Annotated in this window: 85 protein-coding genes, 2 tRNA genes, 1 pseudogene and 1 riboswitch (2 of these 89 running past the window's edge); of the genes and pseudogenes, 52 read left to right on the top strand and 36 right to left on the bottom strand. The window is 39.7% G+C overall.

Annotated features, from left to right (window positions below; all coding sequences use genetic code 11):
• Window positions 1-159 carry the 5' end (the start) of an acyl-CoA dehydrogenase family protein gene (locus HPE56_RS12695; RefSeq protein WP_188244126.1) on the bottom strand. The gene continues 984 nt to the left of window position 1, outside the view, so 159 of the gene's 1,143 nt are visible here — the first part of the coding sequence; it begins with the start codon at window positions 157-159; its stop codon lies beyond the left edge, outside the window.
• 271 nt (window positions 160-430) lie between these two features.
• Here HPE56_RS12695 and HPE56_RS12690 point away from each other — a divergent pair, with 271 nt between their 5' ends.
• The 8 genes from HPE56_RS12690 to HPE56_RS12655 all read left to right on the top strand — a co-directional run bounded on the left by HPE56_RS12690 (window position 431) and on the right by HPE56_RS12655 (window position 7,868).
• Window positions 431-1,663: a Glu/Leu/Phe/Val dehydrogenase dimerization domain-containing protein gene (locus HPE56_RS12690; RefSeq protein ID WP_188244125.1), complete on the top strand. Its 1,233-nt coding sequence runs from the start codon at window positions 431-433 to the stop codon at window positions 1,661-1,663.
• A gap of 15 nt (window positions 1,664-1,678) precedes the next feature.
• Window positions 1,679-3,016, top strand: coding sequence for a sodium:proton antiporter NhaD (nhaD, locus tag HPE56_RS12685; protein WP_188244124.1), 1,338 nt, complete (start codon window positions 1,679-1,681; stop codon window positions 3,014-3,016).
• A gap of 50 nt (window positions 3,017-3,066) precedes the next feature.
• Window positions 3,067-3,759 (top strand): MotA/TolQ/ExbB proton channel family protein, encoded by a 693-nt coding sequence (locus HPE56_RS12680; protein WP_188244123.1) that lies wholly within the window; start codon window positions 3,067-3,069, stop codon window positions 3,757-3,759.
• Between the two features lie 9 nt (window positions 3,760-3,768).
• The gene (locus HPE56_RS12675; RefSeq protein WP_188244122.1) at window positions 3,769-4,155 is read left to right on the top strand and encodes an ExbD/TolR family protein; all 387 of its coding nucleotides are present in this window, start codon (window positions 3,769-3,771) and stop codon (window positions 4,153-4,155) included.
• Window positions 4,155-5,054 carry an energy transducer TonB gene (locus HPE56_RS12670; protein ID WP_188244121.1) on the top strand — a complete coding sequence of 300 codons (900 nt, stop codon included), beginning with the start codon at window positions 4,155-4,157 and terminating at the stop codon, window positions 5,052-5,054. Before HPE56_RS12675 ends, HPE56_RS12670 begins: the two co-directional genes overlap by 1 nt.
• Entirely contained in the window at window positions 5,055-6,266 is a 1,212-nt protein-coding gene (locus HPE56_RS12665; protein WP_188244120.1) for a bifunctional folylpolyglutamate synthase/dihydrofolate synthase, read from the top strand. It abuts the gene before it with no gap.
• Window positions 6,267-6,324: 58 nt separating this feature from the next.
• Window positions 6,325-6,399, top strand: a tRNA-Val gene (locus tag HPE56_RS12660).
• 764 nt (window positions 6,400-7,163) lie between these two features.
• A complete protein-coding gene (locus HPE56_RS12655) occupies window positions 7,164-7,868 on the top strand; it encodes a hypothetical protein (RefSeq protein WP_188244119.1) in 705 nt (234 codons plus the stop codon).
• A gap of 315 nt (window positions 7,869-8,183) precedes the next feature.
• On the opposite strand, the gene HPE56_RS12650 is transcribed toward HPE56_RS12655, so the two are convergent.
• The 9 genes from HPE56_RS12650 to HPE56_RS12610 all read right to left on the bottom strand — a co-directional run bounded on the left by HPE56_RS12650 (window position 8,184) and on the right by HPE56_RS12610 (window position 27,768).
• Window positions 8,184-9,725, bottom strand: coding sequence for a family 20 glycosylhydrolase (locus tag HPE56_RS12650; protein WP_188244118.1), 1,542 nt, complete (start codon window positions 9,723-9,725; stop codon window positions 8,184-8,186).
• 286 nt (window positions 9,726-10,011) lie between these two features.
• Window positions 10,012-11,736, bottom strand: a complete 1,725-nt coding sequence (locus HPE56_RS12645; RefSeq protein ID WP_188244117.1) for a hypothetical protein — start codon at window positions 11,734-11,736, stop codon at window positions 10,012-10,014.
• 42 nt (window positions 11,737-11,778) lie between these two features.
• Window positions 11,779-13,224, bottom strand: coding sequence for an arylsulfatase (locus HPE56_RS12640; protein ID WP_188244116.1), 1,446 nt, complete (start codon window positions 13,222-13,224; stop codon window positions 11,779-11,781).
• Window positions 13,225-13,311: 87 nt separating this feature from the next.
• Window positions 13,312-15,336: a six-hairpin glycosidase-like protein gene (locus HPE56_RS12635; RefSeq protein ID WP_188244115.1), complete on the bottom strand. Its 2,025-nt coding sequence runs from the start codon at window positions 15,334-15,336 to the stop codon at window positions 13,312-13,314.
• A gap of 26 nt (window positions 15,337-15,362) precedes the next feature.
• The gene (locus HPE56_RS12630) at window positions 15,363-16,685 is read right to left on the bottom strand and encodes an MGH1-like glycoside hydrolase domain-containing protein (RefSeq protein WP_188244114.1); all 1,323 of its coding nucleotides are present in this window, start codon (window positions 16,683-16,685) and stop codon (window positions 15,363-15,365) included.
• Window positions 16,686-16,759: 74 nt separating this feature from the next.
• On the bottom strand, window positions 16,760-18,202 hold the full coding sequence (locus HPE56_RS12625) for a sulfatase (RefSeq protein ID WP_223170298.1): 1,443 nt from the start codon (window positions 18,200-18,202) through the stop codon (window positions 16,760-16,762).
• 523 nt (window positions 18,203-18,725) lie between these two features.
• Window positions 18,726-20,189: a RagB/SusD family nutrient uptake outer membrane protein gene (locus tag HPE56_RS12620; RefSeq protein ID WP_188244113.1), complete on the bottom strand. Its 1,464-nt coding sequence runs from the start codon at window positions 20,187-20,189 to the stop codon at window positions 18,726-18,728.
• Between the two features lie 17 nt (window positions 20,190-20,206).
• Complete coding sequence (locus tag HPE56_RS12615) at window positions 20,207-23,314, bottom strand: SusC/RagA family TonB-linked outer membrane protein (RefSeq protein ID WP_188244112.1); 3,108 nt, start codon at window positions 23,312-23,314, stop codon at window positions 20,207-20,209.
• A gap of 242 nt (window positions 23,315-23,556) precedes the next feature.
• Entirely contained in the window at window positions 23,557-27,768 is a 4,212-nt protein-coding gene (locus HPE56_RS12610) for a hybrid sensor histidine kinase/response regulator transcription factor (protein WP_188244111.1), read from the bottom strand.
• Between the two features lie 651 nt (window positions 27,769-28,419).
• Between HPE56_RS12610 and HPE56_RS12605 the strand changes: the two genes are divergently transcribed.
• The 14 genes and pseudogenes from HPE56_RS12605 to HPE56_RS12540 all read left to right on the top strand — a co-directional run bounded on the left by HPE56_RS12605 (window position 28,420) and on the right by HPE56_RS12540 (window position 51,411).
• Window positions 28,420-31,284 (top strand): DUF5060 domain-containing protein, encoded by a 2,865-nt coding sequence (locus tag HPE56_RS12605; RefSeq protein ID WP_188244110.1) that lies wholly within the window; start codon window positions 28,420-28,422, stop codon window positions 31,282-31,284.
• Window positions 31,285-31,300: 16 nt separating this feature from the next.
• Window positions 31,301-35,488 (top strand): hybrid sensor histidine kinase/response regulator transcription factor, encoded by a 4,188-nt coding sequence (locus HPE56_RS12600; RefSeq protein ID WP_188244109.1) that lies wholly within the window; start codon window positions 31,301-31,303, stop codon window positions 35,486-35,488.
• 452 nt (window positions 35,489-35,940) lie between these two features.
• Window positions 35,941-36,177 (top strand): annotated as a pseudogene (locus tag HPE56_RS12595) (fibronectin type III-like domain-contianing protein); the annotation flags it as partial.
• Between the two features lie 43 nt (window positions 36,178-36,220).
• Window positions 36,221-39,385, top strand: a complete 3,165-nt coding sequence (locus HPE56_RS12590; RefSeq protein ID WP_188244107.1) for a SusC/RagA family TonB-linked outer membrane protein — start codon at window positions 36,221-36,223, stop codon at window positions 39,383-39,385.
• 39 nt (window positions 39,386-39,424) lie between these two features.
• Window positions 39,425-40,942 (top strand): RagB/SusD family nutrient uptake outer membrane protein, encoded by a 1,518-nt coding sequence (locus HPE56_RS12585; protein WP_188244106.1) that lies wholly within the window; start codon window positions 39,425-39,427, stop codon window positions 40,940-40,942.
• 79 nt (window positions 40,943-41,021) lie between these two features.
• Complete coding sequence (locus HPE56_RS12580; protein ID WP_188244105.1) at window positions 41,022-42,209, top strand: endo-1,4-beta-xylanase; 1,188 nt, start codon at window positions 41,022-41,024, stop codon at window positions 42,207-42,209.
• A 252-nt stretch (window positions 42,210-42,461) separates the two neighbouring features.
• Window positions 42,462-42,674 (top strand): ThuA domain-containing protein, encoded by a 213-nt coding sequence (locus HPE56_RS12575; RefSeq protein ID WP_223170297.1) that lies wholly within the window; start codon window positions 42,462-42,464, stop codon window positions 42,672-42,674.
• Window positions 42,675-42,860: 186 nt separating this feature from the next.
• Window positions 42,861-44,270, top strand: a complete 1,410-nt coding sequence (locus tag HPE56_RS12570) for an alkaline phosphatase (protein WP_188244104.1) — start codon at window positions 42,861-42,863, stop codon at window positions 44,268-44,270.
• A 47-nt stretch (window positions 44,271-44,317) separates the two neighbouring features.
• Window positions 44,318-45,109 (top strand): endo-1,4-beta-xylanase, encoded by a 792-nt coding sequence (locus HPE56_RS12565; protein WP_223170296.1) that lies wholly within the window; start codon window positions 44,318-44,320, stop codon window positions 45,107-45,109.
• Between the two features lie 150 nt (window positions 45,110-45,259).
• Window positions 45,260-46,306 carry an endo-1,4-beta-xylanase gene (locus HPE56_RS12560; protein WP_223170295.1) on the top strand — a complete coding sequence of 349 codons (1,047 nt, stop codon included), beginning with the start codon at window positions 45,260-45,262 and terminating at the stop codon, window positions 46,304-46,306.
• Window positions 46,307-46,309: 3 nt separating this feature from the next.
• Window positions 46,310-47,980 carry a glycoside hydrolase family 43 protein gene (locus HPE56_RS12555; protein WP_188244101.1) on the top strand — a complete coding sequence of 557 codons (1,671 nt, stop codon included), beginning with the start codon at window positions 46,310-46,312 and terminating at the stop codon, window positions 47,978-47,980.
• Window positions 47,981-48,044: 64 nt separating this feature from the next.
• Window positions 48,045-49,280 (top strand): sugar phosphate isomerase/epimerase family protein, encoded by a 1,236-nt coding sequence (locus tag HPE56_RS12550; RefSeq protein ID WP_223170294.1) that lies wholly within the window; start codon window positions 48,045-48,047, stop codon window positions 49,278-49,280.
• 10 nt (window positions 49,281-49,290) lie between these two features.
• Complete coding sequence (locus HPE56_RS12545) at window positions 49,291-50,040, top strand: ThuA domain-containing protein (protein WP_188244099.1); 750 nt, start codon at window positions 49,291-49,293, stop codon at window positions 50,038-50,040.
• 183 nt (window positions 50,041-50,223) lie between these two features.
• Entirely contained in the window at window positions 50,224-51,411 is a 1,188-nt protein-coding gene (locus HPE56_RS12540; protein WP_188244098.1) for an endo-1,4-beta-xylanase, read from the top strand.
• Window positions 51,412-51,504: 93 nt separating this feature from the next.
• Here the strand turns inward: HPE56_RS12540 and HPE56_RS12535 are convergent, their stop codons facing one another.
• The 5 genes from HPE56_RS12535 to HPE56_RS12515 all read right to left on the bottom strand — a co-directional run bounded on the left by HPE56_RS12535 (window position 51,505) and on the right by HPE56_RS12515 (window position 58,049).
• Window positions 51,505-52,524: a glycoside hydrolase family 43 protein gene (locus tag HPE56_RS12535; RefSeq protein ID WP_188244097.1), complete on the bottom strand. Its 1,020-nt coding sequence runs from the start codon at window positions 52,522-52,524 to the stop codon at window positions 51,505-51,507.
• A 15-nt stretch (window positions 52,525-52,539) separates the two neighbouring features.
• Window positions 52,540-53,967, bottom strand: coding sequence for an MFS transporter (locus HPE56_RS12530; RefSeq protein ID WP_188244096.1), 1,428 nt, complete (start codon window positions 53,965-53,967; stop codon window positions 52,540-52,542).
• A gap of 27 nt (window positions 53,968-53,994) precedes the next feature.
• Window positions 53,995-55,140 (bottom strand): endo-1,4-beta-xylanase, encoded by a 1,146-nt coding sequence (locus HPE56_RS12525; RefSeq protein WP_223170293.1) that lies wholly within the window; start codon window positions 55,138-55,140, stop codon window positions 53,995-53,997.
• A gap of 534 nt (window positions 55,141-55,674) precedes the next feature.
• Window positions 55,675-56,331: a fructose-6-phosphate aldolase gene (gene fsa / locus HPE56_RS12520; protein ID WP_188244095.1), complete on the bottom strand. Its 657-nt coding sequence runs from the start codon at window positions 56,329-56,331 to the stop codon at window positions 55,675-55,677.
• A 689-nt stretch (window positions 56,332-57,020) separates the two neighbouring features.
• Window positions 57,021-58,049, bottom strand: a complete 1,029-nt coding sequence (locus tag HPE56_RS12515; RefSeq protein WP_188244094.1) for a LacI family DNA-binding transcriptional regulator — start codon at window positions 58,047-58,049, stop codon at window positions 57,021-57,023.
• Between the two features lie 308 nt (window positions 58,050-58,357).
• On the opposite strand from HPE56_RS12515, the gene HPE56_RS12510 reads away from it, so the two are divergent.
• Complete coding sequence (locus tag HPE56_RS12510; protein WP_188244093.1) at window positions 58,358-59,257, top strand: sugar phosphate nucleotidyltransferase; 900 nt, start codon at window positions 58,358-58,360, stop codon at window positions 59,255-59,257.
• A gap of 820 nt (window positions 59,258-60,077) precedes the next feature.
• Here HPE56_RS12510 and HPE56_RS12505 read toward each other — a convergent pair.
• Window positions 60,078-61,430 carry a Gfo/Idh/MocA family protein gene (locus tag HPE56_RS12505; protein ID WP_188244092.1) on the bottom strand — a complete coding sequence of 451 codons (1,353 nt, stop codon included), beginning with the start codon at window positions 61,428-61,430 and terminating at the stop codon, window positions 60,078-60,080.
• Between the two features lie 691 nt (window positions 61,431-62,121).
• Here HPE56_RS12505 and HPE56_RS12500 point away from each other — a divergent pair.
• Window positions 62,122-62,406 (top strand): hypothetical protein, encoded by a 285-nt coding sequence (locus HPE56_RS12500; protein WP_223170292.1) that lies wholly within the window; start codon window positions 62,122-62,124, stop codon window positions 62,404-62,406.
• A gap of 215 nt (window positions 62,407-62,621) precedes the next feature.
• Window positions 62,622-62,696: transfer RNA gene (locus HPE56_RS12495), tRNA-Val, on the top strand.
• A gap of 81 nt (window positions 62,697-62,777) precedes the next feature.
• On the opposite strand, the gene HPE56_RS12490 is transcribed toward HPE56_RS12495, so the two are convergent.
• Together HPE56_RS12490 and gldJ are read right to left on the bottom strand one after the other, a co-directional pair.
• Window positions 62,778-64,055, bottom strand: coding sequence for a UDP-N-acetylmuramoyl-tripeptide--D-alanyl-D-alanine ligase (locus HPE56_RS12490; RefSeq protein ID WP_188244091.1), 1,278 nt, complete (start codon window positions 64,053-64,055; stop codon window positions 62,778-62,780).
• 63 nt (window positions 64,056-64,118) lie between these two features.
• Entirely contained in the window at window positions 64,119-65,789 is a 1,671-nt protein-coding gene (gldJ, locus tag HPE56_RS12485) for a gliding motility lipoprotein GldJ (RefSeq protein ID WP_188244090.1), read from the bottom strand.
• A 446-nt stretch (window positions 65,790-66,235) separates the two neighbouring features.
• Between gldJ and porV the strand changes: the two genes are divergently transcribed.
• The 6 genes from porV to HPE56_RS12455 all read left to right on the top strand — a co-directional run bounded on the left by porV (window position 66,236) and on the right by HPE56_RS12455 (window position 72,633).
• Window positions 66,236-67,381 carry a type IX secretion system outer membrane channel protein PorV gene (gene porV, locus HPE56_RS12480; RefSeq protein WP_188244089.1) on the top strand — a complete coding sequence of 382 codons (1,146 nt, stop codon included), beginning with the start codon at window positions 66,236-66,238 and terminating at the stop codon, window positions 67,379-67,381.
• An 80-nt stretch (window positions 67,382-67,461) separates the two neighbouring features.
• Window positions 67,462-67,944 carry a cytidine deaminase gene (gene cdd / locus HPE56_RS12475; RefSeq protein ID WP_188244088.1) on the top strand — a complete coding sequence of 161 codons (483 nt, stop codon included), beginning with the start codon at window positions 67,462-67,464 and terminating at the stop codon, window positions 67,942-67,944.
• Window positions 67,945-68,157: 213 nt separating this feature from the next.
• Complete coding sequence (gene pdhA / locus HPE56_RS12470; protein ID WP_188244087.1) at window positions 68,158-69,153, top strand: pyruvate dehydrogenase (acetyl-transferring) E1 component subunit alpha; 996 nt, start codon at window positions 68,158-68,160, stop codon at window positions 69,151-69,153.
• Between the two features lie 7 nt (window positions 69,154-69,160).
• Window positions 69,161-70,804 carry a pyruvate dehydrogenase complex dihydrolipoamide acetyltransferase gene (locus tag HPE56_RS12465; protein WP_188244086.1) on the top strand — a complete coding sequence of 548 codons (1,644 nt, stop codon included), beginning with the start codon at window positions 69,161-69,163 and terminating at the stop codon, window positions 70,802-70,804.
• 84 nt (window positions 70,805-70,888) lie between these two features.
• Window positions 70,889-71,953, top strand: a complete 1,065-nt coding sequence (locus HPE56_RS12460; protein WP_188244085.1) for a M28 family metallopeptidase — start codon at window positions 70,889-70,891, stop codon at window positions 71,951-71,953.
• Window positions 71,953-72,633: an SDR family NAD(P)-dependent oxidoreductase gene (locus HPE56_RS12455; RefSeq protein ID WP_188244084.1), complete on the top strand. Its 681-nt coding sequence runs from the start codon at window positions 71,953-71,955 to the stop codon at window positions 72,631-72,633. The genes HPE56_RS12460 and HPE56_RS12455 overlap by 1 nt, the downstream gene beginning before the upstream one ends.
• A gap of 95 nt (window positions 72,634-72,728) precedes the next feature.
• Here HPE56_RS12455 and HPE56_RS12450 read toward each other — a convergent pair whose 3' ends face one another.
• Both HPE56_RS12450 and HPE56_RS12445 read right to left on the bottom strand, forming a co-directional pair.
• Complete coding sequence (locus tag HPE56_RS12450; RefSeq protein ID WP_188244083.1) at window positions 72,729-72,938, bottom strand: YgaP family membrane protein; 210 nt, start codon at window positions 72,936-72,938, stop codon at window positions 72,729-72,731.
• A gap of 91 nt (window positions 72,939-73,029) precedes the next feature.
• Window positions 73,030-73,380 (bottom strand): GIY-YIG nuclease family protein, encoded by a 351-nt coding sequence (locus tag HPE56_RS12445; RefSeq protein WP_188244082.1) that lies wholly within the window; start codon window positions 73,378-73,380, stop codon window positions 73,030-73,032.
• 95 nt (window positions 73,381-73,475) lie between these two features.
• On the opposite strand from HPE56_RS12445, the gene HPE56_RS12440 reads away from it, so the two are divergent.
• Genes HPE56_RS12440 through HPE56_RS12430 form a run of 3 tightly spaced genes read left to right on the top strand, consistent with a single transcriptional unit; the run spans window position 73,476 to window position 76,630 of the window.
• Complete coding sequence (locus HPE56_RS12440) at window positions 73,476-74,078, top strand: SprT-like domain-containing protein (protein ID WP_188244081.1); 603 nt, start codon at window positions 73,476-73,478, stop codon at window positions 74,076-74,078.
• Between the two features lie 3 nt (window positions 74,079-74,081).
• Window positions 74,082-75,161 carry a mannose-1-phosphate guanylyltransferase gene (locus HPE56_RS12435; RefSeq protein WP_188244080.1) on the top strand — a complete coding sequence of 360 codons (1,080 nt, stop codon included), beginning with the start codon at window positions 74,082-74,084 and terminating at the stop codon, window positions 75,159-75,161.
• A 2-nt stretch (window positions 75,162-75,163) separates the two neighbouring features.
• The gene (locus tag HPE56_RS12430; protein WP_188244079.1) at window positions 75,164-76,630 is read left to right on the top strand and encodes a DUF389 domain-containing protein; all 1,467 of its coding nucleotides are present in this window, start codon (window positions 75,164-75,166) and stop codon (window positions 76,628-76,630) included.
• Here HPE56_RS12430 and HPE56_RS12425 read toward each other — a convergent pair.
• Together HPE56_RS12425 and HPE56_RS12420 are read right to left on the bottom strand one after the other, a co-directional pair.
• Window positions 76,627-77,394, bottom strand: coding sequence for an ABC transporter ATP-binding protein (locus HPE56_RS12425; protein ID WP_188244078.1), 768 nt, complete (start codon window positions 77,392-77,394; stop codon window positions 76,627-76,629). The genes HPE56_RS12430 and HPE56_RS12425 overlap by 4 nt on opposite strands.
• Complete coding sequence (locus HPE56_RS12420) at window positions 77,391-78,131, bottom strand: MlaE family ABC transporter permease (RefSeq protein WP_188244077.1); 741 nt, start codon at window positions 78,129-78,131, stop codon at window positions 77,391-77,393. Before HPE56_RS12420 ends, HPE56_RS12425 begins: the two co-directional genes overlap by 4 nt.
• A 117-nt stretch (window positions 78,132-78,248) precedes the next feature.
• Here HPE56_RS12420 and pafA point away from each other — a divergent pair, with 117 nt between their 5' ends.
• Complete coding sequence (gene pafA / locus HPE56_RS12415) at window positions 78,249-79,931, top strand: alkaline phosphatase PafA (protein WP_188244076.1); 1,683 nt, start codon at window positions 78,249-78,251, stop codon at window positions 79,929-79,931.
• Between the two features lie 17 nt (window positions 79,932-79,948).
• Window positions 79,949-80,737, top strand: coding sequence for a glutamate racemase (gene murI / locus HPE56_RS12410; protein ID WP_188244075.1), 789 nt, complete (start codon window positions 79,949-79,951; stop codon window positions 80,735-80,737).
• Between the two features lie 4 nt (window positions 80,738-80,741).
• Here the strand turns inward: murI and HPE56_RS12405 are convergent, their stop codons facing one another.
• The gene (locus HPE56_RS12405; protein ID WP_317173203.1) at window positions 80,742-81,236 is read right to left on the bottom strand and encodes a dihydrofolate reductase; all 495 of its coding nucleotides are present in this window, start codon (window positions 81,234-81,236) and stop codon (window positions 80,742-80,744) included.
• A 111-nt stretch (window positions 81,237-81,347) separates the two neighbouring features.
• Window positions 81,348-81,743, bottom strand: a complete 396-nt coding sequence (locus tag HPE56_RS12400; RefSeq protein WP_188244074.1) for a 2TM domain-containing protein — start codon at window positions 81,741-81,743, stop codon at window positions 81,348-81,350.
• Window positions 81,744-81,803: 60 nt separating this feature from the next.
• Here HPE56_RS12400 and HPE56_RS12395 point away from each other — a divergent pair, with 60 nt between their 5' ends.
• Both HPE56_RS12395 and HPE56_RS12390 read left to right on the top strand, forming a co-directional pair.
• Window positions 81,804-82,889: an aminotransferase class V-fold PLP-dependent enzyme gene (locus HPE56_RS12395; protein WP_188244073.1), complete on the top strand. Its 1,086-nt coding sequence runs from the start codon at window positions 81,804-81,806 to the stop codon at window positions 82,887-82,889.
• 151 nt (window positions 82,890-83,040) lie between these two features.
• Window positions 83,041-83,337, top strand: coding sequence for an isoamylase early set domain-containing protein (locus HPE56_RS12390; protein WP_188244072.1), 297 nt, complete (start codon window positions 83,041-83,043; stop codon window positions 83,335-83,337).
• Between the two features lie 60 nt (window positions 83,338-83,397).
• Here HPE56_RS12390 and HPE56_RS12385 read toward each other — a convergent pair whose 3' ends face one another.
• From HPE56_RS12385 to HPE56_RS12345, 9 genes are all read right to left on the bottom strand, one after another.
• Complete coding sequence (locus HPE56_RS12385; RefSeq protein ID WP_188244071.1) at window positions 83,398-83,679, bottom strand: DUF427 domain-containing protein; 282 nt, start codon at window positions 83,677-83,679, stop codon at window positions 83,398-83,400.
• A gap of 101 nt (window positions 83,680-83,780) precedes the next feature.
• The gene (locus HPE56_RS12380; RefSeq protein ID WP_188244070.1) at window positions 83,781-84,776 is read right to left on the bottom strand and encodes an L-histidine N(alpha)-methyltransferase; all 996 of its coding nucleotides are present in this window, start codon (window positions 84,774-84,776) and stop codon (window positions 83,781-83,783) included.
• Window positions 84,777-84,791: 15 nt separating this feature from the next.
• Window positions 84,792-85,952 (bottom strand): ergothioneine biosynthesis protein EgtB, encoded by a 1,161-nt coding sequence (gene egtB, locus HPE56_RS12375; RefSeq protein WP_188244069.1) that lies wholly within the window; start codon window positions 85,950-85,952, stop codon window positions 84,792-84,794.
• A 116-nt stretch (window positions 85,953-86,068) separates the two neighbouring features.
• Window positions 86,069-86,785 carry a flavodoxin family protein gene (locus HPE56_RS12370; RefSeq protein WP_188244068.1) on the bottom strand — a complete coding sequence of 239 codons (717 nt, stop codon included), beginning with the start codon at window positions 86,783-86,785 and terminating at the stop codon, window positions 86,069-86,071.
• Between the two features lie 133 nt (window positions 86,786-86,918).
• The gene (locus tag HPE56_RS12365) at window positions 86,919-87,743 is read right to left on the bottom strand and encodes a thymidylate synthase (RefSeq protein WP_188244067.1); all 825 of its coding nucleotides are present in this window, start codon (window positions 87,741-87,743) and stop codon (window positions 86,919-86,921) included.
• 130 nt (window positions 87,744-87,873) lie between these two features.
• Window positions 87,874-89,211, bottom strand: a complete 1,338-nt coding sequence (locus HPE56_RS12360; RefSeq protein ID WP_394355054.1) for a NupC/NupG family nucleoside CNT transporter — start codon at window positions 89,209-89,211, stop codon at window positions 87,874-87,876.
• A 146-nt stretch (window positions 89,212-89,357) separates the two neighbouring features.
• The gene (locus tag HPE56_RS12355; RefSeq protein WP_188244065.1) at window positions 89,358-89,987 is read right to left on the bottom strand and encodes a bifunctional nuclease family protein; all 630 of its coding nucleotides are present in this window, start codon (window positions 89,985-89,987) and stop codon (window positions 89,358-89,360) included.
• 88 nt (window positions 89,988-90,075) lie between these two features.
• Window positions 90,076-91,044: an electron transfer flavoprotein subunit alpha/FixB family protein gene (locus tag HPE56_RS12350; protein ID WP_188244064.1), complete on the bottom strand. Its 969-nt coding sequence runs from the start codon at window positions 91,042-91,044 to the stop codon at window positions 90,076-90,078.
• Between the two features lie 94 nt (window positions 91,045-91,138).
• Window positions 91,139-91,885, bottom strand: coding sequence for an electron transfer flavoprotein subunit beta/FixA family protein (locus tag HPE56_RS12345; protein WP_188244063.1), 747 nt, complete (start codon window positions 91,883-91,885; stop codon window positions 91,139-91,141).
• Window positions 91,886-92,069: 184 nt separating this feature from the next.
• Between HPE56_RS12345 and HPE56_RS12340 the strand changes: the two genes are divergently transcribed.
• From HPE56_RS12340 to HPE56_RS12325, 4 genes are all read left to right on the top strand, one after another.
• Window positions 92,070-93,047: a pyruvate dehydrogenase complex E1 component subunit beta gene (locus tag HPE56_RS12340; protein ID WP_188244062.1), complete on the top strand. Its 978-nt coding sequence runs from the start codon at window positions 92,070-92,072 to the stop codon at window positions 93,045-93,047.
• A gap of 105 nt (window positions 93,048-93,152) precedes the next feature.
• Window positions 93,153-95,648, top strand: a complete 2,496-nt coding sequence (locus HPE56_RS12335; protein WP_188244061.1) for a DUF5686 family protein — start codon at window positions 93,153-93,155, stop codon at window positions 95,646-95,648.
• Window positions 95,649-95,718: 70 nt separating this feature from the next.
• Window positions 95,719-96,246 carry an inorganic diphosphatase gene (locus HPE56_RS12330; RefSeq protein ID WP_188244060.1) on the top strand — a complete coding sequence of 176 codons (528 nt, stop codon included), beginning with the start codon at window positions 95,719-95,721 and terminating at the stop codon, window positions 96,244-96,246.
• Between the two features lie 115 nt (window positions 96,247-96,361).
• Window positions 96,362-98,770: a sodium-translocating pyrophosphatase gene (locus HPE56_RS12325; protein ID WP_223170291.1), complete on the top strand. Its 2,409-nt coding sequence runs from the start codon at window positions 96,362-96,364 to the stop codon at window positions 98,768-98,770.
• A gap of 91 nt (window positions 98,771-98,861) precedes the next feature.
• Here HPE56_RS12325 and HPE56_RS12320 read toward each other — a convergent pair whose 3' ends face one another.
• The 3 genes from HPE56_RS12320 to HPE56_RS12310 all read right to left on the bottom strand — a co-directional run bounded on the left by HPE56_RS12320 (window position 98,862) and on the right by HPE56_RS12310 (window position 101,170).
• The gene (locus tag HPE56_RS12320; protein WP_317173202.1) at window positions 98,862-99,572 is read right to left on the bottom strand and encodes an energy transducer TonB; all 711 of its coding nucleotides are present in this window, start codon (window positions 99,570-99,572) and stop codon (window positions 98,862-98,864) included.
• Between the two features lie 254 nt (window positions 99,573-99,826).
• Window positions 99,827-100,543, bottom strand: a complete 717-nt coding sequence (gene pepE, locus HPE56_RS12315; protein ID WP_188244059.1) for a dipeptidase PepE — start codon at window positions 100,541-100,543, stop codon at window positions 99,827-99,829.
• 12 nt (window positions 100,544-100,555) lie between these two features.
• Window positions 100,556-101,170, bottom strand: coding sequence for a deoxynucleoside kinase (locus HPE56_RS12310; protein WP_109652729.1), 615 nt, complete (start codon window positions 101,168-101,170; stop codon window positions 100,556-100,558).
• A gap of 276 nt (window positions 101,171-101,446) precedes the next feature.
• On the opposite strand from HPE56_RS12310, the gene HPE56_RS12305 reads away from it, so the two are divergent.
• From HPE56_RS12305 to HPE56_RS12260, 10 genes are all read left to right on the top strand, one after another.
• Window positions 101,447-102,322 carry a GLPGLI family protein gene (locus tag HPE56_RS12305; RefSeq protein ID WP_223170290.1) on the top strand — a complete coding sequence of 292 codons (876 nt, stop codon included), beginning with the start codon at window positions 101,447-101,449 and terminating at the stop codon, window positions 102,320-102,322.
• A gap of 51 nt (window positions 102,323-102,373) precedes the next feature.
• A complete protein-coding gene (locus HPE56_RS12300) occupies window positions 102,374-105,052 on the top strand; it encodes a TonB-dependent receptor (protein ID WP_188244058.1) in 2,679 nt (892 codons plus the stop codon).
• A 60-nt stretch (window positions 105,053-105,112) separates the two neighbouring features.
• A complete protein-coding gene (locus tag HPE56_RS12295) occupies window positions 105,113-105,910 on the top strand; it encodes a DUF4405 domain-containing protein (protein WP_188244057.1) in 798 nt (265 codons plus the stop codon).
• 480 nt (window positions 105,911-106,390) lie between these two features.
• Window positions 106,391-107,647, top strand: a complete 1,257-nt coding sequence (metK, locus tag HPE56_RS12290) for a methionine adenosyltransferase (RefSeq protein ID WP_188244056.1) — start codon at window positions 106,391-106,393, stop codon at window positions 107,645-107,647.
• A gap of 75 nt (window positions 107,648-107,722) precedes the next feature.
• Window positions 107,723-107,861, top strand: a riboswitch (SAM riboswitch).
• 123 nt (window positions 107,862-107,984) lie between these two features.
• Window positions 107,985-109,265 carry an O-acetylhomoserine aminocarboxypropyltransferase/cysteine synthase family protein gene (locus HPE56_RS12285; RefSeq protein ID WP_188244055.1) on the top strand — a complete coding sequence of 427 codons (1,281 nt, stop codon included), beginning with the start codon at window positions 107,985-107,987 and terminating at the stop codon, window positions 109,263-109,265.
• 74 nt (window positions 109,266-109,339) lie between these two features.
• Window positions 109,340-112,726: a bifunctional aspartate kinase/homoserine dehydrogenase I gene (thrA, locus tag HPE56_RS12280; protein ID WP_188244054.1), complete on the top strand. Its 3,387-nt coding sequence runs from the start codon at window positions 109,340-109,342 to the stop codon at window positions 112,724-112,726.
• A 2-nt stretch (window positions 112,727-112,728) separates the two neighbouring features.
• Entirely contained in the window at window positions 112,729-113,898 is a 1,170-nt protein-coding gene (locus HPE56_RS12275; RefSeq protein ID WP_188244053.1) for a trans-sulfuration enzyme family protein, read from the top strand.
• Between the two features lie 50 nt (window positions 113,899-113,948).
• Window positions 113,949-114,359: an RrF2 family transcriptional regulator gene (locus tag HPE56_RS12270; RefSeq protein ID WP_188244052.1), complete on the top strand. Its 411-nt coding sequence runs from the start codon at window positions 113,949-113,951 to the stop codon at window positions 114,357-114,359.
• Between the two features lie 225 nt (window positions 114,360-114,584).
• Complete coding sequence (locus tag HPE56_RS12265) at window positions 114,585-114,851, top strand: DUF2061 domain-containing protein (protein ID WP_188244051.1); 267 nt, start codon at window positions 114,585-114,587, stop codon at window positions 114,849-114,851.
• Window positions 114,852-114,876: 25 nt separating this feature from the next.
• Window positions 114,877-115,343, top strand: the 5' portion of a protein-coding gene (locus tag HPE56_RS12260; RefSeq protein WP_188244050.1) for a phosphoadenosine phosphosulfate reductase domain-containing protein. The gene runs 157 nt beyond the window's last position; 467 of the gene's 624 nt are visible here — the first part of the coding sequence; its start codon is at window positions 114,877-114,879; the stop codon falls past the right edge of the window.

Below are 115,343 nucleotides of genomic sequence, written 5' to 3'. Positions count from 1 at the left end.
CATGCCTAAGAAGCCAAGTTCGCCCATTCTTTTGACTTGTTCCGTTGGAAATCTTTGTGCTTCATCACGTTCAATAACCCCTGGCAACAATTCATTTTGGGCAAATTCACGAGCGGCCTCCTGAACCATTAATTGCTCTTCAGTAAGAGTGAAATCCATTATGTTGAGTTTAAGTTAGTACTAACAAATATACAGTTATGTTATATAATTCCATCTGCTTTGGGAAGATGTTTTAGATGTGTCGATTATTAAAGTTTAAAAGGTGGAAGGGCCATTATTTAATTTCTGTATTTTATATTTGTTGGTAGAAATCCTTAAATTGATTTAAAACAAGATTATGAGACAGCACTAACCTCTTTTGGGGAGTACATTTTGGTCAGACAGGAATATGAAAATGAAATCAAGGTCACATAATCGATAAAGTCAAATCATGAAGGAATTACTACAGGCATACGAGAATAAGCAACCAGAAATCATATTTCATTGGAAAGATCCAGAAACTGAAGCGGAAGGATGGACGGTTATAAATTCACTAAGAGGGGGGGCTGCCGGTGGTGGCACGCGAATGAGGGAAGGTCTTGATCTCAACGAGGTGCTGTCTTTGGCGAAGACCATGGAAGTTAAATTTACAGTATCCGGCCCTCCAATTGGCGGTGCAAAATCAGGAATAAATTTCAATCCCCATGACCCTAGGAAAAGAGGGGTCTTGGAACGATGGTACCATGCCGTCTCGCCACTATTGAAGAGTTATTATGGTACTGGGGGGGATTTAAATGTTGATGAAACAAAGGAGGTTATTCCCATTACCGAGGACGCAGGGGTATGGCATCCCCAGGAAGGGGTTTTCAATGGTCATTTCAAACCCACGGAAGCCGATAAGATAAATAGGATCGGGCAATTGCGGTTGGGGGTGATAAAACCACTTGAAAATAATCGTTTTTCACCTGACGTTACTAGGAAATATACGGTAGCCGATATGATAACGGGCTATGGTGTGGCAGAGGCTGTACGCCATTATTACGATATTTTTGGAGGTAACGTAATGGGTAAACGGGCGGTTATCCAGGGATTTGGTAATGTAGGTGGTGCTGCCGCATTTTATCTGGCCCAAATGGGGGCAAAGATCGTTGGGATCTTAGATCGGGCAGGGGGAGTTGTCAAGGAAGATGGTTTTTCTTTCGAGGAAATAAAGGAATTCTATTTGAATAAACAGGGGAATAATCTGATGGCAAGTGCGGATCAAATGATTCCCTTCGAAGAGATCAATCAGGTGATTTGGGGTCTTCAGACCGAAATATTTGCGCCTTGTGCGGCCTCGAGACTTATAACCAAGGACCAGATTTCCAACTTGATTGAAACAGGGCTTGAAGTCATTTCATGTGGGGCCAACGTTCCCTTTGCTGACAAGGAGATATTCTTTGGGCCAATTATGGAATATGCCGATGGCAAGGTAAGTCTGATTCCCGATTTTATTTCCAATTGTGGAATGGCGAGGGTTTTCGCCTATTTTATGGAGAAAAGGGTGGGAATGGATGATGAATTGATATTTAAAGATACTTCCGATACCATTAGAAAAGCAATTTTAAATATCTTTAAACAAAATCAATCAAAACTGAATGTAAGTAAAACCGGATTTGAAATTGCCCTAAAGCAATTAGTATAAATAAATTACACATATATGGAAACCATTATTATTGCGATTTTTTTAGCAGGATATCTTGCTATTACACTTGAACACAATCTCAAAATTGATAAGCTGATTCCAGCTTTGGCCATGATGGCCCTACTTTGGGCTGTTATTGCCTTGGCCCATATGCCGGTTTTTGAGGTCAATGCGGAACTTAGGGAGTTGGATCCGACCCATTTGGATGAGATATTGTTGCACCATTTGGGAAAGACAGCGGAAATATTGTTTTTCTTGCTTGGGGCAATGACTATTGTTGAGATTATCGATTATTTTGATGGTTTTTCTGCAATAAAAGGTTTTATCAAGACAAGGAGTAAGAAAAAGTTACTTTGGTTATTTTCCTTATTGGCTTTTGTACTTTCCGCCATCATCGACAACCTTACGGCAACTATTGTATTGATTACCATTTTACAGAAAGTGATCAATGATAGGAATACCCGTTTATGGTTTGCGGGTTTGATTATAATTGCAGCAAATGCGGGTGGGGCTTGGTCGCCTATTGGTGATGTGACCACAACGATGTTATGGATAGCCCATAAAGTAAGTGCCATGCAATTGATAGAGCATGTATTGCTACCTTCTATTATCTGTATGGTAGTACCCGTACTATTGGCCAGTAGAAATAAAGCTTTTAAAGGTAATATCGAAGGGGATATGAATGAGGAAGAGGGTCTGAAATCCAAGTTTGGGCCTACCATGTTGTATTTAGGATTGTCTGCTATTGTTTTCGTGCCTATTTTCAAAACGGTAACACATTTGCCTCCTTACGTGGGAATGATGCTTTCCTTGGCTGTTGTAGCAACATTCGCTGAAATATACAGTAATGCAAAGTTCAATATTTCAAATGTAGACGGTCACGAGAATGGTTCTGTTGGTCATCACAGTCCTGTTCATCACTCACTGTCAAAGATAGAATTGCCCAGTATTTTGTTCTTCTTTGGAATCTTAATGGCCGTTGCGGCAATGGAATCATTGGGTATACTCTTCCATGCAGCGGGTGGTTTGAATACGGCCATACCCAATACTGATATTGTGGTAATGCTCTTTGGGGTAGGTTCTGCCGTAATCGATAACGTACCGTTGGTAGCGGCAAGTATGGGTATGTTCTCCGAAGGATTGGATAATCCTTTATGGCATTTCATCGCCTATTCGGCCGGTACGGGAGGAAGTATGTTGATTATTGGTTCGGCTGCAGGTGTTGTGGCCATGGGTATGGAGAGGATAGATTTCTTTTGGTACCTTAAGAAGATTGCATGGTTGGCTTTGATCGGATTTTTGGCCGGGGCAGCAACCTTTGTATTAATGAGAGATTTTGTGTTAAACGCATAATTTTATAGATAAAACACCGTTATTAAGGCAACTTAAAGAAGAGAAATTATATGTCAATGTTACAAGATCTTGCACAAGACCCAACAGCTGGGGAAGTTTTATCCGAGGAAAAGACACTCTCGGTCATAGATTTGATTTTTAGTGGTGGTACGGCGAGTATTGTCATAATTGCAATTTTATTTGTGTTGTTGTTTGTAGCCCTTTATATTTATTTTGAACGCATTTTCGCTATTAAGGCGGCTTCAAAAATAGATAAGGACTTTATGAACCAGATCAGGGATCATGTGACCAATGGGAAATTGGAGGCCGCAAAATTATTGTGTGCCCAAACCGATTCACCGGTGGCCCGCTTGACCGAAAAAGGGGTTTCTAGAATAGGTAAACCCTTGGATGATATCAACACCGCCATCGAGAATGCCGGTACGTTGGAAGTATACAAATTGGAAAGGAACGTAAGTGTTTTGGCTACGGTAGCCGGGGCAGCTCCCATGATTGGTTTCTTGGGAACCGTTATTGGTATGATTTTGGCTTTCCATGAAATGGCAACCAGTGGTGGGCAGGCCGAAATGGGTTCCTTGGCATCGGGTATTTATACAGCGATGACAACGACGGTTGCTGGTTTAATTGTAGGGATTATTGCTTATATCGGATACAACCACTTGGTGAATAGAACAGACAAGGTAATCCATAAAATGGAAGCGAATGCAGTTGAGTTCCTCGATTTATTGAACGAACCACTGTAACAGAGCAATATGAAACTAAAAGGAAGAAATAAAGTAAGTCCGGACTTCAGTATGTCGTCTATGACAGATATTGTTTTTTTGTTGTTGATATTTTTTATGTTAACGGCAAATTCGCCCAATGCGTTGGATTTACTATTGCCAAAGGCGAAAGGAAAATCCACGAATACACAAAATGTTTCCGTCAGTATAAATAAGAACTTGGAGTATTTTGTGAACAACGAGAGAATCAACGGAGAATACATTGAAATTGAATTAAAAAAGGCACTGAAAGGACAGGATAAACCCACAATAATCCTAAGGGCAGAGGAGAGCGTTGCCATAAAAGAGGCAGTACACGTTATGGATATTGCCAATAGGAACAATTATAAGGTTATTCTGGCCGTGCGACCTAATTAATGTCGTTTTTAGATACGAGACACAAGAAAAAATCATTTACACTCACAACAGCTTTGTTGAGTGCACTTGTACTATTGCTTTTTTATATTGGTCTGACCTATATGGATCCGCCCATCGAAAATGGTATTTCGGTGAATTTTGGTACAATGGATTTTGGTATGGGCGATACCCAACCCAAAGAAAAAATCAGATCGGAACCCTTGGACATTCCCGAACCTCCCAATGTGCAGGAAGAACAAGTACTGGAAGCCGTACCTGAAGAGGTACAGGAAGAAGTAGTGGAGAAAGAACAGCCGACAGAAAAGGTACTTACCCAAGAAAGCGAGGAATCCATCAAGATCAAACAACAGCAAGAAGCCAAACGTAAGGCAGATGCGGCAGCGAAGAAAGCTAAGGCGGAAGCAGATAGGGTTGCACGTGAAAAGCGGGAAGCCGAAGAACAAAAAAGAAAGGAACAAGAGGCCAAAAAAGCGGAATTGGATAAGCTTATGGGGGGACTCAATAAATCCGATGGTACGGCTTCAGGTAGTGAAGGCGACGATAATCGACCTGGTGACAAGGGGCAACCCGATGGTGATCCCTATGCAACAAGTTATTACGGGAGTCCTGGTTCTGGAAGTGGAACAGGGGGGTATGGTTTAAATGGAAGATCTTTGGTCAGTAAGGGCGCGGTACAACAGGAATGCAACCAAGAAGGCCGGGTCGTTGTAAAAATAGTTGTAGACCGCACAGGAAAGGTAATCAGTGCAATACCAGGGGTTAAGGGCACAACCAATAATGATCCTTGTTTATTGGAACCCGCAAAGAAAACTGCATTGAAGCATAAGTGGAATTTGGATTCCAACGCACCTAGCCAACAAATTGGTTTTGTGGTGGTCAATTTTAAATTAGGGGGATAAGTGACCTATAAAGAAACCTTGGCCTGGATGTTCACACAACTTCCCGTCTATCAGCAAAAAGGGAAAGTCGCGTATAATGGCAAAATGGATAATATCCAAGCTTTCTCAACCTTTTTAAAGCATCCGGAAACAAAATTTAAAAGTCTACATGTGGCAGGTACCAATGGAAAAGGTTCCAGTAGTCATATGTTGGCCTCCATACTTCAAGAAGCAGGGTATAAGGTGGGTTTATACACCTCCCCACATCTAAAGGATTTTAGAGAACGTATAAAAATCAATGGGAAGACCATTCGAAAAAAGGAAGTAGTGCGATTTATTGAGGGGAATAAGGTCTTTTTAGAGGAAAACCGATTATCGTTTTTTGAAATGACCGTAGGTATGGCCTTTGATTACTTTGCCCACAAGAAAGTCGATATAGCCGTGGTTGAGGTGGGACTTGGAGGTCGGTTGGATTCGACCAATATCCTAAACCCCGAAGTGGCATTGATTACCAATATCGGGATGGATCATTTGGATATGCTTGGAGATACCCTTTCGAAAATCGCTAGGGAAAAAGCAGGTATCATTAAAACGGATATCCCAGTTGTCGTTAGTGAATATCAAGAAGAAGTCGCAGAAGTCTTTTCGGCTATTGCAGCATCAAAGCATGCGAAGATCGTTTTTGCGGATCATGTCGAACACAAAACGTACAAGACCTCCTTATTAGGGAATTATCAAATCAGGAATGTGAAGGGAGTACTTTCTGTCTTGGATGAACTAAAGGGGTTTAACGTCAAAAAGAAACACATCAAACGAGGATTGATGCGAGTGGTCGCGAATACCGGTCTGCTGGGGCGATGGCAGATTCTTGATAAAAAACCAATGGTTGTTTGCGATACGGCACATAATAAGGAGGGACTAGCCTACGTAACCGAACAGTTGGCGCAGCAAGAGTTCAGGACCTTACATCTGGTTCTTGGCTTTGTAAAGGAGAAGGACCTAGACCGTATATTGCCACTTTTTCCTAAAAATGCGCAGTATTATTTTTGCCGTCCTAATATAATGCGTGGTTTGGAGGTTGTGACCTTGGTAGGGAAGGCTAGGGAACAAGGATTGGTGGGGGAAGCTTATGATTCTGTAAATAAGGCTTTTAAAGCGGCTAAGAAGAAAGCAGGAAAGAATGATTTTATATTTATTGGGGGTAGTACTTTTACGGTAGCTGAAGTAGTTTGATTTTTTTTGTTTTTTTCTTTTGGGAAAACGAAAACTATTCTATATTTGCACCCCGTTAGGGCTCTTAGCTCAGTTGGTTCAGAGCACCTGCCTTACAAGCAGGGGGTCACTGGTTCGAATCCAGTAGGGCCCACAAAGGCTATCTAAATTTTAGGTAGCCTTTTTTATTTCTTTCCACGTATTATATTCAAAAAAGATAGATTTTTACTAGGTAGGTCCCTACCAGCGATATGTTGGAAGGATGTTTTCGGGCATGAGGTTTTTTTGATCCAGTGCATCTTAGGGTCACTGGTTCCCCCGACGCTTCGGGGCAGTAGGGCCCACAGTAATAAAGACAAGGCTTCCGAGAAATCGGGAGCCTTTTTTTTATGTGCAATTTCTTTCCGCGTATTGTATTCAAAAAAGATAGATTTTTACTAGGTAGGTCCCTGCCAGCGATATGTTGGAAGGATGTTTTCGGGCATGAGGGTTTGTTGTTCCAGAGCATCTTAGGGTCACTGGTTCCCCCGACGCTTCGGGGCAGTAGGGCCCACAGTAACAAAGACAAGGCTTCGCAGAAATGCGGGGCCTTTCTTTTTTGGCAGGGGTGAAACAAGGGTGAAACATTGGATCAAGAACAATTGTTGTGTTTATGCAAAGATTGTAGTTAATCTATAAAGGAAGAATTCTACGGATCAAGTCAAAAAGTTGTGGGATTTTGGATTTAGGCAAATATATTTGATAGTCTAAATAGAAAGAATTCTATATTCCTAACGCCTCTGAACTACGCCCTAAAAACGGATCAAGCCCAATTAATAGTAATTTATACAATATAAAGTGTCCTTCATACAATAAACAGCCATGTTGTAATGTAATATTAGGATATTTAATGCGATAAATTATAAAAATCAAACTTTCATGGTAATTTCATCAAAATCAATTCGAAAAAATTTAAAAGGAGCTGTTCACTTCCTATTAGTATTGTTAATTTCTGTTCAATTTTCTTGTTCTTCAGAAGATGGGGAAAATGGAATGGATGGACTACAAGGCGCTCAAGGGGAACAAGGAATAGCTGGAGCTGACGGCGCAGATGGAGCAGATGGTGCAGATGGAGCTGATGGTGCAGATGGAACAGATGGAGCTGATGGAACTGACGGTACAGATGGAGCAGATGGAGCTGACGGTGATGATGGTAATGCAAATGTGAGAAACTTTACCTTTGATGCCTCTAGTTTTTCAGGTTTTGATGATTATTTAACCATTCCTCAACTTACACAGGATGTTTTGGATAACGATGCTATTTTAACATATTTAAATAGTGGGACTTATTGGACACCCGTACCCTGTCCTGCAGATGCTTGGTCGTTTGATTTTGCTGTTGAAATAAATCTGCGAGTTGGATATATTTATTTTGATTATGCAGATAGTGATGGTATTAGTGTAAATATTTCTGCGGGTGATTTAGATTCTGGTAGAGTAATTATAATAGAGTCTACAAGTACAACGGCACTAAAAGGTAATTCTACCAACAAAAAAGAACAGGTTCTTAACGAGCTTGCACAAGCTGGTGTAGATGTAAAAGATTACAAAGCTGTTTGTGATTATTACGGTATAGAATACTAGGTAAAAACTTTCTCAAAATGAAAAGTTAATTACAATTAAAAAAACCTTGTTAAGAAGTTAAATAGGAATAATATTTGAACTCTATATTCACTGATGGAAAAATTGAAACTAATTTTGGGTTGAATGCCCAAAAAACTTTTGTTTTATGGGGCTATTAGGGATCAAGTCAAAAAGTTGTGGGATTTTGGATTTAGGCAAATATATTTGATAGTCTAAATAGAAAGAATTCTATATTCCTAACGCCTCTGAACTGTGCCCTAAAAGCTTTTATTTTTGCGTTGAAGGTTACAGAGGATGCTATAGTGAACTGGGATCTTATTGGGTATCCTTTGTAAAATTATGACCGTGTAACAAACTATCCTGTTCATTGTCATTGATCAATTTAGAAAGGCGGTCATCCAAGATATCAATATGGTTCATGACTTCTTCAAAAGGTATTTTTTTGTCCGTATTCCACACTCTTTCCATATATACGGGCAATCGTTTTCTGAGGCTTGGTATTTCTACTTTTTCCGATTGTTCCCACGAACACATTTGGGCGCCGATCACCAAAGGGGATTTTTCCATTTGTATAGGATTATAGGAAGGGGCCTTATCGTACCAATTGTCCCATTTCCACATATTCCATGCATATATCGTTTTTGGTTCCCATTTCTTTTCATTGACCACATAAAGTGGTTTCCAAGAAGTATTGACTACTGTATATCCATCTTTGATCAGTTCGTTTGGCAAGTAACGATTGGTTTCGAATTCAAAAACAATGATATCCTTGGGAATCTTTATTTTACCATTGGGTCTAAAACCTTCCCAAACACACATTTGTTTATGGTGTTTTTTTACAATTCCGTTCATCCTTACCAAGAAGTGCCTATATAATTCATGCACATCATTGTCTATCTGATGTGTCTTTATATAATTTTGGACAAAGGGGTCTTCACTAACTTTATCAAAAATAGCTTCGTCCCCACCAATATGGAAATAGGGGCTAGCCTCGAATATGGATGAGATTTCCCCAATTATAAAATCCAAGGCCTCATATGCATCCTCTTTTCCCATGTTTATTATCCAAGGATTTGTCACGGTATCTTTGATAGCGAATATTTCAGGATATTTTCTTACGAACTGACTTGAATGGCCCGGTATATCGATCTCAGGAATGATAGTTATTCCCCGTAATTGTGAATATGCCTCGAGTTCCTTTAGCTGCTCAAAAGTATAATGTCTGTTAGGGGTTGATAGATTTTTATACTTGGTGGACGGCAATGTATAGGATTGATAGTCTGTGAAATGCAACTGTAAATAATTGATTTTGTAATATGCGGCCAAATCAATTAATTTCTTGATCGTATGGATTTCATGCCATTGTCTGGCCAAATCCACCAATAATCCCCTATAGGAAGCATTGGGGTTATCTTTAATCGTAACTATGGGAAACATCAGTTTTCCTTCCTCCTTACCTAACAGCTGCAGCAAAGTTGATTTAGCTTTTGCCAAAGCCTTGTAATTTCCTCCGATTACATTGATCGTATTACCTATTTCAATGGAATATTCTTCGCCAATCATTGAGGCATCAATTTGAAAAAGAATATCTGCCTCATGGTTGTTAGTGTCGGTAGTACCAAGTTCAATGTTCGTGATTTTGTTTATTTCCGATATGAATAGGTCCAATAAAGGATAAACATCGGATTGGGGAGAATACAATTTGCTTTGGCCGGATAACAAGAGCACTCCGCTACCCTTGTCGATCATTTTAGGTTGTGGAATAATATTCGTATCGAAATCCTCTTTTTTAAATGACGTAGTTTGGTCGCAGGAAATAAAAAAAAGCATAAAGATCGTTATTGATAGTATCCTCATTATTAATTTTTTAGGTTATAAAGGGTCATTCAAAAAAATGGTTGGGTGTTTTTTATTTCTTTTGATTTTTGTTGCTTACTTCAGATAAAAAATTGGTGATCTCCGCAAACAAACCAAGCTTATCGGGTTGCCCGTTAAAATCAACCATATCAGGTCAGCCTAATAATCCCAAGGTCCCGGATTTTCTTTTACAAGAATAAGTACCGCCTCAAAATCCCTGAACACAAACTTATCTACAATCTATTTAGCATATCCACTAGGAATATGGTGCAAATCCACTACTTGGTTATTTGCTCTGTGACGTTGCTACACGTTGTTCAATATCCGTAACAAATTTTAAAATCGTATCACTTGAAATCAAATAGTTCTCAGCTCCGTATTTTTTATCCATTTGAAGGGCCATTCCCTTCAATTCTTCAAGACAATTCGATAATGAAACCAAGTTTTGACTTGTAGGATGATCCCGGTTGATTATATATCGTAGATAGGCTTCAATATGGGGCAAGCTCACCTTCACAAAATCTTCCATAATCAAAAGTTCCACTTTGATCTTTTGATACTCTTCCTTTGAAAGTGATTTTTTTATCGATGCTACATCTGCAATCGATTTTTGGCACATAGCCAAAGCCTGTTTGCGATCGGCAATCGCCATTTTTATTATTTCCTCTGTAGGATTGTAAACAAACGCCTCGATCAACGCATTGTTCTTGATATCATCAGGATTCCAATTGATCATTGATTTACCTGTATGTAACACTTGGCCCGTCATATAATCAAGGGAAGCGATTTTACTATGCTCCTGCACCCAAATCCCCTTAAAATAATAGACCAAGTTACCAATATCATTGGTCCGTTTCAGGACCTTTATCATTGTAGGCGCCGCTACCTCACCAAATTTCCCTTTTGCCCAGTCGGTCCATACTTCCTCCACATCGATATAGGGGTCTTTGGCAAAGCGTGCAAGCGCATACAAATTTATCTCGTTATAATTATTGAACAGCGTCTGGTCGTCTTCCCAATAGGTACGCATGGCCAATGTTTGAATACTTTTATTGTGCTCAATGGCATGTTGAACCCTGGTTTGTATCTCTTCAGGGAAACAATACGGTACGAGGGACCTTCCCCAATACTCCCCAACACCATCAAATAGTAGGGAAGCTTTGGTTTGCGTCTGCATCATGATATTATTTGGCCCTTTGTACGGATCCCAATCCCCTGGTTGGGACTTATGCACCATTAAAAAGGATTCATTTCTTCGTTCAAGTTCTTTCAAAGACTCCAACAATAATTTTTCCTGATATGGATAATGGCTAAAAGTCAAAATAGAGAAATCCTTTTTTGCACGGTTGGCACCCCTAATAACGGCGGCCATGAATTCGGTTAAATAATCCGCTAGGGAATAATATTGATTCTCGCCTTTATGCCAAGTAATGGGTTTTTGCCATTTTATACCCGGAAAATAATTAAGGTCATCCAAAATCGGGGTTTCCCAAAGAAAATAATCAGTAGCATCTACTTGGGGGAACGTTTTGAAAAGGGCATAGGTCCTTTCCTCGTAAAATTTCCAAAGCAGGCCATTTTCCAAATATTTTGCCTCTGGATAAAGGTTGAAAAAACTGTTTTTGTCCTTGCTGTAGTAATCCATTCCCGGCAAACTGGGTTCACCACCACTTAAAGTAATTCGGATTCCGTGGTCTTTAAACCATTTCAATCCCTTTTTATATTTGTCCAACTCTTCAGGATTGCCTTGCTGTTTTATTTCAGGAAAACCCTTTATATCGATGTATTTATAGGTAATCGCATTGCCTCCCCCATAAATCCGTACTTCATCCACATCATATTCAAGGATCTTCTTTTTCGTCATTTCAAAGTTCCCTTCCAATGTTGGATCCATGAGCAACCCTAGTCTAAACCCTACGGCAAGATTGTATTGTTTGTCCTTTTCGGTTTGGCCGGTTACAGGAAGTACAAGTGCCAAAAGAAGTATCGTAAAAAGTGTTCTATAATTCATTTTCCCTAGATTGATTTTAAGATTTCAAATACGTAGCACGCATTAATGTTTATCGAAGTTAAAGACCTCGGATGGGGTTCTGGCCGTATTGAAAATATCCTCCATTTCCTTAACGATATCCGGATGTGACCCTGCGATGTCATTGTTTTCGCCAATATCATTTTTTAAGTCGTATAATTCCATCGGTGCATTGGGGTTTTTAAACACATTGTTACGAATCGCCTTCCAATCCCCCATGCGTATAGCCTTTCGTCCACCCATTTCATGAAACTCCCAATACAGATATTCATGCTTGACCTGTTTATCCTTTTCCCCTAACAAGGTGGGTACAAAGGAGATTCCATCAATATTCGGGGGGGTATCGACACCAGCAATATCCGAGAAGGTAGGTAGTACGTCCCAGAAAGCGGAAACTAGTTCCGTTTTACTGTTGGATTTGATTTTTCCTGGCCATTTGGCAATCATAGGAATCCGGATTCCACCTTCATACAGGTCTCTTTTAATCCCTCTTAAAGGACCATTACTATCAAAATATTCTGGATCGGCACCTCCTTCATTGTGGGGACCGTTATCGGAAGTGAATATAATGATCGTATTGTCCGAAATGCCCATATCCTCTACCTTTTGAACGATTTCACCTACCTGTCGGTCCAAAAGTTCAATCATCGCCACAAATGCGGCATGCGGTGTTGCCTGGGCGCCATAATAGCCGCCCTTATAAGGTTTTTCCGGAGGGAATTTTCCCGAATATTTCTTTATTAAATCCTCTGGGGCAGCCAATTCCGCATGGGGAATTACCGAAGGAACAAACAAGAAAAAGGGATTGTCTTTATTTTTCTCGATAAATTGGAGCGTCTTCTCCTGGATTAAAGAGGGTGCATATATTTCCCTTTTACCATTTTCATTTCCCGAAAGCACAATAGAATCTGAATTGCTCCACAAATGGTCAGGATAATAATGATGGGCCTGTCGTTGGCAATTATATCCATAGAATACATCAAAGCCCTGTTGGGTTGGATCACCTTCAGAACCAGGATATCCCAGTCCCCATTTTCCAAAGGCCCCAGTTACATAACCTACTTTTTTTAGGGCTTCGGCGACCGTGTAGGTGCTATCGGGTATAGGATACTGGCCTTCTGGCTCTAGTTCTTTGTTTCCCCTAACAACGGTATGCCCTGTGTTAAATCCGGTCATTAGGGAACATCGGGAGGGGGCACATACACTCGTGCCTGCATAATGTTGGGTAAAGACCATACCCTCTGAAGCCAATTTATCAATATTGGATGTACTGAATTTCTTTTGCCCAAAACAACCCAAGTCCCCATAACCTAGATCGTCGGCAATAATATAAATGATGTTCGGTTGCTTAACATCCTTGCCCTCGATCCCACAAGTTGCCGTGTTTTCGCTTGTTTTTTTAGGGTTTTTGCAGGCCACAAAGACAATGGCAAAAAGTATGGGTAGTAAATAAATTGTTTTGATTTTCATAGTAGACTATTAGATCATTATTTTATACATTATTTTGGGTTTGGACGTTAACTGTGATAAACAAATCCAATAGGACCGATTATTCCATTATTTGAAATGTACATGTACGGTATCCCCTTCCCTTATATACTTTTCATATATTGTTTTATTCCCTCCATCGACGACTTTAACGTGCAGCTTTTTCGCTTTTCTTACGATAGAGATATCAAAATTTTCACCAAAGGCCTTTATTTTTTTTAAGGCCATATGGTCCCATTCCTTGGGCAATCTGGGAGTGCTTTTAAAACTGTGGAGCCCTGTAGGGACGATTCCAAAGACTCCTTCGGTGAACACGCGACAGTAAAGACCACTCTCCGCGGATAATTGTGCCATGTTACCTTCGGGAAAAGCCTCTACCACATATGGTACCCGATCGCCTAAAAGTCGTTTGTTTGAAAACTCATCCAGTTTTTCCAGTGATTCTTCCGTGGATCCGGCCAGGAATGTTCCCCTAAGGGCATATAAGGTTCCCCTGTCCCAGAAAATTTCGGAAATAGCCTTGTTTTCATCGTTTTTTTCGACATGCACCCCGTTCTCTGACCACAGTTTATCAAAAAGGGCTTTTGTGGTACCTTCTTTACGATCGTAAATACCTACGACCAAAGGAAGGCATATCCAATGCCTTAATTTGGTATGTTCCTTATAATACTTATAGGTTTCTATGCCCTCAATAGTCGCTCCAAAATAAGATTCGATTGCCTTTTTAAGGGTTTTGGCCTGTCTGGAATACGTTTGTAACGTCTTACTGTTCTCGTTTAACGAACGGCCTAGACTTACTGCCAATCCCAAGGCTCCGTAGTACAAACTGGAAGTGGATAAATTGGCCGTCCCCGTAGGAATCCTTCCTTCCATTTCATCGGATTTCGAAACAACCACGCCCGAATCGTTCAATTGTCTTCTATTGTACTCCAAACACCATGTTATTAAAGGCCATAGCTCTTTTGCGATATTTTTATCCCCACTTGCCAAGGCAAATTGTGTGGCTCCATAAGCGATCATAGCGGCATCACCCCTATCTAAAGTGCTTTTGGGTGCATCGCCCTCCATTTCAAAAGAATAGGGGAGGTTGGTGTATGAATCGTTTGTTTCCTTATCAAAGATCCTATAAACATTTAAAGACGCCTCGTTTCCGGTGGCATATCCTAAATAAGGAAAAAAGGGTCCTACATATTCCGCTTGATCATTGGCCCAAAAACCGACATAATAGCGGCCACCACCGGGAGAATGTATTAAACCTAGTTTTGACTCAAAAATACTTTCAGAGGCCCTAATCTTGGAAAAACCGAACAAGGTGTTCAAGGTGGGGTCGGGAGTAACCAATTCCAAAGAATTCTTCATTTGGTCCAAAAAACTTAGTCGCTCTTTATAAAATTCATTCCCGGATATCTGAATGCGTTCCTCATCGTTCATTGTAGCAGAGATCCCAATTGAAAAAGTATATGATTTACCGGGGAGCAAGGTTACTTCGTCCTTAATGTTGGAATCGATATAAATGGCATAGTTGCCTTTTGCCCCTTCGGTCATCGATTTGGTTTCTTTACGCCCCCCTTTTAATACAATGGATGATGTGCCGGTATTGGTCAAGGTCCATTGTTCTACGAATAATCGTTGACTCATAGAGGGGAAAAAAGTACGCGTCAGTGCGACCCCGTCAACAGCTTCGTGCTTTAATGTCAACATGCCATTAATGGAAACCTCTGAAACGGGTCCAGGTACATAAATTCTATCACCTAAGGCTATGGAAGGAAGAATTTCGTCCGAATATGTTTCTTTAAGGTATGCTCGATACGCTTTCCAATCCGGGTCGTTGGTCTTTAAAAATGTTCGTAGTTGCGGAAAAAATATCTCACGGCTTACCGCTACTTCCCTTTTGTCATTAATGGCATAGGTTACGATACCAGAGACCCTTTTTCCTGAAAGTTCCATATTATCTTGATATGGGTGATTGTTACTTTGAGTAACATCGAGCCGTATTTCATCGGATTTATTAATACTCCAATGCTTTTCCTGCGCTATCTGCCACTGAGAAACCAGTAGTGCTGAAATCACCAATATATTCTTAATTACCATCATTTTCGATTTTAGAAATTATATCATCCTCAATTAATATCCAATAACATCCAATTATCATTTACCACCCCATCAAGAACATTTTCTATACATAGATTCCAACTAACGAAACCAACAATATTCCCATTTTCATCAACATGGTCATCACTAGGGGCTAAAGCCACCCCTGTTTCGGCATTATAATTTTCATGCATGGTGTCGTGCCTTTCCATATCCTTCAACAATAAAGTACCTACCGTGTTGCCCAACCAAGCCACTTCTTTATCAAAGCCATATTTTTTGAGGCCAATGGAGTAAATGTAATTTGCAATAGGCCACACAGGGCCTTGCCAATTGGAAAAAGGCACGATTATATTTTTGTTGTTGTAATCTGGATCTTTGGCGGAAAGTGACCTAAAACCATATTTCGCTTTCATGTGCGACGGTTCCAAAAGATATTTCCCGATCATTGCCTTACCTTCTACTTCCGGGGCTATCCCCGCCATTAAGGGCACAAACGAGGAATAACTGATCCTTTTGTAAAAATCGCCTGTTTCCCGATCAATGGTATAATAAATCTGATCTTCCTTTGACCAAAGATAGGTATTGATGGCTTTTTTCAATTTGTTTGCCTTTTCAGTATAGACGATAGCATCCATATCCATACCCAGTACCTTGGCTATAGCCGCTTGGGCTTTATATTCCTTATACTGAAGGGTACTGGCATCGGGAGCAAGAAAGGACCGTTTGTCTTCTTGGAAATAATTCATGGCAGGATTGTTGTCCGCTCCACTTTGCATGGCAATATCCCAATAAAATAGTCCGGTCTTTTCGTCTTGTTGCGTACGTTCCCTGTATTCCAATACTTTTTTCAACTGCCCATAATAAGGCTTTACCCAGGAAAAATCCTTTAATCCTTTTGAGGCTAGATATACGCCTTGGGACAAAAAGGGTTTCATCGCGAACTTACCAAAAATAGGTCGAGGGCCCTTGGTAGTTGCGCAACCGGACACATATCCATCTTGATCAATTCCTTTGATTAGGTTTAACGCCCAATATTTCAAGTATTCCGGTTTTCCCTTGCTCACAAAATAGTTTCCCATAAAAAAACCATCCCAATCCCACATTTGTTTATAAAAACCGGAAGGTATGAGGTATGGATATTCCAAATATCCTTCGGCGGGCTGTATTACTTTTTTGGACTGCCGTTCAAAATCATTGCGCAGCGTAATGTAGAGGTTTTCCATTTCTTCTTTGTTTATGGTTACCTGGGATGAGTCGGTTTTTTTTACAGATTCATTTTTTGCCGTTTTCTTGTTATTACAGCTCATTAAACTGCCGATAGTTATACAAAGTAGGAGTGTTTTCTTCATTTAAATTATATTGTTAGATCGTTGTTGTACGTTTAGCACCTTACAGGAGCTACAGGCATCAACCTTCGAGTTGGTTATTTTCGTGTATATTCTTTAGGAAATTGGGCATCCACATCGCTCCACCATTTATTGATTTTTTTAAAAAGGCGATTCCTGAGTCCTGGTAATTCCGAAGATAGGTCATGTCTTTCGCCAATATCATTCTTTATGTTGTACAGTTCTAATCCGTTATCCTTGAAAAACACAATTAATTTGTAATCTCCTTCACGTATGGCGCTGCTTGGCCCTCCTTTTTGGTTGGAACGGTGGGGATAGTGATAATAGGTGGCTTTATGGATTTTTTGTTTTTTGTTTTTAAGAATAGGTACAAAGCTTTTGCCATCCTTGTGTAGGTCTGGACGTAAAGGCAGCCCCGTCATCTCAAGAATGGTGGGATAAAAGTCCATACTGGTGATGATAGCATCGGATACGGTTCCAGGTTTTGTTGTTCCTGGCCACTTAATAATAGCGGGCTCCCTTATGCCCCCCTCGTACAACCAGCCTTTACCTCCTCTTAAGGGAGTGTTTGCGGTAGGGGTTCCTTCTGAAGAGGATAGTCCGCCGTTATCAGAAAAAAAGATTACGATCGTGTTATCCGCAATGCCCTTGTCTTTAAGTTTATGGAGTATTTTACCAACCGCTATGTCCATGGATTCTACCATGGCCGCATAAGTGGGGTGATCTTGTTTTATTCTATAGACAAACGGTTTTCCTCCATTCTTTTCTTCTTCAAATCGCTCTTCATCGGTCAAGGCTAGTTTTTCCTTTTTCCCGTTATATTTTTTAATCCTATCCTCCGGGGCACTAAAAGGAGCATGGACAGAATAAAAGGAAAAATACAGAAGAAAGGGCTCATTTGCATTTTTGTCGATGAAGTCAACGGCCTCCTTTGCCAAGCGGTCTGTCATATATACACCATCTGGGCCATTTTTTAAATTTGGTATGTTCCATGGAGCGAAATACTTGTTTTTTATATACAGTCCACCTCTAAAGTGCCCAGCTATATTAATGTCGAAACCTTGTTTGTCCGGCCAGAACTTGCCTTCGCCTGCCTCATTGTTTAGGTGCCATTTTCCCAAGAAAATAGTTTTGTACCCAGCATCCTTTAGAACTTCGGGGAACAGTACTTCTTCGAGAGGAAGGTTTTTTACATAATTTGGATTCCCAGGTCCGCCAATCCATTGAGTGAGGTGAATACGAGCAGGATTTTCCCCGGTTAGGATTGAAGCTCTTGTTGGGGAACAAACCGGTGAAGCAGCATAGGCTTGGGTAAAGCGAACGCCTTCCTTAGCCAATTGGTCAATATTGGGCGTTTCATAAAAGGTACTGCCGTTGGCGCCAATATCCATCCATCCCAAATCATCAACTAGGATAAAAACGATGTTTGGTTTTTTATTGGTCTGTGCGTATAGTCCATAGCATAATATGGATAAGGTAACCAACAATATTTTTTTCTTGGAGAAGTTGAAAAATTGCATTTTTAAAAGTTAATAGATGGTTCTTGTTATATATATGAAGATTGTGTGAAAAATATCCCTATGTAAAGGAGGGTAAAAACAATGAGCGTTTAAAATTCCTTTTGGATATGTCCTACAAAACCCCCACTCAATTGGACGTAATACCCCTTTGGATTATTATCATTTGATAATTCATCTACTAGCCCAGTATTCACCATAGCTTCGTTCTTTATAGCTTTTTAGTTTACAACTTGCAATAATCTTCCCCTTCAAACAAGGTAGAAGTGTTTTCTTCATCTATTTAATAATTCTTAAGATTTACAGGCTTAAATGCCCTTGAATCCTTTTTATATAATTTTTTAATAAAAGAATAAAACTGTTGTGTTTGGTACTTTCCTAAAAAGAACACAATAATTTGTTTGCCCTGCCCAAAAATTTAGTAGAAAAGAACGTTTAGGCCTCGGTATCACAGATGCTCCAAGGCCTATTGGAAACGTTCTTTCTACTACTAACAACAACTAACTCAATTCTTAAAAATTCTAACTTACCAATTAGGGTTATTGGGTGCCAAATTCGGATTGATATCAATCTCACTTTGCGGTATGGGCCACAATTCGTTCTTACCAGCTACGAAACCGTACCCTTTGCCAGTCATTACTTCAGCTGCCTTGCCCCAACGAACAAGGTCAAAATATCGTTTTTGTTCAAAACATAATTCAACCCTTCTTTCGTGATAAAGAGCTTCCCTCATTTGTTCTTTGGAAATGGTCGCATCGACAAACGGCACTTGTGCACGTTTTCTAATGGGATTGATGAAGTCGACTGCCTCACCTGTACGATCAAGTTCATTCAATGTCTCAGCCTTAAGGAGAAAAATATCCCCTAAACGTATAACTACATAATTATTATCGACAAAATATGGTGTTCCGGCCGTATAGTCATCAAAAGCCACCAATCCTTTTTTACAGTTATATCCAGTAGGAGACCATTCCCCTTTATAGACATCACCACTAAAAATGTCACCATCCCTTAGTACGGAGGCCTCCAATCGTATATCACCGGGTTCAAACTCGTCTACCAAATCCTGTGTCGGCAACATAAAACCGATTCCACCCCAATCAATATCCGAGGATCTTGGAGACATCCATCCGTTACGGTTATATCCTTCACGGTCACTGGCTCCCCCTGTTTGGAAGTTTATTTGAAAAATCACTTCTTTGTTCGTTTCGTTTCCGATACCGAAAATGGCGGAAAAATCATCAGAAAGGCCATAGCCATAATCGTTGATCACACTCGTAAGTAATGGATCGGCTTCCTTCCACTTTTTCTGAAAGACATAAGACTTGGCCAATAGGGCCTTTGCCGCTCCTACTGTAGCCCTTCCCAAATCGTTGTCAGAAAGACCGTCAGGCGTTTTTAGTCCTTCCATCGCTGCTTTAAGATCATCTTCGATAAACTTCCAAACCTCACTTTCGGGACTTCTTGAAATGTCATAATCCTCAGGGCTGTTGGGTTCTGTTACAATGGGTAAATCGCCATAACGTATGACCAAATCAAAATAACACAATGCCCTAAGGAACTTGGCTTCGGCCAATAATGTATTCTTAATGTCCGAATCTATATCTTCCTCTGCCATTCCCTGGATTTTCTGGATAGCCAGATTTGCCCTGAACACCGGAACGAAATATGCTTTCCATTTGTCTACGTAGATATGGTTATCGGCAGATGCAATGAATTTTTGCACTTGATCCATACCGGGTTGATCAGAGGGGCCGCCCCCTCCTTTTTCCGCATCATCGGATTGTACGTCTTCTACGATCGACATTGCACCGTAGACGGTATAACCTTGGATTCCGTCGTAAATGGCATTGACGGCCTGTGTGGCCTCTTCCTCATTGGTGTAAAAAGTACCCACACTTAATGAACCCAAGGGTTCTTTGTCTAAAAAAGAGTCATCGCAAGCGTATACGCTTAAAGCCAGTAAAGTGATATATATGTATTTCTTCATGGTTTCGTTTATTTGAATTATAAGGATAAGTTTATGCCAAGTACCAAAGAACTGGCCACAGGATATTTGGCCCTATCGACCCCAAGGTCGGTCCTTGACCCTTTAGTCTGATACATTTCCGGATCAAAACCGCGATAAGAAGTAAAGGTGTGGAGGTTTTCGGCACTAATATAAAAACGCAGACGGTCTACTTTTAACTTTTCAAGGATACTTTCCGGCATAGAATAACCCAATTGTACATTTTTGATTCTTAGGAAAGAGCCATCCTCTACCATACGTGAAGAGCTTCTTGTATTTTGGTTCACATCATCACGGGTTACCCTTGGCACTGAATTGGAAGTCCCTTCACCTGTCCATCGGTTCAAAATGTTCGTCCATTTGTTGTAGGGTTCCGAAGCAGTCTCTACCTGACGAATCATACCATTGTAAATATCATTACCGTAAGAACCGTAAAGGCGTACACTAAAGTCAATGTTTTTATAATTGGTCTGTGCGTAGGCCGAGAAAGTGAAATCGGGATTGGGATCACCAATATAGGTACGATCCTTATCATCCAGAACATCATCTTCATTGACATCCTTGAATCGAATATCGCCCGGTTTGGCATCAGGTTGCACCCCGTGTGCCAAAATATCGGCATTGTTTTGGAAAAGTCCGTCCGCAACATAACCAAAAAACTGGCTAATGGGCATACCTACCTCGGTACGTGTCCAGCGTTCCCCCAAATAAGCCTGGTCACTCCAAATATAATCTACGGTACCAAGGTCCTTTACCTCATTCTTTATTTTGGTAAAGTTACCCCCGATATTATAGGTAAATTCCTTATCGGAAGGTGACTGGTAATCCAAGGCCAACTCAATACCACTATTCCTGATTTTACCGACATTGGTATAGGCCGTAGTTGAATAACCCGAAGTAGCCGGTGCCGGCAAGGTCAGCAACATATCCTCTGTGTCCTTTATAAAATAATCCGCAGTCACAGAAACACTATTATCGAACATTTTAAGATCTAGACCAAAGTTGCTTTGAATGGTAGTTTCCCAGGTAACATCCGGATTGGAAGCGGCATTGGGAGCGTATCCTGGCACAGTCCCCTGTGAGGTGCCAAAAGGATAATAAACCAAATCAAGATTGTTCGCCCAAGGGTAGTTACTGTAAATATCCTGATTCCCTAATTTACCATAACTCGCACGTAGCTTAACATAGTTAAAAGCCTTCGTGTTATCGAAGAAACCTTCTTCACTTATAATCCATCCTGCCGATACGGAAGGGAAGGTTCCGAAGCGATTGGATTCCCCAAATCGGGAAGAGCCGTCGCGCCTTACATTCGCTTGAAAAAGATATCGGTTTTTGTAGTTATAGTTTAGTCTTCCTAAATAGGACATAAGTGCATATTCCGAAGTACCGCCACTGTTGTCCCTAGTTCCTGTTCCCGCACCTAAATACCAAATATATTTTTGGTTATTGGGGAAATCCTTTCTACTGGCGTTTAAGGTTTCATATCTATTTTCCTCTTTGGTAATACCTGCCAAAACATCAAAATGGTGGTCTTGCCCTATATCAAAGGTATAATTAACCGTATTTTCCCACACCCAAGTGGTATACAATGATGATGTCTCGGAAAGCTGGTTTTGAATGGCTTGTGAGCTACCCTCGGTATATGTAGGATCAAAATCCTTTCCTTTAGAGTATAGGAAATCATATCCAAAAGAACTTTTGAAGGTAAAATCGGAGATAGGTGTATACTCTAAATAAGAGTTACCCAAGACCCGATAACTTTTTCTGGTATCATAATTCATCAAAGCCAAACGCACAGGATTTCCTCCATCTCCAACATACTCTGCCGGGCCTATGTTTCCTCCCCAATTACCATCGGCATCCTTAACGGGTACCATGGGTCTTTCCCTTAATGCCCCAAAAAGAACACTTGTCCAAGAATGATCGTCGGGTACCACATCTTGTGTACTTGTAGTTAACGATAAATTGGTTCCTACCTTAAACTTGTCCGAAAATTTGGTACTACCATTAATACGGGCCGATATTCTCTCAAAACCACTACCTATAACAATACCATCCAGGCCATAGTAGCCTAAAGAAAATAAATAATCCGATTTTTCAGACCCTCCTGAAAAAGTAAATTGGTGGTTTTGAATGGGTGCATTTTGAAACACCTCATCTTGCCAATTGGTATCGGTTGGATTAGCCGTACCTGGACCGTACTCACTGGGATCTCCCCAAAACGCATCGTCAGGTAGACCTGAGTTTCTGTAAGCCTCTTTTGTTATCATAACATAATCATGAGAATTCAACACATCAATCTGCTTGGCAGCCTGTTGAAAACCATAATAACTCTCGATGCTGATTTTGGAAACCCCAGCCTTTCCTTTTTTGGTCGTAATTATAATCACCCCATTGGCTGCCCGGGCACCATAAATGGCGGAAGCTGCAGCATCCTTAAGAATGGAAATGGAGGCTATATCCGATGGATTGATTGAACTGATTCCCGATTTTGTCGGAAACCCATCTATAACGTACAATGGATCATTATTGCCAAAAGTACCTGTACCCCTTATTCTCACTGCAACTCCTCCTCCCGGTTCACCGGAATCCGCAGTAATCTGTACCCCGGCAACTTTTCCTTGAAGCGCTTGGGACACCGTAGGAACGGAACTCTCCTTTAAAACATCTTCATTGACAAAACCGACACTCCCTGTCAGATCTTTGACTTTTTGCTTACCGTAACCCACAACCATGACTCCTTCAAGGGAATTGGCTTCTGGCTCCATTTGCACCCGTATATTGGTTCGTGCACCCACGATAATTTCCTGGGTCTTATATCCTAAATAAGAAATTACCAATACTGAACTTTCTGAAGGTACTTGAATTTTGAAATTACCGTCAAAGTCGGTAGTCGTACCATCTGTAGTACCTTTAATTACAATAGCCGCTCCAGGTAAGGGTATACCCTGGTCGTCGACAACGTTACCTTTTACTTCCTTTTCCTTGCTGTCCAACGAGAATGCCGGACCGTAGTTGGCACTTGCGCTGGATACAAAAGCTACATAGCAGATTAAAAAGCCGAGAATCCTGGCTTTAGTGACCACGCTTTTAATTTGTTTCATCATAGATTTAAAGTTTTTAGTTAGTTTGTTCAGAACCTATTCTATTCGGTTCAACAAATACCCAATAAAAAAAGTGGATTTGCTTCTTGTAAAATTATCGGAATCATTGGCCTGAAAACTTATAATTCCGTATCAAATACGTATAAAATAGTACCATAGGCCCCATATAATCGAAGTTTAACGGGGTCATCGACAAATACGATGAAATTACTATGGAAAATGGATGGATATTTTAGGATGATTTTCTAGATGTCTTTTTTATACTCTTTTGGACTACATCCATACGCTTCTTTGAAACATCTTGAAAAATAACTCGGTTCTTTGAAACCGGAGAGAAAAGCGATCTCCGCTATCTGGAATTTATCCTCATCCAACAATAGGACGGCATATTTTAACCGAATTGATTTTATAAAGTTATTAGGGGTAAGTCCGGTCAGCGCCTTCACCTTCCGGAATAGCTGGGCCCTACTCACACCGATCTCGGTGGCCAGTATTTCCAAAGTCAGGTTTTGGTCTTGGATGTTTTTCTCGATGGTTTGTTTCAATTTCAGCAGAAATCTTTCATCAATGGAGGTTACCGTAACTTTTGAAGGTTCCAATATTTTGGCATTTTGGAACATTAATCGGAGCTTTTCTCGATTTTTGATGAGGTTATTGATCTTGGCAATCAGAATATCCTTGTTGAAAGGTTTGGTAATATATGCATCAGCCCCTGAATTTATACCTTCAACCACTTGCTGGTCGAAAGCCCTGGCGCTGAGCAAGATTATGGGGATATGGCTTGTCTCGAAATCACCTTTTATCCTTTTACAAAGATCAATACCATTGATTTCAGGCATTACAATATCACTGACAACCACATCAGGGGTTTCTTCCCGAATTAAATCTATTCCTTCCAGACCATTATTGGCGGTATAAACATTAAAATCATTTTGCAGTATCCGTTTTAAATACATGCGCAATTCGTCATTGTCCTCAATAAGGGCCACACTATACTGCTTAATTTTGTCAACGGCCAGTGATTCTTCTGAAACGGGAACGACTAGTGTTTCCACTTGACTTTTCGCCGGTATTATTGATGGTGATACCGTTTTTGAAACTTTATAAAGATCTTTGTTCTTGGGTAATAATACCACAAAAGAGGCTCCCTTGTTCTTTTTGCTTTTCAATAATATTGATCCATAGTGCATTTCAGCAAGCTGTTTTACCATATATAGACCAATTCCTGTACCTGAGTTTACACTGTCATCTTGATAAAAACGGGTAAAAATATCTTGCACATGTTTTTCGGAAATGCCACCTCCGTCGTCTTTTACCTTCAAGAAAATATGATTGTCCTTGTCGGAGTATTCCTTTTTGCCACAGATCAGCTTGTATCCACGCCCCCCAAACCTTCCTTTCTTAGTGTCTAAAACCCCTATCGAAACGCGTACTTGGCCTCCATATTTCACGGCCTTGAATGCATTGGACAATAAGTTGTATAGGATTTTTTCCACCTTATCATGATCATAGAACATGATTATAGGATGTTTGGGAAGTTTGATCTCATAATCGACATTCCTGTTTTTTGATACATGTACGAACGAATTGGTTATCACTCGAACACTCTCCACTATATCACCTTCGCCTATATTCAACTCCAATTTTCCGTATTCATATTTTCTGAAATCCATTATTTGGTCGACCAATCTTCTTAAGCGCTCTACATTTGTTTGAACTATACCCAATAATTCGTTGTTCCGATTTGCATGCTTTTGTTGGATCAAACTATGTATAGGGTCTACAATCAACGACAGTGGTGTTCTTAACTCATGGGAGATATTCGTAAAAAATATTAATTTGGATTCATATATTTCCGATAGTTTCTTTCGTTCTATTTCCTGTATTTTCAGCTCATTACGGCTATCCCGGTTCTTTATTAGGATATAAACGAATGAAATAATGATCCCGATCCCTATCAAGTACCAAAGGAACATCATCCACCATGTTGCATACCATGCTGGCATAACCTCAATCTGCACAACAAGCTCTTCGGCATTCCAAACCCCATCATTATTGGTTCCCTTTAGATGAAACTGATAATCCCCCTTGGGAAGGTTTGCATAGTTAATGGATCGTTCATTACCTAAATAGCGCCAATCATCGTCAACCCCGATCAATTTGCATTGATACATATTATTACTGGAATATGGCAAATGCAATGAAGCAAACTCGAGTCCGACCGTATTTTCTTTTGCTTTTAACCTAATGTTTTTGGCATATGATATTTCTTCTTCCAGTATTTGATTGTCATCATTTACCCGGACTTGTTTGCCATTGACGATCAACTTGGTCAATACAAGATTCGGACGGTAGTCGTTCTTATTGATATTGATCGATGAATCGTAGCTATTCAAACCGCTGGAACCACCAAAATAAAAATTCCCCGATTTACCCGCATAAACAGAGTTGCCATTAAATTCCAAAGACTGCAATCCATCTTTAATACCAAACCGTTCCTCTTCGGATGAATCGAAATCATAGGTGAATAATCCATTATTCGAACTCGCCCATATTTTATTCTTGTCCTTATCATACAATAGCCCGTATACATACCCCATACCAACCTTTAACGGATTGGATGACCTTTTTAGCGAAAGGAATGGCTTTATTTCCTTATTTGGCAAATCTATTTCACAAATACCAAAATTGGTACCTACTAAAATGGTGTTATCGGCTACCTCGCATAGATTATAGGATTCATAGTTCTCAAAATACTTTTTATAGGCTTCTGCAATCCTAATGATCTTAAAGTTCAATGGTTTTCCTAGATTCTTATACTTTGATATGTAAATGCCGTAATCCTTATACTCCAAATAAGCTATCCTTCCGTTCAATGTCCCCAACCATATCCTGTTTTTACTATCGAGCATTAAGGAATAAATGATTTTGTTGTCTAGCGAAGTTCCAATCGAAGTGTTTGTTATCCGTTTCAATTCTCCCAAGGCTGTAGATACATACAATCCACTGGAAGTACTAATCCATTTATTGGCATCCTTATCCTCCAATATGGCATAAACACTCTCTCCTGGTAAAAGGCTTGGTTTTTTAAGGTGAAATTGCCTTTTGAGGTCTTCATTATCCCGTATCGGTTTCTCTATGATATAAATCCCTCCTTGGGTTCCCACCCAAATAGATCCCTTTTTATCTTGAATTATTGATCTAACATGCCCCAATGCGTTGTTGACATCTGCGCCTACACTTAATTGTTTTTCCCCTTTCAATACAAAAAGTCCCTTCCCGCGGGTTCCTATCCATAAATTGGAATCGTTATCTTCCAAAATTCCATGAACGTTGACAATTTCTGTTCCAACCCTATCACCTTTGTCAATTTTATTGATAATATGGAACCTCTGCTCCAAAGTAACCACGGTATTTACCCCAGCATCAGTACCAACAACGATCATTCCCGAGGGATCCTCAAACAATGTTCTTACAAAATCGTTGTTCAGTACATTGGCAAAATTGATTTTATGCCTATAGTTCTGCCAATTATCTGTTTGTTTATGGTACACGAATAATCCTTCCCCTTCGGTGCCAATCCATATAGACCCATTTATGTCCTCTAGAAAATTATTGATAAGTTCAGGATTGGGCCAATTACTGTATATACTTGAGATATTCTGAACCTTTAAAGGAACGCCATTGACAAAGGCACCAATATTCAGCTTTGAAAAGTAGGTTTGTCCATCCGCAAAGATCAGTAAATCGTTAGACTTGGTAAGATACAGGGTTCTAAACTCCTTAAGTGTCTTATCATCTTGATCCATTTCCACCAAAACAGGTTTGGCAGCGGGGGCATCCACACTTAAATAAAAAAGCCCTTTGGAAGTCCTTATTAGTGCCCCCCCGGCCATAGTGATTATTTGATAAACCTCTGGGGTTTGTCCTATGGTCTTTGATCCTTCAAATTCAATTTCTTGGATAGCATAGGAGCCTTCTGTTTTTAGTCTAACCCGAAAAAATCCGTTTGTCGTGCCTACATAAATACCGTCTTCATTACCGTCAACATCCAAACAAGTGATATAATTACTTTGTTCCGGATTGGTTTCCGATGGAAAAATGTAAGTAAAGGTATGATTGGTCTTATTAAATAAGTTCAAGCCATTCTTGGTGCCGACCACCAAATAATCACGCAAACCATTTACGGCCGTCACCCATGGGTTGCTCAACCCGGTTTCACCATTAAAGGTATTTGGGAAAATTTCATAATCATAACCATTGTACTTATATAACCCATCCATCTTACCTATCCATAAAAAGCCCTTTTTATCCTTATAAAAAGAGGAGGTAACATTGTCGGTAATACTCAACTTATCACTAAGCGAATTGATTTTGTAATCGAAACTTTGTCCCACACCTGAAGTAAAGGTGATAAAAGCAAACAGAGTAATTAATAGCAAATTATTTTTCTGCATGAATAGAATTGGGCTTGAAGGAATTGGAGTTAATTATGGATAAAGTTAGTGAAATAGAATTTTAAAAAAATCTTTATACATTCATTCATCCACAGTAATACTATCGTTCTGTAACTTAAACTATTTTTAGTGAAGGTTGCATTTTCCCAAGTTGCAAACCTAAGACTGTAGAAGATAGATTTAACCATTGAATTTATTCAGATAGAATTATAACGAAAGAGTATCAAAGGTAGTCGGAAAAAAGCATGGGCATAGAAAGTATTACGGATTAAGAATCCTTGATTCTAGTATTTTATGCCTTTTCCCTACGGTTCATGTCCCATAACATTAAAGGCGTAATTCACTATAATATGCCTTTGGCCAATCCCTTTCTAATAACATGCTACTTTGTCCATAATCTTCACTGTACCCCATTAGTTGTTTAAATTTCAAAGGGAAATTACCTTCATGTTGATTAGCGGTAAAAAACTAGAAATCCCAAATTGAAATCCCATATCGTATTTCCTGTTAGGGTTTATAATTTAAAATGCCACAATTGTCGCATAGGATGCTTCATGCGTACTACGAATGATATGGATAACTTAATATTTTTAAAGGCTATTACAAATAATAATTGTGTTCGTCGAACGTAACGGCTAAATGATATTATTAATGGGAAGTACAAAGGCATTATTTTTTTTCTTCATCATTGTTTTCAGCTGTAATAATCTGCTTGGGCAAGAGGTAAGGATACAAGGGGAATTACAGAAATGGCATAAAGTAACCTTAACTTTTGAGGGGGAAGATTTGAGTGAGGATGACGCTTATAATCCTTTTTTGAATTATCGCCTCAACGTTACTTTTAAAAATGGGAATACCGAATATGTTATACCCGGTTTTTATGCTGCTGATGGGAATGCATCGGAAAGCAGTTCAACCATGGGGAAGATTTGGAAAGTCCGATTCAGACCCGATAAAATCGGGGAATGGAAGTATAAGGTTTCATTTAGGAAGGGAGAGAACATTGCGGTAAACGACTCAGTGGAAGCAGGGAGCCCCGTGTTTTTTGATGGGGCCAAAGGTTCGTTTGTGATTGCCGATATGGAAGAAGTTTCATTGGGGCCGGAATCCAAAGGGCGTATTCTATATACAGGGGACCGATATTTAAGTTATGCCGAAACCAAAGAGGTTTTTTTAAAAGGAGGTGCAGATAGCCCTGAGGATTTTTTGGGATATTATGAATTTGATCAAACCCCTGCTTCGCACAAATATGGGCCTCATGCCGGGGATTGGAAACAAGGTGATCCGGTATGGCAGGGAAATAAGGGAAAAAATATAATAGGCGCATTGAATTATTTGGCATCTAAGGGAATGAACGCTGTTTATTTTCTAACCATGAACGTTCAAGGGGATGGAAAGGATGTCTGGCCTTGGATTCATGAAAATGAAAGGTATCGATTCGATTGTAGCAAGTTGGATCAGTGGGAGATTGTTTTTGATCATATGGACAAACTGGGATTGATGCTCCATATAGTATTGCAAGAGACAGAAAATGAATTGTTGTTGGATATAGGACAGTTGGGTGTGCAAAGAAAGTTATACTTACGGGAATTAATAGCCCGTTTTTCCCACCATTTGGGTGTTACTTGGAATTTGGGTGAAGAGAACGGTCCCGTTCATTGGTCGCCAAAAGGGCAGGATGATGAAGATAGAAAGGCAATGATGGAGTACATTAAGCGTAATGATCCTTATCAAAATTTTGTGGCTTTGCACACACATTCAGTTCCTGAAGAGCAAGACCAAATACTGCGACCGCTTCTTGGTAACCCATATTTAGATGGACCATCCATCCAAATCCATGATCCGCATCTGGTGCATGAAACAACTAAAAAGTGGATTCAGGAATCCCTAAAAACCAATAAAACATGGGTAGTGAATCTCGATGAGATAGGCCCTGCCGATGTCGGGGCAAAACCCGATGCGGATGACCCAGCTCATGATGAAGTAAGGGGCCCGGTGCTTTGGGGTAATTTAATGGCAGGGGGTGCTGGGGTTGAATGGTATTTTGGGTACAAGTTTGCCCATATGGATTTGAATTGTGAAGACTGGAGGTCGCGGGATGCCTTGTGGGACCAAACGAAAATTGCCTTTGATTTTTTTCATGACCATCTCCCTTTTTCTGATATGCATAGTGCGGATGATCTAACAAGTAATGATGATGATTATGTCTTTGTAAAAAACAGGGAAATCTATGCCATATACCTTCCAAAGGTCCAGAAAACAACCATCGATATATTGAATACGGCATCAATGTTTACGGTAGCATGGTTCAATCCGAGAACCGGAGGGAAACTCCAAAAAGGGACATTAAAACAAATCAAAGGAGGGAAAGCCGTGGATATTGGTTACCCTCCAAGCAAAGTAGGGGATTGGGTAGCCCTTATAAAAAGCAAGAAAGTTGTAGATACAAAAGCAAAATCTAAACCGGAGGTTATAACCTTGGATGCCTTGAGTGATTTTGTATATGAACAGAATAATGGAAAACCTTCGCTTTACCGCGATGAATTAAACGGGGTTTTGGCCATTGATGCATCCCAAAAGGATCAACGCAATGGTTTTGCTTCTGCATATGCCGTTTTTACGGGTAAGGAGGGCCTGTATAAGGCATCCTTTATCAGTATGGCTGAAAACGATGGGGAATCACAATATATTGTCCGTGTTAATGGAACGGTACTGGATACACTGGTAAATCCGGAGGTCACTGAAAACTTTAAGACCATTAGGCATGCTGTGGATAAGATGTACTTATATACCAATGATGTCATCCAAATAGAATCAAAGGTCATGACCAATGGAAAAATACCGGAAAATGGGGAAACCGCTTGGTCTAGAGGTCGATGGAATGCCCTTAAATTGGTTCCGGACGGACTATCTGTAAAGGAACAATTGAAGAATGTAGCCCCATTTGAGGAAAACAATGGGTATTTGGAGGTAGAGGCAGAATCCTTTCACTATAAATCGAATAATGGCACTAAGCGCGATTGGATTTTACAGTCACAGGAATCTTCCGATTCCGAAATAAAACACCATCTAGAAACATCCAGCAATGGTGCTTATATTGAAGCTTTACCCGACACTAGGGTTACACATGACGATCCTTTGGTGCACGGTGTGAATTTTTTCCCTATAGCGGCTATTGGCGGTATCGTATCCTATAAGGTCAAAATAAATACTCCAGGAAAATATTATGTTTGGGTAAGTGCCTATTCGAGTGGATCCGAAGATAACGGGGTGCATGTTGGGGTTGATGGTGCATGGCCCGAAAGTGGCGCCAGGATGCAATGGTGTGAAAACAAGAACCAATGGACATGGTCATCGGCACAGCGGGTTTCCGATAACCATTGCGGTATTCCAAAAACTATTTTTCTTAATTTTGATTCACCAGGGGATTATATAATATCATTTTCAATGCGGGAGGATGGTTTCGAAATGGATAGATGGATTCTTACCACAGATAGTAGCATAACCCCTGAATAATCCCTAGTATGTATATATGAGCAATAGAAATAGGATAAATCTTTTTTTTGTATTTCTCAGTACACTGGGTTCTGTGCTTGTGATGGCTCAGGAAGCAACCAAGCGCTTTGAATTTGAGAATATCAAGGATGGTATTTCCAAGGTTGCGGTTTCTACCATAATTCAGGACCAGAATGGTTTTATTTGGATGGGAACCAATGGCGAAGGCCTGTATAAATTCGATGGCATTGATTATACATCCTATAAACATCGGATTAATGACTCCACTTCCTTAAATAGTAGTTTAATACACTGTACCTATTTAGATACGAAAAATAGACTTTGGATAGGCACCGAGAACGGGTTGAACCTTTATGATAGGGACTTGGATAAATTCGTACGGATTCCACTTGAAAAGAACAATAAAAGTGGTATTTCCAATTTTTCGGCATTTACGATTTATGGCGATGCTTCAGATAATATCTTCATTGGGAGTTTTGAGAATGGTTATTTCAGATTGGCGGCAGGGGATTCGATTATTAGACGGGTGGCTTCCAATTTTGCTTCCTCAAGGAATATTGTGAATGTCAATGATATAAAGGTTAGTGGGGAGGGCAAAATTTATGCGGGTACCAGTTTGGGTCTGGAGGAATACCTTAAAGAGGACAATAAGTTTGATTTTTCGTATTTCAATACCGATAAAGGCATGGTTCCCTTTAAGCATCAGGTTCAGTCCATTTTGTTGGCCCAGGACGGTTCTATATGGATTGGGACAGTATCGCAAGGGGTCTATAAAATTGTAAAAGGCATAAATAAGATGGGTGGCTTGGATACCATTAGCCATTATGATATTACCGACAAACGAATACTGGATATGGTCCAACTTACCGATGGGACCGTCTTGGTCGGTACAGAGAATGATGGTCTATTACATATTGATGGGGATGGGAAGCTTATCAGTAAGTATGTTCAGGACAAAACCGATAAAAATGGTATCCGCTCAAATTCTATTTGGGCATTGTTGTTGGATGCGGATGACAGGATTTGGGTTGGCTATTACAATAGTGGCATATCGGTCTACGACAGTTTGTACGATAAATTCAAGGGACTTGAAAGTCTGCCCTATGAAACGAATTCACTGGAAGTGGGGTCTGTTACCGGGATTTTAATGGATGATGACGGTAAGCTTTGGATAGGTATGGACGGTGGTGGTATTGACACCTATGATCCTTCAACGAACATATTTGAACATATTGGAAGGGGAAAAAGCAAGTATTCCGGGCTAAAAAGTTTGGATATTCAAACCATATTTTTTGACAGTCAAAAAAATCTATGGGCCGGAAGTTGGCAAAATGGTCTATTTCTCTTAAGGCAAGGGGAATCTTTTTTTACAAATTTCAGTAGCCAAAACCTGCCTGATGTATTCAATTCCAATCGGATAATGAGCTTTGCGGAGGGTGCCGACGGTACAATTTGGATTGGGACCTTCTACGACGGACTCATTTCATACAATCCGGAAACCCAGGAATTTATTAGGCATATTTCAGAACCATTCGTGCAAAATGAGATTCATACCAGCGCTATCCGAAAAGTATTGGTCGACACCAAGAATAACCTCTGGTTGGGTACGACCCAAGGTCTTTTTAAGGTCACTCAGGAACGTTCGGGAGGGTTCGTTGTGAAATCCCTTGCGGAAAAGGTTCATAATACAAGTCAAAATAAGACCAGTGCCAACCATATACTTTCCTTATATGAAAGTAAGGATGGGAAAATCTTAATAGGCACTAGGGGCTCGGGCCTATGTAGTTATGATGATGAAACGAATGAATATGTTTTTTACAATGAGATCCTTGGTTTAAATGATGAAACGGTTTCCAGTATTTTGGAAAGTAAAAATGGCAATATTTGGATTAGTGGTAACTCGGGCATTACCAAAATCAATCTGGAAAAAGGGGAGTTTACCAACTATACCCAAAACGATGGATTGCTTTCCGATGATTTCAATTTCAATGCGGTATTACAAGATGACCAAGGTATCCTTTATTTTGGGAATTATAAAGGCATTGATTTTTTTGACCCCAATGGGATTAGCCAAAACAAAAGGGTTCCAAGGTTATATTTGACAGGGTTTAAGCTTTTTAATGAGGGGGTGGTTGCTAATGAGGAAGGATCCCCTTTGAAAAAGGTCATTTCTGAAACAAAAGAAATTACATTAGATCATACCCAGTCTGTTTTCACCATTGACTATGTCGGTATTAATTATACGCGACCAGAAAAGAATCAATATGCCTATTACCTCGAAGGATTGGAGGATTCTTGGAATTATGTAGGGAGTCAAAGAAGTGCAACCTATACCAACCTGGATCAAGGGGAATATACCTTTAAGTTAAAATCAGCGAACAATGATGGGATTTGGAATGAGCCTCCCTTAGAACTAAAAATTACCGTACTGCCTCCTTGGTGGAAAACGAATATCGCAATTCTTTGTTATCTGTGTTTATTCATGTTAGGGGTGTATCTGTTGAATTTGGTCACACAGAAACGTATAAAAGAAAAACAACTGATTCGTGCCGAAAGGGACCAGCGGGTAAGGGAAGATGAATTGTATAAGCAGAAGCTACAATTCTTTACCAATATTTCACATGAATTCAGAACCCCTTTGACACTTATAATAAACCCTCTTAAAGATATTATTGGGGATAAGAGCCTTAACCTACCGGCTAAGATCAGGAATAAACACAATGTTATCTATAAAAATACGGATAGGCTTTATCGGCTAATCAATGAGCTTATGGATTTCAGGAAACTGGAACATAACAAATTGAATATTAAGGTAAAGGAACTTGATTTAAGTATATTATCGAATGAGGTGATAGATTATTTCGAAGCGGAGGCATTAAGCAAGAACATACACTTGACCATCGATAAAGACCAAGATCATATTCCCATTTACGCCGATGAGAAAATGTTGGAGAAAATCATTTTCAATATTCTTTCCAATGCGATGAAGGTCACGAATGAAGGTGGGGGTATAACCTTGGATATTGTATCAAACGATATTTTTGAAAAATTGCCATTGGTTGATGAAAATGAACCGATAAAGGTTGTCGAAATAGTTATTTCCGATACAGGACCAGGATTAACGGAAGAACAGGTCGGGAAAATATTCGAACGTTTCTATCAAGTAAAAAACCTTAATGAAACCTATTATGGGGGAACCGGTATAGGGCTCGAGGTGGTACAGAGCTTCGTGCAGTTGCATAAAGGAAAGATTGAGGTGACCAGTGAGTTGGGAAAAGGCACATCATTTAGAATAGTTTTACCCAATGGGATGGAGTATTTCAATGAAAATGAGCTTCTTTTGGAAGAATCGAAGGCCTTGAGACCTTCTTCTAGGGAATCCTTTGGGGTAATTGATAGTGAAAAAGGGGAAATAGAAGAGCAAGATGAAAAATCAACCCCTAAATATAAGTCTTACACACTGTTGATCGTTGAGGATAATGCCGAATTGCGGAATTATCTAAAAGATGAGTTTAAGGAACAATACAAGGTAGTCGTGGCCAAAGACGGTAAAGAAGGGCTAAAAATCGCGAAAGATATTTTACCGGACATTATTTTAACCGATGTCATAATGCCCAATATGGATGGGTTTATGTTCTGCAAGTTTATTAAGGAGGATTTGAGGACCAGCCATATACCTTTATTGATGCTGACCGCAAAAGCTAAAATAGACGATAGGATCGAGGGAATCGAATTCGGCGCCGATGCCTATATGGTCAAGCCATTTGATATGAGGTTGTTAAGGCTTAGGCTCAATCAATTGATCACAAGTCGACAAATCATCTTTGATAAGTATTTTAGGAATATCAGTGGTGGTGATGAAAACACCAATAACACCTCACTGGATAAAGGATTTATACAAAAGGTGTTGAATTATGTTCATGAGAACATAAGTGATCCCGATTTGAGCGTGGAGTTATTGGCCAAAGAGCTGAATCTAAGTCGCAGCCAATTATACAGAAAAATCAAAACACTAACGGGACAGACCGTAAATGAGTTTTTACGAAACGTACGATTGCAGAAAGCCAAGCAGATCATTGAAACCGATGAGGAAATAAACATCAGCGAGGTTTGCTATCAAGTAGGGTTTTCATCCCCTTCCTATTTCACAAAATGTTTCAAGGCACTATTTGGGGTCCTTCCGACAGATGTAGTGAGACCTTAACTTTCCCTAAAACTAATTAGCGCTTTTACCACTTTATATTTTTTTTCATGTTAATGATTCATGGTCATTTGCAACAAATGTTGCGTCAATTAACACGAATGTTGTGTAAAAGGTTGGGTGCCGCCCATCTGCAACATTAGTTTCACCTACTGCTCATTACTTGGCATTCAAGGTTATAATACTAATATATTTTTGATAGTGGTGCATAGTGGTATTCAGGATGAAGAAAAAATATTCAAAATTTAAAATCTTAGGAGAAGTCTTGCTTATAGGTTTGATCTTGATTTTTATCGGATTTCTTTTTACGTATGTGATTTGAAGGAACTGGAATTCCCTCAAAGAAACCAACCTTTTAAATAAACTAAAATTAACTTAAACAAACTCAAGGATGACCAAATTGAAAATTGCAATTATCGCGGTTGTGATGATTTTTTCACAAAGGCAAGGCAAATGCTGCTACTAGAACGTTGGTAGGTTTTGAAAGGATTCATTTAAAAGTTGGCGAAGCAAAAAAAGTAGCCTTTAGTATAAGCCCAAAAAGCTACGCTTTAATAAGTGAGGATGGTGAATTTTTAGTAGAACCAGGATCATTAGAAATAAGCGTTGGGGGAAAGCAACCTGGTTTTAAAGGAGTTGCAGATCCCGCCACAAGTGGAGTGATTACAAAAATAATATCACTAATAAATTAAATAAAATACAACTAACTAAATTATTAACTAAAACTATTTTAACATGAAAATGAAGTTTAAATTGGCAGTCATTGCGTTGGTAATGATTTGTACACAAAGTGCTTTCTCACAAACAAAAACGGTGACCGGTACTGTTTCAGATGAGTCTGATGTGCCTTTGCCAGGGGCAACAATTCTTGTTGTCGGAACGACAAATGGTGTTACCACAGATTTTGACGGTAACTACCAAATTGAAAATGTTAATGCAACAGACCAATTAGTGTTTAGTTACATTGGTATGCTTTCGCAAACCATACTTGTAGGTAACAAAAATACCATAAATATTACTTTAGAAGAGTCTGCAGAGGCACTCGATGAAGTTGTTGTAATAGGTTATGGTACGGTACTCAAAAAAGATGTTACAGGAGCTGTTACAACAGTGAAAGTTGATGCTGAAGTAGCTAATCAACTAACGTCTGTAGACCAATTATTACAGGGTAAGGCAGCAGGAGTTCAAGTTACTCAAAATTCAGGTTCATTAGGATCTGGTATTAGCGTAAAGATTAGAGGTACTAATAGTTTAAGGGGAAACAATGAGCCACTTTATGTAATTGATGGTGTTATTATATCCTCAGCAGGAGAAGATGTAATAGCTTCCGGAGGCGTAGGTAATTCAGGTCAGGAAACTCAAAATGGTTTAAATGGGATTAATCCAAGGGATATTGAAAGTATTCAAATTTTAAAAGATGCATCAGCTACAGCTATTTATGGTTCTAGGGGAGCAAATGGGGTGGTATTAATAACAACAAAGAAAGGAAAGAAAGGTAAGGTTAAAATCAATTCGTTTATAACAACCTCTATTAGGACTGTCACAAAAAAATATGACGTTTTAGATGGTATTGATTATGCTAAGTATCAAATTGAAGCAGATGAATTTAATGGTGTAAATCCACGATACCAAATAAATGGTTCTCAGGTGTTTGGAGTTACTTATGATAATGCAAATAATCCAACAGTTTCAAATAGTCCTGCTCAAATTTTAAATTGGCAAGATAAATTATACCAACAAGGGTTTAGCACTAAAGTCGGAATGTCTGCCGCTGGAGGTAGTGATAATGGAAATTATTATATATCAGCAGGGTTTGACGATCAAGAGGGGATTGTTGCTAATTCGGGTCTTAAAAGTGGTGATTTCAGAATTAATTTAAATCAAGATCTTAATGAAAACTTAAAATTAGAAGTAGGGGTTAGTGCGTATTTTAATAGCACCGATTTTACAGAATCAGGAGATTTGATTGGAGCCGAACAAAGTTTTATTAAAAATGTTATTTCATTTAGACCTGTAATTACTGAAGAAATTGATGATTTTAGTAGAGATTTGGAAGCTTCAAACCCTCAATCATGGGTAGATGATTTTTCTGATTTTTCTAAAGAAAAAAGATATATTGGGTCTTTAGGACTTACTTATCAACTTCCTGTAAAAGGTTTAAGCTATCAAATACAAGCAGGAGGAGATATAAGAACAAAAGATAGAAGACGTTTTTACGGACTAACAACTTTTCAAGGTGCTAATGCAAACGGGGCACTGCAAATATCAACTTTAAATGCAACATCGTATCAAATCAATAATTTTTTAAGATACAATAGAACATTTAATAATAAGCATAGAATAAATGCAACTGCAGGTGTTACCTATGATGTTAGAAATGTAGAAAATAGTATTTATGCGGTTGAAGATTTTGTAACAACAGAACTTACTATAGAACAGCCATTTTTAGCGTCTATAATAACACAGCCACTACAATTCATAAAATCAGATCAACAAATTTTTTCTTTATTAGGGCGTATAAATTATACATTTGATAATAAATATATATTAACAGCCTCTTTCCGTAGAGATGGGGTGTCAAAATTTTCAGAGGATAACAGATATGGTGTTTTTCCATCATTTGCACTGGCATGGAGACTTGACGATGAAAATTTTATTAAAGACTTAAATGTTTTTGAGGATTTAAAATTAAGAGCTGGCTGGGGACAAATAGGAAATCATGGTATTTCGCCTTACGGAACATTATCTGATTATGGAATAAACGGATCACAGTACGGGACTCCTGGAAATGGAACGAGTGTGCCTTTAACGCTAAACAATATTGCAAATCCTAACTTGACTTGGGAAACGACCGAACAACTAAATTTTGGTTTAGACTTTGCAACTAAAAATAATAAGATTTCGGGTTCTATTGATTTGTATGATAAGACGACGAAGGATCTATTACAAAGTAGTCCAATTCCAACATCTTCAGGATTTAGTTCTATACTTATAAATAGAGGAACCATTTCTAATAAAGGATTAGAAGTAGCATTAAATGTAGCACCTGTTTCTACGGATGATTTTCAAATAAATATAGGCGCAAATATTGCATTCAATAAAACTAAAATTGAAACTTTAGGGATTCCTTTAAAAGATTTTTATATAGATGGTACTGCTCAACAAAGGTCTTTCTACTTTGGAGATCAAATTAGTCGAGGAGATATATTCAAATCACCAGCAAATGTATTTGTAGAAGGTGAAGAAATGAGTCTTTTTTATGGTTATCAAACCAATGGGGTTTATCAGACCGAAGATACAGATTTAACATCAGGTGCTGTACCTGGTGATGTAAGAATTGTAGATCAAAATAACGATGGCAATATCGATTTATCGGATAGAACACTTATTGGAAATCCAAACCCAGATTTTGTTTATGGTTTTAATTTAAATTTCAAATTAAAAAGATTTACAGCTAATTTCATTTTTAATGGTGTTTACGGTAATGATATTGCTAACGGTAACTTATTACAGTTAGGAAATGCTGAAGGAGAACTCAATAATATATTACCAGCAGCCTATAATAATGCTTGGAGACCAAACAGTCAATCAAACACGTATCCAAGAATTGGATTTAGCACAAATGGCCGTGCTGCTATTTCAGACCGTATTATTGAAGATGGCAGTTATTTAAGATTAAATAATGTGACTATTGGATATGATTTTCCTGTTGAAAACAGTACGTTTTTTGAAAGTTTGAATGTGTATATCGCAGGTCAAAATTTAATAACCTGGACAAATTATAGCGGATACAATCCTGAGATTTCAAACTTTTTATATACAGGACTTATAAATGGTGTTGATTGGAATGGATCGCCAAATGCAAGTACTATATTATTAGGATTAAATATTAATTTCTAAGTACAATTGAATATTGCAAAAAACAAAAAACAGAAACACATGAAAAATTTTAAATTTATTTTAATATTGATATTTGGTTTTTTATCTAGTTCATGTAACTTAGATGAAGACCCAATATTTTTAGACGAAACATTATATGATACGCCACAAAGTGCGTCTGCCGCTTTAGATGGTATTTATCAAGGGTTAACTAATTACAATACGCTAGAACGCCGTTTATTTGTAATCAATGGTTTTTCAGGTTTATTTAATACAAATAAGAATGGAAACAATATAAATAATAAAAATAATGCAAATTTATTTTCACTAAAGCCAAATTATGATAGTGATTCAGAAAACATGTGGGGAGGTTTGTACGGTGTTATAGCACAAACAAATTCAGCAATCAAATCAATCAGAGTTGTTGATAATCCTTCTACTAATGATGAATTGCTTTTTAGCGATATTGCTGGTCATGCGTATTTTGTGCGTGCATGGGCATACTTTTCTTTAGTAAGACTTTTTGGAGATATTCCTTTATGGTTAGAACTTCCTGATTCTGAAAATTTAAATAAATCAAAATCAACAGCGAAAGAGGTTTATGCACAAGTTATTAGTGATGCTAAAAAAGCCGCTAGTTTATTAAATGGAGCAAGTGGTAATGGTTATCCTAAGCAATATGCTGCTAATATGCTATTGGCAAAATTGTATATGACAATGGCTACCAATTCAGATTTACAAGAAGGTTCATTAACAGAAATGGACTATTGGCAAATGGCATATACTGAAGCTATGAAAGTATATGGAAAATATGCTTTAGTGCCTAATTATAGTAGCTTATTTACCGATTCTAATGAAAATTCTTCAGAGTCTATTTTTGAACTGCAAATTAGCCAAGATGCCGCAAATTCTCAAATGGGGAGAAATTTTACCCCACTTAACTATAAGGCAGCACAAGCTTTTGGTTGGTTTCAAGTACATGCCGATGTTTATGATCTACATGCTTCAACATATCCTGGAGATCCTAGAATTAACGGCACTTATTTAAGTGAGTATACAGATGCTAACACTGGTGATATCCTTAAAGTTTACCCAGCTGATTCAGGACGAGCTGATTACGATGCAGCACATCCGTTTTTATTTAAGTTTTCTGAAAAAGACCCAACGAGCACAAATCAATACAATAATCAGAATATCATTATTTATCGTTATGGAGAATTACTTATTATGCTGTCCGAAATTTCTAACGAATTACAAAATGGAGAACAATTAGGCTATGTTAATGAATTACTGAACAGAGTTGGTGTTACTCCTCAAGCGGGATATTTAGGGTCTAAAGAAGACTTTAGAGATGCGATAATGATGGAATATCGTTTTGAATTAATTGGCGAAGGCGAAGATGCGCATAACAACAGGCGTAGAGGATTTGATTATTTCCTAAATAATACAATAAGCAGACATAATAATAACCCTGGATTTAAACCAGATGTGGATCTTACATTAAGTACAAGTGAATCAGAAGTTATGGGGTTACTAATTCCGCTAAAAGAAATTAACACAAACGAACTTATAAATTAGTTATAATGCTTAAATAGATTAAGCCATAGCTATCGTTGCTATGGCTAAATCTACTTTGATTATTAGAAAAGGCAGCAATATGAAAAAATTTACAGTTAAAAATTTATCTATAGCAATTTGTGCCTTACTTGTATTAATAGGATGCCATGATAAAGCGACTATAGAAAATACAACTTCACCAGGAACAAATAAAAATCAGGATATCGGATTAAAAACTGCTTTTAAAAAGCACTTTTTAACAGGAAGTGCATTAAGTGTTGATGATGTTTCGGACAAGGATCATACAATAAGGCAAATAGTAAAAAAGGAGTTCAATACCATAACTCCAGAAAACTGTATGAAAGCTGAAACGGTAAATCCAATGCCTGGAGTTTATGATTTCACAGCAGCAGATGCGTTTGTTGCCTTTGGTCAAAAAAACAACATGTTTATTATTGGACACACCTTGATATGGCATAATCAAACACCTGCTTGGTTTTTTACCAATACAAAAGGGGAACCCAATTCATCTGAAGAACAAAAAGAGCAATTGCGTAAACACATTGAAGCTGTTGCGGGACGGTATGCAGGAAAAGTGCAAGCTTGGGATGTCGTAAACGAAGTTATCGATAATGATGGCTCTTATAGATCTACCACATGGGTAAAGCGCATAGGGGATGGTGATGAGATGGTTAAACTTGCGTTTAAATATGCAAGTGAATATGCTCCTGATACAGAACTATATTATAATGATTTTAATGCTTGGCGCCCTGAAAAGAGAGATGGAATCGTTCGTATGATAAAGATGCTTAAAGATGCTGGAATTAGAATTGATGGTATAGGAATTCAAGCGCATTGGGGGTTGAATTTCCCCAAGAATGAATATATTCAACAAGCTATCGATGCTTATGCTGCATTAGGGGTTAAAGTTATGATTACGGAACTGGATGTTGATGTGTTGCCACTGACTAAGGAAGGTCAGATAATAGGGCGTAGTATGATGGAGCCCCAGTTTCAATTGGAAGAATTCGAAACATTTTTGGACCCCTACAAAGATGGTTTGCCTGAAACCGTAGAACAGGAACTTGCTGACCGTTATAAAGAATTATTTGGAATTTTTGTAGAGAACAGTGATAAAATAGATAGGGTCACTTTTTGGGGAGTCCATGATGGTATGTCCTGGAAAAATGACTATCCCATACCAAACAGGACTAATTACCCGCTTTTGTACAATAGAAATATGCAGCCTAAATTGGCGAGACAGGCCGTTTTAGAGAGTCTTAAATAACAAGTAAATCTATACTAAGAAAACTCTAAAGATGAATTAAGTTGTTTCAATTCATCTTTCTTGAGATATGTTGACTTCATTGAGAATATCTATTATTGGCGATCTTCAAAGTAAAAAAATAAGAGTATACATTATTGATACCTAAATATCATGAAAATAAATTAATACTATTATTCGTTACAACGTTGTTTTTATGCTCTTGTTCAAACGATGATGATGTGATTGTACAATTAGAGCAGCCGTCATATTCTATTGACTGTTGATGAAGCTTCTTATGATTTTACTGCTGGTTATGATGGCATTCCGTTAAAAGGTATGGGAGAGAGGCATCCTATTTCAAGGTGTCAAGTGTATGAAGGTGGAAGGTCGTTTTATACCGTTTTAGGTCATAAACCAGAATCTTTTAAAGATAAAAACTTTTTGAATCACATTTTTGGTGGAATATATTGGACATTTAATAAATAGATTTTTCACAAACTTTTTAGAACCTATTTACATGAACCAATGCAACATATTTTTGATAATATGCTTATTTAGTTTTATCAAAAATTTTCAACTAATGATATATTTACTTCAAAATATTTATTCAAAAAAACAAAACAAATAATTAACACTACATAACTAGAATACCATTAAAAAAATAAATAAGATATGATAAAAAAACTTATGATAATTTCAATAGCCTTTTTTTGTGCTTTTGGATATAGTCAAAATACACAAAATGCAAAATATGTATTTCTGTTTATTGGAGATGGTATGGGAGCAAATCAAGTTTATGCTACCGAAATGTATTTAAATGCAAAACCTAACGAGATTAAAGTTGACAAACTATTAATGAATAGTTTTCCGGTTAACTCGAATATGACTAACTATTCAGCTAGTTCTTATGTCACTACATCTTGTGCAGCAGCAACAGCAATGTCAACAGGATTTAAAACGAATAATGGTATTATAGGAAAATCACCCGACAAAAAAATAGCGTATGAAAATATATCTCAAAAAGCAAAAAAAGCAGGTTTTAAAGTAGGTATATTATCTAGTGTAATGATAGATCACGCCACTCCAGCATCTTTTTATGCGCATCAAAATTCTCGCAATATGTATTACGAAATTAGCATGGAGCTTCCCAATTATAATATTGATTATTTTGGAGGCGGAGGCTTTCATCATCCTAAAGGAAAAAAAGGAGATCAACCAGATTCCTTTGAAAATGCTATTAAAAAGGGCTATACCATTGCAGATTCTCATAAGGAATTTAATAAACTAAAAAATGGTGATGAAAAAATAATTGCCATAAATCCTGAAATGTATCCTTCAGGAGAATTTTACTGGGCCATTGATAAAAAAGAAGGCGCGCTTTCTCTTGCCGATTTTACAAAAAAAGGGATTGAAGTGATTGACAATGATAAAGGTTTTTTTATGATGGTAGAAGGAGGTAAAATTGATTGGGCCTGTCATGGAAACGATGGTGTATCCATGGTTCATGAAGTACTTGCTTTTAATGATGCTATTAAAGAAGCCTATGAGTTTTATAAAGAACGACCAGATGAAACATTAATAATAGTTACTGCAGACCATGAAACAGGCGCTCTATCTACAGGGATAAATTATGCCACACATCCTGAATTGTTGAAATACCAAATAATTTCAGTTCAAGAATTTAAAAGAAAAATGACAGAACTTAAAAATAGTAATCCAGAAGTTTCTTTTAACACTATTTTAGATTTAGTACAGGCAGATTTTGGTTTAGGAAACAGTGATGTCGTTTTGTCTTTAGATGATAAAGAATTAGCCTTATTAAAATCAGCTTACAACAAACAGTTTAAAGGAGATAAAAAAGTAAACGCAGATGCTGATTATTTAACTAAAACTAAGGTAAAATCAATTGGAGAAACAGCAGCCTATATTTTAAATAAAAAGGCAGGAATAAGTTGGGGTTCTGGCGATCATTCTGGTACACCGATTCCTGTTAGAGTTATTGGTAAAGGTCAAGAAGAGTTTTCTGAGTATTTCGATAATACAGATTTACCAAAAAAAATAGAGAAACTTATGGGTATATAATTGAATCATTTTAGAAAAAAAATATTTTAAAAATATCCTCAATTAAAATGAACGTCATGTATCCATCGGAAGGGAACTATGATTTTTCCGCTGCGGATGCTATCGTGGATTTTGCGCAGGCAAATGACATGAATGTTCATGGGCATGCCCTTATTTGGCATAATGCGACCCCGGATTGGGTCACTGATTTTTCAGGAACCGATGCAGAGTTCGAGGCCATAGTACAGGATTATATTACCACGGTAGTAACCCGGTACAAAGGAAAAGTACGTTCATGGGACGTTGTGAACGAAGCTATAGATGATGGTTCTGGTAATCCACTTAGAAGCTCTGTTTTCAAGGATAAAATGGGTGATGACTATATCAGAAAGTGTTTTCAATGGGCTAGGGATGCTGATCCGGATGTTCTCTTGTTTTACAATGACTATAACATTGCGGCAAGTTCAAGCAAACGTACAGCCATATTTGATTTGGTTGATGATTTAGGAAACCTTATCGATGGTGTGGGTGCACAAATGCATATTTCCTATAACGGTCCTTCCGCGGCAGATATCCAAAGTGTTGCGGATGCTACGGTCAGTAGGGGATTGAAACTCCATTTTTCTGAGTTGGATATAAGAGCGAATCCCGAAGGGGATCAAACGACATTGACCAACGAGAGGGCAACTGCCCAAAAGGCGAAGTATAAAGAAGTAGTGCAGATCTACAATGCCATTCCCTTGGACAATAAGTTCGCGTTGACCGTTTGGGGGCTAAGGGACAATGAGTCTTGGTTGATCGACTTCTGGGGAAATCTTGATTGGCCTTTGTTGTTCGATGAAAATTACAACAAAAAGTAAGCCTATCAAGGGTATGTGGAAGGTTTACAGTAAGCTTTAAAATGAATATTACATAAACATTCGAAAAGCCTAAATTTAATTATTTAGGCTTTTTCTTCAATTTTTATCATGGAAAACAAGTATTTCAATTACAGGTATATTTTTGCAATTATGGCCATATCTTTTTTTTCAGAGGGTCTTTTAAGTCAGGATATGGATTCCGGTTTGAAGGACTACGCCGATTTTCCCATAGGAACGGCCATCCGTATCGAAACATTGACAAAGGATGCTGAATTACAGGCATTGGAGACAAGGAATTTTAATAGTATCACTTCTGCCAGTGATATGAAAATGAATAGGGTCCTTCCCCAAGAAGGGGCCTACTATTGGGGTAGAATCGATAGTATACTTGATTATGCCCAAAGTCATAATCAACGATTGTTCGGGCATAATTTGATTTGGCATAGTTCCACACCCAAATGGGTAGAAGAAAAGGCATTGGCCGATAGCACATGGCTTGATGGGTTTATGAAAGAATACATTGAAACTTATGTGGGGCGATATAAAGGAAAAGTAAAGGCTTGGGATGTTGTCAATGAAGGATTGGAATCCGCAGGGGGTGCCATGCGCGAAACAATTTGGTACAACGCCATAGGTGAGGATTATATAGCCAAGGCTTTTACCTATGCACATGAGGCAGATCCCGATGCCATTCTTTTTTATAACGATTTTAATATCGAAAGGGATACGGTAAAATTGAAAGCCACCCTCGATGTAATACAAAGTTTGAGAAATAAGGGAGTACCCATTTCCGGAATTGGTTTTCAAATGCACATCCGAATGGATATTCCCGATGAGGTGATTGCAAACGCACTCAAAAAGGCAGCTGAAACGGGGTTGCAAATCCATCTTTCCGAAGTGGATATTATTTTCAATACCCATGATGATACCAGAAATGGTGGCGTACAGGTGTATGATCGATTAACGGAAGAAATGAAACAGGCACAGGCCGCTAAATATAGAAGTCTCGTAAGAATGTATCGTACCATTGTTCCAAAAGAGCAACAATTCGGAATAACCTTTTGGGACTTTACAGACCGGGATACTTGGATCAAACCTTTTTTCAATCTCAAGGATTGGCCAACGATCTATGACGGGAACCTGCAGCCTAAACCCGCTTATTTTGGTTTTTTGGAAGGATTAAAAGAAAAACTATAAGTTATGAAGAAATCGCTTGTTTTACTGTTTGTACTTAACCTTGTCATCACAAGTTGTTCCCCTAAGAAAGAACAACCTACTGGGCAATTGTTTGATGTAGGAACATACGAAAACCCTATTCTGGCAGGTTTTTATCCAGACCCCAGTATTTGTAAGGTAGAGGGTTCTTATTATCTGGTAAATTCAACCTTTGCCTATTTTCCTGGAATCCCTATTTTCAAAAGTGATGATTTGGTCAATTGGGAACAGATCGGTAATGTGCTCGATAGGCCGGAACAATTGAATTTAAGTGGACTAGAGGTTTCCCAGGGTGTTTTTGCCCCTGCCATACGCTATGCCCATGGGGTGTATTATATTACATGCACCATTGTAGGAGGAAAGAATAATTTTGTGGTTACCGCTACCGATCCATCAGGTCCCTGGTCCGATCCCATTTGGATTCCTGAAGTGGAAGGCATAGACCCTTCCCTGTTTTTTGATGATAATGGAAAAGTATATATCATTTATAATAGTGATGCTCCAGACAAGACCCCTTTATACGACGGACATAGAACGATTAAAATGGTGGAATTTGATGTTAAGGGATTGAAGGTGATTGGGGAACCCGAGATCTTAATAAATGGAGGTACCGATATTAAGAAAAAACCTGTTTGGATAGAAGGTCCACATATCTATAGGAAAAACGGTTATTATTATTTAATGGCGGCAGAGGGTGGTACTGCTGAGGACCACTCAGAAGTGGTGTTTAGGAGTCAATCGGTAACCGGACCATATGAAAGCTATGCCCAAAACCCAATATTGACCCAGCGTCATTTACCAGAGGATAGGGAAAATGCAGTGACCTCAACCGGTCATGCCGATATTTTCGAAGATGGGTATGGGAATTGGTGGGGTGTCTTTTTAGGATGTAGGCCTTATTCGGGAAACCATTTTAATACGGGGCGGGAAACGTTCATGGCCCCGGTCGTTTGGAAAGATAACTGGCCTGTTTTTGATTTGCAGGGCGAAGTGGTCAAAAAAAGATATGAGATCAAAGTTCCAAAAGAGGTGACCCAAGTTAAGAGGGACTCATTGTTTTTTGATGATTTCACAGGGGAAGAATTAAACTTCAAATATAATTTTTTACGAACTCCCTTAACTAAATGGTATACGATGGGTAGCGAAGGGATAACATTGAGGACTCGGCCCGAAACATGTTCCAATAAGGAGAATCCAAGTTTTATTGGGGTTAGGCAATCCCATTTGAAGGGTGAAGTCTCCACGGCCTTGGATTTTGGGACCACAAGAACGAATGAGAAAGCTGGTTTGGTCGTCTTCCAGAATGCTGAACACTTCTATTATTTGTGCAAATCGTATCAAGATGGGGAAAATGTCATTCAATTATTAAAGTCAGACGGAAGTGATCTTGAAACGATGAACACTATAAAAATGGATTCTGAAAAAGTATATCTCAAGATTATGGCGGACAATGGGTTCTATCACTTTTATTTTTCAAGCGATAGCGAAAATTGGAGGCCTATCGCCGAAAAGGTCGATGCTACGTTTTTAAGCACAAAAACAGCAGGTGGTTTTGTGGGCTGTTATTACGCCATGTATACTACTTCTTTAAGTAAGGAAAGTAATAATACAGCTTCTTTTAATTGGTTTGAAATTAGAAACAACGATCAAAAATAATTACGACATGAAGGTTTATGTGAAAATAGCGCTGTTAGTAGTTGTAATTATGAATACGGTACATATGAAAGCCCAAGAAAACTATAGTATATCTTCTCAAAAAGATAGATTAAGACAGTATTCTGGGCAGTGGATAAGTGCTATGGATCCTAATACGGATAGTGTTGCAAAACTTCCAGAGATAAAGATGAGTAGTTTGAATAATTTCAATAATCATTCGCTCACCGTTAAGGTTTTACAAAAAGATAGTAGTGATCGATACAATCCTATACTTCATGAAATTATTGGTTATGATAGTGTTACCGATACTGTCTTTGCTGCAGGTCATAATACGGAAGGTGCTTTTTTTATAGGGAAAGGTAAGTTCTCTTCAGAAAATCATTGGACGATGCAAGACAAAGATCTCAATGGTCATAAAACCATGAAGGTTGATTTTGACTTTCAAAATTATACGGATGTTATAGTTGAAGGATTTGATACTAATGAAAAGAGTTTATGGAAAACCAGATACATTAAAAATAATCCTAAAGACAAAAATATTGGTATTCAGCTCGTTTCTGTTCACAAAGAGATGCTTAAAAACCCAGAAAAAACCTTAATTCAACTAGGTAGGATGGGCTATAGTTATGTTGAAACTTTTGTTTATAGAGAAGGTCGTTTTTATGGATATAGCCCGAAGGAATTCAAGGCTGTAGTAGAAAAATCAGGTATGGAATTTTTGGGCTCTATGACTTTTTTCGATCCTGAAAATAAAAATGATGATACCGCCATACATACGTGGTGGAATAAAACGATACAAGACCATAAAAATGCAGGTGTCGAATATCTTTCTACTTCAAATAGCAACATAAAAAACATTAAGACGATTAAAGAACTCCAGGAATATTGCAATTATTATAATAAAATCGGAAAACTGTGTAAGGAGAACGGACTTAAGTTTGTGTATCATAATCATGCCGATGAATTTTTAAAGGTAGAAGGCGTAACCGTTTATGATTATTTTCTTCAAAACACCAATCCTGAGTATGTCTATTTTCAATCGGATGTATATTGGATGCAGGTGGGCGGTGTAAATCCTGTTCATTATTTTAAAACCTATCCTAAACGTTTTATTAGTTGGCATGTGAAAGATTATAAGGAATTAGGCGAAAGTGGTAAAATAGATTTCAAGAATATTTTCAACTATCAAGAAATAGCTGGAGTTCAATACATCCTATCTGAAGTTGAAGCGTATAGTTTCCCGCCTTTATTTAGTGTTGGTTTAGCTTGGGAATATATTTATTATGAATTATTAAAATAAACGTTTGATTATGAAACCCGTTACAATGAAGTCTCTTTTATTAACTATATGTGTCCTTACAATGATGAAAACAAACGCGCAAGACCAGTTTCGAGTTTTATTGTTTACCCAACATGATGATTGGCATTACAATACCATCCCTGTTGCAGTTCAGGCTTTTGAAGAAATGGCAGTAGAAAATCAGTTTAAGTTTGATTGGACACAAAGGCCAGATGATCTTATAGAAAGTTTACTGGAATATGATGTAGTCATATTTATGAACGCCAATGCCAATTTTTTGACCACAAAGCATATGGATGCTTTAAAAGCATTTATGAAACGAGGCGGAGGCTTTGTTGGCATACACGGAACAGCAGATGGAGAGAATGATAATGCTTGGTTTGATGGTCTTGTTGGAGCAAAATTTGTGAATCATCCAAAATTACAAGCAGCTATTGTAAAAGTGGTGAATCATGATTTTCCGGCAACATGGCATCTGCCAAATAAATGGCTTCGTAGTGATGAGTGGTATAACTTTGAAAACATGAATTTGGATAAACTAACTATTCTAATGACTGTTGATGAAGCTTCTTATGATTTTACTGCGGGTTATGATGACATTCCGTTAAAAGGCATGGGAACGAAACATCCTATTTCCTGGTATCAGGAATATGATGGAGGAAGATCGTTTTACACCGCTTTAGGTCATAAACCGGAATCATTTAAAGACAAAAACTTTTTGAATCACATTTTTGGGGCCATATACTGGGCTTCTAAATAAATTATTCTTGGTAGTATTTATAGAATATTGGGAATGCCTTATCATGGTTTACGCTTCGTAAATTGATAACCTTGTAAAGCGTTTTCAATCAATGATATAGGCGTCGGTCTTATTCCTTTAATGATGGGTTTTACTTCAAAAAAGCTTATAAAATCACTTTAATTATTAAAAAAAAACAGTAATATGAAAAATCTTTCTGTTAAAAATTTATCTATAGCAATTTGTGCCTTACTTGTATTAATAGGATGCCATGATAAAGCGACTATAGAAAATACAACTTCACCAGAAGCAAATAAAAATCAGGATATCGGATTAAAAACTGCTTTTAAAAAGCACTTTTTAACAGGAAGTGCATTAAGTGTTGATGATGTTTCGGATAAGGATCATACAATAAGGCAAATAGTAAAAAAGGAGTTCAATACCATAACTCCAGAAAACTGTATGAAAGCTGAAACGGTAAATCCAATGCCTGGAGTTTATGATTTCACAGCAGCAGATGCGTTTGTTGCCTTTGGTCAAAAAAACAACATGTTTATTATTGGACACACCTTGATATGGCATAATCAAACACCTGCTTGGTTTTTTACCAATACAAAAGGGGAACCCAATTCATCTGAAGAACAAAAAGAGCAATTGCGTAAACACATTGAAGCTGTTGCGGGACGGTATGCAGGAAAAGTGCAAGCTTGGGATGTCGTAAACGAAGTTATCGATAATGATGGCTCTTATAGATCTACCACATGGGTAAAGCGCATAGGGGATGGTGATGAGATGGTTAAACTTGCGTTTAAATATGCAAGTGAATATGCTCCTGATACAGAACTATATTATAATGATTTTAATGCTTGGCGCCCTGAAAAGAGAGATGGAATCGTTCGTATGATAAAGATGCTTAAAGATGCTGGAATTAGAATTGATGGTATAGGAATTCAAGCGCATTGGGGGTTGAATTTCCCCAAGAATGAATATATTCAACAAGCTATCGATGCTTATGCTGCATTAGGGGTTAAAGTTATGATTACGGAACTGGATGTTGATGTGTTGCCACTGACTAAGGAAGGTCAGATAATAGGGCGTAGTATGATGGAGCCCCAGTTTCAATTGGAAGAATTCGAAACATTTTTGGACCCCTACAAAGAGGGTTTGCCTGAAGCCGTAGAACAGGAACTTGCTGACCGTTATAAAGAATTATTTGGAATTTTTGTAAAGAACAGTGATAAAATAGATAGGGTCACTTTTTGGGGAGTCCATGATGGTATGTCCTGGAAAAATGACTATCCCATACCAAACAGGACTAATTATCCGCTTTTGTACAATAGAAATATGCAGCCTAAATTGGCGAGAAAGGCAATTTTAGAATGTCTTGAATAACAAGTAAATCTATATAGGGAAAACAATAATGTTGAACAATAGTTAAAAGGAGTATTAAGTTGTTTAATACTCCTTTTCCCATTCCAAATTAAACTAATCCAAATATGGCTTTAAGGTACTTATCGTACCGTCTGTATGATGTGTTATTTCTGCAAGCTTAACCGATCTTAAATGGGTTATTCCTTTGGATAAGCTAGAATCGTGGTAGAACAAATACCATTTGCCGGCTACTTCGCAAATAGAGTGGTGGGATGTCCATCCGACGACAGGTTCCAATATTTTGCCGGTATAGGTAAATGGTCCGTATGGGTTGTCCCCTATGGCATAGCAAATAAAATGGGTGTCACCGGTGGAGTATGAAAAATAGTATTTCCCGTTGTACTTGTGAAGCCATGAGGCTTCGAAAAACCGTCTTTCATTGTCCCTTTCCAACAATAAATCCCCATTTTCGTCTACGATTTCAATACCCTTTGGTTCCTCGGCAAAGCCTAATAAATCGTCAGTCATTTTAGCGACTATTGGTAATAGGGCCGCTTCGGAGTGATTAGGCAGCTCATTCGCTTCATCATAGACGTTATTTCGATATTTTTGAAGCTGTCCGCCCCAAATTCCACCGAAATACATGTAATAGCTACCATCCTCATCCTCAAAAACGGCAGGGTCAATGCTATAACTGCCCTCTATAGGCAAGGGTTCCGCTTTAAAGGGGCCTGTGGGGGAATTGGATATGGCTACCCCGATTTGGAATAGACCTGACTTGTTTCTCGCCGGAAAAAACAAATAGTATTTTCCGTCTTTATGGGCTGCATCCGGAGCCCACATTTGCCTTTCGGCCCAAGGGACGTCTTTTACATGTAAGGCCTCTCCATGGTCTATGGCCTCGCTTTTAACCGTATCCATGGAAATAACATGGTAGTCTTCCATGGCAAAATGGTCGCCGTTGTCATTGAATGGGATACCTGCATCGATGTCATGGGAGGGATAAATGTATATTTTTCCCTCAAAGACATGTGCGGAAGGATCCGCGGTATACATATGTTTTACCAACGGCTTTGAAATGGCTTTTTTATTAAGCGCTTCAAAATCTATATGTTCAATACTTTCTTCTGGCATACTTATATTATTGAATTATTGGTTTCTTCTTTCGCGTAGATCAGCTTCAATCCTTAATTCCATTTTCTTGTTTATTTCATAAAATGTCATTAGACCGATAGCGATTAAAAAAGGAATGGCCGGGTAAATACTGACCAACATTTTTATTCCGTTTATGGTATGTTCCTCCTGCCCAATAGTCGTGTTGTTTGGAACATAATCGTAGAGACTTAGTATCCAGGCTAAAAGTGAGCTTCCGATACTCAACCCCCCTTTGAGACCTACCATCATTGCGGAAAATATGATAGCGGTGGCCCTTCTGTTGTTCTTCCATTCGGAGTAATCGGCAACATCGGCGATCATTGTCCATAAAATAGGGGTACATATACCATAGAAGAATCCATGTAAAATTTGAGTCCCGAATATTAATTCAATGGATCTTGGAGGATAAAAGTAGAAAAGGATTATAAAAAGTGTGGAGATAAAAAGCGTGGTCGAAAAAACGATTTTTTTACCGTATTTATCGGCGAATTTTTTTGATAACATAATACCTATCAAACCAAAGAGAATACCCCCTCCGTTGAAGATGCCCAAACCAAAGGAAGTTTCGTTTTCAAAAGTGGGTAAATAGGGTCTTAAAGGATCTAAAAACAATTTTAATTGGGAATTGTCTACATAGTTTTCAAAGTAATAGACATAGGCGCCACCTTTAAGGGAAAGGGTTATAAACACTAGGGTAGTGGTGACCAGCATAATGATCCAAGGCTTGTTTTTGAATAGATCGCCTAAATCTTCCTTTAAGCTCGATTGTTGTTCGATTTTAGGGATTACCCTTTCCTTGGTGGTAAAGAAGGTGATCAAAAGCATAACCGTACCGATTACGGCCAAGAAGGTCATGACTTTTTCCATGCCCATGGCTTTGTCACCGCCCCCGGCTTTTAGGATCAAGTCGTACATAAATACCTGCACAAAGAACTGCGCGAACATAACGGCAACGAATCTATAGGCCGAAATACTATTTCGTTCCTTCATATTACCGGTTATCACACCGCTTAAAGCAGAGTAAGGTAAATTGTTCGACGCATAGAGTAACAGTAATAGGGAATAGGTGGCAACGGCATAAATCACCTTGCCCTGATAATCGAAATTTGGGGTGCTAAAGGCGAGTAAGGAGGCAATTCCCAGAGGAATGGCCGTCCATAATATCCACGGTCTAAATTTACCCCATTTAGAGTTGGTCCTATCGGCTAGGGCGCCAACGATCGGGTTAAAGGCAAATGCCGCGATTAGGCCTACAACTAGGGTTATTATGGCTGCGTGCTCTGGTTTTAACCCATAAATGTCGGTGTAAAAGTAAGATAGGTAGGTTACCAAGGTTTGAAATACCAGATTGGCCGCAAGGTCACCTAAGGAATAGCCTATTTTTTCTTTTATCGATAATTTTTCATTACTTAAATCTTCCATTTAGTAGGTCGTATATGATATAAACAATTAGTTGTTTTTAGCGCTGATAATATCCGTGTACACTTTCTTGGGTTGATAATTTCTATCAAAAAACAACGGATAGTTTGTACGGCCGTTTATGGGCCAATTATTAAGCCATGACTGTCCGTCTTGAACGCCCCAGAAGGTAACCCTGCTTATCTTGTCTTTATGTTTTGTGAAAAGATTGAAAATGTCTTGGTAGCGTTTACTGAGTTCCAGTTTAACGGAATCCGGTAACCCGTTGGGATAAGGGTTCATTTTGGGATCTCCTTCAAATTCATCGTAATTTTGATTAACGGCAGCCCCGTCCAACTCCCAAGGATTGGGTAAGACCGTGACATCCAATTCGGTGAACGAAATCTTGACACCAAGCTCTGAAAATGCAATGATGCTATTTTCAATATCTTCAATGGAAGGGCCTTCCAAGCTCCAATGTGCCTGTATACCGACCTCATCGATTTTGGCGCCATTATCCTGTAATTTTTTTACCAAACGAACTACCCCGTCCCTTTTTTCGGGTTTCCAAAGATTATAGTCGTTATATATAAGTGTTGCATCCGGATCGGCTTTGGCAGCTTCCTTAAAGGCCAGTTCCAGGAAGCGATCGCCCATGGTATTGGAAAAAACAGATTCCCTTAAGGTTCCGTCCTCATTCAAGGCTTCGTTTACAACGTCCCAGGCATCGATTTTTCCTTTGTATCTGCTGACAATAGTGTTAATGTGATCCTTTAACATAATGGCCATTTCGAGGCTATCCTTAATAGGATTGACCCAATCCGCCAACTGACTGTGCCAAATCAGATTATGACCTACGATATACATTCCATTCTCTTGGCCGAGGGCTACATATTTATCTGTAGTGTCAAAGAAATAAGAGTCCTTTTCAGGGTGGACATACATCCATTTCATTATATTTTCAGGGGTAATGGAATTGAACTCTTTTTTCAGGAGTTGAATACCAAGCGAATCCGATCTGTCAATATGGTTATCGTTGATTGCGGCCCCTATTAAAAAGCTTCCTTTAAAATGTTCCTTTATAGAGACTTCTTCTTTGGTGGTATCTTTCTTTGATTCCTTATTGTTGGTTTGGCAAGCACTTAAGCCTAAAACGAAAAGAATAAGAAATACACGGATTTTATATGTCATGGTCATAATAGAAAATTATTTTAGTCGGGTCATTTAATTTTGTAAGGCAAAAAAATAAGTATAACGAACAATTAGCCTAAGGTGTCGTTATGAATTTATAAAGGTATTTTGACTATAATTTTGGGGGTGTTATTATTGAAGCAAACTGTAATACATTTGTTGCATTTGCTTTTTTTAGGGGCTTTTAGGCCAGTATTTCTTATTAACTCGTTCAGAAGATCGATCCGATATGAAATTCCCGATAGTTTTTTTGATGTTTATCTGGTCCCTTCCTATACTTAGAAGTATGTGTTCGTGTTTTGAGGATTGGGGGATTTCGTTCATTCGATTGACGTCCTGGGACTTTGAAAAGGAAGGTGAGTTTAAAGTCCATCCGGTCTGAACATTATTGATGTAAAATCGGGGTCTTGTGTATGGTCGTATACAGGAAATTATAGTATTGTCAAATCCAATAGAACACGTTCCGTTACATTGGCTGCAAAGCGGAAGGTTCTTTTGGATTTGACATGTATTTGTATGGATGCTTTTTGGCTAGTGAATCTACAAATCAAACGATTTTGCATCCTCAAGAAACTTGGCCAAACCAGAATCGGTCAAGGGGTGTTTAAGCAAGCCTTCAATTGAAGAAAGGGGACCCGTCATTACATCGGAACCGATTTTCGCGCAGTTGATCACGTGCATGGTGTGTCTGATAGAGGCTGCCAATATTTGGGTGTCGAAATCATAGTTGTCATAAATCTGTCTTATTTCGGCAATAAGATTAAGACCGTCTGTTGAAATATCGTCCAATCTTCCCAAAAATGGGGATACATAGGTGGCACCTGCCTTTGCGGCAAGTAATGCCTGTCCTGCAGAAAATACCAAGGTAACATTGGTTCTAATGCCTTTGTCCGAGAAATATTTACAGGCTTTTACACCATCGGCAATCATGGGTAATTTAACCACAATTTGAGGGTTGAGGGCAGCCAATTCTTCCCCTTCCTTTATCATTCCGTCGAAATTGGTTGAAATTACCTCTGCCGAAACATCACCATCGACACAATCGCAGATAGCTTCATAGTGCTTTAGGATGTTGGCTTTCCCGGTAATGCCCTCTTTGGCCATCAATGAAGGGTTTGTTGTTACTCCGTCCAAAACTCCCAATGCTTGGGCTTCCTTTATTTGGTCTAGGTTCGCGGTATCTATAAAAAATTTCATAAGCTTGATTTTACTGTGGTTAAATGGAATATATAATTTTATTTAAAAGTTGTAACTGTGGAAATTCGGAAAACTTTTTATTTGTAGGGGCACCATGCCGTAGCTGATTCGGTTCTGTAGTAACTGCTGATGTCAATTTGTAAGTTGCCCCCATGATAGTTCTGGTATTTTCCGAATACAATCGGGTAATTATTGAAAATCATTCCTTCAAAATTATTCTTATAATAATGAACTCTTCCATTTTTAACATACCCATTGGTAATGTTGTTGTCTTTTGAATCCAGGTCACGGATTAAGTGACTTGTATAAAAAGCAGTAAATCAACAAGTAACGTTAAATAGTTTGGTGTGTGGATATTTTCGAAAGGGTTTTCGTAAATATTTGGATTACGGAGGGAATAATTATAAAATCATCAATTTATGACCTTTAAAATTCAATATTATTGGATTTAAATTTGAAAATAATAAGAAATTGACTTGTTTGATGCGATTTGTGAAGGCATAATGATCCGGTATTTAAAACTTGCCAATAGGTGCCGTATTTTGAAGGGACAAGGAGGGTGTTAAACGCTTATTAATACTTTCCGGATAATAGTTGATGTATGGGGAAAGGTTGAATCATTTCAAAAAAACATATAAACCGCTGCCATCGGATTGGGGGTTAAGGCAGGGCATTAAGAAGGGTTATTTTCAGAGGTAGCTCTTTATATTTTCCGAGTTGATGATGTTAATGGGTAATAATTGTTTTTTAGGAAACTCTTTATTGAACAGTAGTTTTTCTACAAGGCTTTTGAGTGATAGGGATGCTTGTAACCTAGGTGCCTGATGTATTAGGAATTGAATTTCACCGTTTTGTAAACACGAAACATTTTCGGGTAAAAGATCATAGCCTACAACAGTTGCTTTTTTGTTCAGTTGTTTTAAGGCAAGGGCAACTTCGTATGTTTTTGAGGTAGTCACGAAAAAGATGTTCACTTTTTCCTCCGAAATGAAATTTCGTAGTGCCTCAGTAACATTACTCGTATTTATATTTTTGGTTAGTATTTCACAATCGACATGATGGTCCTTGAAATAAGCCCTAAAACCATTTTCTTTTTGGCGCATGTGAATGGCATTATTAAAGGCTTCGTTGATGTGTATTATTCCGATTCTTGAAGAAGGTTGGATAAAATCGGAAACGAGTTTGGCGGCAACCCTACCACTCAAGAAAAGATCATGGCCGACATAGTGGTCTACATGTTTGCTGGGCAGGCTATTGAAAGTTCCGGTCAGAATGCCCTTTCTATTGAGTTTTTCCAGTAGAAAATTACTCTCTTTTTCGAATAAAGGCACAAATAAGAGGGCATCCGATCCTTTCTCAACTAAATCGTTGCCGATTTGGGAGAATGATTCAGGTTTAGTGGGGTCGAAAAGAAGTACTGAAATTTCAATATCAAAAGCCTCATACTCTTTAATAATGGCATTTATTCCCAACTCGCATGGTACCCAATACGGATCCTTGGCAGGATTAGGGATAAGGATGTTTATTTTGTAAACAACATTGTTCCTTAGGGTTCGCGCTAAGGGATTGGGCTTGTAGTCCAATTCTTTTAGTGCATCATTCACCTTTTGCAAGGCAGTTTCGGAAACTTTCCCCCTTTTATGAATGACCCGATCAACTGTTCCGATTGAAACATTTGCCGCTCGGGCAATATCCTTGATGGTTATCTTTTTCTTCATGGTATTACAAATATATCCAAAAAAGAAAATTAAATGATGTGTACGATAACAGTATTTAGTGTGTACGTACACATTTTTTCTTATCTTGCACTATAATCTAGGGGGGTCCATTAATTTAAGACCCAATTTACGTAAACAAATGGACGTCATCGATCAAGTAAACACAACCAATAAGTTAAACAGTATCGTGGCCATGGCACGGGAAGTAGAGCCCTGAATAAGAAAGGCAATAATGAACACAGGTGCGAAAGATGCCTATGCGGTTGATATTGATCCTGGTGTAAGGATAACCCAAAAACAGTTATAGTATGGATTCACATTCTAATTTGGTCATTTTGGCGGGAGGGGCTTCCTCAAGAATGAAGAAAGATACTTCTTTTGAGACAGGACTCAGTAAAGAAGAGCTAAAACAAGCGAATGAACGGAGTAAGGGACTCATCGGAGTTGGGAAAAATGGTAGACCGCTGCTCGATTATGTCCTTTATAACGCCAAGCAGGCCGGGTATAAAAATGTTTTTATCATAGTCGGTGAACAAGCAGGTTTGTTCAAAGAGTTTTATGGAAATAAGGACAAAGAAAACGACTTTAATGGATTGAAGGTTTCCTTTGCGGTTCAACATGTGCCAAAAGAAAGGGTGAAACCTTTTGGTACCTCCGATGCTTTGTTTCAGGCTATGGAGCAATTTCCGGAATTACGTCAGGGTAGTTTCACAGTTTGCAATAGTGACAATCTTTATTCCGTAAAGGCTTTCATGGCACTTCGGAATATTTCCGCACCAAATGCTTTTATCGCTTATGACCGTGATGCACTACTATTTGCCACAGAGCGTATTTCGAGATTTGCCTTGGCAAAATTGGATGGGCATGGGTATTTATTGGATATTATTGAAAAACCCGATACATCTGAAATTGAAAAGTATAAGGACGACTTTGGTAAATTGAGGGTTAGTATGAATGTATTTAAGTTCGATGGAGCAAAAATGTTCACCTATCTAAGGGATTGTCCAATTCATACAGAACGTAATGAGAAGGAATTACCAACCGCTTTCCTGAATATGTTAAAGGATAATCCTGGCACTTCAATAGGAATTCCTTTTTCTGAACATGTACCTGATCTAACCGCTAAGGAGGATATTGTAGCGGTCAAAAAATATCTAGAGAAAGAATTCCCTAGATTGGATTGGGGTGTACAGCCCCAAGATAGCTGATGATATCCTTGTTACCGCAGTGGTATCTATTGTGGGATTAATACATAAGGTAAAAGTTGACCAAGGATAAGAGACCTATCCAGTAGGGTAGGTGCTTTATGATAGGATCGGTATTTTGACCAAAACCATATCGCAATCCTTCGACTATTGTTGGAAAATCTATTTTATTTGATAGTTCATACATGGTATGGGCATTCATGTCTATGACCCTTAATGTATAGAAAGATTTTATATTTTTATAAATCCATGCCCAAATTAGAAGTGTCAAAAAGATAAAAAAATTCTGCTTGAAAATAGTTTAAAGGGGCTCGACCAATTTTCTTCACAATGGAATACCAGAAGTTCCATATCCCTAAGCGTACTATCCTGATGATTCCTGTTGTCGTTCGATAAAGGGCTATTTTTCATTGGACCATATTTTATGGTATAAAAGAATGCCTTGACAACAATCGTTTCCAATTGTCAACCAAGGCATCGAGCTCATTGTAAACAAACCAACGAACCCACTCAACAAATTAACTCAACAAACTAACTCAATAAACTAACTCAATAAACTAATACTATGTATACTCAACTTATAATTCAACGGTAATAAACGGGCCGTCTTCAGGGAATGTAAAATTCAACGGCATTGGTATTTTCATCCAGGGAAACTATGCTCGAGGCCATTACGATCACTCCTGATCCGTCAAGGATTTTCCTTGACTAGCTGACCGCTATATAAAATTCACCATATGGGATGTTTGTCATATGTCCTATATAGGTAATCGTTTAAAGAAAATTTAAACACATTTTATATTGTCCTTTCTGTCCTAAGTTATTAATAGTCGTCTTTTATCCATTCATATGTTTTTCTCTTCATCCAGTTTCCACGGGTGAAGTCAGGAAAATCCTGTGGTTCCCCATTATTCTCTATTGAAATTTCGGATAGGGGGGTTATGGCACTCCACGCAGCCGCATCATAAGCGTCTATTGGAGGGGCAATATTGTTTTTTGCAGATTCTACGAATGCATTGATGACAAAGAAATCCATTCCACCATGACCGGAATTTTGGGCATATTCCCCATATTTTTGCCATAAAGGATGATCATACTTTTTCAACCAGGAATCGGCCTTGTCCCAAGTATGGGGTTCTGACTGCCCTTCGATGTAGATTCGGTCTCCATCGACTTCCCAAAGACCATTAGCTCCTTGAACCCTAAATCCTAAGGAATAGGGGCGAGGAAGATTACAATCATGGGTTACGATTATGGTTTCACCTTTAGCTGTTTCTATAGTTGATGTAATGACATCACCTTGTTTAAATTTCACTTTAGCATTCGGATGGTCTTCACCCCCGTTCTTTACAATGTAATTATGCAAACCAATGCTTTTACTGGCATTGGAGGTTATCGATACAAAGCGATTGCCTCTATTTATGTCACACATGGCAGCGATAGGTCCTACACCGTGGGTAGGGTAAACATCTGCATTTCTTTTTACGGAATGGTTTGTACGCCATTTTGCTTCTGAAATAGCTTTTTGTCCAAATTCAACCCCACCACCATGAGGCTGTATTCCATTGTTGAATTTTACATCACGCAGGTCATGTTGGTAGCCACATCTAAAGTGAACGAGTTCACCGAACACATTCTGTTTTACCATATTCAATACGGCAAGAACATCCCTGCGATAGTTTACATTTTCGAGAAGCATGAGATGGGATCCAGTCTCTTCATGGGCTTCTACAAGGTCCCAGCATTCTTCAATGGTGTTTGCTGCGGACACTTCCAAGCCGGTGTATTTGCCAGCTCTTAAGGCATCTTTAGCCATTCGGGTATGCCAGAGCCAAGGTGTGGCGATAACCACCGCATCAACAGTGGTCAACTCCAGAAGGTTTCGGTAGTCCAGATCATTTTTTCCAAATGATTGGGGTTTTTTGTGTCCAGCTTCGGAAATTAATTTAGAGGCTAAATCTATTCTGTCAGCGTCTATATCACATATGGCCGTTACCTCAATATCCTTTCTTAATAAGAGATTTTTGAGATGGCTTGTGCCACGAAGGCCTACACCGATCATTCCGATTTTTAGTTTGTCACTTGTTTTCCAATTTCCATAAGTGAACCCTGGAGCGAGTGATAGACCTATGCCAGCCAATGCTGATTTTTTTATAAAGGTTCTTCTTGAATCCATAGTTTTGTTTTTTGCCTTAAGGGACCAACTTTTATTTAGCTATAACCTGCGTATTTATTGATAGTGTCTATTTACTTCAGAAAGGCATATTTGGAGGCATGGGTGGATTATTTTTTATTTAATTCTAATCGATGGCCTCATTTATTGACTTTTCCAGAAGGTTATCCGGTGATTGTTGTTGCTAAAGTAGTAGTTGAAATTCTATTTTCAAAGGATTATAACAAAAAATGTGTACGTACACATACAATAAAATGTTTACGTACACATTAAGATTGTGGATTTGTAAGGGGTTTTAGGTCATTTTGAAATCCTAAACAGTTATTTTCAAGGTATTTGCAAATCCCCATTAGGGGGTAATTATCGATTTAAGGTTTCGGTAAGTTAAATCGTGTAATGGTTTACCGTGATGGAAATGTTCATGGTATGGTATCAAAAGCCGGATTGTAGCGGCTCGATTGATAAGGGATGGGTTTTTTTTGAGCACACCATGTTTGATAAAAGATCTAACCTCAAAGATAGGAAGTGCTTTTTAAGAAAGTAGGAAACCCAAACAGGGTTTTCGTCCGTATTTTATAAAGATGGGCGGATATGTTTTGTCGTTATGCGGCAATGCTTTAACTTTATTCATCTATTGTAATGGATTTCTGTATTTATACCTTGCCATGCAATGCCCTAAATTACCAAGGATATTATGAAGACAAATTCAAGATTTTGGATCGTTGTGTTGGTTGTTATTGTGCTGGGTTTTTGTATAGGGATATATCTTCAGGACCTTAAACACAAAGAGAGTACGGAGGCCGCCTGGCGCGCGAATCGTTTCAATATTGCCCGTTTCAATAAAATCAGGGATTATAATTTGAAAATGACATCATCAAACTGGAGGTTTATGCGTGATAGTATTGAGCAACAATTTGATAGCCTTATGATCCTAAGGTTCCGAAAGGAAATGGATAGTATAAAAGCGGAAAATAAATAACCGGGTAATGTCCAGTTCGATGATGAGGTTAAAAGTGTGTAGTGAAAAGACGCGTATACCCAAAAGTAATTTGCGTTGATCGAAATATTGGATTTATCGATTTCCCTACAAATTCGGGGAAGACACAAAAATATTTAGGAATAAACCGATCATTCTTGTTAGGTTAGTTTTGGGAATAAAAAATTAGTCATACCTTAGCGCCCTGAAATTTTATTGGGATATTAGCTCAGTTGGTTTAGAGCGCTGCCTTGACAGGGCAGAGGTCACTGGTTCGAATCCAGTATATCCCACTCTTTTATAGATGTCACTGGTTCCCCCGACGCTTCGGGGCAGTATGTCCCACTTCTTTCCTTTACATCATCCGAAATAAACTAGAGTAAGTCGAGCAGGCGTTCCAAGGCCATGCCCCTAGAACCTTTGATTAGGATTTTGCCGTTTTCGGGTAACCCGAAATCCTTGAAACGTGATTTAAAGTCATCATAGTTCTTGAATTTTGTAAAAGGACTGTCGGTTCTGCCAAAATTTTCCCCCAATAAAAACACCTTATCAATATTGAGCTGTGACGATAAATCAGCGATGATTTGATGTTCCGTTGCAGCTGATTCCCCCAATTCGAACATGTCACCCAAAAAAGCAATTTTTGGATTCCCTTTTAGCTTATTGAAATTTTCCAAGGCAACTTTCATACTCGAAGGATTCGCATTGTAGGCATCAAGGATGATTTGCCGGCCGTTTCTTTCGATAATCTGGGACCTGTTGTTTTGTGGTACATAGCTTTCGATGGCCAACTTGATGGCATCTAGGGGAATGTTGAAGTATTTGCCCATTACAATGGCCGCGCAACAATTTGTAAAGTTGTAGCTTCCTATAAGATGGGATTGAATGCAGGTGTCTTCAACCTTTAGGGAAACACAGGGGTCGGCCTTTAGGAATTCAATTTTGTAATAATCCTTTTTGTTCTGGGTAAAACCATATTTGTGAATATAGGTTCCCAATTTTTCCCATTGAATAGGGTCATCCGCGTTTAAGAAAGCTATCCCGTTGTGGGTCGTAATAAATTCATAAAGTTCGCTCTTACCTTTAATAACACCTTCAATACCTCCAAAACCTTCCAAATGGGCTTTTCCGAAATTTGTGACGTAACCGAAATCGGGCAATGCAATGCTACACAGGAATTCGATTTCCTTTAAGTGGTTGGCACCCATTTCAACAATGGCGATTTCGGTATCTTCCTTTATCGATAATAGAGTAAGGGGAACACCGATATGGTTGTTGAGGTTGCCAACAGTGGCCACTGTTTTATATTTTTGGGAAAGGACGGAAAAGATCAGTTCCTTTGTGGTTGTTTTGCCATTACTACCCGTTAGGGCAATGATTTTGGCGGCACGGTGGTTTCTGTGGTATTTGGCCAACTCTTGAAGGGTTTCCAAAACATCCTCAACTAAAAACACCTTATCGAAACCGGCATATTTTTTGTCATCGACTACCGCATAGGCGGCTCCTTCCCGCAAGGCTGACTCAGCATATTCGTTGCCATTGAAGTTGTCGCCTTTTAAGGCAAAAAAGATACAATTGTCAGTGATTTTACGAGTGTCGGTACAAATAGTGGGAAACTGCTGAAAAATCTGGTGAAGTGCGCTTATACTCATAAGTCAAAGATAAAAAAAAGCCCTGACGAAATGGTCAGGGCTTTTTATATAACTTCAGTAAAACTATTTGGCTTTTTTGCCTCTTACTGTTTTGTTTTTTGTTTTTGATTTCGAGCCTACCCTAGACATTGCACAACGGAAGCCGATGTAGTCTGTGGCCATATATTGTGGTAGGTATCTACGTTGTGCGGGATCCAACCAATAAGCCCTATCCTTCCAAGAGCCACCTTTGTATACCCTCACTTCATCATTGATTAATGTAGTTCTGTTGTTCGAATGGTCATATTGGCGAATCAATTTTCCTAAAGAATCCCTTTCTACTTTGTGATTAGGGGAATCGTACATTTTTTTGGTATTCTCGCTATCATCTTCATCACTGAATCTGTCGAAGAATCTTGAAGAACTTGGTTCGCCGTCCCTATATCCTCTATTGTCACTAGCAGAGAAATTAGTTCTCAAATAGGTTTCTTCTTCATCGACAGGTACCATTTTTATCTCACCTGGAAGATTTACCGCTACGACTTTACCATTAGGAAGTGTGTCATATACCACGGAGTCTCTCAAGATATTCACTTTACCATCTTCTCCGATGGCAGTTTTCATATATATGTTACCTCTGTAGTAGTTGAAGTCACTGATTTCGTCATCCACTATAGGTCGGTAAACATCAGCTACCCATTCGGCAACATTACCGGCCATATCATAAAGACCAAGGTCATTGGGTTTGTAAGACATTACCTGTGCTGTAATATCAGCGCCGTCATCTGACCAGCCTGCGATTCCACCATAGTCACCTTTTCCTTGTTTAAAGTTTGCTAATTGGTCACCTCGACCAACACGTTGACCGTTTCTGGTGTAATCACCGTCCCATGGATATTTTTTTCTACCTCTATAGTTATTGTATTCCCTTGAACCAACTTGGGCCTGGGCGGCATATTCCCACTCAGTCTCCGTAGGCAATCGGTATTCCGGCATGATTATACCCGTACTTCTTTTGGCGTATGTGTTAACGCTGTCCTTTTTCATTTTTCCTTGTAACGAATCAATTTGTCCGTTATAGACAGATTCTGGTCTATTAAGGTAGGCTTCAGTACTGAATGTACCTGCGACCTCACCAGTAGCTGCCTGGTATTTGGCGTCTTTGGCCAAATAACCTTCCCTTTCCAACATCACCTCATTTACACGATCGGTCCTCCATTCGGCAAACTGTGTGGCTTGGATCCAGTTGACACCAACTACGGGGTATTCTGCATATGCAGGATGCCTTAGGTAATTATTGGTCATGGTTTCATTGAATCCCAAACGGTTTCTCCATACCAAGGTATCGGGCAAGGCACCTTTATAAATATTCGCATATTTCGGATTTTCTGGAGGATATACACTCTTTAGATAATCCAAATATTCCAAGTACATTACGTTGGTAACCTCGGTTTCATCCATGTAAAAAGACTGTACATGCTGGGAAGTAGCTGTGTTGTTCCAGTCGTGCATAACATCATCTTGCACTTTACCTTTGGTAAACGTACCACCTTCCACGAAAACAAGACCGGGAGCAGTCTCTTGCTCTTTAAAGTCTGTGTTGTATTGGAAACCACCTTCCTTGGCATTGATTTTCCAACCTGTAGCTCTTGATACATTTTTGGAAGATGAGGATTTTTTGCTACAACTTGTAACAGTGCAACCTCCCGCTATTACTGCACAAGAAAGTACAATTTTGATAAACTGTTTTTTCATAATTAGGACTTGAGTTCAAATATTTAAACTACCTTTTACGTAGTTTGAAATTTTTATTCTGATTTAATTTGGTGTCACTTTCGGCATATTAAACGATGTTTTGGTCATAATATTTTGTCACTGAAAAATTATTTCCGTGTTTGCCATATTAAATGATGCAAAAAGTGTGTATACAAAAAATATAACGGCGTAATTGCCATTATAGTATGGATTTGAAGATTTCTTTTACGTGCTAGGGATACTATATATAAGGTGTAAAGGTTAAAAAGGATAAAATTGTCATGGCAAAAAGTAAAATCTTGCCAAATGTGGCATCCATGATTTGAATATTTTCGATGAACGGTATAAGATATTTTTAAAAACTCCGTTTACCAATACAATAGTCCTAGTTTTTTTTGGGGGAATTACTAATACTTTTATTCATAATGAAAATAAGACCAATGCTGATGAAGAAATTTCCATTATTGATATTATTGGCCTTTGCTGTGCAAATTTCGGCCCAGGAGGATAGGGTTATAACCACGGCCGTCCCTTTCCTGACCATTGCGGCCGATGCTAGGTCTGCCGGTATGGGGGATATGGGTGTGGCGACTTCTACGGATGCCTTTTCGCAACAATGGAACCCGGCAAAGTTTGCTTTTGCTGAAAGAAAAATGGGTATTGGGGTAAGTTATACACCCTATTTGGAAAGCCTGATTACGGATATATCGCTGTTAAATGCGAGTTTCTTTAATAAAATAGATGAGCAAAGCGCTTTTGCGTTTAGTCTGCGTTATTTCACATTAGGTGAAATTGAACTTAGGCAATTTGCGAATGATCCAGGAACTTTGGCCAAACCAAATGAACTGGCCTTGGACGGGTCTTACTCTTTAAAGTTGAGTCCTACCTTTTCTATGGCCGTTGGTGGTAGATTTATACGGTCAAACCTGAAACTGCCACAGAATGGAAGTGAAGATTCGCAGGCCGCCAGCACATTTGCAGTTGATATTGCGGGGTTTTATCGTTCAAGGGAAATCGCCTATGATAATTTCGATGGTAGATGGAGGGCCGGTTTCAATATTTCCAATCTTGGGGGAAAGATGTCCTATGATGAAGGGGGACAAGAAAACTTCCTCCCAACAAATTTAAAATTCGGTGCTGGGTTCGATTTTATTCTGGATCAAGACAATACCATCGGGATAACCTCTGAATTCAACAAGTTATTGGTGCCAACTCCCAAGGATTTTAATGAGGATGGCGTTGTAGATGCAACCGATAATGAGGAGTATCAAGAAATCGGATTTTTAAACGGTGTTTTTAAGTCCTTCGGTGATGCCCCGGATGGTTTTAGTGAGGAATTGAAAGAGTTTACTTGGGCTTTGGGGGCGGAATATGCCTATCAAGATGCCTTTATGGTCCGCGCCGGATACTTTAATGAGAGCGAGGAAAAAGGATCAAGAAAATTCTTTACGATGGGTGCCGGATTCAAATTCAAGGCAGCCCAGATCGATCTTTCCTATTTGTTCTCTACTTCCCAAGTCAAGAATCCATTGGAGAATACCTTGCGTTTTTCCTTGACCTTTAGTTTGGGCGAAGAGTTTTATAATGACTAATTAAAAAATATATATTGGAACAAAAACCTGCCTTTGGGCAGGTTTTGTTAATTTAGGCCTATACGAAATGTTTTTATGACATGAGAAAAAAAACGATATCCTTTGAGCTACAGGTTTTTGAGGCTATGGATGAATTGGATCCTGAGGACAAAAAGCTGTTGCAGTCGGCTATTGAGGCAAGAAAAAATGCCTACGCACCATATTCCAAATTTAATGTCGGAGCCGCTGTATTGTTGCAGAATGGTGTTGTGGTCATAGGGAATAATCAGGAAAATGCCTCTTACCCATCCGGTTTATGTGCGGAGCGGGTGGCCGTATTTCAAGCTGGGGCCAAATATCCGGGGATTGCAATTAAATCGATTGCCATTACGGCGATGTCTGAAAATCATATGGTTGACTCTCCGGCAGCACCTTGTGGTAATTGTCGGCAAGCTATTTCAGAATATGAGTTCAGGCAAAATGAACCTATTTCCATACTTATGATGGGGGAAAAGGGGGAAGTTATTAAATGCAATTCTTTGTCCGATATTCTTCCCTTAGGTTTTAATAACACCTATTTATAAATTGGAAAAGCAGGCGATGTCTGGTTTCAAATATCATTTTATCGACCGGTTTTGTTATTATGATTAATAACCGTTGATTTTTATGATAAGCTTTTATCTTTATTTTTTTACCGATTGATTAATATGTGTATTTTTGTTCCGCTGTTTTTAGAAGCCGTAAAGTCTGTTTTTAGTGGCTTCATGAAATAATAACTTTTAACTAAATTACGATTAATGGAAAAAATCACCAAAGAAACTTATCTGAAGTGGTACGAAGATATGTTGTTCTGGAGGAAGTTCGAGGACAAATTAGCAGCCGTATACATACAGCAAAAAGTTAGGGGATTCCTTCATTTATACAATGGTCAAGAAGCTGTTTTAGCTGGTGCATTGCATGCCATGGATTTAACGAAGGATAGAATGTTGACCGCTTATAGGAACCACGTTCAACCAATAGGTATGGGGGTTGACCCAAAGAAGGTGATGGCTGAGCTTTATGGTAAGGTCACGGGTACTTCCAAAGGTATGGGAGGTTCCATGCACATTTTTTCAAAAGAACATCGTTTTTATGGTGGGCATGGTATCGTTGGTGGCCAGATTCCTTTGGGGGCTGGTTTGGCATTTGCCGATAAGTATTTCAAAAGGGATTCAGTGACCTTGTGTTATATGGGTGATGGCGCGGTACGCCAAGGCTCGCTCCATGAAAGTTTCAACTTGGCCATGCTCTGGCAATTGCCTGTGGTTTTCGTTTGTGAGAACAACGGTTATGCCATGGGAACCTCGGTTGCGAGAACGTCGCATTCCACCGATATATGGAAATTGGGATTGGGTTATGAAATGCCCTGTGGACCAGTTGATGGTATGGATCCAGTTACTGTGGCCAAGGAAATGAGTAAGGCCATTGAACGTGCCCGAAGTGGAGGCGGACCTACTTTCTTGGAAATGAAGACCTATCGTTATAGAGGTCATTCCATGTCGGATGCCCAGCATTATAGAACTAAGGATGAGGTAGAGGAGTATAAGAAAATTGACCCGATTTCACAGGTTAAGGAAGTGATTTTGGATAAGAAATATGCAACGGTAGAAGAGCTGAAGGAAATTGATAAGGAGGTTAAAAAACGGGTCTCTGAATGTGAGAAATTTGCAGAGGAATCCGAATACCCACCAGTGAGTCAATTATATGATGTGGTCTACGATCAAGAGGATTACCCATTTGTACAACATAAATAATATTTAGATGGCAGAAGTGATTAATATGCCTCGTTTGAGTGATACCATGGAGGAAGGTACCGTGGCAAAATGGCTTAAACAAGTTGGTGATAAAATTGAAGAAGGAGATATTCTAGCGGAGATAGAGACAGATAAGGCAACCATGGAATTTGAGTCCTTTCATGAGGGTACCTTATTATATATAGGTATTCCTGAAGGGGAAGGAGCTCCGGTTGACTCGCTTTTGGCTATCGTAGGTGAAGAGGGTGAGGATATCTCAGGTTTGATCAGTGGAGCTGCTGATGCCTCCAATGGGGCAAAAGTAGAACCTGTAGCCGAAAATACCGCAGAGGCTCCTGTCGCTAGTAGTTCTAGTGATTCAGGTTCAGCGGATATTCCAGAAGGTGTCGAAATAATAAAAATGCCGCGTTTGAGTGATACCATGGAAGAGGGTACTGTTGCTTCCTGGTTGAAGAAAGTGGGGGATAAGGTTGAGGAAGGCGATATTCTTGCCGAAATCGAAACCGATAAGGCCACCATGGAATTTGAGTCGTTTTACTCAGGAACCTTGTTGTATATTGGTCTTCAGGAAGGTGAATCATCTCCAGTAGATGCTGTTCTTGCGGTAATTGGACCAGAAGGTACCGATGTTGATGCTGTATTGGCCTCAAAATCTGCTGCCGGTAAATCCAATAAGGTTGCGAAAGAGGAAGTGAAAGAAGAAAAAGCAGCTGAACCAAGTCAAGACGCTGTTGATGCACCTTCCAATGATGGGCAAAGGATCTTTGCTTCCCCATTGGCCAAGAAAATAGCCAAGGAAAAAGGCATTGATCTAAAAGATGTTAAAGGTACAGGTGAGCACGGCAGGATCGTAAAGAAAGATATAGAGAATTTTGTACCTGTCCAACAGGCTGCAAAACCAGCCGCCACTTCCCAGGAAACAACTTCCGCAGCTTCAGCAATAGCTCCAGTAGCTTTGCCTGTAGGGGAGGAAAGTTCAGAAGAGGTCAAGAATTCGCAAATGCGTAAGACCATTGCAAAAAGATTGTCCGAGTCTAAATTCACGGCTCCACATTACTATTTGGCTATCGAGGTTGATATGGATAATGCAAAGGCTTCCCGTGCACAGATCAACAATTTGCCAGATACCAAGGTGTCCTTCAATGATATGGTGGTGAAGGCATGTGCCATGGCGCTTAAGAAACATCCTCAAGTGAATACGTCCTGGAAAGGGGATACTACAAGGTATAACCATCATATTCATGTGGGTGTTGCCGTTGCCGTTGAAGATGGTTTGGTAGTGCCGGTACTCAAGTTCACCGATCAAATGAACTTAACACAAATAGGTGCAGCTGTCAAAGATCTTGCAGGAAGGGCTCGAATTAAAAAATTGACGCCGGCCGAAATGGATGGAAGTACCTTTACAGTTTCCAATTTGGGAATGTTCGGGATTTTGGAATTCACCTCCATTATCAATCAGCCCAATTCAGCGATTTTGTCCGTAGGGGCAATTGTTGAAAAACCAGTCGTAAAGAATGGACAGATTGTAGTGGGTAATACGATGACACTTTCCTTGGCATGTGACCATAGAACGGTTGATGGCGCTACAGGGGCACAATTCTTACAGACTTTAAGGGCTTACCTTGAAAATCCTGTGACGATGCTCGCGTAGTTGAACATTTCAAAATTTTATAAGAATATAGCATCCGCCAATGGCGGATGTTTTTTTATCTTTAAAAACCATAATCCGTGTTCCATGAAAAAAATCATTCAATTTGTTTTTGTACTGCTGCTTATTGGTTGCGGTGCCACACAATCAAAATCCAATGGGGATTCGGGAGTTCCGGGTGGCCCCTCTGGTGTCAAAGGTAGCGTCGTAAACGGCGAAATATCGGAGAATGGAAAAGAAACCTTGGATAAGGCAGTAGCCTCTAAAACCGCTGTTCCTGGTCTCGTATTCGCGAATAGCGATAGCGTTGGGAAGATTATGGGTTTTTTGGCATCGGACGAATTGAATGGGAGGGATGCGGGTAGCCCTGGTATTGAAAAGGCCGCACAGTATATTGAAGGTATTTTCAGCAAGAATGGCATTCGGCCCTTCTTTGCGACCTTTCGGGATACCCTAGACAATTATGATAAGCCGATGTACAATATTGTCGGGGTTTTGGAAGGAACCGATCCTGATTTGAAGGATGAGTTTGTTTTGATAGGGGCCCATTATGATCATATCGGTACATCAACTCCCGTTAACGGGGATACCATAGCAAATGGGGCCAATGATAATGCTTCGGGAACCACCACGGTATTGGAAATGCTTCGCTATTTTGCGCAAGCTAAGACAAATAAACGCAGTCTGGTTTTTGCTTTTTTTACTGCAGAGGAAAAAGGATTGTGGGGGTCGAAACATTTGGCCAAGCGATTAAAAGAAAAGGATTTCAATCTTTATACGATGTTAAATTTTGAAATGGTAGGGGTACCCATGGCGGATAAGGATTATTTAGCCTACCTGACAGGTTACCATGAATCCAACATGGCCGAGGTCTGTAATAGGTATGCCCAGGGTAATGTGGCCGGCTTTCTGCCTTCCGCCAAGGAATTTAATCTGTTCATGCGTTCTGATAACTTTCCTTTCCATAAGGAATTCAATGTACCTTCCCAAACGTTTTCAACCTTTGATTTCACTAATTTTGACCATTATCACAAAGTAGGTGATGAGGTTTCTGAAATGGATTTTGATCATATGGCGACCTTAATTAACACATTCATTCCTGTTGTAGCAGGTATAGCCAATGCAACCGAACAGGAAATAAAATATAACTAATGGCAAACATAATCGTTACCGGTACGAGTAGGGGTATAGGTTTTGAAATGGCACAGCTTTTCGCCAACGAAGGTCATCGTGTATTGGCCTTGTCCCGAAATGAGGAATCAATTTCCCGATTGAAGCATAAAAATATCGACTCATTTCCGTTTGATATTACTAAGGAAGGGGATTTGAAAAAGGTTGAGTCTTATTTGGACTCCCACTGGAAAACGGTGGATGTCTTGATCAATAATGCGGGTAGGTTACTGAATAAACCTTTTTTGGAAACCGGATCTTCCGAATTTGAAGCGGTGTACCAAGTAAATGTTTTTGGGGTTGCCAACCTTACCAAGTTGGTCGTGCCTAAAATGCCGAAAAATGGGCATGTGGTGACCATAAGCTCCATGGGAGGGGTGCAAGGCAGCATGAAATTTCCAGGGTTGTCAGCATACAGTTCAAGTAAAGGTGCTGTGATTACCTTGACCGAACTATGGGCCGAGGAATTCAAGGAAACAGGTCCGTCTTTCAATGTTTTGGCCTTAGGGGCGGTACAGACGGAAATGTTGGAAGAAGCCTTCCCAGGGTACAAAGCTCCGGTTACGGCATTGGAAATGGCCTTATATATTAAGGATTTTGCTTTGAACGGACATAAAATGTTCAATGGTAAGATGTTACAGGTAAGTAATAGTACGCCCTAGGCATAAGATCAATGTGGGGTAGCATATGAAATTGTACTTCGTGTGAATCCTAGGATAAAAAAGTTTGCTACCTTGGTAGCAAACTTTTTAGTTGTTTACTCTTCTTCCTTCTTGCAGGTGTAAAGTCCAAAAGGTCCGTAAAGAGGACAGAAACTGATAAAACTGGTAAATAGGAAAATACCTGCCATGCCCAAAAGGATAAGCCCTATTGTTTCGGAAATGATATTCGTAAAGTAGAGCACGCTAAAAATTAGAGCAATAATCAACCGGACCATCCTATCCGAAGATCCCATGTTTTTTTTCATAGTAGTTGTTTTAGTTAGTGTGTTTTGATAATGCAGCTTTAAATTTACTGTATCGACATAAGATATCAAAATGAATGTCGTTGTAATTCAGCTAATTATACCATACCGCATAACGTTTTCTGCGCAGTTCCAAGGCAAGGTTCCCTTCCAGTTTTAGGGCCTCTTCCCTAGAATTTAGGGGAGCTAGATGATTGTAAAGACTAGGGCGAAGATACATACCGTATTTTTCAACGATATTGGAAGAAAGTTTATGCCCTTTTTTATTCCTATATCCTGTTTTGTGCTGTTCAAAACGTTCTTTCGGGGTTTTGCTGGTCATGCCTACATAAAGGCATTGCAACACTCCATTGAACTGGGGGTTGGCGGCTCTAAACCTTGCATTTTCGGTAAAAACCCTTTTTGACAATTCGATGACATAAACGCGATAAACAGGCTTGGGCATTTTAACACATATTTTGAAACAGACCAAAGTACTATATTTTGGCGAATGTCTTTTTACAATATCAACAAAGCCCTAAAAATCCTATTTTTGTGGTAATGGATAATATTCTTCTAAAGTATTTGCCCGAAAGGGCGGTAGCGCCATGTTTAGAACTAATAAAAACCTCTGGGGTCAATCTTAAGATTGTAAATAACCGGGTTACCCGTCATGGGGATTATCGACGGTTACCCAATGGGTTGCATCAGATTACCATCAATGCAACCTTGAACAAGTATCGTTTTTTGATAACATTGGTACATGAAATAGCCCATTTAGCCGCTTTTGAACAATACGGAAGGAATATAAAACCCCATGGATTGGAGTGGAAGAAAACTTTTCAATACCTCATGTTGCCCTTTATCAGGCCCGAGGTTTTCCCCTCAAAGCTTCTTCCTGTTTTAGCGAGACATTTCAAAAACCCTAAGGCAAGTAGCGATACCGATGCTATTTTGTCATTGGCCTTAAAACAATACGATCCACAACATCCTAACAAAACGTACGTTTTTGAATTACCTTTGGGCAGTATTTTCCGTATATATAACGGTAAACTTTTTAAAAAAGGAAATAAACGGGTCAAACGCTATGAATGTGTTGAAGTGGCTTCGGGAAAGGTTTATTTGTTTCAACCCAATGCCGAAGTGGAATTAATAAAGGATTGAATTATGAATAAGAATTATTATGCAGTTTTAATGGCTGGAGGGGTAGGTTCCCGTTTTTGGCCGATCAGTACCACAGAAAACCCTAAGCAGTTCCATGATATGCTCGGTGCTGGACAAACCCTGATTCAAAAGACTTTTCAACGTTTAAACAAATTTGTCCCTACTGAGAATATATTGATTTTGACCAATGAGCGATATAATGACTTGGTATTGGAACAGTTACCCATGGTAAAACAGGAACAGGTCGTTTTGGAACCTGCAATGCGGAATACCGCACCCTGTATTTTATACGCGGCGATGAAGATCCAAAAAATGAATCCGGACGGTGTTATGATCGTGGCACCCAGTGACCATTGGATCGAGGATGAGAATGCTTTTGAAAAGGATGTTGTTGAGTGTTTTGATAAGTGTGAAAAAGAGGATGTACTCTGTACCTTGGGTATTGTGCCCACTTTCCCCAATACGGGATTTGGATATATAGAATTTGAGAAAACGAATACTTCCAATCTTAAAAAGGTTCATCAATTCAGGGAAAAACCGGATTACGAAACGGCCAAAGAGTTTATGGCACAAGGAAATTTCTTGTGGAATGCGGGCATATTCATGTGGAGTATCAATAGTATAGTGAAGGCTTTTCAAAAATATCAGCCAGAGCAATATGCATTATTCAATTCAGGGATGGCCGATTATAATACTCCGAATGAAAAGGAATTTATAAAAGGCAACTATCCTAAAGCTGAAAATATTTCAATAGATTATGCTATATTGGAACAATCCAAGTCGATTTATGTTCGACCGGCTAGCTTTGATTGGAACGATCTGGGAACTTGGGGTTCCTTATACGACAAGTTGGATAAGGATATTGACAACAATGCCGTTGTCAACAGTCAGGTATTGAGCCAAGACGCCCACGGTAACATGATCCGTACCCCTAAGGGTAAAATTGTGGTGGTAGACGGGCTCGAGGATTACATTATAGTTGACAAGGAGGAAGTATTATTGATTTATCCAAAATCGAAAGAACAGGATATAAAACAAGTGTTGACAAAGGTAAAAGAAAAGTTTGGCGATAAGTATGCTTAATTATGGATGAAAATCTCAACGAAGAAAAAAATAGTCCACCAAACCAAACCGATAGCGGGGAGGAGGTAAAAAAGGATATTCAAGGTTTATTGGGTAGTACAAAAAAGTTCCTTTCTGAACTTTTGGATATTCGCAGTAACACCGATCAAGAGGCAACGAAGGAGGCCATTATTGCCGATATCCCCTTTAAAGGCCACACCTCATGGATTTTGATCTGTTCCATTTTTATCGCATCGATCGGACTTAACGCCAATTCAACAGCTGTTGTTATTGGAGCCATGTTGATTTCTCCCCTAATGGGGCCAATTTTGGGAATTGGACTTTCATTGGCTGTAAATGATGTGGATACCCTGCGTAGGTCTTTAAAGAATTTTACCGTTATGGTCGTACTCAGTGTGTTGACGGCCTATTTGTTTTTTGCCATATTCCCATTGCGTGATGAATCATCGGAACTTTTGGCACGGACGGCTCCCGATATACGGGATGTGTTAATTGCCTTTTTTGGTGGACTTGCCCTTGTCATTGCCAGGGCTAAAAAAGGCACGATAGCCTCGGTTATCTTTGGTGTGGCGATTGCCACAGCCTTAATGCCGCCCTTGTGTACGGTAGGTTTTGGTTTGGCCATCGGCAATTACGATTACGCCCGAGGGGCCATGTATTTATTCAGTATAAATACCATTTTTATCGCTTTGGCAACTTTTCTAGTGTTGAAATTGCTTCGTTTTCCAATGGTTCGATATGTGAATTCACAAAAACGGAGGTTAATTGGTAGGGTAGCTTCCCTTTTTGCGATTTTGGTCATGATCCCTGCAGGTATTACTTTTTGGGATGCCCTTCAGGAATCCTTGTTCCGAAAGCAGGCACAACGTTTTGTCGAGGAGAAAATAGCACCGTATCAGTTTGAAGGTTCCGGGAGATTTATGGACGACTTTACGGATATCGAATTTAATAAAGGGGAAAATCCATTTATAGAATTGGTGTTTATGGGTAATGAGACCATACCCGATAATGTTATTGCTACTTGGAACAAACAAAAGGAGGATGAGGGTAGTTTTGATAGATTGAAGAATACAGAGCTACATATTATCCAAGGGGCAAAAAACGAGCAATTGGATCAACTCAAATACGTAGATCAGCTATATGAGACCCAGAAAACGGAGTTAGCGGATAAGGATTCCCGCATTAAGTTGTTGGAGGTGGAGCTGGGGAAATTGGCTCGACTGTCCATACCCTTTGCTGATGTGAGTATTGAGGCCAAAACCAATTATACGAATTTGGAATCGCTTGGTTTTTCGCCTACGATCCAAACCGATTTCAATAAGATTGATACCATTCCCATCTTTGAGGTAAAATGGAAAAAGGATGCCAAACGGTTGCAGACCGCTGAGGATACTAAAAAGTTACATGCTTGGTTAAAACTAAGATTAAAGGATAGTACAATTCAGCTGAAAGAGATAATTCAAGACTAATTACGTTCTTCGATATACATTTGGCGTACCTTTTTGAACAATTCCGAGGAGTATACAAAATTAGTCACAGCCTCATTGTCCGTTTTGAAGATGTCTTTTTTAGTGCCTTCCCATTCCTTGATACCGTTTTTCAGGAAGATGATTTTTTCGCCAATCTCCATGACCGAGTTCATGTCATGGGTATTTATGACCGTGGTTATGTCGTATTCCAGCGTTATTTCATGAATGAGGTTATCGATTACGATGGCTGTTTTCGGGTCTAATCCGGAATTGGGTTCGTCGCAGAAAAGATATTTCGGATTCATGACGATGGCCCTGGCGATAGCTACCCGTTTTTGCATTCCACCCGATATTTCAGATGGGTATTTTTTATGGGCATCATCAAGATTTACCCTTTTTAACACAAAATCGGCACGATCCTGCATTTCTGATCGGGATTTGTTGGTGAACATCTCTAGGGGAAACATCACATTGCCTTCTACGGTCATCGAATCGAAAAGGGCGCTTCCTTGGAATACCATCCCCATGTCCTGTCTAAGGTCTCGTTGTTCACGTGGTGTCAGTTGTGGGTAAATCTTACCATCAAGGCTTATAGAACCTTTGTCCGGATTAAAAAGTCCCAAAAGGCATTTTAGGAATACGGTTTTTCCCGAGCCACTTTGTCCAATGATCAAGTTGGTTTTTCCCTTGTCAAAAACAGTGCTGATACCCTTTAATATTTGGGTGCCATCAAAAGATTTATATATGTCCTTTACTTCGATCATTGGCCCAATAGGAGTTGTGTTAGAATATAGTTCAATATAATGATGACCACACTCGTCCATACAAAGGAAGTCGTGGCAGCCTTACCAACTTCGAGTGCCCCGCCTTTCATATAAAAACCATGAAAGGAAGGAATGGTCGCCAAAACAAAGGCGAATATCAAAGTTTTAATAAAAGCATAGGTAACGTGAAATGGTATAAAATCCAATTGTACCCCTTCAATAAAGTCAGCACTCGTACTAAAACCTCCTAAAACACCGGCAGTCCATCCGCCAAAAATACCGACATACATTGCGATGGCTATGATGAAAGGGTAAAGGAGCAGCGCAATGATCTTTGGGAATACCAAGTAATTCAAGGCATTTACGCCCATGACCTCCAAAGCATCAATCTGTTCGGTAACCCTCATGGTGCCAATACTACTCGTAATATAGGAACCTACCTTACCTGCCATGATAATCGAACAGAAAGTTGGTGCGAATTCCAAAATAATGGATTGTCGGGTGGCAAAACCCACCAAATTTTTAGGAATGAGTTCACTGGTAATGTTCAATGCCGTTTGTATGGCAACAACACCACCGATAAAAAAGGAAATGAATATTAAAATACCCAATGAACCATAAATGAGTTCATCTATTTCTTTGAGAATCAAAGACTTCATTATGCGCCATTTCGTGGGTTTCCTAAAAACCTCTTTGATCATTATTGCATAACTGCCGATTGATGCTAGGTAATTCATAGAATGGGATAAGCTTGTGATTGTAAAAATAGGAATTATGAATGTCTTTTAACGTTCATTTAATCTTTTAAGGCTTTATTTATATATTTTTGTGTCACTAATATTTTTTTTGAAACAATGTACAAGAATAGATTTTCCCTCCTTTTGGTCCTCGTCGCACTTATCTTCAATCCGTTTGACTCAGTGGGTCAAAAAAAATCAAAAAAAGGGGATAAAGTTGAAAATTCAGATCATTTACGTGTCACACCCAAGTTGGTTGTAGGTATAGTGGTGGATCAGATGCGCTACGATTACCTTACCCGTTTTTGGGATCAATATGGGGATGATGGCTTTAAAAGACTGATCAATGATGGTTTTAATTGTAAGAACAATCATTTCAATTATGCACCTACATATACGGGTCCAGGACATACCTCGGTTTATACGGGTACAACGCCTGCTTCCCACGGTATTATAGCCAATGATTGGTACGACAAAGAATTGGATAAATCAGTGTACTGTGCGGCCGATGATGCCTATAACTCTGTTGGAACAAGTTCGGATGCAGGTAAAATGTCCCCCCATAGAATGATGGTGACCACTGTAACCGACCAATTACGCTTACATACACAAATGCGTGGCAAGACTATTGCCGTTGCCTTAAAGGATAGGGGAGCTGTTCTGCCTGGGGGACACACGGCCAATGCAGCTTTTTGGTTTTACGGAAATAATGAAGGTAATTGGATAACAAGTTCGTTCTATATGGATGCGTTACCGAAATGGGTCACTGACTTCAATGCTTCCAATGTGGCTGAAGGATATAAAAAACCATGGACAGCCTTAAAGGACATAAATACTTATCTGGAGAGTGGATCTGACAATAACAAATATGAAGGGTTGTTTGAAGGTGAGGTAGCACCGACCTTTCCCCATGATCTACCCAGTTTATGGGATGCCAATGGAGGGTTTGACATCATCAAGGCAACACCATATGGTAACAGTATTACCGCGGATTTTGCCATCGCCGCTTTGGATGGTGAGAATTTGGGAACCGATGCCATTACCGACTTTTTGGCGGTGAGCTTCTCAAGTACAGATTATGTGGGCCATAAATTTGGCGTCAATTCAAAAGAGATTCAGGATACCTACCTGAGATTGGACCGGGATTTGGCCAGATTGTTCAAAGCCTTGGATAAAAAAGTAGGTGAAAATAACTATACGCTTTTCTTGACCGCCGACCATGCGGCAATAAATGTACCGGCCTATTTAAGGGATCATCATATTCCTGCGGGTTATATGGAAGGGGAAGACCTGAAAACAAAATTCAGTGAATTCCTGAAATATAAATATGGCACTACGGATATAGTAAAGAATAGTTCCAACAATCAAATGTTCCTTGATCACAGTATTATCAAAAACCTCGATTTGAAATTGGGGGATGTAGAGGAGGAGATTGCAAGGGAACTAATGACCTATAAGGATATTGATAGGGTCTACACAGGCCAACAAATGTGGGAGAATGATTATACACAAGGTGTTCCTTTTATTTTGCAGAATGGTTACAATTTAAAGCGTTCAGGGGATATTCTGATTGTCTTGAAGCCTGGAACCATAAATTATCCCATCACCGGTTCTACCCATGGTTCCCCTCAGATTTATGACACCCATGTTCCATTGCTTTTTTATGGTCGTGGCATTAAGAAAGGGAGTACTACTGAGCGAACCGAGATTTCGGATGTTGCCCCGACCATATCGGCGCTATTGGGAATTGCATTTCCCAGTGGCAATATAGGCACGCCCATAACCAAAGTTATCGAATAAATTTATTCCAATATAATATGGATAATCATCCCATTGGTGTTTTTGATTCTGGTGTGGGTGGTACATCCATATGGAAGGAGATCAATGCGCTGCTTCCCCATGAAGACACCATTTATCTGGCCGATAGTAAGAATGCCCCATACGGGGAACGGACGAAAGAGGAAATCGTCCAACTCTCGATAAAGAATACGGAGTTTTTGTTGGGTAAGGGTTGTAAACTCATCGTGGTGGCCTGCAATACGGCAACGACCAATGCCATAGACTATTTACGCGCGCAGTACCAAGTGCCATTTATAGGCATAGAACCCGCCATAAAACCGGCGGCATTACAATCAAAATCAAAAAAAGTGGGGGTATTGGCCACTAAGGGTACCTTGTCCAGTCTTCTTTTTCATAGTACGGTAGGGAATCTTGCTGAAGGAATACGCATTTATGAACAAGTAGGGACAGGTTTGGTTCCCTTGATCGAAAGCGGAAAGGCTAACTCGCCCGAAACAAAAGCCTTGTTGGAAGCATATCTTCGTCCTATGGTCACAGCCGGAATCGATTATTTGGTGTTGGGATGTACCCATTATCCCTATTTAATCCCCTTATTAAAAGAAATATTGCCTGCCCATATACAAATCATTGATTCTGGGGAAGCGGTGGCACGACAAACCAAGGCAATATTGGAAAAAAATGAATTGCTCTCCAATTCCATCAATTTGGGATCGCATCACTTTATTACAAATGCCGATGTTGAAATACTAAAAGGTTTTTTTGTAGATAGAAGTGCTTCCTTAAAAATAACATATCAGGAGTTCTAAACCATTATTTCCTGCAAAACGTTAAATAGGTGAAATCATATTGGTGTTTTTCATCCTTTGGATGATGTACGGAACTTGTCAATTGCCAAATGGTTTCATCAATCTCAGGAAAGAAGGTATCAGCATCAAAATGTGAATGCACCTTTGTAATTTCCAATCGCTGGGCAAATTGCTCCCCTTGTCTGTAAATTTCCCCACCCCCAATAATAAAAGGATGGTCATCACCATCGGTAAGTTTTATGGCATCTTCCAATGAATGCGCGACAATGCAATCCTCGTGGGCTACAGTGTAGCTTTTATCCCTGGTAATTATAATATGGGTTCTATTGGGAAGGGGTTTGGGGAAGCTCTCGAAAGTCTTTCTCCCCATGATGATGAAATGCCCCGTTGTCAACTGTTTAAAGCGCTTAAAGTCATCGGGAAGGTGCCAAAGAAGGTCATTGTCTTTTCCCAATGCATTGTTTTCGCCAACGGCGGCTATCATGGTAATGTTTTGCACGATAAATCTTATTTAATAAATTCAGTGGGTAAGGTACAAAAAGTGGGCCGATCAATATGTTGGTAGTATTTAAACTGTTTTGTTCCGGCAGTTTAATAATGCCATTGGACGCTATTCTTGATTGATGTCCTTTTTGTTGATTTTGGAAAGCGGAAAGTCCGTTTCAATTTCCTTTTGCAATTCAGCTATTTTTTGCTTCTGTTTCAATACCAGTTTTTCGCGCTGTTGTCTTTCCCAATCCTTGCCCATGAATTTTTGGGTAACGAAAACATTGAAAGCATGGATTACGAATAAAAAGGCCCAAAAGGTAATAGCCCAAATAAACCAATCATATTCAACCCCGAATTTCAGGATTTTATTGATTAAAACGAGGAAGACACTGCCAATCAGGAATATGACAAAGTGTACATATAAACGTTTTTTTTGTTTTATACGTGTTTGGGCAGATTCGAGCAGGTCATGTTGCTCCAAATCCAATTCCGTCTGCTTTTTACCTTTGTTAAACATACGAATAGCTATCTTTAATCACAAAGATAAAGCATTTGGTATACAATGGAATTTAAGGTTATGAAGAATTTAAAGGAGGGTTTCCCCATATTTGGGGAATATATATATGCGAATACCGCCTCATCGGGACTAATACACGAAAGCGTGATCGACTGGCGCAGACAGCACGATATTGATTTTCTTAATGGGGCCAGTATGTTCAGAATGACAAATGCCAATATCATTGGGGAAACCCGGGCAGCAGTTGGGACCTTTTTTGGTTGTGACGTAGAAAATGTGGCATTGGTGCAAAATTTTTCCTTGGGTCTTAATATGCTTTTGGAAGGAATGGATAAAAATTTAAATGTATTACTCCTTGAGAATGATTACCCTTCGGTCAATTGGTCTTTTGAAAATCGAGGCTTTCCTATTTCATATTGCAAGATCGATGTGGATCTGGAAGAAAATATACGCAGTAAGATCGAAGCTGGCCAAATAGCTATTCTAGCCTTAAGCCTCGTTCAATGGGTAAATGGGATTAAGGTAGATATCGGTTTTCTTTCTCGATTGAAAAAAGATTTTCCAGACCTGTTTATCATTGCCGATGGCACTCAATTTTGTGGTACTTCTGAATTTGATTTTACTTCATCGGCCATTGATGTGTTAGGGGCAAGCTCCTATAAATGGCTTTTATCGGGTTATGGGAACGGGTTTTTCCTGTTTAAAGATCGGGCTAAGGAGTTTTCAAAGGTTGAAACTATTGGTTTTAATGCGGCAGGAGCAAATCAGGACAATCAATATAAAATTCGATTTGCCAAACATTTTGAGCCAGGACATCTGGATACCTTGAATTTCGGAACGCTTAAACAGGCACTTGGTTTTATGACCACAATCGGGAAACAGGAAATAACCCAGCAATTGAAGGTGCTTTCCGATAAGGGTAAAAGGGAATTTTCAGCTATGGGGTTATTGGAGGATGCAGTGGTATCACGTAAGGAACACAGTACTATTTTCAATATAAAAGGTGATGATACGTTGTTTCAGCATTTAACCGACAATAAGGTGTTATGCTCCCAAAGAGGAATAGGGATTCGATTCAGTTTCCATTTTTACAATACCATAGATGATATTGAACGCATTGTTGAAATCATTAAAGAGCGGGTATAGGTTTTACCTAGATGGCAATTAGGAGGATGGCTTTTTGTGAAGCCAACTTAAAAGGGGTACTTATATTAAGAAAATCATAAAAATGGTATTAATCATTGGGAATGAGGGATTTAATGCTTTAATTTTGTATTGAATTTAAATTGTTCACGTTATGGGAATTGCAAAAAAATATTTAAAAAGTAAGCCAATATGTAAAGTGACTTTTACAGTACCTGCTGAGGAAGCCAAGAAAGTAGCCGTTGTTGGTGATTTCAACAATTGGAACCCTAAAGGAAGTACTTTGAAAAAATTAAAAAACGGGACCTTTAAGGGTACGTTTGATCTTCCCAAAGAAAACACCTATGAGTTTAGATATTTGGTGGATGGGGATTATGTGAACGAAGCGGAAGCTGATCGTTACCAATGGAATGAGTATGCCGGGACTGAAAATGCGGTTCTGGAGCTTTAGAATAGAAAAAGAAAATTAAGAGGAAGAAGGCCCAAAGGTAAAACTTTCGGGCCTTTTCTATTATTTTTCAATCTGTACACCTTTCCAAAAGGCGACCCTTCCTTTTATGCCTTTTGCAAGTTCACTAACCTCGGGGTAATACCACGCCGCATCTTCATTTCTTTGTCCATTTACTTCCAAGGTGTAATAAGAAGCTTCACCTTTCCAGGGGCAGGTAGTATGTGACCCACTTGGTTTAAAATATTCGTCCTTTATACTATCGGCAGGGAAATAATGGTTGTTTTCCAAAACTAGGGTATTGTTGCTTTCCGCTATTACGGTTTTGTTCCAGATTGCTTTCATTTTCTAGGGTTTTGTTTTTTATATAAAACGGGAATTGTCTCAGCTTATCGCACATAAATAAATTTATGTGCTTAGGCGTATATTACATCCAAAATTTACATTCATGGATGATTGGTCCTGAGTTCATTTTTTATGGCAAAGACATAATTTTGATAATATCCTTTGGTATCCACGAATTTTTTTTCAATTTGAAAACCTGATTGTTCCGCCAGCCATTCTACGGTATGGTCATCATATTTTTGGGAGATTTCGGTATGTATGGTTTCCCATGCATTGAAATTGATTTTCAGGTCCAATTTTTTGATGAAAACCGATTGATCTTTTTTAGAGACCAGATAACTTTTGGCCGTTCCCGATTCGGGATCATAGACTTCCCAGTGCAAGAATTGATCAAGGTCAATATCCGCATCCATCTCCCTATTGATCCGTGCTAGGATGTTTTTATTGAAATCGGAGGTTATTCCCGCAGGATCATTGTATGCGTTCAATACCGTCTGTGGGTTCTTTTTATGGTCAAAGCCAACAAACAACAAGTCGTCATCGTGCATAAAGTCACGTAAGTGATTTAGAAAATCAATGGCCTGGTCATGTAAAAGATTTCCAATATTGGAACCTAAGAATAGGATTACCTTTTTGGTTCCGTTTTCAATGTTTATCCTGTTTAATATTTCAAAATAAGTGCCCTGTAAAGTTTCGATACAGACCTCAGGAATTTCATTCTGTATAGCGGCTTCGAGTTGGGCAAGTACACTATGGCTGATATCAATGGGTTGGTATTTGAAATTGGCCTTGTCCTTTACTAACTGTTCTAGAAGTATTTTTGTTTTTCTTCCATCCCCAGCACCTAATTCAATTAATTTGAATTTTTCATTCCCGTTTTGGAAGATGTTTGAAATTTCCTCCTTATGTGAATTGAAAATTTGATGTTCGGCGTTGGTAAGATAGTACTCGGGCATATCCATAATTTCCTGAAACAACCTATCCCCATAGCTATCATAAATATATTTTGATGACAAATGTTTTGGGGAATGGGTGAGACCCTCGTATACCTCTTTTTCAAATTCGGTCGGTACGACCATATTGGTTTTTCTTTTCATGAAAATTGTGCGTAATTATCTGGCTAATCGTATACCGTTATATTGCCATCTTGTATGGGTGGGAAAGAAATTGCGATACGTGGGTCTTGTATGTTTTATGGGGGTAGCCACGGATCCTCCCCTGAGTACTTTTTGGTTTACCATGAATTTGCCATTGTATTCCCCTAAGGCGCCTGCGGTTTTTTTGTAATTTGGATAGGGCAGGTAGGCACTTTCGGTCCATTCCCAGCGTTGTCCCCAGGTAAAATATTGTTGTGCCGTTTCCCATTCGAATTCGGTAGGCAGTCTACAACCTTTCCATTGGGCCAAGGCAAAAGCTTCAAAATAGGAGATATGGGTTATAGGGGTGTTGGGTGTTATCTTCTGTAGCCCATTGAGTGTATAATGAAACCACTCCCCTTTGATCTTGTGCCAATATAAGGGTGCTTTTATGTCGTTTTTGTTTACCCAATCCCATCCTTCAGCATGCCAAAGTTCAAAATTCTGGTAGCCTTTGCCATCAATGAACTCGATAAACTCTTGGTTGGTGACCAATTTGTTGGATATTTCACAGGCATTCAGGTAAACCTTATGTCTTCCTAGTTCATTGTCGTAACTGAAGTTTCCTGAATCATGTCCGATACCATAAATACCCTCGGCAATGGGAATCCATTCTTGGTCATGGGTTTCTTCTTGGTGTTCCTTGAGGTTTTTTGAATATGGGGGGAGCAGTGGATTGTTTCCGAGTATATACTTAATATCGGTAAGCAACAATTCTTGATGCTGTTTTTCATGATGTATACCCATTTCGATAAGGTCGTAGAGGTGGTTGTCCTGTTTTTCCTCCATGACATCGTTAATTGCCTTGGTCACGTACGTTCTATATTCATATACTTTCTCTACGGAAGGTCTCGATAAGTTGCCGCGGTCTGAGCGCATGACATGTTCGCCAACGGATTCGTAATAACTGTTGAAAACGAACGAAAAATCATTATCGAATACTTTATAGCCTGTGATGTGTGGTTTTAAAATAAACTCTTCGAAAAACCAGGTACTATGACCCAAATGCCATTTCGGGGGGGAGACTTCGGCCACGGGCTGCACTACATAATCCTCAATTTCCAAAGGTTGACAAATGGCCTCGGTATGTTTTCGTGTTTCAAGAAAAAAACGCAATAGGGAATCGGGAGTAATCATAAACAAATTTTAGTGTCTTTCTTTAAAATAATGTCATTTATTGATGAATTCAAAACAAACATCTATAAATTTAACATTATCCCTAGGGGTGGTGATTTTTTTATTAGGATTCGATATTAACGGTACTCGGGATTCCCAAATTTCCAGCGGTTGCCATCGTCCCATGAAGCCCGGGAGTTGCCATAGGCAGGATATCCATTGTTGTCATGGAGTAATTGGGCCAAATGCAATAGGTTATAGGTCATGAACGTGGTATTGCGATTGGTGAAGTCATTATTCCTGGCGTTGGACTCCTCATCGAGGTAACTGGGTCCGGGGCCGACTTCCCCAATCCAACCGGAGTCGGCTTGCGGGGGTATCGAATAGCCTAAATGTTGAAGGGCGTATAGTAATCCCATGGCGCAATGTTTTACCCCATCTTCATTACCGGTTATGACACAACCCCCCACTTTTCCATAGTAACTGTATTGTCCCTTTTCATTTTGTATGGCACTCATCGCATATAATCGTTCTATGAGCTTGGTAGCGATTGAAGATCGTTCCCCCAACCAAATGGGTGTACCGATAATTAATATATGGCTATCCGATACTTTTTTATAGATTTCGGGCCAATCATCCTTTTCCGCCCCTTCCGTTGTCATATCGGGCTGCACACCAACAGGTACGTCATAATCAACGAGTCGCAGAACCTCTACGGCTACGTTTTCCGACTTCATGATGTTCATGGAAACCTCCATAAGTCCACGGGTATGGCTTTTTTGAGGGGATTTTTTTAAGGTACAATTGATGAAAAGGGCCTTTAATTTTGAAAAATCGGGATGAAGTGTTGCCATTGATTCTAGGAGTTAACTGCGTTTTATAAATAGGTCGGGGTAAATGTGCATAACTTACCTATATAAAATTCCTATAAAAACCAGTTAACCAAGGACCGTATAAAATCTATTCTTAACCCTATCGCATATTGGTCTATATTGCTACGGCTCCTTTTATATGTGGATGCGGATGGTAATCCGTGAGCGTAAAATCTTCAAATTTAAAATCGAAGATATCCTTGACCTCAGGATTAATGACCATTTTAGGCAATGGCCGAGGTTCACGGCTTAATTGCAATTCTACTTGTTCCATATGGTTATTGTAGATATGGGCATCCCCAAAAGTGTGGATGAATTCCCCGGGTTGATACCCACAGACTTGAGCCATCATCAAAGTGAATAATGCGTAGGAGGCAATATTGAAAGGAACGCCTAGGAAAATATCCGCACTGCGTTGGTACAATTGGCACGACAATTTACCATCAGCCACGTAAAACTGAAAGAAGGCATGGCAAGGGGGGAGCGCCGCCTTTCCGTTGGCCACATTTTCGGCAAAGGATTTTGAGGTGTCGGGAAGCACACTGGGATTCCAGGCCGATACCAACATTCTTCTGCTGTTCGGGTTTTGTTTCAAGCTTTGTACCACCTCTTTGATCTGGTCAATTTCCTCACTGTTCCAATTACGCCATTGGTGACCGTATACGGGACCGAGGTCGCCATTATCATCGGCCCATTCATTCCATATGCGTACCCCGTTTTCTTGTAGATAGGCAATATTGGTGTCTCCTTTAAGAAACCATAGGAGTTCATATATAATGGACTTTAAATGTAGCTTTTTGGTAGTTACCATAGGGAATCCCTGACTGAGGTCAAATCGCATCTGATGACCAAAGATACTTAGGGTTCCTGTTCCTGTACGGTCGCCTTTTTGGCTACCGTTATCCAAAACCTGTTTTAATAAATCGTGGTATTGTTTCATATAAAGTGCTATCCCACTCGTGGGCTTTCAAAAGTTATCATTCCAATTTATGGGATAAAAATAATGAAATGGCAATCGATTTTTCGGAGCTCTTGATTATTCTTATGAAATTTTATCAACGACAAGGGATTTACCCCAAAATCATTCCGGCAATGGTGGCTGAGAGCAAAGAAGCGATAGATCCACCAAGTACAGCACGCATACCGAATTCTGAAAGCGTTTTTCGTTGCCCAGGGGCTAATGATCCGATACCTCCGATCTGTATGCCTATCGAAGCGAAATTGGCAAACCCGCATAACATATAGGTTGCCATGATCACCGATTTGTTATAGGTTAAGTGCGTTGCACTGGCAACATCCTTAAGTTCAGCCAATTGAATATATCCTACAAATTCACTGGCTGCCAACTTGATACCCAATAATTGACCCATTGGCATTATATCCTCGGTTTGCACCCCTGTTAACCACATCAATGGGGCAAAGATGGTCCCTAAAATAGACTCCAAGGAAAATTGTTGGTAGGATGTATTGGCGGCAAGCCAATCATTGAGTGATGTAATATCACCGGTCCATCCCAATATACCGTTTATCATTGCGATAAAGGCTACGAAAACCAAAAGCATGGCACCCACATTAACAGCTAGTTTTAACCCTTCTGTTGTTCCGTTGGCAATGGCATCGAGGATGTTGGCCCCTATTTTTTCCGAGGAGACGGAGACGTCGGTATTGACGGGTTCGGTTTGTGGGTAAAGTATTTTTGAAATGACAATGGCTCCGGGAGCGGCCATCACTGAGGCGGCAATCAGGTGTCTTGCGAATTCCAGTCGTAACTGTTGGTCGTTTCCTCCCAGGAATCCTATGTAGGCTGCCAATACACCACCAGCGACGGTGGCCATACCGCCAATCATGACCAACAGGATTTCTGACTTGTTCATTTTTTCCAGATAGGCCTTGATCATAAGAGGTGATTCGGTCTGTCCCAAGAATATGTTACCGGCAACAGAAAGACTTTCCGGACCTGAGATACCCAAGGATTTTGTAAGAAGCCAAGCCAGTCCTTTGACTATTTTTTGAATGATTCCCAAATAGAACAAGACCGAAGTCAATGCGGAAAAGAAGATGATTGTCGGAAGTATTTGAAAAGCAAATATATAACCGATGTTCGGGTTTTCGAGATTGAGGAGGTTTCCCAATACGAATTGACTTCCTGCCAAGGTGAAATTCAATAATTCATTGAAGATCATTCCTAAAAATTCAAAGATCCTACGGATGAAAGTCACTTGTAGTATTCCAATGGCCAACAATACTTGGATGCCTAGTCCGATACCTACGGTTCTCCAATTTATGGCTTTTCTATTCGCGCTAAAAAGAAATGAAATAAAGATAAGGGATAACATCCCTAAAATACCCCTCCATAAACTATTGATTGAAAATCCCGCATTGGGAATAATATGTTCGGTTTGGGCCATGTCCGTTGGGGTCAAAATAACCGATTCGGTAATAGCGACCAAGGTGTCTTGTGCGGCTGTTGTTTGGGCAAAGGAAGTAAAGGATAGTAAAAAAACTAAAACAAGCACCAAATAATTAGTTTTCATAGTCAGAATGCGCTTTTAGTTTAGTTGCGTTTGGAGATTTCATCCCTTAATTTTGCCGCTTTTTCGTAGTCTTCGTTGGCAACGGCTTTTTCCAATTCTTTGTTCAATTCGTCAATCGTCAATTCGGTAAAGGCGTCGGTGGCCCCTTGGTCAATCTCTACGGTTTCCCCTTCCTGTAATATTTCATCGACCATGATACTGTCGTCATTTTCTTCCTTTTCACTTTCCTTGGAGGTGAATTTCAAGAAGATGCCGGCTTTATCAAGAATGGTCTTGTATGTAAATATTGGTGCATTGAAACGAAGGGCCAAAGCAATTGCATCGCTGGTCCTTGCGTCGATGATTTCCTCAATCTTATCCCTTTCACAAATAATGCTGGAGTAAAAGACCCCGTCAACCAATTTATGGATGATAACCTGTTTTATCACAATATCGAAACGATCCGCAAAATTCTTAAAAAGATCATGCGTCAATGGTCGCGGCGGTTTTATTTCCTTCTCAAGGGCAATGGCAATTGATTGTGCCTCAAATGCTCCAATGACAATAGGAAGTTTGCGATCACCGTCCACTTCGTTCAATATAAGGGCATAGGCACCATTTTGGGTTTGGCTATAGGAAATTCCCTTAATTTTCAATCGTACTAAACTCATAGGATATAATAAACCTCAAAGGGCTGTTCAAATAAAAAGGCATGGCCAATCAATTGAACAGCCCCTCAGAGGCGCAAATTAACAAAAATTAAGCGTTTTGGGCTTTAAATTCCTTTAATTTTTCGATGAGTTTAGGTACCACTTCAAAGGCATCACCTACAATTCCGTAATCGGCTGCCTTAAAAAATGGGGCTTCTGGATCGGTATTGATGACCACTTTTGTTTTTGAGGCACTTACCCCGGCCAAATGTTGAATGGCCCCAGAAATACCTATGGCAATGTAAAGATTACTTGCAACAGGCTTACCCGTTTGTCCTACGTGTTCACTATGGGGTCTCCAGCCCATATCCGATACAGGTTTGGAACATGCGGTGGCCGCTCCCAGTACATCCGCCAATTCTTCGATCATTCCCCAATTTTCGGGACCTTTGAGTCCTCGGCCACCGGAAACGACGATATCTGCATCCGCTATGGTTGCTTTGCCGACGACCTTATCGATTTCTGTTGATTTTGTTGAGAAGTCAGCGTCACTTACGGTAGGGGAAAAATCCTCAACCGTCGTCGAAGTCGTGTTTTCCACCAAACCAAAGGCGTTGTTTGATACTGCTATCAATTTGATTTCAGTATTGATTTGGGTGTGGGCAAATCCCTTATTACTGAAAACAGTACGTTTTACGATAAACGGACTTGTACTTTCCGGCGCTGCAACCACATTGGAAACCATCCCGGCCTCTAATTTAGTGGCCAATAACGGGGCGAGGAATTTTGTGTCAGAACTTGAGCTGACCACGATGACCTTGGCACCCTCATTCTTAGCTGCTTCAGCGATGATGTTTGCGTATGCCTTGGCATTGAAGGTACTCAATTTGTCATTCGAGACATTCAATACTTTGGTAATGCCGTAATTGCCAAGACTTTCGTTTTCATTGGCATTGATCGAGATGGCCGTTGCCGTGGTGCCCAATTGTTGGGCAACCTCATAGGCATAGGAGGCAGCTTCAAAGGCATTTTTTTTGAACTTACCGTTTTCTGATTCTGTATAGACTAAAACTGACATATGTTTTTCTTTAATTTATGATCCTGGATATGATGCAGGAAAGTATTGTTGAATTAAGGGTTGGGAAACTTTTAAAACAATTGGGGCACAAGGCTCAAATTACCTTGGCCTCGTTATGTAAGAGGTTTACCAATTCGCCCACGTTATCGGCATCAACCAATTTTACAGCTCCTTTGGGGGCTGGTTGTTCAAACTTTATATCGGTGGTAGCGGCAATCGCATCGATAGGGGCAACTACATTCAAGGCCTTTTTTCTAGCCATCATGATGCCTCTCATATTGGGTATGCGTAAATCACTTTCTTCTACCAGGCCTTTCTGTCCCCCTATAACCAAGGGCAAGGTGGTCTCGATTTTCTCTTTTCCGCCATCAATCTCGCGCATCGCCTTAACGTTATTGCCGTCAACCTCTATATTGATACAGGTGTTCACGAAATTCATGTCTAAAAGGGTGGCTAACATACCAGGAACCATGCCACCGTTATAGTCGATGGATTCCCTTCCGGCAATAATCAAATCATAACCGCCATTTTTTACTACTGCAGCCAATTGTTGGGCGACAAAATATCCGTCTGTGGGTTCCGCATCCACACGAATAGCCTCATCGGCACCAATGGCAAGCGCTTTTCGTATTGTGGGTTCAGCACTCGAACCTCCTACAGATGCTACATGTACGGTCGCACCTTGTTTCTCTTTGAACCACATGGCGCGGGTAAGTCCAAACTCGTCATTTGGATTTATCACAAATTGTACGCCGTTAGTGTCAAATTTGGTATTGCCATCAGTGAAATTAATCTTTGATGTGGTGTCGGGTACATTGCTTATACAAACTAATATCTTCATAAACGTAATATTTTCAGGTCTTTAAAAGAATTGAGCTAAGATAGGTAATCTTTTTCGGAAATACTATGCATGCATAGTAAAATTTGTCATTTTTTTAATTCCATCAGCCCGAAAATTGATATATAATTTGCTATTTTTGCTTTCATTTTTGTCCGAAGTGGATAACCATTAATATAAGTATTAAATGAAGACATTACAGTTTAGGCAAGCCATAGCAGAGGCCATGTCAGAGGAAATGAGAAGAGACGAGGCCATTTATCTAATGGGCGAGGAAGTTGCAGAGTACAACGGCGCATATAAGGCTTCAAAAGGGATGTTGGACGAATTTGGTCCTGAGCGTGTGATCGATACGCCGATTTCTGAATTGGGTTTCGCAGGTGTTGGAGTGGGTTCTACATTGACAGGCAATAGGCCGATTATTGAATTTATGACCTTCAACTTTGCGTTGGTCGGTATTGATCAGATAGTAAACAATGCTGCCAAAATCAGGCAAATGTCCGGTGGGCAGTTTAGTTGTCCAATCGTTTTTCGAGGGCCCACAGGTTCTGCGGGTCAATTAGGGGCCACGCATTCCCAGGCATTTGAAAGTTGGTTTGCAAATTGTCCGGGATTAAAGGTGGTTGTACCATCCAATCCGGCCGATGCCAAAGGATTATTGAAATCCGCGATACGGGATAATGACCCCGTTATTTTCATGGAGTCTGAGCAGATGTATGGTGATAAGGGCGAAGTACCTGAAGGTGAATTTACTATTCCTTTAGGGGTAGCGGATATTAGAAGGGAAGGTTCGGACGTTACTATTGTATCATTTGGCAAAATCATCAAGGAGGCCGATAAAGCTGCTGATGAATTGGCAAAAGAAGGAATCAGTTGTGAGATCATCGATTTACGTACGGTTAAGCCATTGGATTATGAGGCCGTTTTGAATTCAGTGAAGAAAACGAATCGTTTGGTCATTTTAGAGGAAGCTTGGCCTTTTGGTAACGTTGCTACCGAAATAGGTTTCTATGTACAGAATAATGCATTTGATTATTTGGATGCCCCTATCCAAAAAATAAATACTGCTGACACCCCAGCACCATATTCACCAGTCTTGTTGGCTGAATGGCTGCCGAACCATGAAGATGTAATCAAGGCGGTTAAGAAAGTGCTATACAAATAAGGGGTACAAAATTGTAAAGGAAATTTAGCTTCTCCGACCAAGTGTTGGCGAAGCTTTTTTAGTTATACTTTACCGTATCATAAAGTTGTCTTGAATACCATATAAATGAATAAATTTCTTCTGCCCTTCTTTCTGTTTTTTACCGTGGTGGCTTTAGCCCAAACAAAGGTTGGGGGTATCGTCGTTGATGAAATGGGCGAGCCAATCCCCTTTGCCGATATTCTTTTTAAGGACTCTACCGAGGGGACGATATCCGATGAGAATGGTAATTTTTATTTGGAGTCGGATTCTACCTATGAAATCCTGGTGGTTTCCTTTATGGGATTTGAAACTAAGGAAATCACACTTCCCGCTAAAGTAAACTACAAAATGCGTATAGAGTTGTTGGAGTCGAGCCAACAATTGGGGGAGGTAGTTGTTTTTGGGGGTAAACAACCCAAAAAGAACAATCCGGCAATAGATATCCTGAGAAAAATATGGGCTAAAAAGCGGGTAAATGGTCTTCGCAAATTCAAACAATACCAGTATGATAAATATGAAAAGGTAGAGTTTGATTTAAATACGATCGATAGCGCTTTGATGAAAAAGAAGATCTTTAAAGGATTGGAATTTGTATTCCAGGATTTGGATACTTCACGGATTACGGGTAAAACCTATCTACCTATATTTCTAAATGAGACGTTTTCAAAAGTGTATGGCGACAATACCATAACTGTTGAAAAGGAGGATGTATTGGGGAACAAAAACTCGGGTTTTGAGAACAATCAAGCTATCATAGCGTTTGTTGAGGACCTTTACCAGGATTATGATATTTATGATAATTACCTAAAATTTTTCGATAAGAGTTTTACCAGTCCACTCTCGAAAACAGGTATAGATACCTATAACTATGTGCTGCGCGACAGTGCCTATATAGATAATAAGTGGTGCTACAATATCACCTATTATCCCCGACGTAAGAATGAATTGACCTTTAAGGGCGACTTTTGGGTGAACGATTCAACTTATGCCATAAAGAATATAAATCTTGAAGTGACCAAAAGTGCGAATATCAACTGGGTTAAGGAAATTTATATAGAACAGGATTTCCAGGTCGTCAATGATTCCGTCTTTCTCTTGCAAAGGGATTATATGTTGACCGATTTCAGTTTAAAGAAAAAGGAGGAATCCAAAGGCGTGTATGGTAAACGTACGACCGTTTATGATGATTATCAATTCGATAGGGTCAAGCCCCGGGAATTCTATAAGACAAAGAGTAATGATTTCAATCCCTTGGTCTTGAATAGGGACAGTACCTTTTGGCAGAATAATCGGCTAGAGGCACTGAATAAGGATGAAAAAGGAGTGTACCAATTATTGGATACCTTAAGGACGGTCCCCAAGTTTAAATCGTTCTATAATATCGTCAGTATTTTGGGGTCAGGCTATGTAGAGATTGATAAATGGAATGTCGATCTCGGGGATGTCTACAGTGTATTCGGTTATAATGATGCCGAGGGTGTTCGACTTCGAGGTGGGGCACGTACGTATTTCGGTCAAAATGATCCATGGCGGTTAGAAGGCTATATGGCCTATGGTTTTATGGATAAAAAGGTAAAACACGGATTTTCCGCCAAATGGCTGGTCGATAAAAAAAGTCGTTTGATCATATCAGGGGGTAATCGGCGCGATGTGGAGCAATTGGGACTTAGCCTTACGTCAACCAACGACGTGATGGGTCGGAGTATCGCCTCTTCCTCAGTGCTTACCGTAGGTTCCAATGACCGGCTGACCAATATTAACCTGAGTACCTTCAATTTGGAGATTGAACCCATAACGAATTTTAGGGTGCGTGTAGGGAGTTCGCTAAGAACTTTGGGTTCGGCCTTGCCCGATGCGTTTAACTTGGATTATATCGACCCAGAGTCGCCCACAGGCATTTCATCCGAGGTAAAACAGTTCGATGTAAATACCATGGTGGTGTATACCCCAGGGAGAAGAACCATTGGTTATGGCGTTGAGCGGAGAAATATCAATGACACCTACAGTACCTTGTTATTGAATTACACCCATGGGTTTGAAGGTTTTTTAGAAAGTGATTTCAATTATAGCAAGTTGCAGTTTTCGTACAGTCAACCATGGCAATTGGGTGGGTTTGGCCGGCTCTTAAGTACCGTAGAGGTTGGCAAGACCTTTGGGGAGGTGCCTTTGAGTCTTTTGAACGTTGTGCCCGGGAACCAGACCTTGTTTACCATTTATAACACATTCCCCAATCTTGATTTTTATGAATTTGTCACAGATACGTATACCGCCGTACATTTTGAACATAATTTTAATGGCCGAATATTTTCAAGGATACCACTGATCCGAAAATTGAATTTAAGGGAGTTTGTAGGGTTAAGGGGTGTTTGGGGGGAGTTGTCCCAAGGGAATATGGACTTAAGTGCACCAACGAACATTCCGTTGCAAGCCCCAAACAAGAAAATCTATTATGAATATTCCGTAGGTGTTGGTAATATTCTGAAATTTTTTAGGATAGATTTTAATTTCAGGGGAAATTACTTTGATAACCCTGACGCAAGACGATTTAGTGTAACTGGGGAATTTGGCTTCCATTTTTAAGGTATTTTAGGCAATGAAGAAAAGCTAATTCAATCTTTTCAATATCTTTGTGGTAGAAAAAAACTAGAATATGAGTAAAAAAGCAGGACTTACCTTTGATGTACTTATTGAAATACCTAAGGGAAGTAGAAATAAATACGAATACGATTTTACTTTACATAAAATACGGTTTGACCGAACCTTGTTTTCGTCGATGATGTATCCTGGTGATTATGGTTTTATACCTGAAACCTTGGCGTTGGATAAGGATCCCTTGGATGTTTTGGTTTTGTGTACTGAACCAACCTTTCCAATGGTAGTGGTAGAGGTAAAGCCTATTGGGGTTTTTCATATGACCGATGAGAAAGGTCCGGATGAGAAAATCATCTGCGTACCGATTTCGGATCCTATTTGGAGTAAGAGAAATGATATTTCGGATGTTAATCCTCATAGATTGAAAGAAATTGAACATTTTTTTCAGGTATATAAAGACCTCGAAGAGAAAAAAGTTGATGTAGGTGGCTGGGGCGATTCCATAGAAGCCGTCAGGATATATCATGAATGTCTAGAGCGTTACGATAAAAGCGAGCACAAGAAAAAACGCACATTCACTATTTAAAACCCAGTTTTAGGGTTAAAAAGTGGCTTTTCAATATTGAAAAGCCACTTTTTTTATCTATTTGATTTCACTACTTTAGCTGGCATTAAAAAAAAACTAAATAACTAAAAAAACAATGGATTTAATCGTAAAGTTCTTGCCAGCCTTCGGTGTCTTGGCTCTAATATTCGTGTTTGTCAAGAACATGTGGGTTTCAAAACAGGAAGTTGGTGACGCAAAAATGGCAAGAATTGCCAAGAATATTGCCGATGGGGCAATGTCATTTTTAAAAGCGGAATATAAAATACTGGCAATTTTCGTTATTGCCGTGGCGATTCTTCTTTACTTCAAAGGAAGTAATGAGGTAGGGTCACATGGTATGGTTGCTGTTTCCTTTGTGGTTGGGGCTATTTGTTCTGCCTTGGCTGGGTTTATCGGAATGAAAGTGGCTACCAAAGCTAACGTAAGAACAACACAGGCGGCTAGAAAATCATTGGGTAAGGCCCTTGAGGTTGCTTTTGCCGGCGGTGCCGTAATGGGACTTGGTGTTGTCGGACTTGGCGTTTTAGGTCTGAGTGGCCTTTTTATGATCTACCAAAATATTTGGCCAGGTGCGGATAACTTGTCATTGGTGCTGAATGTGCTATCAGGATTCTCCTTGGGTGCATCATCCATCGCCTTGTTTGCGAGAGTTGGTGGTGGTATTTACACGAAAGCAGCTGATGTCGGTGCCGACTTGGTGGGCAAGGTTGAAGCGGGTATTCCTGAGGACCACCCATTGAACCCTGCCACTATTGCCGATAATGTTGGTGACAATGTTGGTGATGTTGCCGGTATGGGAGCCGATTTATTTGAGTCTTATGTAGGTTCTATCATCGGTACCATGGTGTTGGGGGCTTTTATTATCACTCCGGATTTTGCCGGTTTAGGGGCCGTTTATCTGCCATTGGTCTTAGCGGCCGTGGGTATTATAATGTCAATCATCGGAACATTCTTCGTAAAGGTTAAGGATGGTGGAAATCCACAAACGGCTTTGAATATTGGTGAATTTGGTTCCGCCGGTCTAATGGTCGTTGCCTCCTATTTTATCATTACGGCAATGATTCCCGAAACCGTTGAAGGTCTACCTAGTGGTGCCATGGGTATTTTCTGGGCCACCTTAGCCGGTTTAATTGCTGGTTTGGGTGTTGGGAAAATCACGGAATACTATACAGGAACAGGAACAAAACCAGTAAATTCTATTGTTCGTCAATCTGAGACTGGGGCTGCAACGAATATAATTGCCGGATTAGGTGTCGGTATGATGTCGACCATGATTCCAATCTTATTGATCGCTGCCGCTATCTTGGTGTCACATCATTTTGCTGGACTATATGGTATTGCCATTGCCGCGGTTGGAATGTTGGCAAATACGGGAATTCAGTTGGCAGTGGATGCGTACGGACCAATTTCCGATAATGCCGGTGGTATTGCCGAAATGGCGGAATTGCCCAGTGAAGTTCGCGAGCGAACAGATAAATTGGATGCGGTAGGTAATACAACTGCAGCCATTGGTAAAGGGTTTGCAATAGCTTCTGCAGCTTTAACGGCCTTGGCCTTGTTTGCCGCTTTTATGAAAGTTGCAAAAATTGATTCTATTGATGTATCCAAACCAACCATAATGGCTGGACTTTTAGTAGGTGGAATGCTGCCATTTGTATTTTCTGCCTTATCGATGAATGCGGTTGGGCGTGCTGCCATGGCCATGATCGAGGAAGTTAGACGTCAATTCAGGGATATCCCACAATTGAAAGCTGCCTTGGAAGTTATGCGGGCTGTGGATTCCGACATGACAAAAGCAACGCCTGAACAAAGGGCGATTTTTGATGAAGCGGATGGATTGGCCGAGTACGATAAATGTGTGGCCATTTCCACGCAAGCATCAATTAGGGAAATGGTATTGCCTGGTTTATTGGCAATAGCGGTTCCAGTTGCCGTTGGTTTTATTGGAGGAGCGGAAATGTTGGGCGGACTACTTGCAGGGGTAACAACCTGTGGGGTGCTGATGGCAATTTTCCAATCCAATGCAGGTGGTGCATGGGATAACGCCAAAAAGATGATCGAATCGGATGGAAGAAAAGGTACTGATGCCCATAAAGCAGCAGTAGTAGGTGATACCGTTGGTGATCCATTCAAGGATACATCAGGTCCTTCTTTGAATATCTTATTGAAATTAATGTCAGTGGTAGCTTTGGTAATCGCACCAAGTATTGCGTTGACACCGGATACTTTAACGGCTTATAACGAACAAAAGGTTATTACCGAATTGGTGGCCCAGGAAGTTCAAAAAGAGGTTAGGGTTGAAATGACAAAGAATGATGATGCTACAATGACGGCAACAGTAACGACCACTACAACTGATAATGGTGAAAAAACGGTTGATGAAGCGGTTTTTTCAGGATCGGAGAAAGATGTGATGGCTAAAGTTGAAACCTTCAAGGGTAAGGCTGCTAAAGCAGATACCATCGATGAGGAGGTTATAGGGAAAGTTGTTGGGAAAGAATAAAACTTTTTTAGGGACATTCAAATAATTTTAAAGCCCTGACCAAACGGTCAGGGCTTTTTTATGCAAATCAGTGAACCTTTGTGGTTATTGATTATTGAAGCTTAAAGTTAATGGGAATGCTAAATGGAACTTTAACAGGAGTGCCCCGTTGTTTCCCAGGCTGCATTTTGGGAAGCAGCTTGATTATGCGCGTGGCTTCGGCTTCTAGGTGTTTGTCCGGTCCGCGCTTTTGAATATGTCCGATACTTCCATCGGTTTCAATCATAAACTGCATATATACCTTGCCCTGTATGCCCATTTCCAAGGGAATTTCGGGATACCTGAAATTTTTTCGAATATGCCTGTTCATTTGATCTTGAAAGCAGGCTCTTTTATCGACAGCCTTTTCACAACCAGGGAAAACCGGAACCTCTTCTATGACCGAAAAGGGTACGGGTGGCATGTCTACGGGATCATCGATAACATCAATGTCCTTTACTTCCAGGATTTCCTTGTATGGATCACTTTCCGAAGACGCGACATCCGTTTCGATAATTGGGTCCTCATTTATGACAACCTCTATGACATCCGGGATGAACGGTGCTGGAGGGGGTGGTGGTACGTCAAGGGTAATAAGGGGTGGTACTTCTTCTAGGGGGTCATCGGGCATGTTTATGGCCTCACCATAATAATTTGGTTGGTCATAGGTTTTCCACTCAAAGGCCATGTAGGTACATGCCATTACAAGGATCAATCCGATTACAAAATAAAGTCCGCTGTTCTTGTTTAAATCCCTATTAGGGTGTTTTTTTGGTTTCATCATTCAAAAGTTTTGGCCATTCTTGGGAAAGGCAGGGTTATACAATTGTTTACAAGTCCCCTATATCGGTATCCGGAATTGATATAGGTGTTTTTAGGCTTGTTGAATGTTTGAATGAAGCTACGGTTTAACCTGTTTATTTGAAATCCGTAATGAGTGAAAGGTAATGTTCAGTGTGTAAAATGCCCTTTTGGGAAAGGCAGGTGTTTTAGGAGAGCAATCCCATTGGGATATAATGGGGTTAAAACAATGAAAAGTTATTGGTTTTTTAAAAAATCCAGCGAGGCACCTGCGGGTATTTCGTAGGCATCTTTTCCTTTTTCGAATATACGGGCGCTAAGTTGGCCTCCATGGAGTGTGATTTCCTTGTTTTGCACGCGAATCCAACTTCCTTCCCGAAGGCCTATAACCGGCGTAGTATTGAATTCATGGAATTCCTTGATACGTGTTTCCCGCGTTTCCCCTTTGTGGGTCGAGTTAGGGTCGGGATCAAGATAATGCGGATTAATGTTCATTGGAATTATAGCCAAGGTGTCGTAACTAGGAGGATAAACAATCGGCATGTCATTGGTGGTCTTGATAGTGGGCCCGGCAATATTACTACCGGCGCTAGTGCCTAAATAAGGTGTCCCGTTCAAAATTACCTGCCTCAGTGTGGGCATTAGGTGATGATGATAAAGGCTATTGACGAGTACAAAGGAATTGCCGCCCCCGGTAAAGATGCCCTTTGCGGATTTTAGGGCGGCTTTAGGTTCGTCAAATGTGTGTAGACCTGTTAGTTTTTTGCCTATATGTTGAAATGCCGTAGCGGCCATTTCACTATAGGCATCATGGGAAATACCACCCGGTCTTGCAAAGGGGATGAAAATTACCTCTTCAGTGTTTTGGTACAATTCACCCAAGGCATCAAATAAATAGTCTAAATAGGATCCTCCGAAAATCGTTGATGTACTGGCAAGTAGGCAATTTGTCATACGGGGTGGTTTTTAGAATAAACCGTTGATCTCAGCGTCTATCCTGTTTAAGATCTCCCCGAGATCTTCTGGGTTGTCAACAAAATCAAGGTTATCCACATCGATAATCAGTAGTTTTCCTTTTTCATAACCATAGATCCAAGCTTCATACCGTTCGTTCAATCGACTTAGGTAATCAATTGAAATGGTGTTCTCGTAATCACGCCCACGTTTATGGATCTGCTTTACTAAATTGGGAATGGTACTTCTTAAATAAATTAGAAGATCCGGTGGTTGCACCAAGCTTTCCATCAATTCGAAAAGACTTGAGTAGTTCTTAAAGTCCCTATTGGTCATCAACCCCATCGCGTGAAGGTTGGGCGCGAATATGTAGGCATCCTCGTAAATGGTCCTGTCCTGAATAATGTCCTTGCCACTTTCCCTAAAACTAAGGACCTGACGGTATCGGTGGTTTAGGAAGTAAATCTGAAGATTAAAGCTCCATCGTTCCATTTGGTTATAAAAATCGTCCAAATAAGGATTGTCAACAACATCCTCAAAATGGGCTTCCCACTTGAAGTGTTTTGCCAGAAGTCTTGTCAGTGTGGTCTTTCCGGCGCCAATGTTTCCTGCAACGGCAATATGCATAAGGTATTCTGATTTGTGATTAGTGTTATATCAATTGAGTTTAATGGAGGGTACAATATACAAGATTACTATAGGAAGTAAAAACCTTTATATCAATATCGGGAAAAAAATGTACAAGTGGCATTTTATTTTTTTTACCGACATATTAAACCAAATACCTTCAAAAGAGTCCAACGCTATAATATTCAATGAAGAACTTTTGATGATGGATGGTATTTTGGGAGTTGACCAAAATCAAAGATTCAAAAATACTTCATTAAACCAAAAGTCGAACAGATGGGAAATAAAATGATAGTGGTTCTAATGATGGTTTTTACCATGTATAACGGTTTTTCGCAGAATTTTCAAGGAAAGGCCACCTACGAGAGTAAAACCCAGGTGAATATGGATTTTGGAAACAGACAGATTCCAGAAGACCGTAAGAAGGAAATCATGGAACGTATGAAGAAGGCCAATGAGAAAACGTATGAACTTGTGTTCAATGCAAAGGAATCATTATATGAGGAGGAAGAAAAATTGGAACAGCCTGGAGGTAACAGTGGCAGGGGCATGCGCTTTAGAGCTATGGGAAGTGCAGGCGGTGACCTGTATAAGAATATTGAGGAAGGAAGGTATTTGATCAAGAACGAGCTTTTCGGAAAGATATTCCTAATAGAGGACAATCTTGAAAAATTGGATTGGAAACTGGAAAGTGACACCAAACAAATAGGGAAATATACAGCATATAAGGCAGTAGCAATAAAGACGGTAAAAAGACCCAATATGCAAGCCTTGTTCCGGGGGAGAAATAGTGATGATCGAAATGCCGACAAAAAGGAAGGGCAAGACACGAAAGAAAAAAAAGAGGAGGAATTCATAGAGAAGGAGGTCGAGATTGTGGCGTGGTATACACCTGAAATCCCAGTAAATCAGGGGCCTTCGGAATATTGGGGATTGCCAGGGTTAATTTTGGCCGTAAGCGATGATGTGACCACTATTGTTTGTTCCAAAATCACTTTGAACCCCAAAGAGAAAATCGAAATTAAGGCACCCAAGAAAGGGAAAAAGGTAACCCAAACGGAATACGATGAGATCTCCCGCGAAAAAATGAAAGAGATGCGCGAGAATTTCCGAGGTGGTCGAGGTGGCGGTGGTCGAGGTGGTAGATTCTAATATCGGCGCTTAAATAACAAACGATTTTAATTTCCTTCAAAACAAGTTTAGATGAGAATTACATTGCATTTCATAGTCTTTTTGACTTTTGGCTTTTTTTGTTCGGCCCAGGAAATTTCTTTAACGGGTATTGTTAAGGATAGTACGGGAACAGGTGTTGATATGGCGAATGTGATCGCTATCAATACGGAGACAAAGGGACTGGAATCCTATGGGATCACCAACCATGCAGGATTGTATAAGTTAAAGTTGAAAACGGGCAGTCAGTATACGGTCAAAGTAAGTTATCTAGGTCTGAAGACCGAATCCTTTACCCTTACTGCTGGTGATGTTGATGCGGTAAAGGATGTTGTAATGCAAGAACAGGCCGCCCAGTTGGATGAGGTGGAGGTAACTTATGAAATGCCGGTATCCGTAAAAGGCGATACGATTGTTTATGATACCGATTCCTTTGTTTCGGGTACTGAAAAAAAGTTGAAGGATGTACTGGAAAATTTACCAGGGATTGAAATCGATGATGATGGGCAAATAGAGGTTGAAGGAAAGACGGTAACCAAGGTAATGGTAGAGGGAAAGGATTTTTTCGATGGGGATTCCAAAATTGCCGTTGAGAATATTCCGGCCAATGCCCTAAGTAAGGTTGAGGTGCTGAAAAATTATAATGAGGTGTCCCAAATGAAGGGCCTAACGAATGATGATGATAATGTAGCCCTGAACATTCGGTTGAAAGAAGGTAAAAAGAAATTTTGGTTTGGGGAGCTCACGGCGGGTTACGGACCGGATAACAGATACTTGGCGCACCCTAAACTATTTTATTACAGTCCTGATTATAGCATCAATATAATAACCGATTTGAATAATTTGGGGGAAGTCCCCTTTACCCGTAACGATTATCGCAAATTTACGGGTGGCTTCAGGGATATAAACGCAAGGGGCGGGAGTTCCATAGATGTTGGTTCTGACGGACTAGGGCTTTCCACAGGGCAAAACAATAGGGCAAACGATATAGATACCAAGTTTGCGGCGGTTAACTTTAGTTATGCCCCTTCGAAGTCATTGGATTTGAGTGGATTTGGGATTTATTCCCATACGGGAACCCTGATGAAGTCAATAAGTAGCACAACCTATATCGCCAGTAATGATATTGAGAATGCAACCACGAATACCGATCAGACCGTTCATTTGGGATTGGCAAAATTGAGTGCAAGGTACAAACCCAATGCTGACCTCCAGATAGATTATGATGCATTGTTAAAGCAATCCGATGATTATGAGGCTGTGGATGTGCTCTCCATATCGGATATCACCGATGAAATTTCTGAAGTTAAAAGGCAGAAACCCTTAGCGGTAAACCAGAACCTGAACCTGTATTATACCTTGGACGACAAGAATATTTTTGCCGTAGAGGCCCAGCATTTGTATCAAGATGAAGACCCGTTCTATGAGGCAATTCGTAGCGAGTTTGCCTTTGTCGATGTTTTTCCAGTAGACGAAAACCAGGATGTTTATAATATAAATCAAGTCAAGAATGTAGTTACCAATAAGGTGGATGCCAAAGTGGATTATTATTATGTATTGGGAGATAAAAGTAATTTGAACTTTACCATGGGTACTACCCAGAGCCATCAGAATTTCAATTCGGGGATTTTCCAAGTTTTGGATGGGGGAACCACTTTGGATATGGAGGGCTCTGATTATGAAAACGATGTGGACTTTAATGTCTCTGATCTGTATTTGGGTTTTCATTATAAAGTGATATCGGGAATTTTCACCTTTAACCCTGGGGTTACCTTGCATCAGTATAATGTAAAGAACGATCAATTGGGGAATGTGGTCAAAGACGATCTTACTTCCTTGTTGCCTGATGTATATATAAATGCACAGCTTAAAAAGTCGGAAAACCTGAGGTTTAATTATCGGGTGACACGTTCCTTTACCGATGTCAATAAATTTGCACAAGCCTACGTGCTCAATAATTATAACTCGGCTTACCAGGGAAATAGGGATTTGGAAAGTGCCCTTAACCACAATCTATCCTTGAATTTTTTCAGTTTTAATATGTTCAATTTCACCAATATTTTCGGTAATGTCTCCTATACAAAAAGGATCGATGCCCTAAAAAGCAGTGCTGAAATTGTGGGGATCAACCGAATCAGTACGACAATCAATTCCAACTTTGAAGATGAGTCATTTTCCGCCAATGGGCGTTATGAGCGTACTTTTGGGAAAATAAAGGGTTCGGTTCGTGGTAGTTTGGCATGGTCAACCACCAATAACCTAGTTGATAACGCACAACTCACCTCCAATGCATTTACCCAGAGCTATCAGGGAGCGTTGTCCACCAATTTCAAAAATGCACCCAATCTTGAAGTAGGATACCGCTATAGTGTGAACAATTATGACAACGGTGGGCGGGAAACAACCTATTTCACAAAAAGGCCCTATGCCCGGTTTGATACAGCATTTTTGAAGAGCTTTATTGTAACGCTTGACTATGATTATTACAACTATACAGACAAAGAGGGTACGATTGGTAATAAGTATAGTTTTTTGGAATCCAATTTGACATACCAACAGAAAGATAGTAAGTGGGAGTTTGGTATCAAAGGCACTAACCTTTTAAACACCACAACGCTTAATAAGGACAGTACCAATGAACTTTATTTTACGACCCAATCCTATTATGTGCAGCCGAGGTATGTTTTATTTACGATAAAGTATGATATTTAGAATGGCATAGTCTCGATCGTAGTGTAAACTGAACAACATTTAGTAGTAAGTATTGGTTGCATGAAAAATAATAAAAGAACAAATAAACAAGAAATGGTCAAAATTCAAAGCAAAAAGAAAACATCAAAAGTCAGGGTGTATGTGGATATTCTCCTGTTCACTCTTATGGTAATGGTGTTAATTCCCCAAACAACGGGGGTTCCAATTCATGAGTGGGCAAGTTTTATTCTGATTATACCGTTTTTGTTACACCTGATAATCAATTGGAATTGGATAGCTGCGAACTCTAAAAAACTTATGGGGAGGCAGTTCAAAAAAACGGTGTTTGATTATTTTTTTAACTGGCTACTTTACCTGTTTATGCTTGTAGTAACTGTGTCCGGTATCGTAATATCGGAGGCTGCATTGCCTGTTTTCGGGATTCATTTTTCGCCGGATGGGTTTTGGTCGGTAATCCATGACGTTAGCGCTACACTATTTATGGCAATGTTAGGGGTTCATATCGCTTTACATTGGAGGTGGATAGTAGGGGCGCTTGGAAAACTTAAATTCAAAACGGATTTTCACCATGTGTCTGAAGTCGGTACCATTTTAAAAAAGGATGCTCGCCAACTATTGATTCTTGTTGGTATAAGTGTCATACTATCACTGGTAATTTGGGGTTTTGGCTATAGTACATGGGCCGACTCTTTTAGAATCGGTTCGGATGTTCAGAATGGTGAAAACGGTGGGAAAATGCCAATGGGGTGGATGGTTTACGTTCTGCCATTATTGAAGGTTTCCGTTCTTATGGGCATTCCCGCACTTATCACCGGGGCAATTCTCAAGCTAAAAAGGAGGAAGGCCTCAATAGCTTAATAAGATGTTTCCTGAACCGTATCGTGTATCGATAGATGGCATGGTGAAGTTAGATGAATGTTTACTGGCATGGGTATGGGACGTGTAAAGCTGATGGTTTACGAAGCCGGGGCATGGAATCGTTATAGTGTCAAAGGGTCTTGTTTTTTTAAGCTGAGGGCTATTTTGCGATAAAATTTGATATATCCTCCAGACAAGCCCTTCGTGACAATCATTTTAAAAATGTTTGATAAATTACAATCGGTTTATCTTATATAAGAAAAACATTTTTTATACTTTTGTCCCCAATCTTAAGAGGAAAGATTTGACTGATTGCAACCTCGTAGCCCTAAATTCACGTTAGGGCCTAGTTCCTAAGGGAATTGGATACTGAACAAGTTCGGTATTGTAAAAATGCTAAAGCAGTGATAGCTGATTTTATTCAGCATATTCGCCCTTTTCGCAATCTTTCTGTTATTCCTCCTAATTATTTTTGTAAAAATGGCATATTTATTTACCTCAGAATCTGTTAGTGAAGGGCATCCGGACAAAGTGGCCGATCAAATCAGTGATGCATTATTGGATAGTTTTTTAGCTTTTGACCCAGAAAGTAAAGTAGCTTGTGAAACCTTGGTAACCACAGGGCAGGTTGTTTTGGCCGGAGAGGTTAAAAGTGATACCTATTTGGATGTTCAGAATATCGCCAGGGATGTCATTAATAAAATCGGCTACACCAAAGGGGAATACCAATTTAGTGGCGATTCGTGCGGTGTTATTTCCTTGATCCATGAACAATCCCAGGATATTAATCAAGGTGTTGACCGTGGGGCAAAGGAAGAACAAGGTGCCGGTGACCAGGGAATGATGTTTGGTTATGCTACGAAAGAAACGGAAAATTACATGCCTTTGGCATTGGATATTTCACATAGGATTTTACAAACCCTTGCTGCTATAAGGAGGGAAGGTACAGAGATATCATATTTGAGGCCTGATGCCAAAGCCCAGGTAACCATTGAATATTCAGATGATAATGTGCCGCAACGGATAGATACTGTGGTTGTGTCCACGCAACATGATGCTTTTGATGCCAACGATGATAAAATGCTGGCGAAAATCAAGGAAGATATTATTTCAATTTTGATGCCTAGGGTAATTGGGCAATTGCCCGAGAGTGACCAGGCATTGTTCGATGATCAAATAAAATACCACATCAATCCCACAGGGAAATTTGTGATTGGTGGACCACATGGTGATACCGGGCTTACGGGAAGAAAGATCATTGTGGACACTTATGGGGGCAAAGGCGCCCATGGTGGTGGTGCCTTTAGTGGTAAAGATCCAAGTAAGGTAGACCGAAGCGCAGCCTATGCGGCCCGTCATATAGCCAAGAATTTGGTAGCGGCCGGAGTGGCCGATGAGATTTTGGTACAGGTTAGCTATGCCATTGGCGTAGTAGAGCCTACTTCGATTTTTGTGAATACTTATGGCACTTCAAAGATTTCGTATTCAGATGGTGAAATCGCAAAAATTGTTTCACAATTGTTCGATATGCGCCCCTTTGCCATTGAGGAACGTTTGAAATTGCGCAATCCCATTTATTTGGAAACCGCTGCCTACGGACATATGGGCAAGGAACCTAGAGTGATTACGAAAATTTTTGAATCTCCCTACAATGGTAGGATTGAAAAGGAAGTGGAATTGTTCACTTGGGAAAAATTGGATATGGTAGATGCTGTGAAGAAGGCATTTAAAATGTGATTTTTTAAAAAAGATTAGGAAAAAACAAACACACGGCCTTATATTTGCCGTTCAAAAGTTCAAACACATATTGAATTGTTATCAAGAAAGGTGGAGGGAATAGACCCTGTGAAGCCTTAGCAACCCTTTGCCTCCTGTGCAAAGAAGGTGCTAAATTCTATCTTGAGGCTGAACGTCTTCAGTATCCTTTAATTTAGGCAAGAATAGATAACGAAACGAATTACATTTTTGTAATTGTCTCTTTCTTTTTAACTTTTTGATTATTCCTAGTTGCTAATCGCGATTAGGGAACTAGTGTTTTGATTTATTTTATTAACAACATAAACAAATTAAAATCATGGGTAATCAAAAATTTTCTACAAACGCATTACATGCAGGTCACGACACAACCAAAACAGGAGGGACACGTGCGGTACCTATTTATCAAACTTCATCATATGTATTCGATAATACGGATCATGCGGCTAACTTGTTTTCATTGGCTGAACTGGGTTTCATCTATACACGGTTGAACAATCCTACCAATGAAATTTTACAGAATAGATTGGCAGCCATAGAAGGTGGTGTCGGGGCTGTGGTTTTTGCTTCGGGGGCCTCTGCGATTTCCACAAGTTTATTGACGCTTTTAAAAGCAGGTGATCATATTGTGGCTTCCAGCAGTTTGTATGGCGGTACTTTTAATCTATTGAATGTTACCTTGCCAAGATTGGGTATTACCACTACGTTTGTCGATGCTTCCGATCCGGAAAATTTTGGAAAAGCGGTACAGGACAATACGAGGGCTATTTTTGTGGAATCCTTGGGGAACCCAAAATTGGATGTATTGGATTTAAAGGCGATATCAGCACAGGCGAAAAAGGCACAAGTACCTTTCATCGTTGATAATACAGTTGCTTCACCAGCCTTGTTGAACCCTATCGAATATGGGGCAAACCTTGTTATCCATTCACTTACAAAATATATCGGTGGTCAAGGTACCTCATTGGGTGGGGCTGTTATCGATGCAGGCACTTTTGATTGGACAAACGGAAAATTTCCTGAATTCACCGAACCTTCCGCTGGTTATCACGGTTTAGTCTATAGCGAGGCATTGGGTGCTGCGGCATTCACTTTTAAATTGATCTTGGAAGGGTTACGAGATTTCGGTGGCGCGCTAAGTCCGTTCAATGCTTTTCAGATTATCCAAGGTTTGGAAACATTATCGGTACGTATAAAACAACATAGTGAGAATGCCCTGGCTTTGGCTACTTGGTTGGAAGGTAGGCAAGAAGTCGAATGGGTGAATTACCCAGGTTTGAAAAGTAGTAAATACTACGATCTGGCGCAGGAATATTTGCCAAAAGGACAAAGTGGGGTGGTGACATTCGGTCTTAAAGGCGGATTTGAAGCCGCTAAAAAAGTCACCGATGCAACTAAGATATTCTCTTTATTGGCAAATATCGGTGATACAAAATCCTTGATTATCCATCCGGCAAGTACAACCCACCAACAATTGACGGTAGAACAACAGGATGCCGCTGGGGTAGGTCAGGATTTGATTCGTCTATCGGTCGGTATAGAGGATATCGAAGATCTTAAAGCGGATTTAGAGCAGGCTTTTTCTACCATAGAACAATAGGTTTTATTGTAAATTTACATATCCCTTTATCCGGTTTTTTTAAAGAGATGTTAAGGTTAATATAGAATTTTCAAATGCTACATCAATTAGAATTAAAAGATTTCACGACAATAAGTGGAGTATCACAAGATATTTCGCTGTCTTATCAACTTTTTGGAAGGCCACTTCACGAAGCACCCATAGTACTGGTAAATCATGCCTTGACCGGAAACTCGAATGTCACAGGTCCTGACGGGTGGTGGTCAGCGGTTATCGGGGAAGGGAAATGTATCGACACCGATAAGTTTACCATACTGGCGTTCAATATACCGGGTAATGGTTATGACGGTTTTGTGATCGAAAACTATAAGGATTTTGTGGCTGGTGATATGGCCCGGATTTTTTTATTGGGACTAGAAGCCTTGAAAATAGAAAAGCTATTTGCTTTGTTGGGAGGTTCGTTGGGTGGTGGCATTGCTTGGGAAATGGCTGCCCTGAACCCTAATTTGACCACGCATCTGATTCCTGTGGCATCAGATTGGAAATCTACCGACTGGCTCATTGCAAATTGTCAGATTCAGGAACAGTTCCTGGTCAATTCCAAGCAACCCGTTCATGATGCCCGTATGCACGCCATGTTGTGTTATAGAACGCCAGAGTCTTTCAAGGAACGGTTTAAGAGAAGTACCAATGAGGAGTTGCAGGTTTTTAATGTCGAAAGTTGGTTGATGCACCATGGAGAAAAACTGAAGGACCGTTTTCAGGTTTCGGCTTATAAGTTGATGAACCAATTACTGAAGACGATCGATATCACCCGAACAGGGGAAACTGCCTTTGTTGACCTTCAAAACAGTAATACCAATATTCATATTATTGGGGTCGATTCAGATCTGTTCTTTACCGCCAAGGAGAATAAGGAGACCTTCAAACAATTGGCACAGGCCAAAAGTAATGTTACTTACGGTGAAGTACAGTCGTTGCATGGGCATGATGCTTTTTTGATCGAGTTTGAGCAAATGCAAAAACTTCTCAATGGGATTTTCAATACGAACGGAAAGTCCGATCGCATCAAAATATTGAAATTTGGAGGTAAATCATTGAGTAACGGGGAGGGTCTAGGGTATGTATTGGACATTATCGGCGATAAAGTGGGTAATGGTGAAAATATAGCTGTTGTGCTTTCGGCACGTGAGAAAGCGACGGATCAATTGGAGACCATGCTTGAGAAGGCGGCCCGGGGAGAGGATTATTCAAAGGATTTTACCGCTTTCGAAAAATATCAGACCCATACTTTTAAGAATGTCAACCTTGCGGAGGAATATGAAGGGTTGTTCAAATTGTTCGAAGGGGTCTCGCTCTTAGGGGATTACAGTCCGAAAATCAGGGATCAGGTTTTGGCCTATGGGGAGGTTATTTCCGCTAAATTAATCACCAAACTATTGATCGGTAAAGGAATCAACGCTAAATTGATGGATTCCCGAAAATTGATCAAGACCGATAATACCTTTGGTGATGCCCATGTCATAGAGGCGATATCCAAGGAAAATGTGTTAAGGGAATTTTCCAAATTAAGCCATGATACCGTTCCCGTGATAACGGGGTTCATCGCTTCTACCCTGGAAGATGAAACTACCACGTTGGGTAGAAATGGAAGCAACTATTCGGCGGCGATGATAGCCAATTATTTGGATGCCGAGGAGCTTCAGAACTATACCCATGTTGATGGTATTTTTACGGCGAATCCCGATTATGTATCCGAAGCTAAACGAATTTCGGAACTGTCGTATAGTGAAGCCAATGAGTTGGCGAATTTCGGGGCAACCATATTACACGCCAAGACCATTATTCCTTTGATCGAAAAGAATATTCCCTTGCGAATATTGAACACCTTCAATAGTGATAATGAGGGAACACTGATAAGTGCCAAGTCGAACAAGGAAGGTATAAAATCATTATCGGTCATAGAGAATGTCGCCTTAATCAATCTTGAAGGTAGGGGATTATTGGGCAAGGTCGGGGTAGATGCCCGAATATTCAGGTCACTTGGGGATAATAACATAAGTGTAAGTATTGTTTCCCAGGGATCTTCGGAACGTGGTATTGGTTTGGTGGTCAATGCCAATAAGGCACAAAGGGCCAAGATGGCCTTGCAACGGGAGTTTGAACACGACTTTCAATCCAAGGATATCAATCAGATAACCGTCGTCAACGATGTGTCAGTGATATCCATTGTGGGCCAGGATTTGAGTACGTTCCACAAACCTTACAATTCCTTGATAAAGAACCAGATCGTACCCTTGCTTTTTAATAATACGGTTACGGGTAAGAACGTGAGTTTGGTCGTTAGGAAGTCCGATCTGCACAAGGCATTGAATGTTATGCACGGACAGATTTTCGGAATCAGTAAAAAAGTGAACGTGGTTGTTTTTGGTCATGGAAATGTGGGGGGAACCTTGGTGGATCAGATTCTGAAATCTTCCAAAACGATCGAAAAAAGAAAAGGAATCGATTTGAATGTCTTTGCGGTGGCAAATTCAAGAAAAGTCCTCCTTAACCAAAAAGGAATACCAAAGAATTGGCGTACGGCCATTGAGGAGGATGGTGTCGCCTATCAAATAAAGGATATTTTTGATTATGCCAAAAAGAACCACCTTGAAAACTTGATTGCTGTCGATAATACGGCCAGTGAGGATTTTGTGGCTAATTATTTCGATTTTGTTGAAAACGGATTCGATTTGGTGTCATCCAATAAGATAGCCAATACCCTTGGTTTTGATTATTATCAATTACTGCGTGAGGAATTGGATAAAAAGCAAAAACAATATTTATACGAGACCAATGTCGGTGCCGGATTACCGTTGATAGATACGATAAAGCTGTTGCATCTTTCCGGTGAGAACATCACGCGTATCAAAGGGGTGTTTTCGGGCTCATTGAGTTATATATTCAATACGTTTTCAGAAGCGGATGCCCCCTTCTCGAACATCCTGAAGGATGCCATGGACAAAGGTTTTACCGAACCGGATCCCAGGGAGGACCTTTCGGGTAATGATGTGGGTCGTAAACTTTTGATCCTTGCCCGTGAGTTGGACCTGAGCAATGAGTTTTCTGATATACAGATTCAAAATTTGATTCCTGAAAATTTGCGAAATGAATCTGTTGACGGGTTTTTAGGCAATTTGGATGTGCTCAACGATACCTTTAATGTGTTGAAGAAAAACCAAAAACCGAATCATGTTTTGCGATATGTCGGTGATTTGCATGGTGATTTGACCAAGGAAAAAGGGACTTTGGAAGTGAAATTGATATCGGTACCGAAAGAAAGTGCTTTAGGGCAGGTAAAGGGTTCCGATTCCATAATTGAGATTTACACGGAATCCTATGGGGAACATCCTTTGGTCATACAAGGGGCCGGTGCAGGCGCGGCAGTTACTGCCAGGGGTGTCTTTGGGGATATTTTACGAATTGCGGAAAAAGGATAGTTATGGAAAAGAAACACAAATTCGAAACTGAAGCCATCAGAACACAGATGGAGCGTTCACAATATTTGGAGCATTCATCACCCTTATATTTAACTTCAAGTTTTGTGTTTGAGGATGCAGAGGATATGCGTGCTTCCTTTGCTGAGGAAAAAGACAGAAATATTTATTCCCGTTATTCCAATCCGAATTCCTCTGAATTTGTGGAAAAGGTATGTAAGATGGAAGGTGCTGAGGATGGTTTTGCTTTTGCATCGGGCATGGCAGCCGTGTTTTCAACCTTGGGGGCCCTTTTGCGTAGTGGTGATCATATTGTTTCGGCACGTAGTATTTTTGGGTCGACACATAGCCTGTTCATGAATTTTTTCCCCAATTGGAATATTTCGCATAGTTATTTTCAGGTTGATGAGTTGCATACCATTGACGATATGGTGACACCCCAAACCAAAATCCTATATGCTGAAACCCCGACCAACCCGGGTGTTGATGTGTTGGATTTGGAGGAGCTCGGCAAGATTGCCAAAAAACACAATTTAATTCTCATTATTGATAATTGTTTTGCATCGCCCTATTTACAGCAGCCGATTAAGTTTGGGGCCGATTTGGTCATCCATTCGGGAACCAAATTAATGGATGGACAAGGGCGCGTACTGGCAGGCATTACTGTTGGTAATGCGGAACTGATTGATAAGATCTATCGTTTCTCCAGGATAACTGGACCGGCATTGTCACCTTTCAACGCCTGGATCTTGTCTAAAAGTCTGGAAACCTTGGCGATTAGGGTTGATCGGCATTGTGAGAATGCCTTGAAGTTGGCTGAATTTTTAGAACAACATGAAAAGGTAAATTGGGTCAAGTATCCATTTTTAAAATCGCATCCGAAATATGAAATTGCCAAAAAGCAGATGAAAGCCGGGGGTTGTGTCGTAGCTTTTGAGGTCAAGGGTGGATTGGAAGAGGGGCGTAAGTTCTTCGATTCAATCCGATTGTTGTCGTTATCGGCCAACTTGGGGGATACCAGAAGTATTGTCACCCATCCCGCATCTACAACGCATAGTAAACTTTCCAAAGAGGAAAGGAAAGCGGTGGGCATTAGTGATGGATCGGTTCGGATTTCAGTCGGTCTCGAGAACATTTCGGACATAATTCAGGATATTGCACAAGCCTTGGATTAGTTTTGTTGTTATAGGCAAAATGAATCTAAGATTTTGCATATATTCGCTAAATGCTTTCCAAGAAAACAAAATATGGTTTAAAGGCTTTGAGCTTCCTGGCTACATTGGAAGATCGGCAGCCGGTTCAGATCGCTGAAATTGCCAAGCATGAAAATATTTCCCAGAAATTTCTCGAAAGTATTCTTTTGACCCTAAGAAAGTCAGGCCTTTTAGGTTCTAAAAAAGGCAAGGGAGGCGGGTATTATCTCATTAAGGATCCCAAGGATATTTTAATGACCGATGTAATGCGTATTCTCGAAGGTCCCATAGCCTTGGTACCTTGTGTTAGTCTTAATTTTTATGAGAAATGTGAGGATTGTCCGGATGAGGCCAGTTGTTCCGTACATAAATTAATGCTTCAGGTTAGGGATAGTGCATTGACCGTATACCGCCATAATACCTTGGCTGATTTAATCAAGTAAACCCCATCACTTCAGGGGAATACATCAATTTCTAAATTTTTTGGAAGATTCATCAATGATTGCAATTATTGATTGATAATTCTATTGAAAATCGACTTAAAAATTAATAATCTACTAAATCAATAGGGTAAATCTAATATTTATTTATTTTTAATATGCGTTTTTCATATATAATTCTAAATTTGCATACTCTATCAAATCGATAGGATAATAAATATAAACTTCATGATTGCAGACCAATTGATTTTAAATAAAAAAACGGCCAAGAGTGATTTTGATACCGACAGAAAATCAGAAAGTCCAGTTCGCAGTATCGCAAAAGCGTTGAGTTGGAGAGTGGTTGGGACGTTGGATACGTTATTGATATCTTACCTCTTAACGGGTAAGATCGCTGTAGCGGCCTCTATCGCCTCAATCGATTTTGTGACCAAGATGATTCTTTACTTTTTTCACGAAAGAGCGTGGAATATGGTTACTTGGGGAAAAAAGTAGAATACCTATCTTAAAAATTTGAACAATGGATTTTACCGAGGAGAATATCAAAAAATACAATAGCCAATTTAAGGAAGCCCAACCGGAAGAAATAATTTCATGGGCGATTGGACATTCCAAAAATGCCGTGGTCACCACGAATTTCAGACCTTACGAGGTGGCTATTCTCAATGCGGTTACCCAAGTGCGGAAGGATGTACCTGTAGTTTGGTGCGATACGGGGTACAATACTCCCCAGACCTATGCCCATGCCGAGAAGTTGATAGCTACTTTGGATTTGAATATAAAATTATATGTTCCCAAACAAACCGCTGCACATCGTGATGTTGTTATGGGTATTCCAGGCATCGATGACCCAAGGCATGCGGAGTTTACCGAACAAGTAAAATTGGAGCCTTTTAAAAGGGCTATGGCCGAGATAAAACCTGATGTTTGGTTTACCAATTTAAGGAAAGGTCAGACAGCCCTTAGGGATACCTTGGATATTTTTAG

Source organism: Maribacter aquimaris (assembly GCF_014596745.1).
Classification (GTDB): Bacteria; Bacteroidota; Bacteroidia; order Flavobacteriales; family Flavobacteriaceae; genus Maribacter_A; species Maribacter_A aquimaris.
This window is presented reverse-complemented; position numbering and strand designations above follow the sequence as displayed.

Excerpts from the sequence above, each read along its gene's own strand:
- HPE56_RS12690 (WP_188244125.1), top strand. The coding sequence starts at position 431 with ATGAAGGAATTACTACAGGCATACGAGAATAAGCAACCAGAAATCATA.
- nhaD (WP_188244124.1), top strand. The coding sequence starts at position 1,679 with ATGGAAACCATTATTATTGCGATTTTTTTAGCAGGATATCTTGCTATT.
- HPE56_RS12680 (WP_188244123.1), top strand. The coding sequence starts at position 3,067 with ATGTCAATGTTACAAGATCTTGCACAAGACCCAACAGCTGGGGAAGTT.
- HPE56_RS12675 (WP_188244122.1), top strand. The coding sequence starts at position 3,769 with ATGAAACTAAAAGGAAGAAATAAAGTAAGTCCGGACTTCAGTATGTCG.
- HPE56_RS12670 (WP_188244121.1), top strand. The coding sequence starts at position 4,155 with ATGTCGTTTTTAGATACGAGACACAAGAAAAAATCATTTACACTCACA.
- HPE56_RS12655 (WP_188244119.1), top strand. The coding sequence starts at position 7,164 with ATGGTAATTTCATCAAAATCAATTCGAAAAAATTTAAAAGGAGCTGTT.
- HPE56_RS12650 (WP_188244118.1), bottom strand. The coding sequence starts at position 9,725 with ATGAGGATACTATCAATAACGATCTTTATGCTTTTTTTTATTTCCTGC.
- HPE56_RS12645 (WP_188244117.1), bottom strand. The coding sequence starts at position 11,736 with ATGAATTATAGAACACTTTTTACGATACTTCTTTTGGCACTTGTACTT.
- HPE56_RS12640 (WP_188244116.1), bottom strand. The coding sequence starts at position 13,224 with ATGAAAATCAAAACAATTTATTTACTACCCATACTTTTTGCCATTGTC.
- HPE56_RS12635 (WP_188244115.1), bottom strand. The coding sequence starts at position 15,336 with ATGATGGTAATTAAGAATATATTGGTGATTTCAGCACTACTGGTTTCT.
- HPE56_RS12630 (WP_188244114.1), bottom strand. The coding sequence starts at position 16,685 with ATGAAGAAAACACTCCTACTTTGTATAACTATCGGCAGTTTAATGAGC.
- HPE56_RS12625 (WP_223170298.1), bottom strand. The coding sequence starts at position 18,202 with ATGCAATTTTTCAACTTCTCCAAGAAAAAAATATTGTTGGTTACCTTA.
- HPE56_RS12620 (WP_188244113.1), bottom strand. The coding sequence starts at position 20,189 with ATGAAGAAATACATATATATCACTTTACTGGCTTTAAGCGTATACGCT.
- HPE56_RS12615 (WP_188244112.1), bottom strand. The coding sequence starts at position 23,314 with ATGATGAAACAAATTAAAAGCGTGGTCACTAAAGCCAGGATTCTCGGC.
- HPE56_RS12610 (WP_188244111.1), bottom strand. The coding sequence starts at position 27,768 with ATGCAGAAAAATAATTTGCTATTAATTACTCTGTTTGCTTTTATCACC.
- HPE56_RS12605 (WP_188244110.1), top strand. The coding sequence starts at position 28,420 with ATGGGAAGTACAAAGGCATTATTTTTTTTCTTCATCATTGTTTTCAGC.
- HPE56_RS12600 (WP_188244109.1), top strand. The coding sequence starts at position 31,301 with ATGAGCAATAGAAATAGGATAAATCTTTTTTTTGTATTTCTCAGTACA.
- HPE56_RS12590 (WP_188244107.1), top strand. The coding sequence starts at position 36,221 with ATGAAAATGAAGTTTAAATTGGCAGTCATTGCGTTGGTAATGATTTGT.
- HPE56_RS12585 (WP_188244106.1), top strand. The coding sequence starts at position 39,425 with ATGAAAAATTTTAAATTTATTTTAATATTGATATTTGGTTTTTTATCT.
- HPE56_RS12580 (WP_188244105.1), top strand. The coding sequence starts at position 41,022 with ATGAAAAAATTTACAGTTAAAAATTTATCTATAGCAATTTGTGCCTTA.
- HPE56_RS12570 (WP_188244104.1), top strand. The coding sequence starts at position 42,861 with ATGATAAAAAAACTTATGATAATTTCAATAGCCTTTTTTTGTGCTTTT.
- HPE56_RS12565 (WP_223170296.1), top strand. The coding sequence starts at position 44,318 with ATGAACGTCATGTATCCATCGGAAGGGAACTATGATTTTTCCGCTGCG.
- HPE56_RS12560 (WP_223170295.1), top strand. The coding sequence starts at position 45,260 with ATGGCCATATCTTTTTTTTCAGAGGGTCTTTTAAGTCAGGATATGGAT.
- HPE56_RS12555 (WP_188244101.1), top strand. The coding sequence starts at position 46,310 with ATGAAGAAATCGCTTGTTTTACTGTTTGTACTTAACCTTGTCATCACA.
- HPE56_RS12550 (WP_223170294.1), top strand. The coding sequence starts at position 48,045 with ATGAAAGCCCAAGAAAACTATAGTATATCTTCTCAAAAAGATAGATTA.
- HPE56_RS12545 (WP_188244099.1), top strand. The coding sequence starts at position 49,291 with ATGAAACCCGTTACAATGAAGTCTCTTTTATTAACTATATGTGTCCTT.
- HPE56_RS12540 (WP_188244098.1), top strand. The coding sequence starts at position 50,224 with ATGAAAAATCTTTCTGTTAAAAATTTATCTATAGCAATTTGTGCCTTA.
- HPE56_RS12535 (WP_188244097.1), bottom strand. The coding sequence starts at position 52,524 with ATGCCAGAAGAAAGTATTGAACATATAGATTTTGAAGCGCTTAATAAA.
- HPE56_RS12530 (WP_188244096.1), bottom strand. The coding sequence starts at position 53,967 with ATGGAAGATTTAAGTAATGAAAAATTATCGATAAAAGAAAAAATAGGC.
- HPE56_RS12525 (WP_223170293.1), bottom strand. The coding sequence starts at position 55,140 with ATGACCATGACATATAAAATCCGTGTATTTCTTATTCTTTTCGTTTTA.
- fsa (WP_188244095.1), bottom strand. The coding sequence starts at position 56,331 with ATGAAATTTTTTATAGATACCGCGAACCTAGACCAAATAAAGGAAGCC.
- HPE56_RS12515 (WP_188244094.1), bottom strand. The coding sequence starts at position 58,049 with ATGAAGAAAAAGATAACCATCAAGGATATTGCCCGAGCGGCAAATGTT.
- HPE56_RS12510 (WP_188244093.1), top strand. The coding sequence starts at position 58,358 with ATGGATTCACATTCTAATTTGGTCATTTTGGCGGGAGGGGCTTCCTCA.
- HPE56_RS12505 (WP_188244092.1), bottom strand. The coding sequence starts at position 61,430 with ATGGATTCAAGAAGAACCTTTATAAAAAAATCAGCATTGGCTGGCATA.
- HPE56_RS12500 (WP_223170292.1), top strand. The coding sequence starts at position 62,122 with ATGAAGACAAATTCAAGATTTTGGATCGTTGTGTTGGTTGTTATTGTG.
- HPE56_RS12490 (WP_188244091.1), bottom strand. The coding sequence starts at position 64,055 with ATGAGTATAAGCGCACTTCACCAGATTTTTCAGCAGTTTCCCACTATT.
- gldJ (WP_188244090.1), bottom strand. The coding sequence starts at position 65,789 with ATGAAAAAACAGTTTATCAAAATTGTACTTTCTTGTGCAGTAATAGCG.
- porV (WP_188244089.1), top strand. The coding sequence starts at position 66,236 with ATGAAGAAATTTCCATTATTGATATTATTGGCCTTTGCTGTGCAAATT.
- cdd (WP_188244088.1), top strand. The coding sequence starts at position 67,462 with ATGAGAAAAAAAACGATATCCTTTGAGCTACAGGTTTTTGAGGCTATG.
- pdhA (WP_188244087.1), top strand. The coding sequence starts at position 68,158 with ATGGAAAAAATCACCAAAGAAACTTATCTGAAGTGGTACGAAGATATG.
- HPE56_RS12465 (WP_188244086.1), top strand. The coding sequence starts at position 69,161 with ATGGCAGAAGTGATTAATATGCCTCGTTTGAGTGATACCATGGAGGAA.
- HPE56_RS12460 (WP_188244085.1), top strand. The coding sequence starts at position 70,889 with ATGAAAAAAATCATTCAATTTGTTTTTGTACTGCTGCTTATTGGTTGC.
- HPE56_RS12455 (WP_188244084.1), top strand. The coding sequence starts at position 71,953 with ATGGCAAACATAATCGTTACCGGTACGAGTAGGGGTATAGGTTTTGAA.
- HPE56_RS12450 (WP_188244083.1), bottom strand. The coding sequence starts at position 72,938 with ATGAAAAAAAACATGGGATCTTCGGATAGGATGGTCCGGTTGATTATT.
- HPE56_RS12445 (WP_188244082.1), bottom strand. The coding sequence starts at position 73,380 with ATGCCCAAGCCTGTTTATCGCGTTTATGTCATCGAATTGTCAAAAAGG.
- HPE56_RS12440 (WP_188244081.1), top strand. The coding sequence starts at position 73,476 with ATGGATAATATTCTTCTAAAGTATTTGCCCGAAAGGGCGGTAGCGCCA.
- HPE56_RS12435 (WP_188244080.1), top strand. The coding sequence starts at position 74,082 with ATGAATAAGAATTATTATGCAGTTTTAATGGCTGGAGGGGTAGGTTCC.
- HPE56_RS12430 (WP_188244079.1), top strand. The coding sequence starts at position 75,164 with ATGGATGAAAATCTCAACGAAGAAAAAAATAGTCCACCAAACCAAACC.
- HPE56_RS12425 (WP_188244078.1), bottom strand. The coding sequence starts at position 77,394 with ATGATCGAAGTAAAGGACATATATAAATCTTTTGATGGCACCCAAATA.
- HPE56_RS12420 (WP_188244077.1), bottom strand. The coding sequence starts at position 78,131 with ATGAATTACCTAGCATCAATCGGCAGTTATGCAATAATGATCAAAGAG.
- pafA (WP_188244076.1), top strand. The coding sequence starts at position 78,249 with ATGTACAAGAATAGATTTTCCCTCCTTTTGGTCCTCGTCGCACTTATC.
- murI (WP_188244075.1), top strand. The coding sequence starts at position 79,949 with ATGGATAATCATCCCATTGGTGTTTTTGATTCTGGTGTGGGTGGTACA.
- HPE56_RS12400 (WP_188244074.1), bottom strand. The coding sequence starts at position 81,743 with ATGTTTAACAAAGGTAAAAAGCAGACGGAATTGGATTTGGAGCAACAT.
- HPE56_RS12395 (WP_188244073.1), top strand. The coding sequence starts at position 81,804 with ATGAAGAATTTAAAGGAGGGTTTCCCCATATTTGGGGAATATATATAT.
- HPE56_RS12390 (WP_188244072.1), top strand. The coding sequence starts at position 83,041 with ATGGGAATTGCAAAAAAATATTTAAAAAGTAAGCCAATATGTAAAGTG.
- HPE56_RS12385 (WP_188244071.1), bottom strand. The coding sequence starts at position 83,679 with ATGAAAGCAATCTGGAACAAAACCGTAATAGCGGAAAGCAACAATACC.
- HPE56_RS12380 (WP_188244070.1), bottom strand. The coding sequence starts at position 84,776 with ATGAAAAGAAAAACCAATATGGTCGTACCGACCGAATTTGAAAAAGAG.
- egtB (WP_188244069.1), bottom strand. The coding sequence starts at position 85,952 with ATGATTACTCCCGATTCCCTATTGCGTTTTTTTCTTGAAACACGAAAA.
- HPE56_RS12370 (WP_188244068.1), bottom strand. The coding sequence starts at position 86,785 with ATGGCAACACTTCATCCCGATTTTTCAAAATTAAAGGCCCTTTTCATC.
- HPE56_RS12365 (WP_188244067.1), bottom strand. The coding sequence starts at position 87,743 with ATGAAACAATACCACGATTTATTAAAACAGGTTTTGGATAACGGTAGC.
- HPE56_RS12360 (WP_394355054.1), bottom strand. The coding sequence starts at position 89,211 with ATGGCCCAAACCGAACATATTATTCCCAATGCGGGATTTTCAATCAAT.
- HPE56_RS12355 (WP_188244065.1), bottom strand. The coding sequence starts at position 89,987 with ATGAGTTTAGTACGATTGAAAATTAAGGGAATTTCCTATAGCCAAACC.
- HPE56_RS12350 (WP_188244064.1), bottom strand. The coding sequence starts at position 91,044 with ATGTCAGTTTTAGTCTATACAGAATCAGAAAACGGTAAGTTCAAAAAA.
- HPE56_RS12345 (WP_188244063.1), bottom strand. The coding sequence starts at position 91,885 with ATGAAGATATTAGTTTGTATAAGCAATGTACCCGACACCACATCAAAG.
- HPE56_RS12340 (WP_188244062.1), top strand. The coding sequence starts at position 92,070 with ATGAAGACATTACAGTTTAGGCAAGCCATAGCAGAGGCCATGTCAGAG.
- HPE56_RS12335 (WP_188244061.1), top strand. The coding sequence starts at position 93,153 with ATGAATAAATTTCTTCTGCCCTTCTTTCTGTTTTTTACCGTGGTGGCT.
- HPE56_RS12330 (WP_188244060.1), top strand. The coding sequence starts at position 95,719 with ATGAGTAAAAAAGCAGGACTTACCTTTGATGTACTTATTGAAATACCT.
- HPE56_RS12325 (WP_223170291.1), top strand. The coding sequence starts at position 96,362 with ATGGATTTAATCGTAAAGTTCTTGCCAGCCTTCGGTGTCTTGGCTCTA.
- HPE56_RS12320 (WP_317173202.1), bottom strand. The coding sequence starts at position 99,572 with ATGATGAAACCAAAAAAACACCCTAATAGGGATTTAAACAAGAACAGC.
- pepE (WP_188244059.1), bottom strand. The coding sequence starts at position 100,543 with ATGACAAATTGCCTACTTGCCAGTACATCAACGATTTTCGGAGGATCC.
- HPE56_RS12310 (WP_109652729.1), bottom strand. The coding sequence starts at position 101,170 with ATGCATATTGCCGTTGCAGGAAACATTGGCGCCGGAAAGACCACACTG.
- HPE56_RS12305 (WP_223170290.1), top strand. The coding sequence starts at position 101,447 with ATGGGAAATAAAATGATAGTGGTTCTAATGATGGTTTTTACCATGTAT.
- HPE56_RS12300 (WP_188244058.1), top strand. The coding sequence starts at position 102,374 with ATGAGAATTACATTGCATTTCATAGTCTTTTTGACTTTTGGCTTTTTT.
- HPE56_RS12295 (WP_188244057.1), top strand. The coding sequence starts at position 105,113 with ATGAAAAATAATAAAAGAACAAATAAACAAGAAATGGTCAAAATTCAA.
- metK (WP_188244056.1), top strand. The coding sequence starts at position 106,391 with ATGGCATATTTATTTACCTCAGAATCTGTTAGTGAAGGGCATCCGGAC.
- HPE56_RS12285 (WP_188244055.1), top strand. The coding sequence starts at position 107,985 with ATGGGTAATCAAAAATTTTCTACAAACGCATTACATGCAGGTCACGAC.
- thrA (WP_188244054.1), top strand. The coding sequence starts at position 109,340 with ATGCTACATCAATTAGAATTAAAAGATTTCACGACAATAAGTGGAGTA.
- HPE56_RS12275 (WP_188244053.1), top strand. The coding sequence starts at position 112,729 with ATGGAAAAGAAACACAAATTCGAAACTGAAGCCATCAGAACACAGATG.
- HPE56_RS12270 (WP_188244052.1), top strand. The coding sequence starts at position 113,949 with ATGCTTTCCAAGAAAACAAAATATGGTTTAAAGGCTTTGAGCTTCCTG.
- HPE56_RS12265 (WP_188244051.1), top strand. The coding sequence starts at position 114,585 with ATGATTGCAGACCAATTGATTTTAAATAAAAAAACGGCCAAGAGTGAT.